The organism is Marinobacter gelidimuriae (genome assembly GCF_000372805.1).
Classification (GTDB): domain Bacteria; phylum Pseudomonadota; class Gammaproteobacteria; order Pseudomonadales; family Oleiphilaceae; genus Marinobacter; species Marinobacter gelidimuriae.
This window is the reverse complement of sequence record NZ_KB889827.1, coordinates 113,668-225,700: the sequence shown is the minus strand read 5'-3', so window position 1 is coordinate 225,700 and position 112,033 is coordinate 113,668. Positions and strand designations below refer to the sequence as shown.

The following is a 112,033-nucleotide window of genomic DNA, read 5'->3' as shown; positions in this document are numbered from 1 at the left end:
TTATAACACGGCCTGGAAGCTCAAACACAAGGTGCTGCAGGTCATGTACGATCGCAACCAGGGAGAGAGGCTCAGCGGCCGCATCGAGATTGATGACGCCTATCTGGGCGGCGAACGGTCAGGAAAACCAGGTCGTGGTGCCGAGCATAAATTCCCCTTTGTCGCTGCGGTACAAACTAATAGCGAGGGCCACCCGATGCGGGTTCAGCTTCGCCGTGTGAGTGGCTTTACCCTGGCCGAGGTGCGTCGCTATAGCCAACAGGCCATTGCGCCCGGAAGCCACGTTGTCAGCGATGGTCTCAACTGTTTCCGGGCCTTCGACACGGCCACCTGCGTCCACGAGCGCCACATCACCGGAGGCGGTCGTGCCAGCATGGCGAATCCTGAGTTCAACTGGGTCAACACCCTGCTCGGCAACGTCAAGAACGCGATTACTGGCACTTACCACGCCATCCGGGAGCAGCATGCCCCTCGCTACCTCGCTGAGTTCGAATACCGCTTCAATCGGCGCTACGATCTCAAAGCCATGCTTCAATGAGACTCTATTTTAATGATCATGGTGGATATGAGCTGAATAGTTACAGAACCTATTGACTAAATTTGATCCAACCAATAAGATTCATTACACATAAATGTTAAAGACCACAATCGAGGTGCATCCCAATGGTTCAGTCATTTAAAGACGTATTCAAAGGAAAAAAAGCCGAGGCAGTACAAGCGGAGTCAGCTCAGCACTTCGACCCAAAAGCACAAAAAGAAGCCGCTGTTGACGCCGAGATGTCGCCTAAAAAGAAAGGCAAGCACGGCGATCCAGGCGTTTGCTGCGGTTCTTGCTCGTAAACTGATAGCGGTATCGCTTTTTGAGTGGGTAAGGCTGCAAAAAACGCGCGCGAGCTGTTTGCAGCTTCTTGATGTTAGTGCTGCAATTTTAACGCAGCGCCACTCAACACATTACGGTTAAGTTGGGGCTGATTTATTTCGGCCGATGCATCTGAAATTTTTGCGACGCGCCCACTGCAAAGTAGTCCGCCGGTCCGCCGCCGCGAAGAATGGGTTCGCCCGCTGCAGTATCGTAAACGCCGTCCCGCAGCAGGTGTTGCGCTATGTGCACGCCCACCACCTCGCCGAACACCATCCAGGTATTGACCTTCTGGCCGTCGGCGCCTGCCAACTGAAGAATCTGCGTGACCCGACATTCAAATGTTACCGGACTTTCCGCCACGTGCGGCACGGAGATAATCCGCGAAGGCTTCGGTGTCAGCTCTGAAAGAGCGAATTCATCGACGTCAGGCCCGACAGCGGCGCAGGTTTGGTTCATGGCCTCTGCCAGAGGACGAGTCGCCAGATTCCAGCAAAACTCACCGGTTTCCTCCGCATTACGCACGGAATCCTTATAGCCGATGCTGGAGAATCCGACGATTGGGGGAACATAGTTGAAGGCGTTGAAGAAGCTATAGGGCGCAAGATTAAGCACGCCGTCACGGCTTTTGGATGAAATCCATCCAATCGGCCGCGGGGCCACCAGGGCATTGAATGGGTCATGTGCAAGTCGGTGACCATTGGCGGGTTCGTAGAAGTGTATATCTTCGGGCATAACAGACTCCTGACAAAAAACTTGGGCTTTACGCATGGGTGTAACCAGGCCACCGTGCGGAGTGGCCCGTTAAACTAGGCGTCTGTATTAGAACTCCAGGCAGATCTTCCCGAAGTGCTTGCCGGATGCTTCATGGCGAAAAGCATCGGCAATTTCTTCCAGCGCAAAAGACCGGTCAAGAACCGGGTGCATGCCGTTTGCTTCGATTGCGCGAATCATCTCTTGCTGATGGGTTCGGCTGCCCACAATCAAGCCTTGCAGCCGGGCCTGTTTCGCCATCAGTTTTGCGGTGGGAATATCGCCAGCCCGGCCGGTCAGTACGCCTATAAGCGCGATATGGCCGCCAATGCGAACGGCATCAATGGATTCCGGAAGAGTGCCAGGGCCACCCACTTCGATAACGTGATCAACACCCACGCCGTTTGTCAGCTCCTGAACTCTCGCGCCCCAGGCCGACGTTGTTTTGTAATTGATGGTGTGGTCTGCACCCAATGCTGTTAGCCGTTCCAGTTTTTCGTCTGAGGACGACGTGGAAATAACTCGCGCGCCCATCAACTTGGCGAACTGCAGCGCAAACACAGACACCCCACCAGTACCCAGCGTAAGCACGGTATCGCCTGCTTTTAAGCCACCATTAACAGCCAGTGCTCGCCATGCTGTTAAGCCTGCGGTGGTCAGAGTGGCCGCTTCAGCATGGGTATAGCCCTTTGGTGCGTGGGTAAACCAGTTGGTTGGGCGAACGACCTGTTCGCGGGCGTAACCATCCTGACCGTCACCGGGCGTGGTGCTGAAGTTATCAATAGGGGCGGCGCCAGTCAGCCATTCAGGGAAGAAGGTTGATACCACATGGTCGCCAACCTTGAATTCGCTGACACCTTCACCGATGGCTTCCACAACACCAGCGCCATCCGCCATGGGGATGCGCTGGTCTTCGGTTGGGATGGCCCCGACAACCACTGCATAATCGTGATAGTTCAGGGAGCAGGCATGAATGCGTACCCGAATTTGGCCAGGCCCAGGCGCGCCAGGTTCCGCGCTATTGTTAAGCTTGAGATGTTCCAGACCGCCGGGGCTTGAAAGGGTAATGCTTTTCATATCAATGGCCTTTGATGGTTGCTGCAGATGTAGTCAGTGTGCCCGAAGCTTACTGAAGTCTTTTGGTTAATGATAATGAACAACCTGTACTGTGGGAGCCAGTAGAGGATTTTCTTATGTACGCTCGTTAAATGGGTTAAACGACATCGTATTTTCCACCATCTACTATATATCCCGCTCGATAACCGTGCTAAAACCATTTCCCCCGACAACAACCTGCGTTTATAGGCTCGGGCACATCGTTTTTACCCATCAGAGATAGCAGCATGTCCGACAAGTTCTTTTTTAAAGGCCGGCAGGATGCCCGTCAGCACCACACGGCGCACGGCGGTTTTCAGACCAATGCCAGCAAAAAGCCAGGTAGTAAGAAGTTCCCGCTAACGCTGGTTGTTACCAGTGAAGCACGAAAGCAGGAAGTTGAAGCTCTGGTAGCTGAAGCAGGTCTGTTTGCCAACATTACGGTAGATGCAAGCGCGGATGCGGTTGAATCCGTTGCCGAGTTAACGACGATTCTGGACAAGGGCGTAACGGTAACGCAGGCTAAAGTACCGGCCCGAAACGATCCTTGCAGTTGCGGCAGCGGTGTTAAATTCAAAAAGTGCTGCGGTTAAGCCGCGGGGATAGTGTATGCGCGTTTGTGGTGTTGAATTAACCGGCTCAGATGCCGTGGTGTGTTTGCTGAACCTGGATCAAGGGCATTTCAGTCTGCCAGACAGTAAGGTTCGTAAGCTAAGTTTGAAGAAAAACCACACCCGTGGCGACCTTCAAGAGTTTCAAGCGTCCATCGCGAAATTTTTGACCGAGCACGGCGTCAATAAAGTGGCTATTAAAGAGCGTATGCCAAAAGGCAAGTTCGCTGGCGGTGCCATCAGCTTCAAATTAGAGTCAGCTATTCAATTAATGACCAGTGCCGACATTGAGGTTGTTTTGCTTCCGCCTGCACTGATTAAATCGACGCTCTCATCTAACCCTCTGCCTGTTCCGTTTGCAGACACCGGTTTGAAGATTTTTCAGGAAACCGCATTTACAGCGGCTTATGTGGGGCATATGGCAAAGTAACGCCCGCAATGTTCAGGTTCACACTTTCACTTTGAGGAATTAAAACGTTTTATGCGATCTGTAGTACTTCTTGATGGCGGCCTCGGCCAGGAAATTTACCGCCGTGCTGCTAATGTCAGTTCGCCGCTATGGTCTGTTGCGGTTATGCAAGAGCAGCCAGGCGTGGTGACCGCAGTGCACGCTGACTTTATCCGCGCTGGCGCCAAAACGTTACCCCTCAACACTTATGCTGCCACGCCATCCCGTTTGCTGCGGCACGGCCAGTTGGAGCAGTTGGCGGCCATTCACCAAAATGCTTTCGAGTTGCTGGGACAGGCTGTAAAAGCCACTGGCGCGTGTGTGGATATTGCAGGTTGTCTGCCACCCCTGGCTGGAAGTTATCAGGGCCAGCCCGCGCGTTCGTTTGAGGATTTGCGGGATGAATACTCGGTGCTGGTAAAGCAGCAGGCCGCCGCTGACGTACTGCTGATTGAAACCATGACCAATACCCTGGAAGCGTGTGCGGCCTGTGCCGCCGCGAGCGAGCTGGGCAAGCCTTATGGCGTCGCGTTTCGCCTTGAGGCAGACGGTAAACTAATGTCTGGTGAAACCCTGGCTGAGGCGGTTGCCGCCGTTTCCCCGTATTCACCTGCGGCCGTAATGCTCAACTGCTGTGACCCCGAGTTAATTTCTGCTGCCATGCCCGAGCTGGTTAGGTTGCACCCGTGCGTGGGCGGTTATGCCAACGCTTTCAAGTCTGTGGATGCCCTTGCCGACGACTATGAGTTTATTCGGTTCTCCCCGCAGCCTGTGTCAAACTCCTGAGCAAGAAAATTCGAGTTCAAATCTTTAAATTGATGGAATCCTTATGAGCAGTAATGAATTAACCGACGTGCTCGAAATGAACGGCGAAGAGCGCTACGACTACTTTTTGAGCGCCGTGCTTGAAGAGCGGAATATCTGGATACTGATTAATGCCGACAACCGTTTTCTGAAACTTGTTTCAGAAGAGGAGGGCGTGGCGCACGTGCCTGTGTGGCCCAGCGCCGAGTTTGCCGCGGAATATGCCAAGGGCTCAGACGATCTGACCCCGAAAAGCATTTCCCTGCCAGACTTTTTCAAAAAATGGGTGCCGGGCCTGACCAAAGACAAACGGGAAGTGGGCGTGTTCCCCGGCGCGGACGGTACTTTGTGGATAACCTCGCCGGAAGAACTAAAGCGCGATCTGCAAGAAGAGATGTCGAGCTTTTAGGTAGGGTAGGGGACAGGTTTAAAATCTCAAAGTTAGGGGACAGATTTCAAATCTGTCCCCGATCCTGTTTTTACTCAGCCGTCGTCACGTACTTCAAAACTTCAACCACCTGTTCAGGCGTCTGTGCCCACGCCATGGCGGCGGAGTCCACTTCTTTCAGCGAGTGGACAATGTCGTCGCCGTGCAGGGTAATGTAAGGCGTGCCCATGGCGGCGCAGAACCCAGCGTCAAAAGCGGCGTTCCACTGTTTGTACTTGTCACCGAAGCGAATCACTGCAAGGTCGCACTGCTCCAGCATCGTCTTCGTGCGAATACCGTTCACTTTGGATGACTGGTGATCGCGCCAAAACGCCACATCGGGCTTGCCCAGCGTATCGCCCGCCGCATCGCTGGCTTCGTGATTGGTGACCGGGGCGGTGAACTCTACCGGCAGGCCGGCCGCTTCTGCGCCCGCCTGAATTTGCTCACGCCAGTCTGTATGAATTTCGCCAGAAAGATAGACAGTCCAGATCATCGGGTTCTCCTAAGGTAATATTCGGGCAGATTTTCTACGGTGCCAATAAAGGTGGCATTATTATACGCAAGTGAACAGCGGGATTCATTTCACGCCTTCAACACCCGGGATTCACTTGCAATTTTCCCGTTTGCGCCAATTATAGATAGTAGGACAATCGTCTTTGAGCCGCTGCGAGCCGCCGTGCGCCGATATGAGGAGAACCATGGATTTCAAAGATTATTACGTCGTGCTCGGTGTGAGCGAGTCTGCCTCCCCCGAAGACATTAAAAAGTCCTATCGCAAACTGGCGCGGAAATATCATCCGGACGTGAGCAAAGAAGATAACGCTGATGAGATGTTCAAAAATGTCGGCGAAGCCTACGAAGTTCTGAAGGATCCGGAAAAACGCACCGAATATGACCAGTTGCGCAAGTACGGCGCGCAACCTGACGGTTCTTTCCAGCCACCTCCTGGCTGGCAGAGCGAATCCGGTTTTGGTGGCGGTGGCTATACTGAAGCCGATGCCAGCCAGTTCAGCGACTTTTTTGAGCAGATGTTTGGCCGTGGCCAGAAAGCCGGTGGCGGCGGTTCTCGTCAGAACATGCGCATGCGCGGTGAAGACATCCATGCACGGCTGGCGCTGTCTCTGGAAGAAGCCTATAACGGTTGCGACAAACAAGTGTCGTTCGCTGTGCATGACGCAGACGAGCGTGGTCGCGTAGTGGCGCGGCAGAAAATCCTCAAGGTCAAAATTCCCGCCGGTATGCGCGAGGGACAGCATATTCGCCTGAAAGGCCAGGGTTCGCCCGGTGTGGGCGGCGCCAGCGCCGGCGATCTGTTTATTGAAGTGGAACTGGCACCCCATCCGCAGTTCATAGTAGAAGGCAACGATGTGGTAATTACCGTTCCTATCAGCCCCTGGGAGGGCGCGTTAGGCGCCAGCATCACTGTGCCGGTAGTCGGTGGTAAAGTGAGCGTAAAGGTACCAAAAGGTTCTTCCAGCGGTCGCAAACTGCGTTTGAAAGGCAAAGGCTTGCCTGGCAAGCACGTGGGTGATCAGATTGTGACTTTACAGGTGACGCTACCTGAAGAGCATTCGGAACAAGCGCTGGCCATTTATCAACAACTGGCAGACGCCGAAAAAGACTTCAATCCACGCGCCAAACTGCACGTGTAACCGGAGGTTTTGGATGAGCAGACAAGACCGCATTTTGACTGTAGAAATTACCGATGCCGACGGTGGCGTGTTTACATTGCACGAGATTTGCGAACGTGGCGAATGCCACGCAGAATTCGTGATTAAGCTGGTGAACTACGGCATTGTGTCGCCCATCGAAGAGCATCACCTTCCGCGGGACTGGCAATTCGATGTAATGGCTTTAACACGCCTACAGCGGGCGCTAAGACTGCAGCAGGATTTGAAACTGAATTTGCCGGGTCTGGCGGTATCGCTCGATTTGCTGGATGAAGTTCAGCAAATGCGTAGGGAAGTAAGCCGCCTGAACCAGCGCCTTCGACAGCTATCAGGCGAATAGGCTAAACGTAAGTATTCGGCTCGTGCTGATGACAGCAGCGCCGTTCTTTCGTATTCAGGCGCTCTTTTCGAGCGCTTGAATTTTGGCATACAGGCTTTCTGCCTCATATAACATCAGCGTGCTGTGGGTGCGTAAATCTCCATTGCGCTGATAGTGAAGTGCTTTTTCCAACTTGGCCTCGTAGGCTTTTTGCAGCTTTTTCTTCGGATCGCTTTTAAATAATCCCAGCATATATTTATCCTTTTTAATAAGATCTACTACGTGTACGTCAAATATACCAAATTTGATGACTAGGCCAACACCCCCGGTTATGCTCTACTGCTAACCCTTTAATACGCAACGGAGTTGGTTTTCATGGGTGAAGCAAAACGTCGCCATCACAGGGGTTCCCCGGCGCCTCGCAAACCGGCTAGCAAGCGCTCGCTGGCCCTGGGTGTTATGACTTTAATTGTCGTCGCCATGTTGATTGGCCTGTTTTTTATAACGTCTGGCCCGTCGCCGGATTCCGATGAACTGCCCGTTGCAAAAAAAGGCACGCCGGATTTTCCAGCCGGGTTTGATCAGTTTGGTGTTTCAGTGGGTGCAGCTGATGCGCCGGTTGTGGTGCGGGAATTTGCGGATTATCAGTGTCCGGCCTGTGCCCGCTTCGCCGACGCTAGTCAACGCTTGAAAAAAGAGTACGTGGAAAGCGGTAAGGTGCGTTTTGTGTATTTTGAGCTGCCATTATCACAGCACGCCAACGCCATGCCGGCTGCCCAGGCCGCGCGCTGCGCGGGCGACCAGAACGCCTTTTGGCCGATGCACGATACACTGTACAGCAATCAGTCGGCCTGGGCGGGCGTGTCAGACCCTCAGGCAACGTTTACCCGCTATGCCGGCGACCTCGGCCTGAGTGAAAATCGATTCAGCCGCTGCATGGCCACCGAACTGCACCGCGAGGCCATTGAACAAAGCGCCAAAGTGGCAACCCAGTTACGAGTGGTCAGCACACCCACTGTAATGGTCGATAACATCGTCCTGACCCGCCCGGGCTGGGGGCAGCTGTCGGCTGTGGTGGAACGCGAACTGGCTGCCAGCCGCTAACGTTTTTGGTGGTACCTGGCCGCAGCGCACTGCTGCGGCCACTCCTGACTTGATCCATCGCCTTAATTGGCTAAAATTACCCCCTCTTTAAATATCCGACTACCCCAACCATGCTCCGGATTTACGATCCGGCCTGCAGGAGATTGCTATGACGGATTCCGTTGTTGTGTGTGCGCTGTATAAGTTCGCGGTTCTGAATGACTACCAGGCCCTGCGCCAGCCGCTGCTGAGCCTGATGCTGGCAAAAGGTGTGCATGGCACATTATTGCTGGCCGGCGAGGGCATTAATGGCACCGTAGCCGGCAGCCGCGAGGGCGTTGATGCGGTAAAGACCTGGATTAACAGCGATGACCGTTTCGCCGACATTGAATACAAGGAATCGTTTGTCGGCGAGCAGCCGTTCAAGCGCACCAAGGTCAAGCTGAAGAAAGAAATTGTCACCATGGGCGTCGAAGGCATCGATCCAAAACGCATCGTGGGCACCTATCTGAATTCCGAGCAATGGAACGAATTGATTTCCGATCCTGAGGTGGTGCTGGTTGATACCCGCAACCAGTATGAAGTGGAAATTGGCACCTTCAAAAACGCCCTCAACCCCGCCACAGATACGTTTCGCGAGTTTCCCGAATACGTAAGACAGAACCTTGATCCGGCCAAACACAAGAAAGTCGCCATGTTTTGCACCGGTGGTATCCGCTGTGAAAAATCGACGGCCTATATGAAAGAGCAGGGCTTTGACGAGGTGTACCACCTCAAAGGCGGCATTTTAAAATACCTGGAAGAGATGCCGGAAGAGAAAAGCTTGTGGGAAGGTGAATGTTTCGTATTTGATGATCGTGTCACGGTCAATTATCGTCTCGAACGTGGCGATTATGACCAGTGCCACGCCTGCCGTCGCCCGATTACTGAAAATGACAAGCTGCGGCCGGAATATAACAAAGGTGTGAGCTGTCACCAGTGCGCTGGTGTATCAAGCGAGTCTCAAAAGGCACGCTTTGCCGAGCGCGAACGGCAAATGCGCCTGGCCGAGGAGCGTGGTGAAGTTCACGTAGGAGGCGATGCGGCTCGCGTTGTTGCTGAACGCAAAAAACGCAAGCAGGCCGAGCGCGCACGTCAGGCCAAACTAAGTCTGGAAGGTGAAAAAGCCCGTTCCTGATGGGCTCAACGCTTTTACCCAGCGCAAGCCGTAAGCATCAGAAAAGCCGTTAGCGGTCTGCGGCTTTAAGACTTTTTAGGTCTCGCCTTTTTGGCGGCCATTGCCAGCGTTTCACCGTAAATTCTGCGCACGTCTTTGGCAAACCGCTCTACCGAATAGTCCTTGGCAAAGGCCAGGGCCTGTTCTGCCAACTGTTGGCGCAACTCATCCTGCTCTAGTAACTGTTGTATTTTCTCGCACCACAGGCCTTGTTTCTCCGGCGTTTTAAAACCGTTGAAGCCCTGGCGTATTACGTCATCAATTCCGCTCGAACGCACAGCGACTACCGGCAAGCCTGCTGCCATGGCCTCCAGAATCACCATTCCCTGGGTTTCTGATTTCGACGCAAACACAAAGATGTCGCCCAATTGATACCAGGTGGCCACAGCCTCTGGCTCAACGCTGCCGGCCAGAGTGATGTGCTTCTGCAAACCCAGGTCGTCTATTTTTTGTTGTAGGCGTTCACGCTGATGGCCTTCGCCAATCATGACAAAATGAAACTCAGCGGCGGTTTTGCGGCGCAGTTCATTCAGCCCATTGATCATGAAATCGATATTTTTCTCGTTCGACAGTCGCGACACACTCACCAGCACTCTCTCGCTTTTCAGGCCCAACCTTTCGCGCAATTTTTGTACGTCGGCGGCGTTCACAGCCTGAAAACGCTCATACTCAATGCCGGTAGGCTGCACGTAAACGGGGGTTTTCACCCCAATCATCCGCAGATACTCTTCAATCGAGTAAGTGGGAACAATCACCGTGTCGCACTTGTTGGCAAAGCGTTTGATCAGCGCGTGGGAAATCAGATTACGAAATAACATGCCTGGCAGGGGGACAAAGTGCGCGTAGTGCTCCAGCCGGGTGTGGTAGGTGTACACTGCGGGTACTTTTAACCGGCGGGCTAGAAGCAGCCCGAGCGACCCCAACCAGAAGGGGTGGTGCAGGTGAATAATGTCTGGTTTGAAAACCCGTAGCCGTTTGCGAATGCGGCTTAGAAATATATTGGCCAAGCGGAACTCGCGCTTGGAGTCCATAGTGAGCAGTGCCGGTACCCGTAGGACGCTTTCTTCCTGTGCCGGCTGGTTCTGATAACGCGGTGCCACCACCAGTACACTGTCGCCCATGGCTTCCAGTCCCCAACGCAAACGGGCAATGGATATAGGCACGCCGCCAATAAACGGCAAATAATTGTTGGTGAACATGGCCACCCGTATGGGCTTTTGCAAAAAGGGCGTGGCGTCCAGGTCATAGTCTGGGTAGTAGTTTTTACCAACGAAGATAAGGCCGTAAAGCTTAATAGCGATGGCGGAAAACACAGCTATCAGTAAAAAGAAATTCAGGTAGCCGGTGTAAAACAGCGAATAGATAAAGAACCACAGGCTTTCCAGTTTTTTCAAAAGCGGATGCTGGCCCACCTCCAGCTTTTGCAGTGTGTGGCTGACGTTGCCGTCAGTATCAATTTGCAGCATCAGATAGTGGTAGAAACTGATGTCGTCATTCAATACCAGGCCGCCCGCACCGCCGGTGGTTATAAACAGGGTGCTGTCGATTATTTGCTCGTCGTAAAGGGACAGGTTTGCAGAGATGACCGCGTTTACGTCGTACTTCTTGACGATGTCCAGCAGTGCCTTACGGAATTCCGGTGGCTGTAGATAGTCGTCACTCTGGTCAAAAAGTGCACTTTGGGATGGATGTAACGGCGGGTCACCTATAAAGATAATGCGGGCTTTGGAGGTGTCTTCGGCCAGCAGTTCATCGAGCCAATGCAGCTGCCATTGCCAAGCGGTTTTGCCGGTGCTGTCGAGGAAAATTAACCGGCTGACGCCGGCGCGCACGCTGTAAAAATGCGGGCCGAAATGATCGTAAAAGCGGAAGCTCCCAAAGTTGTCATATTCGTTGTCGCCAAAGGTCATCAACCAGGGAATGTCCAGGTGCCCCAGCGAGCCAAACAACGCCCGGTACTTGTCCTCGCCACCGCTGCTGACCGCATTACCGGCGGACACCATAAAGTCGTATTCGGCCGCGTTTAGCGCCGGCACGATACGTTCCTCAAAAATACCGATGGAGTTATTGATGTTGCCAACCACCGCGAAGCGCAGTGGTTGGTCGTTTGCCAGGGCCTCGCTAATACGCTGCGCCTGCTCGGAATGCAGCGAATTGAAGTCCTTCATAAACAGGTTCAGGTATACCTTGTAGCCCACCAGCAGAACCACCACGGTGAGGCAAAGGTAAAAAAGCCATTTCAGTAGCCGTGGGCGATTCATGGTGTGGCTCTCCGTTGCCGTATCAACTCCCGTTGCATGACCACCAGGCCAATCAGCATACCGAGATAAATGGACAGAAAACGCCAGGCCACAATCACCAGCAAAAGATGTGAGGGCGCCAGGATCTCGCTGAAAAAACTGCCAAACACGCCTTCTGAAATGCCTGATGCCCCCGGGGTGGGCGAGAAGTACATGATGAAGGTTGTGACCACCAGCAAGCCTAGCGTTGTTATATAGTCCACCGTGTAATCCAGGCTGTGGAGCAAAAGGGCCGGAAAGCTGAACAGGCTGAGCAGAAATACAGCGGTAAATAGCACCGACAGCGCAATATACATTGGCTGGCCGCGCAGATAATCGCCAAAACTGGCGGAAAACCTCAGCATCTCCCGCTTGGCCTTGAACTGCCAGTGTCGGTGGCGTTCAGCGCTTATCAGCTTCAGGCGCCATAAAGCCGTCAGTAGTTTCGCCAAAGGCGCCATCAGCCAGCGTGTGCGCAATAACAGCACCGCGAAAAACCCTAGATACAGAAAGATGAGGAACGTCAGTGCAATACCCACATTGCCGCTGATCGCGCGTCCCTCCAATGCCCCCAATGACAGCAGAAACACCGGTGTCAGCGAAAAAATAAAGATAACAGCCAACAGAGTCCGGATAGTAGTGGCCGCGGTTGCGGTGCCTATGGGTACGCCGTGCTTGTGCAGATACCAGATTTGGGCAAAACCGCCGCCGGTGGCCATAGGCGTGACGTTTGAGAAAAACAGATTAATAAACACCAGCCGGGCGATAACCGCGGCGTTCAGGCGGTGCCCCAGTGCGCGCAGAGTAAAGTGAAGACGTAGGGCGTCCGCAATGAAGTAAACAGCAAGCAGGGCGGCCAGAGACAATAGCGTGGCCGGCTCCAGCAGGCGGTTGTCAAAGCTCAGGCTTTTGCCTGCAAAATGGGTATAAACGGTGTAAAGGCCAACGCCTGTGAGCGCGACGAATAAAAGGCTGAATAGCGCCAGACGTTTTCCAGATGTGCCCTGTTGATTTGAATTGATAGCACGTCTTCCGGTGCTTTCAACCTGCACTTTGGGTATTGGTTCGGGCGCTTTCGGGCAGGTTTGATGTTTTCCAGTGGGCTGGTTCACAGCGGAAGTACTCACGTCAGGCGTATAAGAGCAACATGGCCGATTTAGAATGTGTAGCCTAACATAACCTTGAAAAGCCCTCGGCGGATCACAATTAAACCTTATACACCTGCCATTCATTGGCTGCGTGATTAAAGGTGTTGCGCAGCTTACCAACAGGTTCTCATTATGCCAAAACACTTTGAACAGTCGCCCGGACTTCATCACGAGCCGGTACCAGAAACCGAAGGCTTCGTATTTAACCAAACCATGTTACGAGTAAAAGATCCTCAAAAATCCCTGGATTTTTACAGTCGGGTTCTGGGTATGCGTTTGGTCCGCAAACTGGATTTTCCGGAGATGAAGTTCACTCTGTATTTTCTGGGGTATCTGGATGAGCGTCAGGCCAGCTCGGTACCGACCGATGATGCGCACCGCACCACTTACACCTTTGGCCGTGAAGCCATGTTGGAACTGACTCACAACTGGGGCACAGAGAACGACGACGATTTTGCTTATCACAATGGCAATGACCAGCCCCAAGGCTTTGGCCACATTGGAATTGCAGTGCCAGATGTATACTCAGCCTGTGACCGCTTCGAAGCGTTGAACGTCGATTTTGTGAAAAAGCCGGATGACGGCAAGATGAAGGGCCTGGCGTTTATCAAAGACCCTGACGGCTACTGGATCGAAATTCTGCAGCCCGATATGCTCGAGCACCAGCGTAAAGACTGATGCGCGCGGCCAGTCTTTTAAGCTCACTCGTTAGCTGGCTGGCCGTGGCGGGTTACCGTAACGTGATGCCACCACCACCGCTACGGTTAGTATAAGGGCGCCCGCAAGGCCGATTGTGCCCAATTCCTCGCCCAGAATCAGCCACGCTAACAGCGCGACAAATAAGGGCTCCAAGATAACAACGATGCTGGCCAGGGTGGCCGGCGTTGTCTGCATGCCGTCAAAAAAACACAGGTAACCGATACACGTGGGCACCACACCAATGTAAATCACCATCAGCCAGTGCTGCCACTGCAGGTTTTGTACATCGGCAAAGCCACCGCTGAAATAGACCGCTGGCAGCAAGACCAACGCAGCGGTGAAGAAACACAGAAAAGCGGTGGTAAACACCGGCGTTCGCGCAGAGTTGTAACGGCTGGTCAGGTTGAACCCGGTGTACACAGCCGCGGCCAGCAGCGACATTAAAATACCGGCCAGGCGTAGCGTACCCGCAGTTTTCATATCGCTCAACACCAGCATAACGGTACCGGCTATGGCAACGAACAGTGCCACCAGGGTAATCGCGCCCGGTTTTTCACCCAGTATGGGCGCCGCCAGCAGGGCCACAAACACCGGTGGCAAGCACAATGAAATCAACGTGGCGATGCTGGCACCGGTCAAGTCTACCGCCACCAGATAGCTGCCCTGATACACCGCCTGAAAAATGCCCAGCCCGGCCAGTGGTATCAGGGCCTTTAACGGAATCTGGCGCAGGCGCGTGAGCGGTGCAGGGCCGTCTGTCGGGTGTAGCCGTTGCTGTCGGGCCAGCCGGTGCTGCTCGCGGCGCATTAGCAGCCAGAAAAACGGCAGGGCCACCATTAATCTGAGTAAGCCCAGGGTAAGGCCTCCCAGGTCAGAACTGGCAAACAGAAATTTAGCGACGATGCTGGTGGTAGACCAAAGCACGGCCGCAAATGCGATTAGCAATACGCCCCTGAGCATAAGAACATCCGGCAAAAAGAAAGGAAGCTATGATAGGCGTTGGGGCATGTTGCTACTAGCCCGTTTGTGTATGTTCAAAATAAAACAAAGGCCGCGCAGTTTAGCTCGCAGCCATTGGCGTAACCGCCTCAGGCCGCGCTGCGACCGCTAAGCTGCGCTAGCAGGCGCCCGATGCTCCAAAGTACAGCTTGCAACAGAGGCGTTATAAGCCAAAGAAGGCCGCGTAAAAGATAAAGAGCCGGCATTAGTAGCAATAACCAACCAACCAATTGAATCAGTAAGGCCGGTGCGCCAATCACGTCAGCAAGCTCGACCAGGAGGTCGTTAATCAGGCTGGGGTGGGTGATGACCAGATAGCCTGCGCCTATAATCAGCGGCCATTTGGCATAGCGGGCACTGCTGAGCACTAAGCGGCCACCGCGACTGAAACGTACTGCCAGGGCCGCAGAGCGCGTGCCGCGGCTGGCATTCTGGGTGGTTGCGGCAGCGAATCGGCCGATACGCAGAACTTTCACCGCGCTGGCGAACACCACCACATCCAACGCTGCCCAGCCAATATCACCGGCGCCAATAGGTTCATTCATGCGATGGCGTTTTTCCAGTTGGCGCAGGCCACCGGCGAAAAACTGGTTCAGGCCTTCCAGAACACGCTCGCTAGCAAGCCACTTAACCTTGCCCTCAGGATTAACCAGAAACTGGCCTAGAAAATCATGACCTTCAGTATGAATGTACTGAACCGCGTACCAGCCGCGCTCGGTGGGTGTTAGTGGCTGTGCAGAATCAACGACCGTTGAGCTTTTTTCGTGATCGGTAAACCATTTTTTAAAGAGCTGATATTGCGTGCCAGCCCTGTTCATCCATTCAATGGATCCAACAGGATTGGACACAAAATAGTGGATGGGCGGCAACACCGAATCGCCATGTTGCCGCAGAATTTCCTGAAACTCCGGCTCGTCGCCGTAAATTTGTAGCAGCTGGCGGGCCATAACCGGGTATTTCAACAGAGCGGCTCTTGCCTTTAGTACCAGCAGCGGATCCTGAGCCATATCGGCTAGAACAGCCTGCAAATCAACGGATTCATGCTCAATGCCGGGAAACTCGCCCAGCACATCGTTGGCGTTAATGCGGATGAGTTTTTGCTCAACCGGAACGGGTTCGGCAGCAAGGCTGAAAAAAGTGGCCATTAAGGCGGCCAATACAAAAACAGCAAAGAGTCTTTTCATCCTTGGTTCCTCCTTAGTTCCCACTTAGTTACGACTTGGCTCCATCAGGTCTTGAAAGAGCGCGTTGGCGCACAGAGATCATTAGGTACACTATCAAGTCATTGCAACAGGAGATCACATCATGCGTGTATTAATTGCTGGAGCCAATGGCCAGATAGGCCGTCATTTATTGGAAAAGATGGCAGACACCGAGCACGAGGCACGGGCCTTGATTCGTGACCCGGAGCAGGGGCCAGATCTGCAAAAACTGGGCGCTACCGAAACCGTGGTGGGGAACCTGGAAGGTGATTGCCGCGAAGCGTTACGCAGTTGTGATGCGGTTATTTTTGCCGCAGGTTCAGGCCCCAAAACCGGCCCTGAAAAAACCGTCGACGTAGACCAGAACGGCGCCATCAATCTGATGGACACCGCAAAAAAAATGGGTATCAAGCGCTTTATAATTGTTAGCAGTATGCGCGCAGACAAGCCTGGCGACGCCCCTGAAAAGATTCGCCATTATCTGGAAGCAAAACACAAAGCGGACGAGCATCTGATGGCCAGCGGCCTGACCTACACGATTGTACGCCCCGGCCCACTTACTGAAGATTCGGGCAGCGGTAAGGTCGATATTCGTGAAAACCTGGACCGCCCAGGCGACATTCCCCGGGAAGACGTAGCCAATGTACTGCTGGCGGTGTTGAATTCAGACAACTGCGATAACCGCACATTCGAAGTGCTCTCTGGCACTACGCAGGTGGATGAGGCGTTGGCGGCGCTGTGATGTCATCGGTTCTGTTCTAAGCCCCGTAGGTTAAATGACAATTTAATCGACGGCGAACAGTGATGGAGAACAACAGTGCCTGAAGGTCCTGATATACGTCGCATGGTCGACGACATTCAAGGTGCCGTTGGCCAGCGTAAGGCGAATTGGCAAGGTGAATACCGAACCAAAAACCGAGCGGCAACTGCGCTTTGCTATCATCGGGTCAGACAAAGCCGCATGGCTTTATAGTGCCTCGGACATTCGCCTGGTGCGGCCCGATGAACTGGCGCAGGTGGAGTATTTGGCGCGGCTTGGGCGGTTTGCTGCTGGATCAGGGATTTGTCGCCGGGGTGGGTAACTGTCAGTGAATAAGTTGTATAAATAATGAGGTATATCGCTTTGGCGCTGCGTTTTGTTCGTGGGCGTCTAGCGACTGTCAAGATAGTGCATCCACAGCAGTCGAGCGGCGACGGCGCGCCAAGGTGACCAGGCGCTGGCAATGTCCACCTGTTGCTGGCGTGTTGCGGGTGCGTCCAGCTGTTTGATCTCCTGCATGGCCGCCGCCAGTGCCAAATCGCCCAGCGGCCAAACATCCGGCCGGCGCAATGCCATCAGGTAGTATACGTCAACGCTCCATGGGCCTAGTCCGGGGACAGCCAAGAGCGCGTCGCGCCCTTCGGTGTCGCTCAGAGCGTCTAACTGCGCCAAATTGAGTTTTCCGGTATGAATGCGCCCTGCCAATCCAAAGCAGTAACGGGCTTTTTGACGAGTTAGCCCAAACGCTTTCAGTTCTTCCTCACCGGCTGAAACCATACGCTGCGGCGACATTTCACCCAAGTGTGTGCATAGCCGTTCGAACACGGTTTGCGCGGCCTTTATGGAAATTTGTTGCTCCAGAATAATGTGCACCAGTGAAGCAAAACCAGGCTCCCGCGCCCACAGCGGCGGCGCACCCAAGCGGGTATAAATACGGCCAAGATCCGCATCCACAGCGGCGAGTTGTTGTGCGCCGTAGTCAAGACTTTCGAGGGTGAGCGAGGTTCTTTTCATTAAAACAATCCAAGCTGGGGCCGTTGCGCGGCTAGATCCAAAGCGGCTACCTGTGGTAAACGGTCTTGTAATAGCTTACTCCAAAGTTGCGCTAGAGCCAGTGCATCGCCGTTGTCGGGCATATGCATGAACACATAGGGCTGTTGGCCCTGTTCAATCCACTGGCCGACACGTTCTACCCAAGGCGCCAGAAAAGGAGGGTTCTGCTCAAGCTGGGGATGGCCGATGTAGCGGATCATCGGTGGCGCATCTACCGGCAGGAGATGAACCGGAACCCTCGGCTTTTTGCGCTGGGCATCGCGAATGATATCGGTGCCGGGTTCTGCCGAGAACAGCGCCCGACTGTCCAGACAGACACGGGCCTTGTTGCGCTCACGCAGCCCGCGGTTGAGCGCTTTTTCGGCCTCGCCCTTGCTGAAAAATGCGCTGTTACGAACTTCTACGGCGCAGGTGAGTGGCTCCGGTAATATGTCCATAAACCGCCATAGCCGATCCAGATGTTCCGGCTTAAAAGCCGCCGGCAGCTGAATGAACATTGGGCCGAGCACGTCATTCAACGGCGAAAGTATGTCCAAAAACGCGTTTGCGTTAGCCGTTATGCCTGACAGAAGTAGATCGTGAGTGATGCGCCTGGGGAATTTAAACAAAAAACGAAAATCGTCCGGCACCTGCGAGCGCCACTGACGGCACTGCTCCTGGCTGGGCGTGGCGTAAAACGTTGTGTTGCCTTCCACACAATTCAGCACCTGGCTGTAACGGGCCAGTGGCGCCTGGCCTGGTGGTAACAAGGTGTTCCATGCCGGGTCTTGCCACTGCGGGCAGCCGAGGAAGTAGGGGAGCGCCATTGCTGGGTGATGTCCTGATGTAGATTGTCTTTTTGATACAGTCTCTTGGATCAAACCATAAATTGTCACTGCGGAACAAATGAATCTCGCAAGTGTTTAGGAGCTGACGAATGTTTTGAAAAGCGCGCTCAATCGTGATCATGAATAGCACACTCCCCGCTTCCGTCCGGTTCACAGGCGGATAAAAACAGATGTCCGGCTTTGGCCGCCCGGGTTTTAACCCTGCTATTCAGCGAAGAACGATCAGAAATGATGGCGGGCTCAGTTGCCGTATTCTGGCGCTGATGAATATCAGCCAGTTGCGCTGAGCGGTTATCTGGCTGTTCATGCCCATCAAGGCCTTGGGATAATTCTGGTGGCTGAGCGGCGGCGGCAGCGCCACTCCCGGGCCCGCCTCCCGAATTGAATCGCACCAACGGCCCAGATACGGTTATGCCGCTGGGGTCGAGCTTCAGAAAACTGCCGCCGGCTGACAGTGTGACTTCTGCCCCTGCTTCAATTTTTCGTTGTTGTGGCGGGTGAGCTGCACTTTGGCACCGCAGGTAAAATCAGCGCGGTTGCTTTCGCCGCTGTAATGAATGGAGTACAGAAAACAGGTGATCAGGTCCAGGGGTTCATCTACTTGGAAATCGCACATGTCGCCCAGTGAAAACTGTGCTTCCGGGCAGCGGATTTTTGCCATTTCCAGCATGGGCTGACTGATGTCCAGCCCGCGGCTGTTGTAGCCGGCATCGATAAAGTAACGCACGTGGGGGCCGGTGCCGCAGGCCAGATCCAGATGGCTATTACCGCCATTACCGAACAACTGATGCAGGCGCTGTGCGCTGTGGCTCTGGGCCTGGTAGTCGATGTCGGTACACAGCAAATCGTAATAGCCCGACAGGTCGGTGTAGAGCGCGTTGGAGGACATGGCAGCCTGAATGTGTGAACGGTAAATCGGGTGGGCGCGGCGTCGTATCCCAAAGCGCTGTGTTTGCGAAGGGAATTAGCCAAGGGAAACACTAGCGTGCTTGAGTCACCTCCTGCCGTGGATTGCGGGGGTAATAGCGTTCGGGCAGGCGTTCGATGTGGGGGAAAAAGCGAGTGTCTTTATAAGGCATTTTCATAAATCCGGACACGCCAAGGCCGGTGATCTCGTCGACGGCGGCCAGAATTTCGTCCAGGTGCTGGCGGAATTCGTCCTCTTTGGCCGGGTCCAGCAGGCGGTACTGACTGTGGATTTTCAGGTGCAGGGGCAGGGCCTCAAAGATGATCATGCCGGTGTGGCGGATGCTGTTCAAGGCTTCAAGCGCGGTGATAATGGTGGGCGGCAATACCAGAAACTCTTCCGGGTCTGGGCCGTCTTCAAAGTAGGAGTGTACTCGTGAACGGTCTTCTACCTCTGGCGCCGAACTGATCTGATAAGGCACATGCATGGTCGGCGGCGTCACAAACGGCTGGTCGGCTTGATCGCGTTCAATGTGCAGTGTGTCGCGGGCGTTGAACAGGCAGCTTTTAAAGATACCCTGGCGGTAGATGGCCTGGGCCAGGTTAACCATGTTGTTGACGGCGGTGGTGAAGGCGCTTTTCAGTTGTGGGTCGTGCAGGTGCAAGGACGTGTCTACATAAATGCCGTCAGGCTCCCAACGCACCGCTAAGCCGCCTTCTACCGGGTAACGACCAAGGCGGCTGACCGCAGCCAGGAACGCTTTTTCAGTGTCGCCCATGCCCTGCATGAAGTTTTTGTAGTAACGGTCTAACTGTACGTCGTTGACGTCGTCCAGGGTGTTTACCGCGCCTTCCTGGCGCAGGAAAGATTTTCGCGAGCTGTACACCACCGTGTCGATCTCACGCCCGGGCTGGCGTATCCACACTGGCACCAGAGGAGTGGGCGCGGGTTCAGGCAAATCAATCATCACTGTGCGCGCCATTCTGGGCATTTCACGAATGTAGTAGTCGCCAGCTTGTTGGCGCTGTTGGGGATCGGGGCTGAGCATGCCATCGAGCATGCGGGCGAATTCCATAGGCAATCCCAAAGAGTCGGCGGGTATTGCCTGGTGGCCAAAGCGGCAGGATTGGCCGGAGGCAAGGGCGTAAAGAGTGGCTGCGGTGCCTTGCTCGTCAAAGCGCGGCGACGAAAGCCCGCCGTAAAGTTGTTCTTCGCCAATAAAGTACACATCGCCTAGCCGTGCGTTGGTTTGTTGCAGGTTGTCTGACATCAGTTCCATTACACTGTTGTTGAGGAATTGCTGGCTGGCATCCAGCTGGGCGAACACTGACGAGCCCCAATCAATCAGGGCGATGTTTTCGTGCTTAGCGTCGAATACCAGATTCGAAGGTTTGATGTCGCCGTGCACAATGGGCCGTTTGCCATCGACGGACTCCCGACGCAGATTGCGCAGAATGTCTGCCAGCTGGTCTGCAATGCGGATGATCAATCGCGGCTTAAGGCGCCCTTCTCGCAGCGATACCACTTCCAGATTTAACCCTGGCGCCCGTTCCATCACCAGAATGGGTTGGCTGCGCGCCTGTTGGAAAGCAATCAGGCGCGGCACCCTCGGGTGCTCTACTTGCTCCAGAATATAGGCTTCGTCTTCTAAGCGATCATGCAGGTGGCGCGGCAGGTTGATGCGAATAAATTTGAACACGTGTTCCAGATCGCTAGCGCCTTCCAGCGTTAGCCTGCCGGAAAACACAAAGCCGTACGCGCCTTTGCCGATCATTTCGATGTCGCGATAACCCAGCCCTCGCAGTTGGGTGGTACAGAGCGCCACCCAGTTTTTTAGCTTGCGCGCATCGTCGTGACTGAGCAGGTAAATGGACTGCTCTTCGGGTATGTAGAACTGTTGAATCTGCGAGGGCGGCGCTGGCTGCCCCCGCATTTTTTTCGGCCGGGCCATTTGGCTTAGCCCAGATGCAAGAGCATGGATTGTGGCGCTTCCAGGTAGCCTTTCCAGCAATTGCTGAAACGGGCAATGGTGCCGCCGTCGATAATGCGGTGATCCCCCGCCCAGCTGGCGGGCATAATGGAGCGCGCGGTTACATTGCCTGCCTGATCAAAGCGCGGCAGCGTTTGGGTACGGCCCAGGGCCACAATCGCCACTTCCGGTGCGTTGATGATGGGTGAAGCGTAGGTGCCGCCTAATGCCCCAATGTTGGAAATGGTGATGGTGCCGCCTTTCAGGTCGTCTTGAGCCACGCGGCCTTCGCGGGCAGCTTCGGTCAGGCGCGCCACTTCATCGGCAATTTCCAGCAGGCTGAGGTGTTCCACGCCTTTGATGTTGGGCACCATCAGCCCGGCTTTGCTGTCCACAGCCATACCAATGTTGCATTGGGGCTGGTAATGGATTTCGGTGACCTCGTCGTTTACCCGGCTGTTCAGAATCGGGTAGTCGCGAATGGCCAGGGCCATGGCTTTCATGATGAACGGCATCAAGGTGAGCCGTGATCCGCTGGCTTCGGCCAGAGGTTTGAGCTGCGCGCGCAGCGCCAGCAGTTCGGTCACATCAATGTCTTCGCTGAAGATAAAGTGCGGGATGCTGGAAGCGGCGGCTACCATGCGCTTGGCCATTACCGCCTTCATGCCCTTGATCGGTTCTATGCGAACCTGCTGGTCAGTGGCGCCGGAGCGCTTGCCTGATTGGGCGCCCGCGGACTCGCCTGTTTGGCCTTCTGGCGCCTTCAGGTGAGCCAACACATCTTCTTTCAGCACCCGGCCGTCTCTGCCGGAGCCGCTGATGTGACCCAATGACAAGTCGTACTCGCGCATCAGGCGTCTTACCGCCGGGCTGGCCGGTGTTTTAGTTTCCGTTGCGGTTGTTGTTTCATTAGACGCCGCAGCGCTCTCAGCCTGATGGTCAGAGGCGGCGCTATCGCTCGCCGGTTTTTTTGTTTCGGCCTTTTGACTGGCCGGCGTTGAGCTTGCAGTGGCTTTTTCTGAGGCCGAGTCGTCGTTATCGTTGATGGCGCCGTCTTGTTGCTCGCTGCCCTCTTCTGACAACTCAAACAGCGGCGCGTGCACCTTGGCAATGTCGCCTTCTTTGTAATAAAGGCGCTTGATCTGTCCCTTGTGAGGCGCAGGTATTTCCACCAGCGCTTTGTCGGTCATTACCTCGACCACCGGCTGATCTTCTTCGATCATGTCGCCTTCGCTGACCAGCCACTTCACCACTTCGCACTCCACAATACCTTCGCCGATATCGGGCAGTATAAAATCACTCATGTTTGTTCTCCTGTCCTGATACCGGGTTAGAATTCGACGCTGTCGCAAATGGCTTCATACACCTTCAACAGATTGGGCAGGTGTTCTTTTTCCAGCACCAGCGGGAAGGGCGTGTCCATTCCGGCTACCCGGGCAATGGGCGATTCCAAGTACAGAAAGCATCGCTCTTGAATGGTGGCCGCGATTTCGCCGGCAAAGCCGCCGGTTAACGGGGCCTCGTGGGTAATCACCAGTCGCCCGGTTTTCAGAACCGATTCAGCCACGGTATCGACGTCCCAGGGCAAGATGCTGCGTAGATCGATCACTTCGCAGGAAATGCCGTCTTTTTCTGCCATTTCCACGGCGTGTTCGATCACTTCCATTTGTGCACCCCAGCCCAGAATCGTTACATCTGTGCCTTCTTTGAGCACTTCGGCCTCGCCCAATGGAAGTTGGTAGGCTTCCTCGGGCACTTCGCCTACGGATGCCCGGTACAGGCGCTTGGGCTCGAAGAACAGCACCGGGTCGGGGTCGTGAATGGCGGCCAGCAAGAGGCCTTTGGCCTGATGTGGATTGCGCGGCACCACCACTTTCAGGCCCGGTGTGTGGGCAAAATAGGCTTCCGGCGATTGGGAATGGTATAGGCCACCGGCAATGCCACCGCCGTAAGGTGCGCGAATGGTCAGCCCGCCGACGTCGAACAGGTTGCCGGAGCGATAACGGAATTTCGCGGTTTCGTTCACGATCTGGTCAAAGGCCGGGAAAATGTAATCGGCGAACTGTATTTCCGCCACCGGCACCGAGCCCTGAGCTGCCAGGCCGTTGGCGAAGCCGATGATGCCTTGTTCCACTAAAGGCGTGTTAAAACAGCGCGTCTTGCCGTACTTTTGTTGCAGATTGCTGGTGGCGCGGAATACGCCGCCAAAAATGCCCACGTCTTCGCCAAAGCACAGCACCCGCTCATTCGCTGCCATGGCTGTATCCAGGGCGTTGTTAATGGCTTGCAGCATGTTCATCTTTGCCATTTCAAGCCTCTCCTTTTTGGGTGCTAGCGGGTTTTCCAGTGATGGCCGGATCGTTTGCGCTTTTTGGGTAGGCGTCCGGGTGCCGGCGAATGTGCGCTTTCAATTTCTCGAATTGCGCATTCAGGGCTGGAGGCACTTCTTTATAAACATCGGTAATCAAGGTTTCCAGTGCCGGTGCTGGTCGTTTCTGCGCTTGCTTCATGGTCTCAAGAACCTCGCGGCGCAGGCGTTCCTGTAATTCTTTTTCTTCGCTGTCGCTCCACCAACCGTGTGACTTCAGCCAGTGTTGGGTACGCAGAATCGGATCTTTTTCACGCCAGATGGCTTCTTCGTCTTTGCTGCGGTAGCCGGAGGGGTCATCGGAAGAAGAGTGGGCGGCCAGGCGGTACGTCATGGCTTCAATCAGTACCGGGCGGTTCTCTTCTACAGCCAGGCGGCGCGCTTTTTCGGTGGCTTGATACACCGCCAAAACGTCGTTGCCGTCGACCCGAATTACGTCCATTTTATAGCCGTAAGCCCTCGGTGCTATGCCGTCGGCAGCGAACTGCTCGGATGCCGGTGTGGAAATGGCGTAGCCGTTATTGCGGCAGAAAAAGATCACAGGCACCCGATGCACCGCGGCCATGTTCAGGGCGGCGTGAAAATCGCCCTCGGAGGCGGCGCCTTCACCGAAGTAGGTGAGCGTGCAGTGGCCTTCACCGGCCAGCTTCTGACCATAGGCATAACCGGTGGCCTGGGGTATCTGGGTGGCCAGTGGTGATGAAATGGTCATGTAATGGAGCTTTTTCGAGCCGTAATGCACCGGCATTTGCCGGCCTTTGCCGTAGTCTTTGTTGTTACCGAACAGCTGGTTCATGAACTCATCTATGGTAAAACCACGGTAAGCCAGCGCACCTTGTTCGCGATACTGGGCCATAATCATGTCGCTATCACCCAGCGCGGCTGCACTACCAATAACGGCGGCTTCTTCCCCGGTGCATTGCATGTAAAAGCTGAGCCGACCCTGGCGTTGGGCAGCAAGCATGCGCTCGTCTAAAATGCGGGTAGTGACCATGGCGCGGTAGATGCGCAGGGCTTTTTCTTTACCGAGGTCAGGGGCTTTGCCACCTTTGTACAGCGAGCCGTCCTGTTTGAGCAGTTTGAAGGTGGAAATTCGAAACTCCGCGCCATCAGTGAAAATGGGGGAGTGCACGGTTTTTGACTTTGTTGTTGTCATTATCCTCGTCCTTGGGTGGTGGCTTGAGGAACACAGAGCCCCTTGTGAGGGCTTTGGTTTTGTTAAATTGACCTTAACGTAAAGTGCGGCTTTTGAGTAGTGTTTTGAGTGATGTAGTTCTATGATTAACCTGAATGCCTTCAGTCGTCTTGTTTGTCCAATGCCTCCTGCTCGGCTTTGCGTTTACGCACCTTCTCCAGCTTTTCTCCCGAAAGACTCATGGTGGAGGACGTGTCGCGCAGCATAAACAGGCTGCCTAAAATTAGCGCCAGCGAGGCAAGTAAGATAATCCATCCGATCATTGGCATAGCAATTGTCCTTATATAGAAGGCATAACTCTGATAATGAGCCTGTAATGTGAAACAGGCCAGTGCGGTGTTTGGCGGGCATCACTTATCAGCCGGTCAATTTCCCGCCAACTTCCGTCCGTGCCCATGGCTACAGGGTTATGCGAGGCTGTCCCGAGGCTTCTCACAAGGTTATCCACAGCTTTTGTGGGTAAAAATTCACGGCTCAGCCAAAGATAGAAACGCATTGAAGCTATTAGCTTATGCTTGGTTGCGTCAGTTTACCTATCGGTTGATTTCCACCACAATCGGCGCCACTCAAAATCAGGAACCGGTTTTATGGCACACGATTGTTCAATTTTGTCGGGAGTCGGCCGATGAGAGCTTTGTTTCATGGCTACCTCAATTCGTCACTGATTCTGCGCGTCAGCATTGCGTTGGTGTTGGGCATCGCCGTTGGGCTTATTGGTGGCCAGCCTGTGGCCGACTGGTTGGCGCCGTTTGGGGAACTGCTACTGCGTTTGCTGAAATTCCTGATTGTACCCATCGTGCTGTTTACTTTAATGGTGGGTATCAACCAAGCCAATATCGGCAGTATGGGGCGGGTTGGCCGCAAACTGATGCTGTACTACATTGCCTCTTCAGCGTTGGCGATTATTGTTGGGTTGGCCGTTGCAACCTGGCTCGAGCCCGGCAGTGGTATGACGCTGAATGAAAATGCGACGGTAAAAGTTCCGGACAACCCGGGCTTTGCGGCGGTGTTGCTAAACATTATTCCGGATAATATTTTTACGGCTTTCACCGAACTGAATTTGCTGGGGATTATTTTCACCGCCATTGTATTCGGTATTGCGCTGTTGAAGCTGCGTGAGTCAGAACAGCACGCTGAACTGGGCGAGCACCTTTATAAGGTGATTGAGGGGCTCAGTGAAATGACCCTGAAAGTGATGGCAGGTGTGTTGCAATACGTGCCCATCGGAGTATTTGCGATTGTGGCGAAAACCGCCGGTGAGCAGGGCATGGCAACTATTATGGCCCTGGGCGACATGGTGGTGGTGCTGTACATTGCGCTAGCCGTTCAGTTGGTGGTGTATTGCGTGCTGATGCGCGGTTTTGGTGTAAACGTACGTGGATTTTTCCGCGAAGCCAGAACGCCTATGGCGACTGCCTTCGCCACCCAGAGCAGTTCCGGCACCTTGCCGCTGACCATTACCGCAGCGCGGAAGCTGAACATACCCCAGCGAATATACGGTTTCAGCTTGCCGTTAGGTGCCACCATTAATATGGACGGTGCTGCCATTCGCATCGCCATTTCCGCCGTGTTTGCCGCCAATGTGGTAGGCGTTCCGCTGGATTTGATGACCATGGCCGAGATTGTGCTGATTGGCACGCTTACATCGATTGGCACCGCGGGCGTGCCAGGCGCCGGTATTGTGATGATCGCAACAGTGTTTGCACAGGTCGGCCTGCCGATTGAAGCTGTGGCGTTGCTGGTGTCTATTGATGCCCTCGTGGGTATGGGTGCAACCGGCCTGAACGTGACCGGTGATCTGGTGGGTACGTCTATTATTGCCCGCTCTGAAAGCCGGCACGATACCTAACCGAATCGACGGCTGATAAAAAACGGTGAAGAGGATAAAACCTCTTCACCGTTTTTTTTTGACTGAGGGAAACGTATTACTGTTTTTAATCGACGTACAATCGCTATTTACAGGGGCATGAACGATGAAAAAACGGGTTGTTTTGATTACCGGCGCCAACCGCGGCATTGGCCTGGAGTTGGCGCAGCACTATAGCCGTGCTGGCCATTACGTTATTGGCGTATGTCGGCAAACCTCTGACGAGCTGGAGGCGGCAGCGGCGAGGGTAATTGAGCATGTCGATGTAACGTCGGGTGAAAGCGTGGCTAGGCTGGCGGATGCGTTGGCAGGCGAGCACATTGATCTTCTCATCAACAACGCCGGCTTGCTGCAAGAAAACGAGCTGGGCTGCATTGACTTCGATTCCCTGCGAGCACAAATGGAAGTAAACGCTTATGCACCGCTGCGAGTGACCGAGGCGCTTATGTCGCTCATACCGTCTGGAGGAAAAGTTGCCAACATCACCAGCCAGTTGGGCTCAATAACCCTGAACAATTCGGGGGCCAGATATGGCTACAGGGCCTCAAAGGCGGCACTGAATGCGTTTGGCAAATCACTATCAGTGGATCTTAAACCTAAAGGCATTGCGTTGGCTCAGTTGCACCCGGGGTTTGTGCAAACCGGCATGACCAAAGGCCGAGGAAAGATTACGACTGCCGAATCCATCAGCGGGCTGACGGCGCGAATTGAGGAGCTGAATATAGAGAACACCGGCTCGTTCTGGCATCAGACCGGTGAGTTACTGCCATGGTGAAAAAAATGCCCGCCGTTATCACCGGCGGGCATTTGCGCTGCCGGTCAGATCGTTGTTTTAGCGGGTTACTGATTTTTAAGAAGATTCTAAAATAGCAGGTGTAAAAAAAGCTGACGTTTAGCGCCAGCTTTGCTGCGATATTTGTTAATCTTCGTCGTCGTTCGCCTGTTGCCGATCCAGGCGATCCCGCTCTTCTTCCTTCGCCGCGTCAATCACTTCCATTATTTCGCCCAGGTCCGCGCTGTGGGTGTCGTGAATAAAGCACCCGGTCAGTTTGCTGGTGGGGTGCAGGCGGCCACTTTCGTACAGCTCCCAGATTTCTTTGCCGTAATCGGTGTTCATCAGCTCCGGCGCGTACTTGCCAAAATAGCGGCGCATGTTGTCTACGTCGCGCTCCAGCATGCGTTCGGCGTTGTTGTTGCCAGAGGCGTTCACCGCCTGGGGTAGGTCGATAATGACTGGCCCCTGATCATCCAGCAGTACGTTGAACTCCGACAAATCGCCGTGAATAAGTCCGGCGCTGAGCATGCGCACGACGTCGGCAATCACCTGCTGGTGGAAGTCCAGCGCCTGTTCGCGGGTCAGTTCAACGTCGTCCAGCCTGGGCGCGGCTTTGCCATCGGCATCGCTGATCAGTTCCATCAGCAGTACCCCATCAACAAAGCCTGATGGCCGTGGCACCCGCACACCGGCATCCGCCAGGCGGTAAAGGGCGTCTACCTCGGCGTTCAGCCAGGCGTCTTCATGCTCTTTTTGGCCGTAGCGGGTTTTTTTACCCATGGCGCGGGCACGGCGACTGTTGCGTACCTTGCGGCCTTCCTGGTATTCCACGGCCTGCTTGAAGCTGCGTTTTGACGCTTCTTTAAACACTTTGGCACAGCGAACCTGGTCGCCACACTGCACCACGTATACCTGAGCTTCTTTGCCGCTCATAAGCTGATACAGCACGCTGTCTATCAGCCCGTCGTCTAAAAGGGATTGTAATCGTTTTGGTGTTTTCATAGGGCCGCAATCTTACATTAAATCGGTTTTGGTTGTGTTGATCTGTGAGAGCTACCAGCAAAGCGCTTCTGACGGTAGAATCACCGGGTCTGAACCCGGACCGGCATTTGCTTGGTACCGGTTCGTTTATCATGCTGTTTTGGAGCTTTGAAAATGCCTAGAGCAAGTGAAATCAAGAAAAACGCTGCTATCGAGTTTGAAGGCCGGGTGTATTTTGTCAAGGACATCGAGCGGTCTGTACCCCAAGGCCGGGCTGGCGGCAGCCTTTACCGCATGCGGTTGTACGATGTGGTGACCAACAGTAAGAAAGACGAAACCTTCAAAGACGGCGATATGCTGAATCTGGCGGATTTGACCCGCCGTACGGCGTCATTTTCTTACGCCGACGGCGAAGAATACGTGTTTATGGATACCGAAGATTACACACAGTATATGCTCAACAAAGAAGCCATTGCTGAGGAGCTGCTGTTTGTTACCGAAGAAACCCAAGGCATTATGGTTGTGTTGATCAAAGATGCACCCGTAGCGCTGGCTCTGCCCCCCACGGTCGATTTTGAAATCGCGGACACAGCTCCTTCGGTGAAAGGTGGCTCTGCCACAGCCAGAACCAAGCCAGCGACTATGGTCACAGGCTTGGTGATTCAGGTGCCTGAATACATTTCCACCGGCGACCGCATCAAAGTGAATGTGGAAGAACGCAGGTTCATGGGGCGGGCGACCGCGGAGTAACGGGTATCTGTTTGGTAATTCGTGCCAGGAGGGCGCATTAGCTATGTCTGAAACGCAGTCTGAAGCAAAGCCTGAAATACGGTCTGAAACACGTAAAGCGTTTGTTGCTTTGGTTGACGGCGGCCAGATTGCGCCCGCAGATTCAAACCGCGCCGCGGTGATAGCCGGCGTGTTTCCGGCTGGCCGGCAGTGGCTGCGCTTTTTAGACGTGTTGCTGTTGTGCCTCGGTGGCTTGCTGGCGCTGTTTGGGTAAACCTACCAGACTGGTGCGGACCCCTGGCAGCTGTTTTTTGTGTGGATGTTACTGCTAACACCCTTTGCCCTGATTGGCCGATTTGCACCGCTATGGGTGCTTTGGGCTGTTTTGGTCAACCTCGCGCTAACGTTGTACTTTCAGCCTACCGGCCGCTTTTCCACGGAGGCTTGTGGGCAGCTGTTGTGGATTCAGTTTGCCACCAACGCGTTCTTTTTCCAGGAAGGCGATGCTGAATACTACGAGGCGGCCCGGTATGGCCAGTTTCGGGTGAATGAACAAGGCGAACCCTTACTGGTTGCTCTGTACAGCGATGGTTTGAAACAGCTGGGTCCACCCGAAACAACAGGTCTTTAAACGCGAAAATGCCCAAACGTTCTGGATAATACGAAACTAGGTGTGTACGGTGGTCGGCTAATTTTAGAAACTGGTCGATACATGTCTTTAAGCAGTGCAAGCACTACCGATAACCCCCGTTTTACCGCTTCTGATTCTCATCCCGCTGGCCATGCTGGTGCTCACCGTTTCGGTGATCCGGTTGTACTGGTTCTAACCATTGGCTTCATTTTGCTGTTCGTAGGCTGGTCGCTGACGGATGCGGCCAGTCTTGCCTCCGTGATTGACGTGGGTTTTGCCTGGACGGCCAAGTATATGGGCACCTTTTTCCAGCTGTTGCTGTTGCTGACCTTCTTCATTGCGATGGGCGTGGCCGTTAGCCGCGCTGGTGCCGCCCGCCTGGGTGGTATGGAAAAGCCTGAATTCAGCACCTTCCGCTGGCTGTCGATGATTCTATGTACTCTGCTGGCGGGTGGCGGTGTGTTCTTTGCTGCTGGCGAGCCGGTGTATCACTTTGTGGTAACGCCACCGGCGTTTGACACCGAAGCCGGCACGGCACAGGCCGTTGCGCCGGCCATGGCTCAGGCGTTTATGCACTGGGGTTTCTTGGCCTGGAGCGTACTTGGGTCGTTAACGGCCATGGTGCTGGCTCACGCCCACTACGTTCAGGGCAAACCGTTACAGCCGCGTACCTTGCTGTATCCGGTGTTTGGCGAGCGCATTATGAGCAGCTGGTTAGGCGGCGTTGTTGACGCCATGTGCGTTATTGCGGTGGTTGCCGGTACCGTTGGCCCCATTGGCTTTTTGGCCACACAGATGAGTTTCGGCCTGCATGAGCTGTTCGGCGTGGCAGACGAATTCAGCACCCAATTGGTTATTCTTGGCCTGCTGGCCGTTGTTTACATGGCCTCGGCGGTCAGTGGTATTCACCGTGGTATTCAGTTGCTGAGCCGGTTCAATGTCATTCTGGCTCTGGTCATCGGCGCGGTGATCTTTGTGTTCGGCCCCACTCTGTTTTTGGTCAATACTTATATGGCATCTATGGGCGAGTATCTGGCGTCGTTCTTCGCCATGGCCACTATGACCAGTGAAACGGCACCGGAATGGTGGATGAAGTGGTGGACGGTATTCTTTTTCGCCTGGTTTATTGGCTACACCCCGCTGATGTCGATTTTTGTGGCGCGCATTTCCCGCGGTCGCACCATTCGCCAGACTATTTTGGCGGTATCCATTCTGGCGCCGATCGCCACCACCATCTGGTTCACCCTGCTGGGTGGTTCGGGTGTGTATTACCAGCTCACGGGTGTGTTTGACCTAACCGAAGCGCTGAACGCGTTCCGTTTTGATCAAGCCACACTGACCGTTGCCAAGAACTTACCCGGCGGCGTAATGATGGCCGCAGCCGTGCTGCTGTTGACCACCATTTTCGTGGCCACCACCGGCGATTCCATGAGCTATGCCATTGCCACCGTAGGCGCAGGCCACGATGAACCGCACTACGCCATTCGCGCTTTTTGGGGCGGAGCCATGGCTGTCATGGCGGCGATTTTGCTGTACATGGGTGCCGGCCAGATTGGTGTGTTGCAGCAGTTTATTGTGCTAACCGCCATTCCGGTGTCGCTGATTATTCTGCCGTCGCTGTGGACCGGCCCGCAGGCTGCGTTTGCCATGGCGCGGGCACAGAAACTGATATAGCAGGTGGGTGTTCCGTCTGGCGTTAAGCGCTATTTATAAAGAGCTAAGGCCAGGCGGGGCGTATTCAGGCCGGCAGGCGCTGCATTCGGTAGCGTCTTTCCGGCCGGCCAATACTGCCATAGGTAACCTCGGCCACCAGGGTTCTGGTGCCGGTCATATATTCCAGGTAGCGTCTGGCTGTGGTGCGCGATGCACCCATGGCGCCGCCTACTTCCTCTGCACTCCAGGGCTTGCCGTCGGCAATGACCTCATGAATCCGGTCCAGCGTAATCACATCAATGCCTTTGGGCAGTCGGTGATGGCTGTCGTTGCCATTTTCGCCGCTGTTGCGCGGGAGCAGGGCGTCTACTTCATCTTGACCTAGATGCTTCAGTGCCGACAGGCGTTCAACATGGTCACAGAAGCGGTTAATGGCCTCTTCCAGGCGTTCGAATACCAAGGGTTTCAGGATGTAGTCGAATACCCCGCCGCGCAGGGCGGTGCGCAGCGTGTCCACTTCTTTGGCGGCGGTAATCAGAATCACGTCGCTGCTGCTGTTACTGGCGCGCAGCTCACGCAGCAAATCGAGGCCGTTACCGTCGGGGAAATACACATCCAGCAGTATCAGGTCGGGCTGCAGCACTTCGGCCTGGTCTTGTGCGTCGGCCAGGGTGTGTGCGATGCCGCACAATTCCACCTGGCTCAAACGCTGAATAAAGCGGCGCTGAATTTCCGCTATCTGGCGGTCGTCTTCAGCAATCAGCAGTCGGATGGGGGTCAAAGTTGGCTCCTGCCGGTGGGTGTTTTTGGTAAATACAAGGTGAAGCGGCTGCCGCCAGCGGTTCCCAGGTTTTCCACCGTCACCGAGCCACCCCAACTGTCCAGAAACTGACGCACCAGATGCAAACCAAAACCGTGATGGGTGCCTGTTTTGCTGGTAACACCCTTTTCAAACATTCGGCTTTGAACCTCCAAGGGGATGCCCGGGCCCTGGTCTTCCACCTCGAAAATCAGCTCTTGGCCGAGATCGGTCATCGACAGCTGTACCCGGCCATTGGCACCGGTATGCCGACGGGTGGCTTCCAGCGCGTTATCAATCAAATTGCCGAGTACGCTGACGAGTTGTTCTCGCGGTAAATTGTGCGGCAGGTCGTTCATCTGGCTATCTGGGTCTATGTCCAGGTGCAGGCCCATTTCCCGGGCACGGTTGTGTTTGCCCAGCAGGCAACCGGCAATGATGGGGTCAGGCACGGCTTCCAGCAGCAAGTGAATCAGTGCCTGATGGCTGCTGACTTCGCTGCCAATAAGCCCCAGAGCGTCGTTGTAGGCACCCAACTGTATCAGCCCTGCGATGGTGTGCAGCTTATTGGAGTATTCGTGGGTTTGGCTGCGCAGAGTGTCGGCGTATTGCTGGATGCGGGTGAGCTGCTGGCTGACTTGATCCAGCTCGTTACGCAAACGGAAGCTGGCCACCACGCCGATTATGTCGTCGCCTTGGCGCATTGGCAGCCGGTTGACCACCATCTGGCGGTTGCGCAGCCACACTTCGCGGTCGAAATCTGGCGTGCCGGTGGCCAGAACGGACATTAAACCGCTCTCCGGCAGTATCTCGTGAATGGGGCGCCCTGCCACCGGCATCTCGGTATCAAGCCCAAGAGTGACCAGGGCCGCACGATTCACCGTGGTAATAATGCCGTCGCGGTTAATGGCAATAATGCCTTCACGCACCGATTGCAGCGTTGCGTTGCGCTCTTGGAACAGACCGGCGATTTCCTCCGGTTCCAGGCCAAAAATAGCGCGCTTGAAACGACTGGCAATCACAACCGCTGCGAGAATGCTAACCAGCAATGCCACGCTCAAAACCCCGTAAAACACAAAACTGTAGCGCTGCACGGTGGCTTCCACCTGGCTTACGCTGTAGCCCACCGATATGATTCCAATAATAAAGTCGCTGTCTGGTTCAAACACCGGCGCTTTTCCCCGCATGGATTCGCCCAGGTTGCCGAGCGCTCGGGCGATGTAGCCCTTGCCCTCCACCAGTGCGCGACGGCCGTAATCGCCCTCGTCGTCGCCCATGGATTGGCCGATGCGTTTGGGGGACGGGTGCGCAAGGCGAATGGCGTCCTGATCGCCAATGACAACAAACAGAGCCTCGTTGGTTCGGGTCAAGGTGCGGGCGAGGGCGTTTAGGTCTTCAATATTACGTTGTTGAATGCCACGGATAACAGCGGGGCTGGCGGCAATGGTTTTGGCGACCATCAAAGCCCGCTGGCCAATCTCGTTGTATAGGGATTCGCTGAGGTAATAACCGGCAAACACGCCAATGAACACGGTTTGTAGAGCGCTCACCAGGCCAAGGGTGAGAATCATGCGGGTTTTAAGTTTTGTGCGTCGCTTTACAGGCATAGGCGTCCGTCAGCTTGGTCCATCGGCGCCGGGCGCCCGGATTTATCAGGTTAAAACACCGTAACTCTTTTTGCCCGTGAACTGTATGAACAGAATGAATGATAGTTCTTTTATATCCGTTACGCCCGCAAGCTTCAGCAACTACGCATTGCCTTCTATTCTGTTTGCTGAAACGCCATTTTTTACCGAAACAACAAGGTGGATAGTATGTTTATTAAAAGAACAATAACACTCGCGGCGGCCGCCGCTTTCAGTATGTCTGTCATGGCCTGGGAGCCCAGCGGGACAGTAGAGTGTCTGGCTCCGGCGGACCCGGGCGGCGGCTGGGATTTCACCTGCCGTAGCGTTGGCAACGTTATGCAGAAGCTTGAACTGGTAGAAGGCTCTGTACAAACCGTCAATATGGCCGGCGCCGGCGGTGGGGTAGCTTACGCTCACACCGTCAGCAAGCGTAAAAACGACGACAAGCTGATTGTTGCGGCGTCTACCGCCACCACCACCCGGTTGGCACAGAAGCAGTTTCCCGGTTTGGACGCCTCGATGGTGAAGTGGATCGGCGCTTTGGGAGCCGACTACGGCATCATCGCTGTGAGCAAAGATTCCGAGTACCAAAACTTGAATCAGCTGATGGATGCGCTGAAAGAAGACCCACGCGCGGTTAAGTTTGCCGGCGGCAGTGCTCGCGGCGGTTGGGACCACTTGAAAGTGCTGATTGCAGCAAAAGCGGCGGGTGCCGAAAAGTTGCCGTCCATTCCTTACCTGTCATACAACAACGGCGGCGAAGCCATGACCCAGGTAGTGGGTGGCCAGGTGGATGCCTTTACCGGTGACGTATCTGAAGCGACCGGCTTTATGGAATCGGGCGATTTGCGCGTACTGGCGGTGCTTTCCGAAGAACGCCTGCCGGGCAAATTTGGCAACATACCTACCGCCCGCGAGCAAGGTATTGATGCGCTTGGCCCTAACTGGCGCGGGTTTTATATGCCCAAAGAAACCTCCGAAGAAGCTCAGCAATACTGGGTAGAGGCGATGGACACTATTTACGCCAGCAAAGAATGGAAAGCCGTGATGAAAAGTAACGGTCTGATTCCGTTCCACCCCAAGGCCGGCGAGTTTGAAAGCTTTGTAACCAACCAGGTGCAGGACATTGAAAACCTGTCCCGGGAAATCGGTCTACTAAAATGACCGGCATGGGCGACCGTATTCTGGGCTTGTTTCTGCTGGTTGTGGCGGTTGCCTATGGCTGGGTAGCGCAGCAATGGCCTGAACCCTTCGGCGGTGCCGAGGGTGTAGGGCCAGAAACATTCCCCACCATTCTGGCGATTGTGCTGGTGGTGGGCAGCCTGTACCTGATGATCAAACCAGACGCCGATGCCAAATGGCCGGTGGGCAAATCTGCTCTGGAACTGGTGATTTCGATCATTGTGCTGGTGGTTTATGCGCTGCTGCTCGAGCCATTGGGATTTATTATTTCCACTACGTTGGTTATCGGAGTCTTGAGCTGGCGCATGGGTGCACCTCTGAAGCAGGCATTTGTGACGGGTTTAATCAGTGCCGTTGTGGTGTTCGGGTTGTTCAACTATGGCTTGTCGCTGAGCCTGCCTGACGGCCTGCTGGGAGGCTTCTGACCATGGAAACCATTGGCTTTCTGATGGACGGGTTTGCGGTGGCGTTAACACCGTACAACCTGATGTTTGCGCTGTTCGGCGCCTTTGCCGGTTCCCTGATCGGCTGCCTGCCGGGCTTGGGCCCTGCTAACGGTGTTGCGATTCTGATTCCGCTGGCTTTTGCCCTGGGGCTGCCGCCGGAAACCGCGATGATTCTGCTCACCTCGGTGTACGTCGGAGCTATGTACGGCGGGCGGATTTCGTCCATCCTGCTAAACATACCGGGCGACGAGCCAGCCATGATGACCTGCCTGGACGGCTATCCCATGGCGCAACAAGGCCGTGCGGCAGATGCTTTGGCCATTTCAGCGATTGCGTCTTTCGCGGGGGGCTTGATTGGCACTATAGGGCTTATCATTCTGGCACCGGTGCTGGCGCGATTCGCACTGACCTTCGGGCCGGTGGAATACTTCGCCCTGTTTGTGTTGGCGTTCGCCACTCTTGGCGGCATAACCGGCAAAAATCCGATGAAAACGGTGATTGCTGCAGCGCTTGGCATCATGATTTCCACCGTGGGTATCGACATATCCACCGGCACCCAGCGTTATACCGCCGGTGTGTTGGAGCTGTATGAAGGTATCGACTTCATATTGGCGATTGTTGGGCTGTTCGCCATATCCGAGCTGTTGTTTTTTGTTGAAGCACGAATGGGCAAAGGCCGCAGCAAAGTGAAGGTAGGGAAACTGACGCTGAGTTTCAAAGAAATTGTATCGACTATCCCCACCCAGCTGCGCGGTGGTGTGCTGGGCTTTATGGCCGGTGTGCTGCCGGGTGCCGGTGCGTCTTTGGGCAGCTTTATCAGCTATACCCTGGAAAAAACGGTGCTGGGCAAAAAAGGCCGCTTTGGCGAAGGTGATATTCGTGGCGTAGTGGCGCCTGAGGCCGGCAACAACGGCGCGGCGTCTGGCGCTTTGGTGCCGATGTTGACTCTGGGTGTGCCGGGCAGTGGCACCACAGCGGTGTTGCTGGCCATGCTGATTTCCCTGAATATCACGCCGGGGCCGTTAATGTTCACCCAGAACGCCGAGATTGTGTGGGGGGTGATCGCTGCGCTGTTGATTGGCAACGTATTGCTGCTGATACTAAACATTCCGATGATTAGCGTGTTTGTTCGGCTGCTGTCGGTGCCGCCAATGTACCTGCTGCCGATTGTGACCATGGTAGCGTTTGTGGGTATTTACTCCATTAGCCACAGCACCTTTGATCTGTACTTCATGATTGTGTTTGGAGTGGGCGGGTTTATTCTGCGCAAGCTGGAAATTCCCATGGTACCCATTATTCTAGGCCTGCTGTTGGGGCCAGAAATGGAAAAGAACCTGGGTCACGCGTTGATATTGTCTGACGGAGACTGGATGACGCTCTGGTCTAGCCCTTTGGCTATTGGTTTGTGGCTGGTGGCGGGTTTGGGCTTGGTGCTGCCAACGCTGGTTGGGCCAATACTGCGCCGGCGCATGCGCTCAGCTATCAAGGAGGGCCCGGTGAGCGATTAAACGCTCCGGTAAGCTGCCACGGCGGATAAATTACGCATGTTGCACCGGGCTTTGCCCGGTGTTTTTTATTGAAAACCGTTACACTCGAATGAATTTACTCCTACTGTTCAGGATGTTATGTCAGATCTTTCCCTAATTCAGTACGGTTTGATTGCGCTGATCTTCATTTGGAGCGGTTTTGTACGCTCCGGGTTGGGCTTCGGTGGGGCTGTATTGTCGTTGCCGTTTTTGCTGCTGGTGAAAGACGACCCGCTGGTTTTTTTGCCGATCATAGCCGTTCACCTGCTGGTTTTTTCATCACTGACCATCTGGATGAACAATCGCCGCGGTCAAAGCCAGAAAGGTGATAAAAGCGGCCAGACATTAACCGGCTTTGGGCCGGATGCCGCCGTAACAGCGCCGGAAAGCACGGTAGAAAGCAAGGTAGAGAGCACGGTGGATTGGCCTTACCTGTGGCGTATGCTCCGCATTATGATCGTGCCTAAACTGATTGGCGTGTTTGGTCTGTTTACACTGCCGGCAAATGTGCTTAGCTCCATCATATTTGTGATTGTTGCGATTTATTCGGTGTCTTATATCCTCAACCGGCCTTTTCGCAGCAACAGCAAAGCGGTGGACGTGGGCTTGCTGATGGCCGGTGGTTACATCAGCGGTACCTCGCTGATTGGTGCACCATTGATTATTGCGGTGGCGGCGCAGCATCTGCCCCGGGAAAAGCTGCGCGACACCTTGTTTGGTCTCTGGTTTATTCTGGTGCTGATCAAACTGGCTGCGTTTATCTGGGTTGGGCTGGATCTGCAGCTGATTCACCATCTGTGGCTGTTGCCATGCGCCGCCATTGGTCATGTGATAGGGCTGCGTTTTCACGACCGTATTTTGAAAGCCGAAACGCCGGTGTTTTTCCGCCTGTTGGGAGTTGTGCTGTTCATCGTTAGTAGTGTGGGTATTGTCAGCGTGCTGCTATAGCGGCGCTACGCCGGAAAATTTATGCGCAGCGTCGCTGCAAACGTTTAAGGATGGTTATGTCGGTTTTGAATTTGGCGTTGTTGTCGGTGTTTTTGCCCACCTTTTTTGTGGTGTCTATGACTCCCGGCATGTGTATGACCCTGGCGTTGTCGCTGGGCATTACTGTGGGTGTGCGCCGGGCATTATGGATGATGATCGGCGAACTGCTGGGCGTTGGTATTGTGGCCATTGCGTCTGCCGTAGGCGTGGCTACATTTATGCTGGGTTATCCCACGGTGTTTGAGGTGGCCAAATACGCGGGCGGTGCCTATTTGATATGGCTGGGCGTACAAATGTGGCGTTCCCGCGGCAAAATGGCGATGCCGGAAGAGGGCGCGATATTGCCGAGCAGCACCCGCTGGCAGTTGGCCATGCAGGGTTTTATAACCGCCATTGCCAACCCCAAAGGCTGGGCGTTTCTGGTGGTTTTGCTGCCGCCGTTTATAGACAGCTCGCTGCCAATGGCGCCGCAGCTTACGGCGCTGATACTCATTATTCTGAGCATGGAATTTTTGTGCTTGCTGCTGTATGCCAATGGTGGGCGCACCTTGCGCCGAGCTCTGCGCAGTGGTGATAAAGTACGGCTGGCCAATCGAATTTCAGGCAGCCTGATGATGCTGGTAGGTGTTTGGCTGGCTTTTGGCTGAAGGGACTGTGGGCTTGAGCGGGTTTTGGAAAGGCGCGTTAAAGCGCGGCGTAACGGCGGTACAGAATACCCACTCTTTTCACGTAAGCCCGAGTTTCTGCGTAGGGCGGAATGCCATTGTGGCGGTTAACGGCTCCGGGGCCGGCGTTGTAGGCCGCGGTGGCCAGCTTGGTGTCGCCCCGAAAGCGAATCAGCATTTGCGCCAGATAATTTGCACCACCGCGAATGTTGTCTTCGGCAACCATGGCGTTAACCACCCCCAGCTCGATTGCAGTGGCGGGCATCAGTTGCATAAGTCCCTGTGCCCCTTTGGGCGACAGCGCCCCGGGATTGAATGCCGATTCGGCGTGAATAACGGCGCGAACGAGGGCAGGATCTACATTGAACTCTTTGGCCGCCGTCGCAATCTGTTCATTGTAGCGGGATGCAAACAGCGGCGTGGTGTCCCAATTCACCGTAGACGAAGGATCACAGGCGAAGCAGTGGAAGCGAATCACCGAAAACTTGGCGTTAGCCGGGCGTTCGCCGCTGTAGGACACCACGCCGTATTTGTCTTGATAACGGTACACCGTGGCTGCGCCATCCGACGCCAGCGGGCTGTCGCTTTTTACATTGGAAAACTCCACGCTGCCGTCGCTGTGCACAATACGCTTGATGGTGTCGCCATGAGTCGCTCCGCTGGCGAGTGCCAGAAAAAGTGCGAGAAGCGGAGAGCAAAACGTGTGGACGTATTTCATAGCTACAAAGTATATCGCTTCAACAAGGGTTATTCCTCAAGTGTAATACCGATTCAGCCCTTCAATCTCTGAACCCGTCAGCATTCTGAAGTTACCCTCGGCCAAATCGCTGTTTAATTGTAAGTGGCCAATCTGTTCTCGGTGTAGCGCAATGACCCGATTGCCTACGGCGTGGAACATGCGCTTCACCTGGTGATAGCGGCCTTCATAAATAGTCAGCCTTGCCAGTGTTGGTTCCAGCAATTCAAGCGTGGCGGGGGCTGTGGTGAGCTGCTCGTATTCGAACCAAATACCCTCAGCAAAGCGCTGCGGCGTGTCTGGCCCAATCGGGTAGGCGGTTGTTACCCGATAAACCTTGGCATTGCCCATGCCGGGCAGCGTTAATTGCCGTGACCAGGTGCCGTTGTTGGTCAGTATCATCAGGCCGGTAGTGGCGCGATCCAGCCGGCCGGCAATGTGCAGGCCCTGGCCTAAAGCGGGAGGTAACAATTGCAGAACCGTAGGGTGCGTATCATCTTCGGTAGCGCTAAGATAACCTGCAGGTTTGTGCAGCATAATATAGTGGGCACAATGGCCCTGCTGTACGGTTTTTCCGTTGGCGCTGACCACCGCAAATTCGTCCACATCGGCGTCTGCCTTACGGCAACTCAGGTCGTTAACGTACACCTGGCCGGTAGCAATCAGCCAGTTCGCTTTTTTGCGGCTTATATCGGGTTGGTTGCTGACAATACGGGAAAGTTTCATGGCGCTCATGGTATAGACTGTAACAACCGGCCCTAAGCCGGACATCTGACATCATACGAGGAAACTACATGGCATTCTCTGCAGATCACCTGGCCGAGCTGAATCTTTTAACCCAGTTCGATTCGTCGTCCGCCCAGGAAGGTATCAAAGTACATCGCAATGAGGCCGCCCCGGAGCTGGTTTCGGCGGCAGTGCGTTTGTTCAGTAAAGGCCTGATTACCCGCGACGACGGCGGCTACCTGACCGCATTGGGTAGCGAAGCGATCGAGCAGGCGCAAATGCTGCTTGCGATACTGAGCAGTAAATAATCCGTTAAACTCTGATTGTACTGATTTCACTGATTATAGATCCTGCACTTCGGGCTGCGCCATGGGCGCAGGGCCCGGGGTTTTTTTGTTGCCTGTTGCACAGCGGAGAGCCCAGTGCCCGAACAGACCAAAGGCGTGTGGTATGGCGTATGCGCCTACACTATCTGGGGCTCATTCGCGCTATTTTTTGCGCTGTTTCAGGGCGTGCCGGCCCTTGAGATTCTGGTGCATCGAATCATCTGGTCCTGTGTTTTTCTGGCCATCCTGATTTCCGGGTTAAGGCGCTGGCAGCCGGTAAAAGACGCTTTTGCCAGTCCGCGACAACTTTGGCGGGTGTTGGGCTGCGCGTTGCTTATAGCGCTGAACTGGGGCGTGTACATATACGCCGTTGAAACCCGCCACGTGTTGCAGGCTAGCCTGGGCTATTTTCTGACGCCGCTGGTGAATGTCGCTTTGGGCATGGTGGTGTTGCGCGAACAGATGGGGCGTTGGCAGATGGCAGCGGTCGCTATCGCCGGCTTTGGCATCGCGCTCCAGCTGCTGATGCTGGGCGAGCTACCCTGGATTAGCCTGGTATTGGCATTCAGTTTTGGCGTGTATGGGCTTCTGCGCAAACAGATCCAGCTAGACGGTTTATCCGGTTTATTCGTGGAAACCCTCCTGCTACTGCCTTTGGGCTTAATAACCTTTGGTTGGCTGACCACATCGGGCGCTTCGAACTTTACCCGGGATTTGCCCACGGGCAGCTTGTTGATGGCCAGCGGCGTGTTAACGGCCATTCCCCTGCTGCTGTTCGCCGGCGCCGCGCGACGCCTGAGGTTAGCTACTGTTGGCTTTCTGATGTACATAAACCCGACGTTGCAGTTCGTAATCGCCCTGTTGGTTTTCAACGAGCCTTTAAGCCCTATTCAGTTAACAAGTTTTATGGTGATCTGGCTGGCGCTGATTGTGTACAGTATTTCCTCGTGGCAGGGCAGGGTGCGAAGGGCAGTATGAGCCTGCACTTGCAAGGTCGTGACGGCCATGTGCTTTGCACCATTATCTTGGTTGGTCCGGGAGGTGGCCCGTCAGGAATGGACGAAAATCGCGACGCCCATAGGAAGTCGCCAGGCTCACCCAGCGCTGGTTTGAAGTGGGCTTAAAAGCCCATAAATCCAAAATAGCTGGACAAGAAAAACGCGGTTGAGCCAATCATTATGAAGGCCCAAGCGGCCGTGGTGTAAGACGCTCTGCGCTTCGTCGGTCACTATAGACTATGGCACGCGACTGGGACTCATGGGTGCTTTTTTTCAATTGGGTTTTCGATTGATACATTCCATTCACAAAAAAACGCCGGGAGCTTAGCGCTTGCCGGCGTTTTTTTGATCTTCAGGTCGGCTTAGTGGCCGCCCTGTACCTGGCCCATGTCGGTAGCCACAGCCACCGCTCTTTTGTTCCAGGAGCGAAATTTGCGTGTGATCGCCTGAACCATATAACGGCTGGCTTCACGGGTGTACTGGCTGCGAATAGCGCCACTGTTGTGGAGGATGGATGACGGCAGCTGGTGAACGGTTGCGACTGGCTTGGTGACCATAGTGCTTTCCTCCTTTAAGAAATTTCTCAACAGTGAGTTTCGGGTGTTTGCCGAATATATAGTTAACTATATAGATTCATATTCGCAGTATAAATACGTTATAATCCCTATCCACGTTGCAAATATGCAGTGATCTATGGATTGGGATTATCTACGATATGTACGCGCTTTGGCAATAGGTGGAACGCTCGCCAAAGCCGGAGAAATACTGGGCGTGCACCAAACCACGGTGTTGCGTCGGCTTGACCATATGGAGGAGGCCCTGGCAGTTCGGTTGTTCGAGCGCAGCCGCGAAGGTTTGAAGCTGACGGCTGCCGGTGAAATGGCTTTTTACGAGGCTGAGAAACTGGCGGCGGAAATGGAAAACCTGGAGCGTAAATTACGCCAGGAAACAACTGCGCTGGAGGGCAAGATACGCATCGCCACCCCGGACACGCTGATGGCCGAGCTGTTAGCGCCGATTCTGGCGAGCCTGCTTATAAAGTATCCAGACATCGAGCTGGAAGTTCTGACCGACAACGACGTCAGCAATTTAAGCCATCGCGAAGCTGATTTGACCCTGCGCCCGGAAAACAAACCCCAGGCGACATGGGAAGGTGAGCGCATTGCGGCGATGGAATACGCGGTGTATGCCACCCCGGGATACTGTCGCCGTAACCGCGGTTTCGATATTGATCAGCGGCCGGAACAGCTGCGCTGGATTATCCCCGATGAAACCTTCAGCCTGCTGGCGACCGGGCGCTGGTACCGTCGCCACCTGAAACATGTAACCTCGGTGATTCGTTGTAACAGCTTGCAGGCAATGGTGGCGCTGGCCCGCAGCGGTGCAGGGGTGGCTGTATTGCCCTGCTATCTGGGCGAAGACGCTCGTGAATTGCGGCGCCTGTCGGAGCCGCTGGAAGGTGAAAGTGTGGATTTATGGCTGCACGTGAATCAGGACACCCAACAAATGGCGCGGGTGCGGCTGGTGATGACTTTTCTGGTATCCCGCTTGCGGGCTCTTGAGGCTAGCCTGGAGTTCAGCACCACGTATTAATGCTCCTTGCGGTGTGCCGCACGGCGATCAACCCTACCAAACTGTCATCCGCTCGCGCAGGGATTTACTTGCCGTGTGGGCGCTGGCCGTGTCATAAACAGCCCACATTATCTTTGGATGGCGGCATTATGATGGGTGGTAACAAAATCTGTGTTTTTTTGATGTCGGCGGCACTGCTGGGTAGCCCTGCGCTTGCGGCTGCGGCAACGTCACCCGCTGCAAAACAGCAGCAGACGGTGGACGCCAGGCAGGTGCTCAGAGCCTCGCCAATGGACGAAATTATTGCCCAGTACCCGGCCATGATGAGCCAGGGCATACGCGATGGCCTTAAGCAGACAGGGCAGGTTCCGCCGATGGTCGCTGACGCGGTTGGGTATGTGGTTAGCAACAATTTTAATCCGCAGAAAATAGAGCAGCAGGTGGCAGGCCGCCTGCAGGCGGAGTTGAGCAATGGGCAGCTGCAAGCCGTGGCTGACTGGTACAACACGCCCGTCGCACAGAAAATCTCAAGAGCCGAAGTCGCCGCGTCAGCACCGGCGGTGTGGCCGCAAATTAGCGCGCAGGCCGACCAACTGGCCCAAAGATTCGGTAATACCGATCGTGCCAAGAGTTTCGTGCGTTTTGACCGCGCTTCGCGCGCAACCCAAAGCGCTGTCGATACCACCATTGCGGTGCAGCTTGGGTTAGCGTCTACCATGGCAGCGTTCAGCAGTGATTCGGTGAACTTCGAAACTCTTCAAAAGCGTATAGAAAGTCAGCGTTCGGTTTTGAAAGGAGTTGTGGGGCAGCAGGTGTTTAACAGTTACCTGTATGCCTACCAGGATATCAGTGGTGCGGAAATGGAACAGTATCTAAGCTTTCTGGAAAGCGATGCCGGCGCGGCTTTTACCCGCGTGGTATCCAGTGGCGTGAAGCAAGCGGTTATTGAGCCTGTAGAGAGCATTGGCGAGCAGCTGGGCCAGTTTTTAGCACCCCAGGCCACTACGAAATAGTCGTTATGTAAGAAAGTCGTTTTGTACTAAACGCCCGGCGATCCATGAGCGATTCGCCGGGCGAACAGATCAGCCGCGGCTGATCACTTCCAGCAGGTGATAGCCGAACTGGGTTTTTACCGGGCCCTGCACGGTGTTCAGGTCAGCGCTAAAAACCACGGTGTCGAATTCTGGAACCATCTGGCCGGGGCCGAAGGAGCCCAGGTCGCCGCCGTTACCGCCAGACGGACAAGATGAGTGCTTCTTAGCGACTTCGGCAAAATCCTGCCCGCCTTCGATGTCTTTTTTCAGTTCTTCACACTTTGCTTCGGTGTCTACCAGAATGTGACGCGCTGTTGCTTGTGCCATGTTTCGCTTCCTCAAATGATTTTGTGTGTTTAAAGACGACTGGCGAATGCTGCCCGCCATGGAGGCCTCTGGCAAGAGCTTTTTGTCAGTGTTAATGCTGGCTGACCATTTTGTGCGCAATCCTGTACAATTCCGCGTCTATTTTCAGCCGTTCCGGATTCTCTGGTGAATTGCCGGTACCGGCCTTACGTCTACAGGTTGCTGCCTTGATCGCTACTGCTAATATTACGATGCAATTCGGGGCCAAGCCCCTGTTCGAAAACGTCTCAGCCAAATTTGGTAACGGCAATCGCTATGGCCTGATTGGTGCCAACGGTTGTGGAAAGTCGACGCTGATGAAAATCATGGGTGGCGATCTGGAGCCGTCCTCCGGGCATATTATGCTCGATCCTAATATTCGCCTGGGTAAATTACACCAAGACCAGTTCGCCTACGAGAACTCCACGGTGATTGACACCGTGATCATGGGCCACGAAGAATTGTGGACGGTGAAGAAAGAGCGCGACCGTATCTATTCGCTGCCAGAGATGACCGAAGACGACGGCATGGCGGTGGCGGATCTGGAAGTGCAATTTGCCGAGATGGACGGTTATACCTCGGAATCCCGCGCTGGTGAGTTATTGCTGGGCCTGGACATTCCTTTGGACCAGCACGATGGCCTGATGAGTGCACTGGCGCCCGGCTGGAAGCTGCGGGTTTTGCTGGCCCAAGCACTGTTTTCAAATCCGGATGTGTTGTTGCTGGACGAGCCCACTAACCACTTGGACATTAACACCATCCGCTGGCTTGAAAGCATTCTGGTGGCGCGCAACAGTACCATGATTATTATTTCCCACGACCGCCACTTCCTGAACAGCGTGTGCACTCACATGGCGGATCTGGATTACGGTGAGTTGCGCTTGTTCCCGGGTAACTACGATGAGTACATGACCGCTGCCACCCAGGCCCGCGAGCGCCTGTTGTCAGAAAATGCCAAGAAAAAGACCCAAATTGCCGAGCTTCAGCAATTTGTTAGTCGTTTTTCGGCTAACGCCTCTAAAGCCAAACAGGCCACTTCGCGGGCGCGCCAGATCGACAAGATTCAACTGGATGATGTAAAACCGTCCAGCCGTGTCAGCCCGTTTATCCGTTTTGAATCGGGTAAAAAGATTCATCGCCAAGCGTTAACGCTGAAGGAATTGACCAAGGGTTTTACCGACATCCCGCTGTTCAAAAAACTCAGTCTGCAAATTGAAGCCGGTGAACGGGTTGCGATCATTGGACCCAATGGCGTTGGAAAAACCACGTTTTTACAGTGTCTGACAGGGGCTTACCAGCCGGATAGCGGTGAGGTGAAGTGGACTGACAGTGCTCAGGTTGGCTATTTTGCCCAGGACCACACGTCAGATTTCGCTCAGGACATGAACCTGAACGACTGGATGGCACGCTGGACCACCGGCGGCGAGCAAGTGATTCGCGGCACATTGGGTCGCATGCTGTTTTCCAGCGACGACATCGAAAAATCTGTTCACGTGTTGTCAGGAGGGGAGCAAGGCCGAATGCTGTTTGGCAAACTGATTTTGCAACAGCCCAATGTGATGCTGCTGGACGAACCCACCAACCACATGGACATGGAGTCGATTGAAGCGTTAAACCTGGCTCTTGAAAACTACGAAGGCACACTTATTTTTGTGAGCCACGACCGGGAGTTTGTATCGTCTCTGGCGACCCGTATTATTGAACTCGACGCTAGCGGAGTCATCGATTTCAGCGGCAACTACGACGAATACCTGCGAAGCCGCGGCTACGTATAAGGTAAGAGCAAGTAACGCACTTGGTTATGCAAGAGGATAGGGTGTGAACCAGTCAGACATTATTAGCGCTACCCGTAACTGGGTGGACAAGGTAGTCGTTGGGTTGAACTTCTGTCCGTTCGCCAAGCGCGAACTCGTTAAAGGCAGCGTGCGTTTTACGGTGTGCGAAGCGACGAACGAAGAGGAACTGCTGCAGTGCCTGCAGCAGGAACTCCAACGCCTGGATGACGAGCCAGATCTGGAAACCACGCTGTTGATTCACCCTAACGCGCTGGGCGACTTCATGCGGTATAACGAGTTTCTGGAAGAAGCCAACGGCCTGTTGGCGGTTCTGAAACTGGAAGGTGTTTACCAGATTGCCAGTTTTCACCCGCACTATCAGTTCGCTGGCACCGGGCCGGATGATGCCGAGAACTTCACCAATCGATCGCCCTACCCGATGTTGCATCTGCTGCGCGAGGCCAGCCTGGAAGTGGCCATTGATCACTACCCGAACGTAGATGACATACCAGAGCGTAATATTGAACTCACGCAAAAACTGGGTGTCCAGAAAATGCGTGCTCTTTTGGCGAGCTGCCTGGAAAATCCTTCCTGACCGGAGTGTGTATGTCTGAAATCCGTCACCGTTCCCGCCCCTTCAGTTCCGATCAGCGCTTGCCAGATAGTGACATTGCTTCCAGTCCGTATCAGCCGGATGAAGCCGGTGCCATGCTCGCCGACTTCATTCACAGCCATCCCAGATTGTTGATTCTGACCGGCGCCGGTGTCAGCACCGATTCCGGTATTCCGGATTACCGCGATGGCGACGGCGCCTGGAAGCGAAAGCAGCCGGTGCAGCATCAGGCCTTTATGGGCAGCGTTCAAACCCGCCAACGTTACTGGGGCCGCAGCCTGATAGGCTGGCCGCTGATGCGCAACGCCTCACCGAATGCATCTCACCATCATATTTCCCAGCTTGAAATGCTCAATCACAGTTCGCTGGTGGTCACCCAGAATGTTGACAGGTTGCACCAAAAAGCAGGTACTCAGGCGGTAACCGATTTGCACGGCCGCGCCGACGAGGTGCTGTGCATGAGCTGCGATTATCGATGCATGAGGGACGAGGTACACCAGCGCTGTGCGATTCTTAATCCGCAATTCAGTGCGTATACGGCGGACGTGGCGCCGGATGGTGATGCCGATTTAGACATTGATTTTGCAGACTTCCAGTTGGCAGACTGCCCGGTGTGTGGCGGTATTTTAAAGCCGGACGTGGTGTTCTTTGGCGATTACGTACCCAAACAGCGGGTGTATGCGGCACTGGATGCGCTTAAAGCCAGCGACGGCCTACTGGTGATTGGCTCGTCACTGATGGTTTACTCCGGATTCCGCTTTTGCCGTTACGCTCATGAATCGGGTAAGCCCATTGCGACATTGAACCTGGGCCGAACCCGTGCGGAATCTCTGGCAATGCTCAGACTTAACGCCAGCATTTCGGACACCCTTCGGGTTTGCGTGAACCAGCTTTAGCCGCAAGCAGGGTAAAAATCCGTTAGCGTAGAATTGCATTGTATGAAAGCCTGTTCTAGGCTGAAAGTACTTGTTAATTCATGAGGATAGGAGGAGTTCAATTTTGAGCAGCTCGCATGTTTACAAGAAAGTTGAAATTGTAGGGTCATCTCCCAACAGCATTGAGGAGGCTATTCAGAACGCACTGGACGAATGTGGTAAAAGCCTGCGTAACATGGAGTGGTTTGAAGTGGTTGAAACCCGCGGCCACATTGTTGACGGCAAAGTGGGCCATTACCAAGTCAGTTTGAAAGTTGGCTTTCGCATTGGTACAGACTGATTTTGCACGCTAGTTCGTGTTGAATGGCAAAATCAAAAAGGTGGTTGCGTAATCAGCCGCCGTTGTCATTTTCAGTCTGGCGAAATGGCAGTAATGTTTTACTCTTTTCAAAATAGCCGCGAACTCCCTCGCGCTCTTCAGCCACAAAATTTGCAATGGCATCGCGAAAGCCTGGGTGCTCTATGCCGTGCCACGAGTGGGTGAGTAGCGGCTCAAAACCCCGTACCAGTTTGTGCTCACCCTGAGCACCGGCGTCAAAATGCTGCAGGCCAAGGTCTATGGCCAGTTCTATTCCCTGGTAATAGCAGGTTTCAAAGTGCAAATGATTGTACTCGTCCAGGCAACCCCAGTAGCGCCCGTAAAGGGTGTCAGTGCCGCTTAGAAACAGCGCGCTGGCGATCATTTCACCTTGTTTGAGCGCTATCACGATGTGCACATGCTCTGGCATCTGGCGGAACAAACGTTCAAAAAAGTCACGGTTCAGATAAGGCTGCTGGCCGCGCTTAAGATAGGTCGCCTGGTAGAACACGTAGAAGCCATTAAGCACTCGGTCAGATATGTTTGAGCCGCTGACACGCTGAAACTCAATGCCTTGATCGCTGACCTGTTTGCGCTCTTTGCGGATGGACTTGCGCTTACGCGATGTTAATAGCGCCAGAAAGTCGTCAAAGGCTCCGTACTCGGCATTGTGCCAGTGAAACTGGCAGCCTAGCCGATGCAATTGCGGGCTGTCTGGTGTTTGCGGCTGGCAAAGCAGCGCTTGATCCGCGCTGTTGGGAAACAGCAGATGCCAGGAATGGGCACCGAGTGCAGTAGTGGCTGTATCAAGCAGCTTATGAAGCGATGCGCTGTCCAGAATTTCGCGCAGCTGCGGTGTTAGCAGCAGCCGCGGCCCCTGTGACGGGGTAAAGGGAATGGCCATCAGCAGCTTTGGGTAATAAGGCTGGCCGTAACGCTGGTAGGCTTCGGCCCAGGCGAAATCGAACACGTATTCGCCGCGGGAATTGTTTTTCAAGAATGCCGGAATAATGCCGGTAACCTGACCCTGCTGGCGGATCACCAGATGGCTGGGCTGCCAGCCGGTAGCAGCATTGGTGCAACCGCTGCGCTCCAGTGCCTGCAGAAAATCGTAGCGCGCAAAGGGGTAATCGCTGCCAGCCAAGCTTTGCCAGTCTACGGCGTTAATATCGTCGATAGACCGGCAAATGTGGATCTTGCTTTGTGCAGGGCCGTCAAAGGTAAGGCTTGAAGGGTGGCTATCGGGGTGGTTCATGTAAGGTCGATTTCCTGTAAGACGGTGCACTCACTGTCCATACCTTACGCCAGAACCCCCCAGGCGATCACCCGTTGCGATTTATTTAGCCATCTTGTCGCAACGCTTTTGCTGTTTTTCCATCTTAACCACTGCAGTGTCAAGCGCTGTCAGCGTTGGATAAAGGTTCTGTAAAGGCTTTGCGGCCAGCCAAATGGGGCGAGTTCAAGCATGTTAGACTGGCGCTCAGCGAGAGCGGCGGCGGTGTTTGTGGTTAGTTGAGCATGCATCCCGCCAACGGCCAATAGATATTCTGAGCAAACAGGCATAACCGAATGAAAAAAGACTACCCCGTCCCCGCCGGTTATCTGGAGCGGGTCACGGAAATTAAAAAGAGCCGGTTTATAGCCCGCGTGGCTCCGGTAAACAGTCGCGATGAGGTTCATCAATGGCTGGCACAGGCGCAGGCAGATCATACTGATGCCCGCCATATCTGCTGGGCGTATCAGATTGGCCGCCCGGGCTCGGCAGCCGAAGCCGCCATGAACGACGACGGCGAGCCTTCTGGCACCGCCGGAAAACCGATACTCAGTGTTATCCAGCATAAAGACATGGGGGATGTACTGGTATTGGTCATTCGCTATTTTGGCGGCATAAAGCTGGGCGCAGGCGGCCTGGTGCGGGCCTACGCAGGCGCCGCAGAAAGTGTACTGTCGGCGGTAGAACGGGTGGAGCACCAGCCCAGCCAGCTAGCCTTGGCGGTGATTGGTTTTGCCGATGAACAACCTCTGCGGCATTGGTGCGAACTGCATAACGCGACCATTACCGAGATCAATTATGGCCAGCAAGTGGCTGTATCTGTTGACGTGCCAGAACCTGCGACAGAGGATTTTGCTGGTTTTTGCAACGCCCGCGGACTGAATTATCATTTCGATACCTGACCCGCTCGCCGGGCAGCGCGTATACTCTACCAAGCCGTTAATTTGAGGAGAACGCACTGATGCGCTTTGTAACCTGTGTAGTTGTCGCGCTGGCTCTGGCCGGTTGCGCAAGCAACGTGGTGACGGATTATGATTCAGCCACGGCTTTTGGTGATTACAACACCTGGGCTTATGCCGACGATGCCGGCTCCGATTCTTTTATGTCGCTCGACGGCAGCCGCGTAAAAAGCGCGCTGGAACGTGAGCTGGCAAGCAAGGCTATGAAGCCGGTCAGCGCTGCTGAGGCCGACGTGCTGGTAAATTGGTACATTGCAAAGGAAGAGCGCCTGGAGCAAAGCGGTCTGGGTCTCGGGTTCGGGTTTGGTACCGGTAATTTTGGTTGGGGGCTGTCGGCACCGCCTCCGGTGCGTGAAGTCGACGAGGGCAAACTGGTGATTGAACTGGCTGATGCGCAAAGCCGCCAGGTGATTTGGCGTGCAGCCAGCAAGCGCTACCTGAACGAAAACCAGTCACCAGAAACGCGGCGCAAGCTGATCGACGAAGTGGTTCAGGAAATGTTCACCAAATATCCGCCCGGGCTGGACTGAATGAGTAAAAAGCACGACGGTGGACTGGTTTATTCCACTGATCAGGGCCGCATGTGCCCCCAGTGTCGTCATCCGCAGGAACAGTGCAGCTGCGGCCGGGAACAACGCCCGCTGGGTGACGGTGTCGTGCGGGTCAGTCGCGAAACCAAAGGCCGCAAAGGTAAGGGCGTTACTCTGATTAGCGGCATACCCTTGGCAGAAAAAGAGCTGAAAGCCTACACCAAAGAGCTTAAAGCCAAATGCGGCACCGGTGGCACCCTGAAAGACGGCATTGTCGAAATTCAGGGCGACCAACGAGATATTCTGGTGCCGTTGCTGATGCAAAAAGGCTGGGTGGTAAAACGTTCCGGTGGCTGACCCTGCTCATCAACAAACAGCCATCAGCAAGCAGTAATCCACGATTAACAACACGAATAACCGACAGGAACGGGTATGCACGTAGTGGTTTTAGGCGCGGGTGTGGTTGGCGTTACCAGTGCCTGGTTTTTGCAGCGTCAGGGTTACCAGGTCACAGTGATAGATCGTCAGCCAGCAGCCGGGCTTGAAACCAGTTATGCCAACGGCGGCCAGATTTCCGTGTGCCACGCCGAGCCTTGGGCCAATCCGTCAACGCCGCTGAAGGTTCTGAAATGGCTGCATCGTAATGACGCACCGCTGCTGTTCCGGCCGCGACTGGATGCGGCCCAATGGCGCTGGGCGCTGGCGTTTCTGGGCCAATGTACATCTGCCCGGGCGGCCGACAATCTGCGTCAGATGGTCAACCTGGGCCTTTACAGCCGCAGCAAATTACAGGAGCTGCGGGCCGAGCTGGGCTTGGATTACGACCACCTGACCCGTGGAATTCTGCATTTTTATACCAGCCAGAAAGAATTCGACAGTGCCCTGGAACCGGCACGCCAGATGCGCGAATTGGGCTGCGATCGGCAAGTGGTGAGTGCAGCACGGGCAATCGAACTGGAGCCTGCTCTTGCGCCCCTGAAGCATCGTCTCGCAGGTGGCACCTACACCGAGGAAGACGAATCCGGTGATGCCCGAAAATTTACTCAAGCCCTGGCAGAGCGCTGTAAACAGGCGGGTGTGGTGTTCAAACACAACACGGAAGTGGTTGGGTTTCAGCGCGGTATCGGGCGTGTAGATGCGGTGGAAACCCTGGCTCAGGGTCATCACGATAGCCTGCGCGCAGACGCCTGGGTTCTCAGCCTTGGCAGCTTTAGTGCGCCACTGGCGCGGCAATTGGGACTGGCTTTGAATATTTACCCGGCCAAAGGCTATTCCATCACCGTGCCGGTGAAAAATCCTGAGGCCGCGTTCAATGTCAGCCTGACCGACGATGAGTACAAGCTGGTTTACTCACGTTTGGGTGATCGTATGCGGATTGCGGGTACGGCAGAGTTCAGCGGCTATTCCAGACGCCTGAATGTCACCCGCTGCCGGGCTGTGTTGCGCCGGGTGGCGGCTGTCATGCCCGAGGCGGGTCACTGGGAGCAGGCTGAATACTGGAGCGGGTTGCGGCCGACGACGCCGTCCAGCGTGCCCTATGTGGGTAAGAGCTCCATTAGCAATCTGTTTCTGAATACCGGCCACGGTACTTTGGGCTGGACCCACGCATGCGGGTCAGCGGCCGCGCTGGCGGATATTATCGCCGGACGGCCGCCGCAGCTTGATTTTCGCTTCAGTGACGTAAGGTGATCTAGCCTAACTGATCGCGAATCTGCTTCTTGTTGATCTTGCCCACGCTGGTTTTTGGAATGTCGTCCACAAAGTCCATTTGCCGGGGGATCGCCCACTTGTTGATTTCGCCTTTATCCACATAGTGCTGCAAGTGCGCTTGAATGTCGTCTTGTGTGGCATTCTGGCCGGGCTTTAGCGTGATCAGTGCGTGTGGGCGCTCGCCCCATTTCTCATCGGCAACGCCGACAACCGCAGCGGCTGCTACCGCCGGGTGCTGACTGATCAGGTTTTCCAGATCCAGTGACGACAACCATTCACCCCCGGTTTTGATCACATCCTTGATGCGGTCTTTGATCATCAGGGTCTGATTTGGCTCCATACTGGCTACGTCGCCAGTGTGCAGCCAGCCGTGTTGCCAAAGTTCTTCGCCTTTTTCCGGTTCTTTCAGATAGCTTTGGGTTAACCAGGGCGTACGCGCGACAACTTCGCCTTTGGCTTGACCGTCGTGGGCGACCGGTTTGCCATCGGTGTCCACAATTTCAACCTGAACCAACGGAATGGCAACACCGGTTTTTACTCGCAGTTCGGCCTGTTGCGCCAGCGGCCGTTCCAGATCTTCCGGTGTCAGGTGGGTGATGGTCAGAATCGGGCAGGTTTCCGACATGCCGTAGCCGGTGTACATGCGAATGCCCCGCTCGGCTCCGGCTTCACACAGCCCTTTGGTCAGGGCGCTACCGCCTATCAGTACCTGCCAGTTGCTCAGATCTGCGTCTTTGATGGACTCGGTGGCCAGCAGCATCTGCATAATGGTGGGCACGCAGTGGGAGAAGGTCACATTGTGGGTTTTGATCAGGTTCATCAGCAGTTCGGGTTCATAGCGCCCGGGGTATACCTGTTTAATGCCCATCAAGGTGGCAGCGTAGGGAACACCCCATGCGTGCACGTGGAACATGGGCGTCATCGGCATGTAAACAGAACTGGAGCGCAGCAGCGGCGCCTCGTCGAACATTGAAAGGGTGCCTACCATAGCCATGGTGTGCATCACCAACTGGCGATGGCTGAACATCACACCTTTAGGCTTGCCGGTCGTGCCAGTGGTGTAAAAGCAGGTGGCTACGCTGTTTTCGTCAAAATCCGGGAAGTCGAAGTGGCTGTCTTCCTGGGCCAGAAGCTGCTCGTATTCACCCAACACCGGCACGCTGGCGGCTGCAGGCTGGTCGTTATCGGTCAGCTGTATGTAGTGTTTTACCGTCTCGATCTGGTTTTTAACAGCATCGAGTATGGGCAGGAAATCGTCGTGTATCAGCACCACATCGTCTTCGGCGTGATTCATGGTGTATACGATCTGATCCGGTGACAGCCGCACGTTAACGGTGTGCAGAACGGCGCCAATCATCGGTATCGCAAAAAAGCATTCAAGATAGCGGGGCGTATCCCAGTCCATCACCGCAACGGTGTCGCCGGCTTTCACTCCGGCTTTGGTCAGGGCGTTGGCCAGGCGGCCGATACGGGCTTGCAACTCGGTGTAGGTGTAGCGGCTTTTGTTTGCGTAGATAATTTCCTGGGAGCCGGCGAAACGCGGCCCGGAAGCCAGTAATTGTTTGATCAGTAATGGGTACTGATAGGCGTTTTCTGCTGGGGTCAGCAAGCGGGTCGAGGCCATGACAATATCCTTTTTGTTATTGGGGGAGGTGGGCCGCCTCAGCCGTAGGTGCACAAATAGGCGGTATCGTATTCGGACTGTTTCAGAAACCATTCTGCGTAATAGCTACGCACCTAATCTAGCGCACCCTCTAACTTAGCGCACCCTCTAACCTAGCGTACCACCGCCGTTTTTGCAGGTACTCACATTCAAAGATGGTTTTATTGCTGCCAGGGGTCGCCGCGGGTATTGCCAACTTTAGGTACGTCCATGTGCATTGCGGCTTTTGCCATCATATTGGCGCTCGGCGGTGCGGTCAGCAGCAAAAAGACCATGATCAGAATTTCCACAAAGCCTGTGCCCACGGGCTGGTTGGCGGACCAAATCATCGACGCTAACGCCATAGCGCCCACACCCACGGTGGTGGCCTTGGTCGGCCCGTGCAGGCGGGTAAAAAAATCGGGCAAGATCGCAAGCCCGATGGCGCCCACCAATGTAAATGCTGCACCCAGCAACAACAGGGCTGCGATAACGAGTTCGATAAACAGGTTCATTATTGTGTCGTCTCCTTTGCAACGCGCCTGGCGCCTCGCTCTGCACCCTTGTTATTCAATAACGCTGCCGCGTTTCAGGTATTTGGCCATAGCCACCGTGCTGACAAAACCCATGACGGCAATCAGCAACGCGGCCTCCAGATACATCCGGGTGTTCAATGTAATACCCAGAAGAATGATGAGCGCTATGGCGTTAATGGCCAGAGTATCTATGGCCAGAACCCGGTCTGGGGCATGTGGGCCAACGATCAGGCGATACACATTAAGCAAGGCAGCAATCACCACTAAGGCGATGGATATTTTCAACACAATCGCAATCATTGGAACATCTCCATCAACGGCTTTTCATAACGATTGTGAATGGCCTTAATCACTTCTTCTGCGGTGCGGGTGTCTAGCGCGTGAATCAGCAGATTCTTGTGATCATCACTGATATCGGCGGTCACTGTGCCCGGTGTCAGGGAAATGGTGCTGGCCAAAATAGCGATAGCCTGTGGGCAGTCAAGCTGCAGCGGGTAGCTGATAAACATCGGTTCCGGCCGGCGCGGGCTGATAATCAGCCAGGCCACTTCAAAGCTGGCAATCACGATGTCCCATAACACCAGCAGCAAATAACCCGGTAAACGCCAAGCCTTGAACACCGCCGGGCGCTCAGGCCAGAAGCTTTGGGTGAGCTGCGGAATACCCCAGGCCAGTATCAAACCCACAACCACGCTTCCACCGCCAACGCCATCGGCAAGCAACTGCCAGATGCTGAACAGCAGAAGGCTTAGCCAGGGTTGCGGGAAACTCAGACGATCCAGCATTACGAACCCTCCTCAACCATTGGCGCCTGCAAAGTCTGGATATAACCACGGGTGTCCAGCAACTGCACTGCAGTGGCGTTGGTATAGGCACTGATAGGCCCGGCCAGTGCCACCATTAATACGCTCATACCAATCAGCGCGCCGGTAGAAATGGCCAGCAACGGCGTTACCGGGGTGCTGTTTTCAATTTTACCTTCAATATTGCGCCAAAATACCACACTGCCGGCGCGGCTATAGGCAATCAGAGTGAAAAAACTGCCCGTGAGCACCGTACCCCAAAGCCACGCCATTTCCACGCCGCTGGTGGTGGATTGCAGAATCATCACCTTGCCAAAGAAACCGCTTAGGGGTGGTAAACCCGCAGCGGACACCGCGCCAAAGAAAAACAGCGAGCTAAGCAGGGTTCGATGACGAATCTGCGGCGCCATAACGATTTTATCAGAAGCGGACCCGCGCTGGCTGCGCACTAGCTCAATCAGCAGAAACAAACCGCCCACAGTCCAGGTCGTGCTAAGCAAGTAGAACAGGGCCGCAGCCAGGCCTTTTTGCGAGCCCAGCGCGATGGGTGCTAGTAGAGTGCCAACCGAAATGACCAGCTGCCAGGTCACCAGGGTGCGCAAGGTTTGTGCACCCATAGCGCCAATAACGCCCATAATAAGGGTGGCGAGCGCTAGCGGGAAAAGCCAGTTCATGCCTAGGTTAGCCATTTCGCCGGCGTTGGCGCCAAAAACCAGCGGGTAAACCCGGATAATCCCGTAGATACCGACTTTGGTCATAATGGCAAAAAATGCAGCGACCGGCGCGGTAGCGCTGGCATAGGCCCGCGGCAGCCAGAATGTCAGTGGCAACACCGCCGCTTTAAGGGCAAATACCACCAACAACAGCATGCCACCGGCTTCGACTAAAAAACGTTGGTCGCCGCTGACCTGCGGCACTTTCACAGCCAGATCAGCCATATTCAAGGTGCCGGTAACGCTGTAAATCATGCCCACGCTGATCAGAAACAGCGACGAACCCACCAGGTTTAATACGACATAATGCAGCCCTGGCGTTGAGCGCGTGCTGCCACTGCCGTGCATCAGCAGTCCGTAAGAGGCAATCAGCAGAATCTCAAACGCAACAAACAGGTTGAACAGGTCGCCGGTCAGAAAGGCGATATTCAGGCCCATCAGCTGGAACAGGAACAGGCTGTGGAACTGGCGCGTACCTTCGTCGGCACCCCCGATCGAGAACAGATGGCACAGCAGTGCCAGCGACGCCGTTAGAACCAACATCATGGCGGCCAAACGGTCCAGCACCATCACAATGCCGAAGGGTGGCTGCCAGTTGCCCATGGCGTAGACACGGTAGGTGTCGTCACCGGCCAGATTTAGCAGAACAATGGCGGCGGCCAGGGTCAGAACCGAGGTAATAATGGCCAACACCCGGCGCAACGGCATGGGCGCGTAGCCCACAAATATTTGCAGAATAGCGCCCAGTAGCGGAATCAGAATCGGAGCAAGCAGCCAGTGGGTCATAGTGGCCGACGCTCCCGCGCATGCTTGGAAGCCGGCGTACGCTTTTTCGGATCGCCGTCTACGTGATCATTACCGTGGTCGGCCAGGTTGCGAAGTGACAACACCACCACGAATGCGGTCATGGCGAAGCCGATAACAATCGCGGTTAACACCAGCGCCTGGGGCAATGGGTCTGCGTACTGGGCAGCGGTGCCCAGAACCGGCTGGCTGCCGGTGGCCAGGCGCCCGCTGGCGAACAGGAACAGATTCACCCCGTACGACAGCATGGTCAGGCCCAGTACCACCGGAAACGTGCGGGCGCGCAGCAACAGATACACCCCGCCGGCTGTGAGCGCACCAATGGCCAGTGCGAATACAAGTTCCATTATTCGGTCTCTCTTTGAGTCAGGGTAGTCGTGTCAGCGCCGTAGCTCGACTCGCTGTTTACAGGACGGATAGCGGAATGGGGGTTGATGCGGCCTACACTGACCAGTATCAGCAGTGTGGCACCCACCACCGCCAGGTACACACCCAGGTCAAACACCAGCGCCGATGCCAGTTCGAACTTACCCACCACCGGCCAGGTGATATAGCCGAATGTGGAGGTCAGGAACGGATAACCAAACGCCAGGCTGCCGGCGCCAGTAATAACGGCAAACAGCAGACCCAGCGCAATCACATTGTGATAGCGCATGGCGATGCGGTCCTCGGTCCAGGAAAAGCCACTGGCGATGTACTGAAGAATCAGCGCAATGGCGGTTATCAAACCGGCAATAAAGCCGCCGCCTGGCAGGTTGTGGCCTCGCAGGAATATAAACGCCGACACCATCAATGCCAACGGCAGCATTGGCCGGGCAATTTGCTTCAGCATGGTTGGGTGTCGGTCACGGGTCCAGGTGTGGCCGAGCCCATCGCCCGGAGGCGGCGTAAGTGATGTGTTTTTGAGCATTGCAAAAATACCCAATGCTGCAATCGCCAGCACTGAAATTTCACCCAAGGTGTCGAAGCCGCGGAAATCCACCAAGATCACATTGACCACGTTGGTACCACCACCACCGGTTTTGCTGTTTGCCAGAAAGAACTCGGAAATCGAACTGAACGGCTGGGTCAGTATGGCCAGGGTAATAATGGTCATGCCGCTGCCGGCTAACAGGGCTATCCCCATGTCACGAACGCGGCGACCACGGCTGCTCTCAACGGGTGTCCGTGAGGGCCTGTAGTAAAGTGCCAGCATTAACAGCACAACGGTAACGACTTCCACCGACAGTTGGGTCATGGTCAGATCTGGCGCCGAGAAACGCACAAAGGTGAGCGCGGTTAACAACCCGACGACGCTGATCAGTACCAGCGCAAAGAAGCGTTCACGGTGCATGGCTGCAGTTGCCAGGGCGCTGGCAATCAGAACGGCACCCAAGGTTGCCGTCGGCCAGTCCACCGGGGTTAACCCGTTGCTGCCAATAAAAAAGCCCATTTTGCTGATCGGTAAAAACGCCACGGCCAGAGCGCTGACAATCAGCAGCATAACGTAGCGCTGCAGCGAGCCGTTCTCGGTGGCGGCAGTGAGCTGGTTGGCTCTCAGGCCCAGGCTGAATACCATTTTTTCGAAGATCGCTTTTTCGTCGATCTCGCGGAAGCGGTCGTGAAAGGCAAAGAAACGCTTGCGTTGGCTGTACATCAGTAAGCCGCCAAAGAACGCTAAAAAGCTCATAAATAGCGGCAGATTGAAGCCGTGCATTACCGCCAGCTGATAGTCCGGTGCCGGCACGCCCAAGGTTGCAGAGGATGCGGCGTAAAGCAGCGGGCCCACTGATATGGTCGGGAACATACCCACCATCAGGCAAGCGAACACCAATATTTCCACAGGGATTTTCATATAGCGCGGCGGTTCATGGGGCGGATAAATGGGCAAATTTATCGGCTTGCCGTTAAAGAACACGTCGTGAATAAACCGGGCGGAGTAAGCAACCGCGAAAATGCCGGCCAGGGTCGCCACAATCGGCGGTAGCCAGGCCCAGTAACCGGGAAGGTTAAGTGCCAGAGACTCGGCGAAAAACATTTCCTTACTAAGAAAGCCGTTCAGTAGCGGTACACCGGCCATAGAGGCCGCTGCCACCATGGCCAGAGTGGCGGTGTGGGGCATGAATCGCCAAAGCCCGTTAATGCGGCGCATATCGCGGGTGCCGGTTTCATGGTCAATAATGCCGGCCGCCATAAACAGCGAGGCCTTAAACGTGGCGTGGTTGATTACGTGAAACAGGGCAGCAACGGTGGCGAGTTCCGTACCCATACCGAGCAACAGAACAATCAACCCCAGATGGCTAATCGTGGAGTTCGCCAGCAAGCCTTTGAGGTCGTGCTTGAACATGGCGATATACGCGCCCAGCAGCAGCGTTGCCATGCCGGTGAAACTAACCATGTAAAACCATTGTTCGGTGCCTGCCAGCGCCGGGTACAGTCGCGCCAGCAGGAATATGCCGGCCTTAACCATGGTGGCCGAGTGCAGGTAGGCCGATACCGGCGTAGGCGCCTGCATGGCGTGAGGCAACCAGAAATGGAATGGGAACTGGGCCGATTTTGTAAATGCGCCGAGTAGCACCAAAGTGAGCGCAACCGGATAAAGCGCGTGTGCTTTGATGATGGGCCCTGCGGCTAGCACATCGTCCAGCTCGTAGCTGCCGACAATCTGACCGATTATGAGAACACCTGCTAACAGGGCCAGGCCGCCGCCGCCGGTAACCGTCAGCGCCATGCGGGCACCGCGCCGCGCGCCTTTTTTGTGGGTCCAGAAACTGATCAGTAAAAACGACACCAAGCTGGTGACTTCCCAGAAAATCATCATCAGCAACAAATTGCTGGAAAGCACAATGCCAAGCATTGAGCCCTTGAAACACAGCAGCAGGCCGTAAAACTTGCCAATATTTTCTTCAGGTTTCAAGTAGTAGCGGGCGTAAAGAATGATCAGGATACCAATCACCAGAATCAGCAGCGCGAACAGCAGTGACAGGCCATCCAGGCGGAAACTCAGCGACAGCCCGATCGCAGGTAGCCATTCGTAGGTGTGCAGGACAACACCGCCGTCTGCCAGTGTTTGCCAGTGGGGGAACAATGCGGCGAGCGCAATCAGCGCGGGAACGGTTGACGCAATAGCGATGGCTGTGCGCCCGCCCTGCGCGAACAGTGGTGCGGCCATGGCGCCTAAAAAGGGCAGTAAAACAACCAGGGGGAGCGACATCGCAATCTCAATTGTAGGTGTAGGACAGAAAAAGATGTTACCAGCGATCTATTACCAACGAACCAATACAAGTGAGCTATCACCAAGCGAGCTGTCACCCGCCAAGTATGAGCTGCTTAACGCCGTGGAGGGTCTGGAAAATAAGGAAGCTTGCCGCGATAGCGGGCGATGTCAGCCAGGCGAAGTAGATCTGATATAAACCAGCAGCTGTGCGACCTCTCCGTTATGGTTACTCCGTATAGAAAATATCAAAAGGATGATACGTACCGCAGTCTGAAGGTCAAGTAACTTGTGGCCTGGCGCCATAACCGCGCTTATGTTGGCGCCATGTTAAAGAGTGGCTATCCAGCGGTTATCTGTGGCATAAAGAGCGCAGCAGTTTTAAAACGGCCGTATAAAAATGGCCTAAAGCCGGAGACCGCGTAATGACCGATACCCTGATTGACCGTCGCGACCTGTCGTTCCAACTTTACGAAGTACTGGGTGTTGAGGTGTTGGCCGAGCCGCGGTTTGTGGATGGCAAGGTGGCCATGCTGCCACAGGTAAAGCAGGCCTTCGACGCCTACGCCTGACGACGCTGGTCATTATTTGATCAAGGGCGCGAAGATATACATCTCCGGTGGCGAGCAAAACATCACCGAAAATATCGTACATAGGGTGCTGGCCAAAATAAAAGGTGCGCCGGCTGGTGTGAAAGGTATTTCACTGTTTATTGTGCCTAAACTCCGTTTGAGCGAAACCGGCGGGTTGGGTGAGCGTAACGGTGTGGCTTTGGCCGGCTTGATTCACAAGCTGGGCTACCGTGGAACCACCTCGACGGCCTTGAGTTTTGGTGACGACGCCGAATGCCACGGTTACCTGGTGGGCGAGCCCCATCAGGGATTGAAGTACATGTTCCAGATGATGAACGAGGCCCGGGTTGGCGTGGGCTGTGGCGCGGCGGTGATTGGCTACCGTGGTTATATGCACAGCCTGGCCTTCGGAATATGGCCCCAAGGCCAACGATCTGGCGATTCAGGTATACGGCGGCGCAGGTTACACCCGCGACTATCCGGTGGAGCAATGCTGGCGTGATAACCGGCTGAACCCGATCCACGAAGGCACCAATGGTATTCAGGCGCTGGATCTGCTGGGCCGCAAAGTGTGGCAGAACCAAAGCCATGGCTTGCAGTTGTTGCTCGAGGCCATGCAGGCCGCACAGTACTTTTTTCATTGGGAGTTACCCACCGTTGCTCAGGATCTGGTTCTGCTGCGCAACATGGACGACACCTGTCTGGCAATGAAAGCCGAGTGGTTCTAGTACCTTGCCCGATTAACCAAAGGGTAACCCTTGTGTAATTGTGTTTTTGCTGGGTCGCAGCGTAATCTTGGCGCTGTTTTCAATGACGATCAATGGAGGTTTTTTTATGAAAAAATTCACAATTAGCGCATTGGCGTTGGTGATGACCCTGGGCTTGGCGGGCTGCAGTTCCGATGATGACGAGATGGTAGATTTGGACAAGGCTGGCGACAACATCAGCAATATGGCGGATGATGCCGGCGATGCCATTGAGGAAAGCTATGAGGACGTTACCGGGCAGAACGATAGCGCTTGGGAAGAAACCAAAGACGCCGCGGGAGATGCTGGTGAAAAAGTCGGTGAGGCCGCAGAAGAGGCGGGCGACGCCGTGGAAGATGCTATGGACGACGCTACCCTAAGCATCGGCACAGATCAAAAAACCGGAGCCATTGCTCCGGTTTTTTTTGTTTTGCATATTCGGCCAGATCACGCACTTCAGAAATACCCATTGCAGTCGTAAAGTAAAGAACCGCAAGCGTTCTTTACCAAAGTCCCAAGGCCTGGCGGTGTCTTTTTCGGTAAGCTGTGGGCGGTTTTGGTGACAGATTGCGGATTGCGCGCTGCGCCCGACAACGAACAATGATAAAAACGGGGTAATCAGATGTTGTTTGTAGACAAGGCAACGAAAGGGTGGGGCCTGGTAATGGTGCTGGCTACGCTGGCCGGTGGCGTTTTGGTTGCGGCCGTTACCGCGATTGATCTGGTTTCCGTGTTGACCGGTTTGGCGGTTGGTCTGGGGGTGGCCGGTTTTTTTATTGCCTGGCGGATTCTCGCGCCGGCACAGCGCAGTCTCATTCATCTCAGCCAGGGCCAGTTAGCACCGGGTCATCCGCTTGCAAGTTTGTGCGCGCAGCTGCTCAGCGATGCGAAAGCAGGCCGCGCACTGCTGGAAAATCTTCGCCATAGTGCCAATACCAACGCCATTTCTGCCGCCGAAGTGTCTTATGCTGCCGATCAGCTGAAACTGCGGCTGGACCGCCAGGTGAAGGAAACCGCCAGGTGAAGGAAACCGCCAGGTGAAGGAAACCGCCAGGCTTGCCGAATTCGCCGGCGAGATTACTGGCGCCACTCAGGCATCGACTTTGCAGGCCAATGATGCAGCGGCCCTTGCTCAGCAGGCCAGTTCGGCGAGCCAAGACGGCCGCCAGGCGCTGGTGCAGGTGATTGAGCGTATCCGTAATGTACATCGTCAGTCTGATGAGAACTTGTTACGTATTCAACACCTTAATGAAAAGTCTCATCGTATTCAGGGGGTCACTAGCACGATTCAGGGCATTGCTGAGCAAACCAATCTGTTGGCTCTGAACGCGGCCATTGAAGCGGCTCGGGCTGGCGATCAGGGGCGTGGGTTTGCCGTGGTTGCCGACGAGGTAAGGCAGCTGGCACGTCGCACCGCAGAGGCCACGGCCGATGTTGCAGCCACCTTGGGGGAAATTCGCGAAGACACTGCCCAGATTGTGACCGGAATAGAAGCCTTGACGGTCAGCATTGAGCAGGGTGTGGCGTCGGTGGAATCGGTGGGAACACAGCTGGACGGTATTCGCGAGCAGTCTGACCAGCTCCAGCAACAGGTCTCGCAGATTGCGAGTATTGATCGCGATAACGAACACAATTTGCAGCAGATATTCACGGTGATCGAAACGGTGCGCGATGACATCACCGAGAGCGATGTCAGTGTCGCTTCGCTGGCACAGCAGGCCACCCGCCTTATGGAAATTGCTGAAACCACGAACGCGGTGTTTGCGTTAAACAGCGAGACCAGTTACCACCGTCCGTTTTTCCAACACGCCAGCGTTGGTGCAGCGCAAGTTGCTGATGTTTTCGCACAAGCTCTCCGTGACAATAAGCTCAGCGCCGCGGCCCTGTTCGATCGCAATCGTCAGCCTGTGGCTAATACCAATCCGCCGAAATACACCTGTGGGTTTGACCGCTTCACTGATCAGGCCCTGCCTGTTATTCAGGAGGCGATAAAGGGCGCCAACGCGCAAATTGTTTACGCTATTACCACGGCGCCGGATGGCTACGTGCCTACCCATAACCGCGAGTTCGCCCACGCTTCTACCGGCAATGCCGCCACCGATTTGGCGCGTAGCCGCAGTAAGCGGTTGTTCAATGATCGCACGGGCATTCGCTGCGGCAGCCATACCCAGGAAATGCTGCTGCAAACGTATCGCCGCGACACCGGTGAAATTATGCACGACCTGTCAGTGCCCATTTACATCGACGGCAAACATTGGGGTGGGTTCCGTATTGGTTACCACCCTCAAAAAAACCCAAAGGGCTAGCAAAGCTTTTTAAACATCAACGCAGCCGGTGCTTGCCGCTCAGTGATTATCGTCGCCGGTCACTTCGCTCAGTCTCATGGCACTGAACGTACCGGCCAGGCCCATAAATCCCAGCACCAGAATAACGGCAATGTTCGAAAAGGTTGAGATTAGCGCCGTCAGGGCCCCGGTTGCCAGCAGTAAAACACCGATAACGGTATTGCTGACCGCGGTATAATCTGTGCGTTTGTTGCCCCCCGCCATATCCACCAGATAGGTTTTCCGGCCAAGCCTTACGCCGGCGTGGGCGATGCTGAGCACAAAAAAAGCGCCTGGATAGAACCACACGCCGCCCATGGATTCCCCCATAACCAGAGCGGTACCTGCAACACTCAGGCACACCATGCTGGCCATGAGCGCGCCGCGAATCATGACTTTACGACTAGACGTATCGGCGGCCCAGCCCCAAAAACTGGCGCTCAATGAACTGGCCAGGCTGCTGGCCAACAAGAAAACCCCCAATGCCCAGCCGGATTCGGTTTGCTGTTGAGCCAACACCACGAAATACGGTGCGGCCAGGGCAGAGCACAGCAGCAGAGCGCGGGTAATTACAAAGTGGCGGAACGGCTTGTCGGTTTTCAGCAGCGACAGGCTGGAAATGGCATCGTGGATGGCGTTGCCGCCACCGCCGGTTTCACCGGGGTACTCGTCAACGCCGGCAAACAGCGCGCCGGCAAGCAGCCACAAAGCGGCAGCCAGCAACAGAAGCAGGCTGTAAAAAGCCATGCTTGGGTCGCCCCGATCCCAGAACAACAGGGCGGTGAGGGCAACGGTGGCAGTGCCGCCGAGGGTGGAGGCCAGGCCAGACAAGCGGCCACGACGGGTTTTTGGAATGCACTTGCCCTGAACATCTTTCATCGACACCGAGCAGAAACCACGGGAGAGCGAGAACAGGATAAGCGCGGCAATCAGACCATAGCCGGCGCTGTAACCGTCCAGAAACCACACGCTGGCGGCCATGGCGGCCACACTGAGGGCCTGGCCCAGACTGCCCAGTGTCCAGAACCATTTGCGCACCGGTTTACGTCGCACCCAGGCGGCTATCACCATTTGTGGAACCATAGAGCCGGATTCACGAATGGGTACCAGCCAGGCCACCAGGGCAGGGGCGCCAACCGCACTCATCAGCCAGGCCAGCACCGTTTTTGGACTGATCAGCAGATCACCGAGTTTGGTGAGAACGTTTGCCGCCAGAATCAGGAAAAAGTTACGCGGTACTTCGCGGCAGGCTGAATCGGGAATGTCTTTGCAGACCCTTGCGTCTTCTTCGTTGGCTATCAGCCCATAGAGTCGGTCTAAAGGTGTTTTGGACGTTGGCACACCAGCACTCCCTGTGAAACGTGAGTACCAAGCATACCAGTCGCCATGGATGGGCTAAACCAGATGGTTATCCCAGTGTAAAGGTAGAGTGGCCAGTTCCTGTGCTGGCGCGCCTATACTCATGCGGATCAGTTTGCCCTGGCCGGTGGTGATCAAAAAGTCGCCGCCGGCCAGGGCTTCCACGCCGGCGCCATCGGTTATGGCTTCGTTGCGTAGTATTCGCCCTGTTGCGCCCTCAAATATCAGAGTGCGGCCACCTCGGGGCGCAGTCACCGCGACCAGATCGTTCTGGGGATGCGCGCACACGCTGGCAATGTAGTTTGCCAATCGCGGTTGGACATCGTCGGTAAACCCGATTTCATCAAAGCGGCCATTGCGGTACCTGGCGATCAATGGCGGCGCCTGGTCATTCACTGATAGCCCGCATAGATATAGCCTTGTGGGGTCACGTCCAGGTGGCGGCAACTCAGTTGATGGTGTGAGGGGCTGAAGCGCGCGCGAATCTCGCCGCTGGTGCGATCCACCAGCATCAGAGCGGGTGCCATGGACTCGAGGTTCATTTTGATGCGATCGTAATCCGGGTGGGTTTTTATGCCACCCAGAGCGATAACCAGGGTTTGGCCATCCGGGTGCAGGTGCAGTTCGTGTGGGCCTATTCCGTTCAGGTCGAGCGTGTCGACACGCGCATAGCGGGCCTCGGCGTCGTACACCGCAATAATACCGTCGCCGCGCTCATAGCGGCTGGCCGTTGTGTACAAATAACGGCCATCGGGGGAGAACACGCCATGGCCGTAAAAATGCTCGCCGTCATTGGCCTTTATGTGTGCCAGGCGCTTGCCGCTGCGGCTGTCAAACACGTGAAACCACCAGCCGGGCCGGCGCTCGAAAATCAGCACCTGGGCAGTGTGCGGGCGAAAACAGCCGCCGTGGCAGCGGGCTTCAACGGCCGTATGCCAAAGTGGTGTGCCGTCGCTGCTCAGGCTTTGGACGGCGTAGCTGCCATCGTTAAGCTTGCTGGCGCCCACGTACTCGCGGCTTTTCAGCGAGTCGGCTTTTGCTGGCAACAGCGAGCAACCAGTCAGGCTCAGTTCGGTTGCGCCCATGGCGCCACCGAAGGCCGCCAGGAAATGTCTGCGACTTAAACTCATGATGGCGTGGGTGTAGTTGCTGTTCAACAGCCGTTCCGGATTCCGCCGAAGCAGCCAGGGCAAGGCCCGGCAGTGCCAGCGTTGGCAGCAACAGGGCAAGTGCGGTGGTGCGGAAATAGTGGGTCAATCGCAACATAAAACGTCCTTACAGTGAGTTCAGAAATTCAACCAGCGCATGGCGCTGTTGTTCTGCCATCTGGCGATAACGATCGCTGGCCGGCTGGGCTTCGCCACTGTGCCAAAGAATCGCTTCTTCAAGCGTGCGGGCCCGGCCATCGTGTAAAAACCCGGCTAAAGGGTTTACCTGCTGAGCCATGCCAACGTCCCAAAGAGGAGCCGTATGCCATTCATTGCCGTTGGCCAAAAACTCGTCGCGACCGTCTGCCAGCGCCGGCCCCATGTCGTGCAGTAGCAGATCGCTGTAAGGCCAGATGGTCTGATTGCTCAGGTCAGGGCGTTGCGGGTCAACACCGGTCACATGGGTGGGTGTGTGGCAGCCTGCACAGCCGGTTTCGTTGAACAGACGGGCGCCTTGCTGAACGGTGGCGCTATCCATATCACGGCGGGCAGGAACCGCCAGGCTTTTAGAGTAGAAGGTCACAAAATCGGCAATTTTGTCCGTCACTTCCGGTTCGCCGCCGTTGGCCCAGTCGCCGCAGTTCTGGCTTGGCGTGCAGTCGGTGGCGGTTTTCAGTGACGAGGTAAGGCCCATGTCACCGGCGAAGGCGCCCTCGGCCCACTGCGCGGTCATCCATTCCAGATCGTCAACCAACAGGTCGGTCACGGCGTCCAGGTATTGGCCACGGCGATCGCAGTTGCCATTGGTGCACTCTTTACCTTGCTGGTAGTCGCTGACTGGCCGTTCGCCATTACCTGCGTCGAAGCCGTTCAGGTCGGCCAGCAATTCAGCCGTCAGCGTGCTTACGTCCAGCTGTTCGCCACCCACGTTAATACTGGTGCTGGCGATAATATTGGCGGTTGCGCCAGCGTTGCCCAGCTCGTACTGGTAACCGTCGGATTTGACGTAGTCGATCATGCCTTCGTCCAGCGGCCAAGCATTTACCTGGCCTTCCCAGTCGTCTACCAGAGTGTTGCCAAAGCGGAAAACTTCGCTTTGCTGGTAAGGAACGCGTGCTGCGTACCAAGCTTCTTTAGCGGCATTCAGGTTGGCTTCGGTGGGGTCCGCAATCAGGCGGTCAACCGCTGCGTTTAATGCCCCCTCGTCAATCAAACACTGTGGAGAATGGGATCATGAGCAGCTCAGCTATCCGGCTTGCAGGAACGTCCGCCAGCATTTTTACCGCTTGGCAAAAAATCAAAAAGAGTGCCTCTCCATCATCAGAATCTGCTGGTTCAAAGGGCAGTATTGAGCGCCGGTAAACCAGCAATAACTGACTGGCAAAGCGGTTGCTGATACTCCCTGATACACTGGGGCGACTATGGTGGGCGTTGTTCAGCTGTGATGCGCTTGCACACACCAGCCGTGGTCGGGCTTAATGGCTCCCATTAACCGGGAGCCCGTTTATGCTGAGTTATCTCCATGCCTTTCATGCAGGCAATTTCGCCGATGTGCACAAGCACGCGGCGCTGGTGCTGGCGCTGAATATGATGCAGGCAAAAGCGTCGGGCATCGCCTGTATTGACACCCACGCAGGCAGTGCGCTTTACGATCTTGATGATGAGCGGGCCCGCAAAACCGCCGAAGCTGATGCGGGTATCCGCAAACTCTGGCCCCAGCTGGACCGTCTGGCGGCAGCCGATTGGCAGCTGCTGCGGCCGTTTTTACAGCAACTAAACTCCGGCGCGAACCTGCGCCAATATCCTGGGTCGCCTGCATGGTTTTGGCATTTTTTACGCGCGCAGGACAACCTGGGTGTGTTCGAACTGCACCCGTCAGAAACCAGCAGTTTGAACCAGTGGGCTTCTGGCAAACGATTGCGAGTAACCCAGCAGGACGGTCTGGCGGGGCTGCTGAAAGTGCTTCCACCCCGTCAGCCGCGCTTGTTGGTGCTTATTGACCCGTCTTACGAAGTAAAAACCGACTATACCGCCGTAGCCGAAACACTCAGTCGTGCGTGGCACAAATGCCGCCACGGGGTGTTTCTGGTGTGGTATCCCATTTTGACCTCTGGCCTTGAGCAGACTTTGCTGGACGGCCTCAGGGCCGGCCCGGTTCGCAAAATCCTGCGTAGTGAAGTGCGACTGCATACGCCACCGGAGCGCGGCATGATCGGTTCCGGGATGCTGGTCATCAATCCACCCTGGGGTCTGGATGAACGGCTGTCGGCGATGATGAGCGATTTGGAGCCGGCCGCACGTCTGGGCCTGGGCCAACAGATGGACTGGTTGGCTCCCGAATAGCACCGCACAGTTGAGCTTTCGGGCTATGCTGTGGGTTATCAAGTCTTTGACAATTATTAAGGTATTGGAGGGTGAGTGGCCAAGCACAAGCCGGAGCAGGGGATGGCGACAGCGGTAAAGATGGCAGCGGTAATGACAATCCGGTGCTACCGGGCGGGCTGATTCCGATAGAGGAATGGACGTGGGCGACGGCACCAGGGCATCAAAGCGTCAATTCGGTTGCGACCGCGCGGTTCGCTGTTGTAGGCGATGGCCATGGCGTTATAGGTGTCAATATCCAGATTCTGATTTTCAATAATCTCTGCCATGCGCGCATTCACCTCATCGCGCAGGCCTGTTGCATCGGCTTCAGACTCTGCGCTGTCAATGCGGTCTTTGTATTCTTCTCGTAGCGTGTTTATCTGTTGCTGTGCATCGACGAACTTGTGTAACTGCGCATCGCTGTAAAACGCCGTGTGTGCCAGCCGCTGCCGGATCGCTGAAACCTTCAGTAATTTCCTTAATCGCCGGCGTCTGTCGAGCCATGGCGCTGGCAGCACTGAACAGGCTGACGAGCACTGTGGTGGTGAGAACGCTTTGAGTCCGTTTGTTCATGGCGATAGCCACCGGTTAGTTTACAAAGTCAGGCTTCAGGCTGTCACAAGGTTATATTGTTAGCAAATTAACGACCTGTATAAGGCCGGTAAGGATGGGTATACTGCGTGGCCTAGAATCCGGCATCAAAGCCGCGGTGAGAGTTTAAACTATGACCAATCAAAAACAGGCCATGATGTACGGCCTCGCCACGGTATTACTGTGGTCCACCGTGGCCACCGCGTTCAAGTTGGCACTGGCGGATCTATCTCCGCTGCAGCTGCTGTTAATTGCCTGTGTGGCCTCTATTCTGGTGATGGGCACAATTCTGGTGCTTCAGGGCCGCTGGCGCTTGGTGTTCCAGTTGCGTCGCGGGCAGTATGCGCAGTCATTTATGATGGGCCTTATAAACCCGTGCCTGTACTATTTTCTGCTGTTTGGCGCCTTTGACCGCCTGCCGGCTCAGGAAGCCCAGCCCATCAATTACACCTGGGCGCTGGTGTTGGCTTACCTGTCTGTTCCCTTTCTAGGCCAACGTCTGCGCGGGCGCGACATCGCGGCCGGGCTGGTGTGTTACGCCGGCGTATTCGTGATTGCCACCCGTGGCGCGGTAACCGACCTGAGCTTTTCGGACCCGATGGGAGTGGCCTTTGCTGTTGGCAGTACGTTGGTATGGGCCAGCTATTGGATTATTGCCACCCGCGACACCCGCGACCCGGTGGTGGGCCTGTTCCTGAATTTTCTATTTGGTTTGCCAGTGATTGTTGCAGCGGCTGTAGCCACCGACAGTCTGCATTTTCCGCTGACGGGTTCCTTGCTGGCGGCCGGTTATGTTGGCGTGTTTGAAATGGGCATTGCGTTCGTGCTTTGGTCCTACGCCATGAAAAAAGCCGAAAACACAGCGAAAGTTAGCAATCTTATTTTTATATCGCCGTTTTTGTCGTTGGTGTTTATCTGGTTTATTTTGGGTGAGCGAATTTTGCCGTCTACTTATGTAGGGCTAGTACTGATTATGGCCGGCTTGTGGTTGCAGCAGAAAAAAGCCGCGCAGAAACAGGATGCCGCCGCAGGAGTCGTGAGCGGTGGCGGCTGAGTGGTCGGTTTACTTGGTGCGAACCGCCGCCGGCGCCTTATACACCGGGGTGTCTACGGATGTGGAACGGCGTTTTTCAGAACATCAGGGCAGCGTCAAAGGTGCTCACAGCCTTCGCGGCAAGGGCCCGCTGGTTCTGGCGTTCCAGAGCTGTGTGGGTGGCCGCGCTCAAGCCATGCAGTTAGAGTGGAAAATCAAACGCTGGCCCAAAAACCGTAAAGAGGCGCTGTGCAATGGCCAGCTTACGCTGGACGACTGGCTCCCCGACCAGTAGGGTTTCGTGAGCTCAAAGGCGCAGAACATGACGCCCTCAACGAATTTTTCTTACTCACCACAGGTGTTTAGCCTCTCGTGTACTGGAAAACAGATACTATAAAAATACCGGATTGGGACCGCAACTCGTTGCTGGACAGGCTGAAAGCGTTCGAACCAGAAAATGAGCGAGAGCTGAGCCATGAAATGATGGCTTACTGTCATTTTTATGGGTTGGACCTTTGGGTAGAGCATGCGCAGGTGGAATACCACCAAGGCTACGTGAACTCCGGCAAGCATCAGGTCATGGTGCATTATTACCGCAGCACAGCCGTAACACATTGCCGCGGAACAGTTTTTGTAATGCACGGTTATTTCGATCACGTTGGGCTTTACACCCAGCTGATAGACCGCTGCTTGGGGGAAGGCTTTGATGTGCTGGCGTATGACCAGCCGGGCCACGGGCTTTCCAGTGGCACGCCGGCGGCCATAGGCAGCTTTTTGGAGTACCAGCAGGTGCTCAGCGATGTGACGGCAAAGGTGCGACAGAAAATTCGCGGGCCCTGGTATGCGGTGGGGCAGAGCACGGGCGGCGCCATACTGATTGACTATCTGCTGTCGAATCATCATACCCGGGCCACATCAGAGTTTCGCAAAGTGGTTTTACTAGCGCCACTGATACGCCCTGCGGGTTGGGTTAAGGCCCGTGTGTTGCACACGGTGCTTAGGCCCTTTGTCAGCCGTTGGCGGCGGGCATTCAGTGCCAACAGTGGCAACTCGGAGTTTTTGAAATTTCTTCGTAAGGTCGACCCGCTGCAGGCCCGCGCTGTTCATGTTGACTGGGTTTCGGCATTGCGCCAATGGGTGCCCCACATTGAGTCGGCGCGCCCGGTTGAGTTCGATATAACCGTAGTCCAGGGTGAAAAAGACCTGACCGTAGATTGGCCCCACAATTTGCGAATTATTCGTAACAAGTTTGCCCGGGTTCATGAAGTCAAGTTGCCACGGGGCCGGCACCATTTGGTCAACGAGGCCCACGATTTGCAGGCAACGGTGTTTAACACGATTATCGATACATTCACGACAGACGTGTGAACACGCTGTCGCAGATCCACGGAAATAAGGAAAGCGCTGTGAAAAAAACCATACTTGCGGTAACACTGGCCAGCCTGACGCTTGGCGGCTGTATGACATACGACCCATACACCGGCGAACAGAAAACATCGAACGCCACTAAGGGTAGCGTGATTGGCGCACTTGGCGGCGCGGTAATCGGTGCGGCGACATCCAGTAAAAGTGACCGCGGCAAAGGTGCGCTGATTGGCGCGGCAGCTGGCGGTGCTCTAGGTGGCGGGATAGGTGTGTATATGGATCGTCAGGAAGTGCAACTGCGCCAGCAGCTTGAAGGTACGGGCGTGCGCGTGGTGCGTAATGGCGACCAGATCTCGCTGGTGATGCCTGGCAACATTACTTTTGACCTCAACCAAACCAGTATCCGCTCGCAGTTTGCCGGAACTCTGGAGTCTGTTGCCTTAGTACTGAAAGAATTTGACCAAACTATTGTTCAAATAGAAGGGCACACCGACAGCCAAGGCGCCGATAGCTATAACCAGTTGTTGAGTGAGCGCCGCGCATCTTCTGTTCGTGACTTTCTGCTAAATCAGGGCATTGAGTCCAAGCGTACCCGCGCGGTGGGTTACGGAGAGCGTTCCCCGGTGGCGTCTAACGACACCGAATCCGGCCGTGAACAGAACCGTCGCGTTGAATTAACGCTAGTACCTATGCGTTAAAGCGGAGTCCGTGTGCTAACGCGACAGAGTTAGGTTCAAATCCCGGATTAGAGTCACCGTGCCAGCGCCTTGGCCAGCCAATCGGCCAGGCGCTGGGCCCGCGGCGACACCGTATCACCAGGAAGCCGCAGGCACAGGGTGTCGCGGGTTTCTATAAAACCCCAGGGCGCCAGCAGTCGCCCGCTGCGAAGGTCTTCTTCCACCAGATATTGCGGCGCTATTGCCACGCCCAGCCCTACCAATGCTGCCTCTAGCATGTAATTTAAATGTTCAAATGATTGCCGTATCGGCAAACTCTGCGTATCTAATTGCTGATGCTTACACCATTGTGGCCAGGCTTGCGGCCGTGACAGGGTTTCCAGTAGCGGCAACTCCAGCAGGGCACTCGCCGGCATATCTGGGTTGGCAGGGGCCAGCCCGGGGGCCATCACCGGTCCGATTCGTTCAGGGCCCAGAACAATCAGGTTCTGGCCTGAGGGCGCCGGCGCCGAGGTAAAGCCCAGAGCAGCGTCTACCCCCGCGGGCAGGTGCAGCTCTTCGTCGGTGGTGGTCAGGTGAATGTCCAGGCCGGGGCAGTCCTGGCGTAACCGGCCCAGGCGCGGAATAAACCAGCGCGCCAGAAAGCTACCCGAGCAGCTCAACACCAGGGGCGCATCACGGGCCTCTCGCCGCAGGCGCTCGCAAACCTGTTCCAGCTGTGAGAAAACCGAATCCGTGGTGGCGAACAGCTGATGGCCTGCAGCGGTCAAAGCAATGCCGCGGCCCTGGCGCTCGAATAACGCTATGCCGAGTTGTTGTTCAAGCTGGCCAATTTGCCGGCTGATGGCACCGTGAGTCACGTTAAGCGCTTCAGCGGCACGGCTCATGCTTAGCAGGCGTGCCGCGGCATTAAAGGCGCGCAGCGCATTCAGCGACGGTAAAGGTAGGTTGGCATGTTCCATAAATCGGTTACTTTTTCTCACAGGTGGGTGCGATTTTATCGATTTCCCCCTGTGTTGTCCTGCTTTACACTGGATATCAATTAGAAATCGAACAGAAATCGAACAGAAATCGAATCAGCGCAATGGAGTCAATTGCATGAGCACAGCAACCACGCTACGACAGGGCCCGGATACCAACGGCTTTTTTGGTCATTTTGGTGGCCGTTTTGTGGCCGAGACCCTGATGCCGCTCATTCTTGAGCTGCAAAAAGAATACGCAACTGCACGCAACTCAAAAGACTTTATTGATGAGATGGACGCGCTGCGCCGTGACTTTGTCGGCCGCAAGAGCCCGCTGTATCTGGCTGAACGGTTAACCGAACAGCTCGGCGGGGCCAAGGTGTACCTGAAGCGTGAAGATCTTCTGCACACCGGCGCTCACAAGATTAACAATTGCCTGGGCCAGATTTTGCTGGCTAAACGCATGGGTAAAATCCGCATCATCGCCGAAACCGGGGCGGGCATGCACGGTGTGGCAACTGCCACCGTAGCGGCGCGCTTTGGTATGGAGTGCATGGTGTACATGGGCAGCGTCGACATTCACCGTCAGCAGCCCAACGTGCAGCGCATGCGTTTGTTGGGCGCCAAAGTAATCCCGGTCACCAGCGGTGCAGGCACTCTGAAAGACGCTATGAATGAAGCCCTGCGTGACTGGGTTACCAACGTGGCTGATACTTTTTATATCATCGGCACAGTAGCAGGCCCGCATCCCTATCCGGCCATGGTGCGTGATTTCCAATCGATTATTGGTGAAGAAACCCGCGAGCAGATTCTCGAGCGCGAAGGGCGCCTGCCCGACACGCTGGTAGCCTGTGTGGGTGGCGGCTCAAACGCCATGGGCCTGTTCCATCCGTTTCTGGATGATGAGAGCGTCGCTATGGTGGGTGTTGAAGCTGCCGGTGAAGGCCTGGACAAGCGCCACGCGGCCAGCCTGAAAGGCGGCACCCCTGGCGTATTGCACGGCAACCGTACCTTCCTGCTGCAATCCGCTGACGGGCAGATTCAGGATGCCCATTCGATTTCGGCGGGTCTGGATTACCCGGGCATTGGCCCAGAGCACGCCTGGTTAAATGATATTGGCCGGGTCAGCTACGCCGCCATTACCGATGACGAAGCTCTGGAAGCCTTCCACACTCTGTGCCGCATTGAAGGTATTATTCCGGCGCTGGAAACAGCCCATGCTATTGCCTACGTGATGAAAGTGGCTCCGACATTGCCGCAGGATCATTTGATTGTTATCAACTTGAGCGGCCGCGGTGATAAAGACATGTCTACCGTCCTTGCCGCCATGGACGCCAGTGCGGAAAACGCTGAGAAAGACGCTGGTAAAGACGTTAAAGGGGAAGCCTGATATGAGCGCAAGTCGTATTGATCGTTGTTTTGAAGCCTTGCGCCAGCAAGACCGTGCTGCCCTGGTTACGTTTGTAACCGCAGGCTATCCGGACTATCAGCACAGCGCGGAGATTTTAAAAGGGTTGCCTGAAGCCGGTGCCGATATCATCGAACTGGGAATGCCGTTCACCGACCCTATGGCCGATGGTGCGCCCATTCAGCTTGCTAGCCAGCGGGCTTTGGCCGGTGGTCACAACACCATCAAAACCCTGCAGATGGTGCGTGAATTCCGCGAGCATAATCAGGACACACCGATTGTACTGATGGGCTATTACAACCCAATTTACTGCTACGGCGTAGAGCGTTTTCTGCACGATGCCGCAGCATCCGGTGTAGACGGCATGATCGTGGTGGATTTGCCGCCAGAGCATGACAACGAACTGTGCGTGCCGGCCCGCGAAGCCGGTATTCACTTTATTCGCCTGGCAACGCCCACCACCGATGCCGCCCGGCTGCCCGGTGTGCTGGTAAATACCTCCGGTTTTTTGTACTACGTTTCCAGCACCGGTGTTACTGGCTCTGCGGCACCTACCGCTGAAAAAGTGGAAAAAGAACTGGCGCGGATTCGAGAGCATACAAACTTGCCGGTGGCCGTGGGCTTCGGTATTCGTACCGCACCCCAAGCTGAGCGTATTGCGCGTTTTGCGGATGCCGTAGTGGTGGGTTCGGCCCTGGTGGAGTGCATAGCCAATGCAGATACCGAAGCGCAGGGCCGCGATGATGTTTTGTCACTTACGCGGGAACTTTCGGCTGCGGTTAGAGATGCGCGGACGACATTGAACGTTTCCTGAACGCTGTCATTGGCTAGTGAAAGCGTCTGAAAAGCCTGTCCGAGTTTGCGCTCGGGCAGGCGCAATCAATCGTCAGTATATTCGTCACGATCACGCATTGCATCAAGGCCTGATAACCAGTCTTAAATTGCGCCAAACGCTGAGTATGACCATATGACCTTGTCATTATCGGAGCCGGGCTCAGCCTGGCCTGCTGGCTCCTGCAGTTGGCAGAAGATAGGCAGGCAACATTACCCAGAGTCTGTTTTCTAGACCTACGAACATCCTACAGTAACGATCGAACATGGTGTTTCTGGGACCTTGAGCCACATCCTTTTCGCGATCTTATCACTCATCGCTGGTTTCGCTGGCAGGTCAGCCAAGGTAATCAAACAGCGTGTCAGTCTGACAGGGACGCTGCTTACGCAATGCTGCCGGCAGATGTTCTGTATCGGCATGCATTGGCCAAAATAGACGATATTCCGGCCTTTGATTTGCACCTTGGTGTGACCGTTAGCGGTGTTGAACACACCGATGATGGCGCTCTGGTGTCGGCGGATCAACGCCGTTGGCAGGCAAAGGCAGTCATAGACACGCGCCCTCCCGACAAGGGTCAGCTGATATCCGGCGTTGGGTTTTGGCAGGTTTTCTCAGGCCTTGAGATTACCTGTCCCAAGCACGGTTTTGATACCTCTACGGCCACACTGATGGATTTTCAGCCCGGCTACCCGCACCCGTGTTTTTTGTACCTGTTGCCTCTCGACGAGGATCACTTTCTGATTGAATGGACCGCCTTGCAACCGGAGAAGGAGCCTGCGCCGGACTATCGCTCAGACCTTGATTCGTGGCTGCAGCGGCAGGAGCTGGGGTATTACGAGGTCACAAGAGAGGAGTCTGGTAGCCTGCCTATGTTACGCATGCCGAATGTTCAGAACTCTGGTCGGGTGATCAGAGCAGGCGTCGGTGCAGGCTGGATGAGGGCCGCCACGGGTTATCATTTTGTGAGTTGCCAAAGAGGCAGCGCGGCGCTTGCCCGGCAGATTCTTGCGGCTCACGCCAGTGGCGGCTGGATGCTTCAGGGCCCAGCGGTGCGGGCTGGCTGGCTGGACTGGATGGACAGCGTGTTTCTGCGGGCGTTGAAGCGGCACCCGGACAAAGCACCGCAATGGTTCGTGGGGCTGTTTGCTGCCACGAGTGCCGCACAAATGAGCCGGTTTATGAACGACCAGCCACGCTGGCGTGATGCTCTGGCAGTGGCCAGCGCACTACCGCCAGGGCCCTTTGTGCGATCTGCATTGGTATGGTGATAAACGACACCGCTAACACTGACAATGTGCTTTATCGGAGTTCCGGCGGGCGCCGTCACAGTGCGTGATATTGACTATTGCCAGCCTCGCGCTGATCGTCGGCGTTATGCTGCCGGCCCTGTCGATTGAGCAACAGTTCTGGATTGTGTTGCTGCCTATTGGTGTGTTCGTTGTTCTGTGCGCCTACCTGATGGCCTCGTTGGCTTTTGTTGCGCTAATCTGGGTGCTGCCGGTGGTGGCGCTGCTGGTGTTTCTGGGGTTGTCGATCTGGCATTTTGGCTATACCGACGAAGCGTTCCTGAGCTCGACGAAAAACCCTTTGTTGCGTTGGCTAAGTGGCAGCATGCCCATTCTGGGTCCGATGCTCGGGCATCCGCAGCAAACAAGCGAGTTGTTTGCCTGGCTGATTAAGATTGAACCACAGGTGGTTTTGGACATCGTGGTATGGCTTGGGCCTTGTTTGGCGGTGGTTTGGCTTTTGGGTTTCGGATGCCTGTTGTTCGGGCGCCTCAACCGACCAGACCCAAGAGTGTTGGTCGAGTTATGCCTGGTGGGTGTGGCCTTGATCGCATTGCCACCGCTTCTGGGATTCGCCTTCTATTTTTGTGCGATTCACAGCGTACGTCATTTCCTTTCGATTGCAGAACACCGTTTGTTGTCGAATCAAAAAAGCTTATTCCAGGCGTTTCCGGTCCGTAAAATCTTGCCTGCAACGCTGGGGGCGATCGCAATGGCGTGTGTCGCCTGGGGGGTGATCGTACTTATCGGGCCCTCCACGAGTTTGCTGGTTGACGCAGTCAGAGTCATGTTCTGGGCGGCTGGCCGCGTTAACACTTCCGCACGCTATCATCGTCAGATTATGGTGGAACCAGAGGCTTGCTGAGTGAGAGGACTGCTCAAAAAGATAGGGGACAGATTTCAAATCTGTCCCCTAAGAGCAAAAAAACCGAGGCCTGAGCCCCGGTTTTTCCTATTCAGCCTTGCGAGCTTAAAACAATACACGGCAGCGAATGGTGCCTTTCACTTCCAGCAGCTTTTCCAGCGCCAGTTCACCGTAGGCTTTGTCGACGTCGATCACCACGTAGCCGATGTCTTCCTTGGTTTGCAGGTACTGACCGCAGACGTTGATACCGTTAGCGGAAAAGACTTGGTTGATCTCTGACATCACGCCCGGTACGTTTTCGTGAATGTGCAACAGCCGATGCTGGTTCGGGTGCGAGGGCAGGGCCACTTCGGGGAAGTTCACTGACGATACAGATGTACCGTTGTCGCTGTACATGGACAGCTTTTCAGCGACTTCACGGCCGATATTTTCCTGGGCTTCTATGGTAGAGCCACCCACGTGTGGGGTCAGGATTACGTTGTCAAACTCACGCAACGGCGACTCGAATTCTTCCTTGTTAGATTTCGGCTCAACCGGAAACACGTCAACGGCAGCGCCCAGCAACTTGCTGCTGCGCAGGGAGTCAGCCAAGGCGTCAATATCGACCACCGTGCCACGTGAGGCGTTCATCAAAATAGAGCCAGGCTTCATTTGTGCCAGCTGCTCGGCTTTAAACATGTATTTGGTGGCTGCGGTTTCCGGTACGTGCAGGCTCACCACATCACACAGGTTCAGCAGTTCTTGCAGGGAACCCACTTGCGTGGCATTGCCGATGGAGAGTTTGGACACCACATCGTAGAAGTACACGTCCATGCCCAAGCCTTCGGCCAGCACACTGAACTGGGTGCCAATGTTGCCATAGCCAATAATGCCCAGCTTCTTGCCGCGGATTTCATAGCTGTCTTTGGCCGACTTCAGCCACTCGCCACGGTGGGCCTTGGCATTCTTTTCCGGCACGCCGCGCAGCAACAAAATGGCTTGCGCCAACACCAGTTCGGCTACCGAGCGGGTGTTGGAGAAGGGCGCATTAAACACCGCCACGCCGCGGCGCGTAGCCGCCTGCAGGTCTACTTGGTTGGTGCCAATACAGAAGCAACCCACCGCCACCAATTTCTTGGCTGCTTCGAATACGGCCTCTGTCAGCTGCGTGCGCGACCGCAGGCCGACAAAATGGGCGTCGGCAATTTTCTCGATCAGCTCGCCTTCAGCCAGCGAGTGCGACAGGGACTCAATGTTGGTGTAACCGGCGGCGTGCAGAGAATCGAGTGCAGACTGGTGCACGCCTTCCAGCAACAGAATTCGGATTTTGCTTTTTTGCAGAGACGTATTGGACATGGGCTTACTTTCCAACTTTTTGTCGCGTTTAACCACCCGTGGCCAGTCATCTCAGCTTTACATCGCATGGGCTGGCTCACAGAACAGGGCCGGTATGATAACATAATCCTTGGCATTGGCATTGGCAGCGTGCCGGACATCCCCGTTTTTATACGGACCTGGCGTTGCCAGCCGGTCTTGTTTTGACCGTGCTGCCCCATTTCGAGACACACTTGCGCGAGAGCCCAGCCTGATGACACCTGAACAGATCATAGCCGCCCTGAAGCAACTGATGGCCAAGGGCGACGCCCCAGGCAAAGTGCTGACAGATCCGTCTGATCTTGCCACTTACGGCACCGACTGGACCCGGATATACACTCCAAACCCGGTCGCTATTGTGCTGCCGAAAACCATCGAACACGTGCAGGCGCTGGTTCAGTTCGCCAACCAAAACAAAGTTGCGTTGGTGCCTTCTGGCGGCCGAACTGGCTTGAGCGCCGGCGCCGTAGCCGCCAACGGTGAAGTGGTGGTGGCGTTTGACAACATGAACCAGATTCTGGACTTCAACGCCAGTGACCGCACCGTGCGTTGCCAGGCCGGTGTTATTACTGAACAGCTGCAGAATTTTGCCGAAGAAAACGGCCTTTACTACCCGGTGGACTTTGCGTCCGCCGGCTCCAGCCAGCTGGGCGGCAACCTGTCCACCAACGCCGGTGGCATCAAAGTTATCCGCTATGGCATGAGCCGCGACTGGGTTGCCGGCCTGAAAGTCGTCACCGGTAAAGGCGATGTTCTGGATCTGAACAAAGACCTGGAAAAGAACAACACCGGCTACGACCTGCGCCACTTGTTCATCGGCGCTGAAGGCACCCTGGGTTTTATTACCGAAGCCACCATGAAGCTGTCACGCCAGCCCGACAATCTTACCGTGTTAGTACTGGGCCTGAACGACCTGGGCAGCATCATGGCCGTGCTGAACACCTTCCGCAGTAAGCTGGACTTAACTGCTTACGAGTTTTTCTCCCACCAGGCGATGAATCACGTGCTGGCTCATGGCCAGGTAAAAGCGCCGTTTGACACCGAAGCACCTTACTACGCGCTGTTGGAATTTGAAGCGGTGTCTGACCAGGTGATGGAACAAGCCATGGAACTGTTCGAGCAGTGCATGGAAAACGGTTGGGTGCTCGACGGCGTGATCAGCCAAAGCGAAACCCAGGCACAGAACCTGTGGCTGCTGCGCGAGCGCATCTCCGAATCCATCGCCCCGCGCACCCCCTACAAAAACGACATTTCTGTCGTCGTATCCCGGGTGCCGGACTTTCTGGAAGAAATCAATCAAGTGGTCAGCGACCATTATCCGGATTTCGAAATTATCTGGTTTGGTCACATCGGCGACGGCAACCTGCACCTGAACATCCTCAAGCCTGAGGGCATGGCGAAAGAAGACTTCTTTGAAAAGTGCCAGCAGGTGAATAAGTGGGTGTTTGAAATTGTCGAAAGATATCAGGGCAGCGTGTCCGCCGAACACGGCGTGGGCATGACCAAAAAAGCCTACCTCCAATACACCCGCAGCGAAACTGAAATTGCCTATCTGAGAGGCATCAAGCAGGTTTTTGATCCTAACGGCATCATCAACCCGGGTAAAATCTTCGACTGATACGGCGGCTGGCGCGGACATGAAGCGACACATCGTAGTACTCACTGGCGCTGGCATCAGCGCCGAAAGCGGCCTGGCTACCTTCCGTGACAACGGCGGACTGTGGGAAAAACACAGCGTACACGATGTAGCTACCCCCGAAGCCTTTCAACGCGACCCGGCGCTGGTGCTTCGCGTCTACAACGAACGCCGTCGCCAACTGGCAAATACCCAACCCAATCGCGCCCACTGCCTGCTGGCCGAGTTGGAGCGCCTCTATCAGGTGACCATCGTCACCCAGAACGTAGACGACTTACACGAACGCGGCGGCTCTACACAAGTGTTACACCTGCACGGCGAACTTACCAAAGCCCGCAGCAGCAAAAACCCCCGAGCCATTCACACCATCGGCTACCGCGACATCAGCCTGGGCGAACGCAGCCGGGACGGCAGTCAGCTGCGCCCCCACATCGTCTGGTTTGGCGAAGAAGTCCCTATGTTCGAAGCCGCTATAGACATAGTTCGTAGCGCCGACGACCTGCTCATAGTCGGCACCTCCCTACAAGTCTACCCGGCCGCCGGCCTGGTCCACGAAGTAGAACGCGACGTGCCCATCACCGTCATCGACCCGGCCACCCCAGCAGGAAGAGTCTCCCGCGCCCGGTTTATTCAAAAAAGCGCGGTGGAAGGCGTGGCAGAATGGGTAAATAATTTTAAGCGATAGAAGAACCGACGGGCAAAACCCAGAAAGCTCGGGAGGCGTGGGTCTGGACCAATTACCAAAACTGTGCTTAGGTCAGCACCTCATGGGCTAGCTTGAGTGTGCTTTGTCCCATTAGGGTGGTTAGGATAATGACGCGGCAATAAACATTCGTTTATACCCAATTGTGACGCTTTGGATTGTCACATTGAATGATCCCGGATCGAAAGTACGGTAAATAGGTTGCAGTTGAACCAGCTAAACTTAAGCAGCTGGACATCACACCTTGCTAATAATCGCCGGCGCTCTGTTGTGCGGTAGCCATTCATCAGTGGCGTTATTTCTCTGCGTCAGCAGCGTCGTCAGTACGTCTTTCAGATAGGCATACGGATCGTGGCCAGTCAGCAATTGGTGGTTATCAACGTTATCTCCGGCGACTGCCCGGCCGATTCCGCCTCTCGATAAAGCACCTCACACTGTTTGACGGCCATATCGCCGTCCGGACGAACCCGCAAGCGTTCAACGCTTGATGCATTGGATTGGCTTAAGTGGTAGTCACCGCCATCGCTTTCATCTTGAACGCCCGAAGCCCTGGCAATCCCAGCTTCCGTGCGACGGGGGTATCCATAAGCCAAGGTAATGCTTGCGCCCTCAAGAGTAATCGCATTTCCTAAACCTCCATCCGCTGAGGGGGCTGATGGATTACACGCAGTATTTGTTTTACAAGCCATACTCACGATGGATGCCGCCGACTGCATCACACCATAGACACCTTCCATTTTTGCTTGCCTGGCGCTACTAGACAGATCCGCAAATCGTGGCAATGCAAATGCTGCCAGAACACCCAAAATAACAATCACCATGACCAATTCGATCAGTGTGAAGCCAGAGTTTGGCGCGCGACTCAAAGCAGATTTAGACAACGGGAACCCCACGGGGTAGGTGATTAATAATGGGCATAATACTGTGGCTCAATGATCGAAGACAATCGAATATGGCGATCAATTGAGCAACCGACTGCCGTCTAGTGAACAAGTGGTTACTCGCTTAATAATCAATCTTTTCCGCGCATAATCGCGGTTATGTTGAATTGGCTTACAATTTTAAATTATCGCTTCGGCGTCGAACGTAGTGTCAATCACGAACACTAACTGAGCGTCGGCAACGATGGTGCTTGTTGAGTTCGTTAGAATGAGAGGAGATTGAGAGCCACCCAACTTGACTGTTGTTGACAGAAGGCCTTTCAGGCTACGTATAAAACCGCAAGGTGGCAGAATTAAGGTGCCGTATACTCCGCCCGAGAAGTATGCAGCCAACTCCTAATCAGCAAACTCCGCCAAATACGCCCGCAACTCATTACCAAAAGCCGCCTGAACCCCCAAGCGCTTCATCATCCAATAATGCCCCGCAATCATCCGGTCAATAAAAATACTCTCCACCGGCGGTTTGAAAGAATCCAGATACTTAAACACCGTACTCGTCTTGGCCGCCACATCCTTATGCAGGCGCGCCTCACCAAAATCGTAGGGCTGTTCAGACTCAAACGGCACAACCAAAATATCCCGCCACATGGCGTAATAGGCCTCGTCAATCGCCGGTTGGCTCTCAACTCGCGCACCTAAATCAATCAAATACTGATCCAGCGCCTTATAATCCTGCTCTAAAGCAGCCGTCACCGCATTGCGGTAAGCCCGCACAATCTCTGGTTTCAGCTTTTTCACACAGCCAAAATCGTACATCACGATGGTGCCGTCCGGCCGGTAAGCAAAGTTACCGGCGTGTGGGTCACCGTGAATGTACTGAAAACGAAATAGCTGATCGGCCATCGCGGTAAAAATGCGGTGGCCGATCAGATTGATGGTGTCCTGGTCGTAACGCTCCGGGGTGATATCACCTACGTGGTCACCTTCCTCCAGCTCCAGAGTCATCACGTGGCGGGTTGAATGGCTGCGCACCACCGCTGGAATAACCACCCAGGGATCGTTGCGATGAAACTCGCGGAACACATCAAGGTTGCGGGCTTCGTTGTCGTAATCCAGCTCTTCGTGCAGGCGCTCGCGGATTTCGCCGAACAGCTGATCTACCGATTCCTTGGGCATTTTCAGTAGACCGCCCAGCTTTAAAGCCAGGCGAAGCTGTTTGAGGTCGGAATCGCACGATTCATCAACACCCGGGTATTGCACTTTCACGATAATATCAGTTCCATCGTGCATTCGCGCCCGATGCACTTGGCCTATCGATGCCGCCGCGTAAGGTGCTTCCTGCAGGTACTCGTAAAGCTCGTGCACCGGTTTGCCCAAGGCGGTTTCAATTTGCTGGCGAATCACCTCGAAGGGCATGGGCGGCGCTTCTTTTTGAAGCTTTTGCAGGGCGTCAGAAAATTCCCGGGGTAAAAAATCTTGGGTTTGCGACGCTATCTGACCCACCTTCATGGCAGCGCCTTTCATTTCCCCCAGGGTGTCGGTAATGCGCGACGCCATACGGCTGTAGCTCTCGCTGCGCGCACCTTCGTCGTTTTCACTGCTGAAAAAACTGCGCGCCTTTTGGCCAGCGAATTGTCCGGCCACGGAGGCCGTCATACCTGCGAGTTTGAAAAAACGACCACTTCGGGTGGTAACCGGTTTTTTTGCCATGCCAGATATACGCTCCTAACCAAAAAACGATTCAGCGTCGTCACGTTAAACCACGCTTGAGGCTGTTGTCTAAAGCTCGTTTTACATCACTCTTTAAATCTCTTTCTAAACCACTCTGGTCGACACCGACAGGCGATCTTCCAGCGTCAGTTGCAGGATTTGTCCGGATTGCAGTGGCCCGACACCTTTGGGCGTGCCAGTCAGTATTACATCCCCGGGTAACAGAGAGAACTGTGTACTGATGTGGGCAATCAGGGGCACCACCGGAAATAGCATGTCGGCGGTGTCGCCGCTTTGCTGGCGCTTGCCGTCTATATCCAGACTGAAGTGCAGGCGGCGCTTGTCCAGATCGTTGGCTGGGACGAACGGCGTGAGTGGGCAGGCGCGATCAAAACCTTTAGCCCGCTCCCATGGGTGCCCCTGCTTTTTAAGACGGCTTTGCAGGTCACGGAGGGTTAAATCCAGCGCCAGGCCATAACCCAATATCGCCGCTTCTGCATCGCTGGCGGAGGCGTTGGTCAGGGGTTTGCCAATCAGCACTGCTAATTCGGTTTCAAAGTGCACGGCGCCTTGATCCCGCGGGAAGTCCAGAGGTCTGGTCAGGTGTACCGCGGCGGTGGCGGGTTTTATGAACAGCAGGGGCTCGGTCGGGACCGGGTTGTTCAGTTCTTTGGCGTGTTCGGCATAGTTACGGCCGATGCAGACAATTTTGCCCAGGGGCAAATGAATAGGGGTGGTGTCGTGCCAATGGTGCTGATAATTCACGATAGTATCCTCCTTGAGGGCGGCTTATTCTCCCTCGAATGAGCATACAGTATAAACCGTTAAGCCTTCAGCTCGCAGCTTGTCAGAACCGCCCAGGTCGGGCAGATCGATCATCGCCGCTACTTCTACAATTTCGGCGCCAATCCGGCGAATCAGCCGGGAGGCAGCCAGCATGGTGCCACCGGTGGCGATTAGATCGTCGACCAGCACCACTTTGTCGCCGGGTTTGAGGGCGTCTTTGTGCAGCTCCACCGAGGCGGTGCCGTATTCCAGTTCGTAGTCTTCCACCAAGGTATCAAACGGCAGTTTGCCTTTCTTGCGAATCAACACCAACGAGGCGTTCAGTTCATACGCCAGAGCAGAGCCAATGATAAAGCCACGGGCATCTACCGCAGCAATCGCGTCTATATGCTGGTCGTGGTAGCGGTGTACAAAGGCATCAATCAGTTTGCGAAACGCGGTTTTGTTCTGCAGCACCGTCGTGATGTCGCGGAAAGTGACACCGGGTTTCGGCCAGTCCGGAACCGTGCGGATAGCCTGCTTGATGCTCTGGGAAAAGTAATCCATGAAACCCCTGCCTTACGCCCGGGCGCCGCTTACGCGACATCCAGGAAAATGAATTTAAGAATAAACACCAGAGCGATAACGACCACGCTCAGATTGAGATCAGACCAACGACCGCTCAGGGCTTTCAGTACCGCGTAGGTGATAAAGCCCAGGGCGATGCCGTTAGCAATCGAGAACGTTAGCGGCATCATCAGCGCGGTGACAACCGCTGGTGCGGCATCGGTCACATCGTCCCAGTCGATCAGCTTCAGCCCACTGGCCATTAGCACCGCGACGTACAACAGCGCCGGAGCTGTGGCGTAGGCAGGGACGATGCTGGCAAGGGGCGCCAGCACCAGGCACGCGGCAAACAGGCCGGCGACAACCACCGCCGTCAAGCCGGTGCGACCACCCGCGGCGATACCGGCGGTGGATTCCACATAGCTGGTGGTGGTTGATGTGCCCAGAACAGCACCCGACATGGTGGCCACGGAGTCTGACATGAGCGCGCGGCCCAGGCGTGGCAGTTTGCCATTCTCGTCCAGCAGGCCGCCACGTTGGGCGGCGCCGATCAAGGTGCCAGAGGTGTCAAACAGGTCAACAAACAGAAAGGCAAAAATAACGCTGATCATGCCGACGTTAAACGCGCCGGCCAGGTCTAGCTGCATAAAGGTGGGGGCCAGGCTGGGCGGTGCTGAAAACAGGCCGTTGTACTCAATCATGCCGGTAGCAAGCGCTACCAGGGTAACCGCAATAATGCCGATCATCACCGCGCCGGTAACGCGGCGGAACGACAGCGCGCAAATTAAAATAAAACCGCCAAAAAACAGCAGGCTCTCGGCCGCCTTGACGTCGCCCATACCCACCAGGGTAGCTGGGTGATCGACGACAATGCCGGCGTTTTTCAGGGCAATTAACGCCAGAAAGAAACCGATACCGGCAGAAATGCCAAAGCGCAAAGACAATGGTATGGAGTTGATGATCCACTCCCGCACTTTAAAAATACTCAGCGCAAAGAATATCAAACCTGACAAAAACACGGCGCCAAGAGCCACTTGCCAGGTGTAACCCATGCTGCCAACCACGGTGAACGAGAAAAACGCGTTCAGGCCCATGCCCGGCGCCAGGGCAATCGGGTAGTTGGCCCACAGGCCCATGATCAGCGTGCCGACAACGGCCGCCAGGCAAGTGGCTACAAACACCGCACCAAAATCCATACCGGTGGACGACAGAATGCTGGGGTTAACCACGATGATGTAGGCCATGGTTAAAAAGGTGGTAATACCGGCAACGACTTCTTTACGAACGTTGGTGCCGTGGGCCTGGAGTTTAAACAATCGTTCAAGCATGACGGGGGTCTGCCTCACAGATGCTGGGATTTCGGGAGTCGGGCTAATTGGAAAAATCGGGCTGCTTAAAAAACGGCAATGTTAACGCCTGAGGGCTCTCAGGCCAAGGGATGATTGATTTTGCCCAAAGTTCCGGTTAGAACCAGCAACTTATCAGCCGTGAGGAAAGGGTGGTCAGGGCATTTATAAAGCCCCTAGTCCTTTTGCACGCTATAAGCCGTGTTTATTCAAACGAATAAGAAAGATTTATTTGCTTCATGGATTGACTGTGTTTAGCTTGAGGGCAACCAAAAAGGGGGCAGAATTTTGCCCTTTCAGAATCAAGCAACGACATCGTATGGGAGTTTCTGTGAAAGCCATTCTCTGTAAAGAATACGGCCCTGCTGACACGCTCGTGATTGAAGATGTGCCGAGCCCTGTAGCGAAAGGCCGCGGTGTTAAAGTGCGCGTAAAAGCAGCGGGCCTGAACTTTCCTGATACGCTTATTATCGAAGGTAAATACCAGCTCAAGCCGACCTTGCCGTTTTCTCCGGGCGGCGAAATGTCGGGTGAAGTGATTGCAGTGGGAGAAAAAGTCACTCGTTTTAAAGTCGGCGATCGGGTTGCGGGCTTGACCGGCTATGGCGCGTTTGCTGAAGAAGTGATCGTACCTGAGCATAATCTGTTGCTTTTGCCAGACGGCATGAGTGACGAAAAAGCCGCTGCATTTATGATGGTTTACGGCACGTCCTATTACGCTCTGAAGCAGCGCGCGAACATCCAGGCTGGGGAAAGTCTTCTTGTTTTGGGCGCCAGTGGTGGTGTGGGGCGGGCAACGGTTGAATTGGGCAAGGCCATGGGTGCCCGTGTGATTGCTGCCGCCAGTTCAGCACAGAAGCTTGCAGTTGCCGAAGCCGCGGGTGCGGATGAGTTGATCAATTACACGGAAGAGCCCCTTAAAGACACCATAAAGCGCCTGACCAACCGCAAGGGCGTGGATGTAATTTACGACCCCGTGGGTGGTGATTACACGGAGCAGGCACTGCGAGCCATGGCCTGGAACGGCCGCCATCTGATTATTGGTTTTGCCGCGGGCGATATCCCGAAAATTCCAGCGAACTTGACGCTCTTGAAAGGCTGTTCTGTCGTCGGTGTGTTCTGGGGCAGCTTTACCCAGCGAGAGCCGGAAGCGAGTGCCCAGAACATGATGGAGCTGATGAAGCTCTACGCCGAGGGTAAAATTGATCCGAAAATCAGCGAGGTTTTCGAGTTTGAGGATTACGCCAAGGCCCTTGGTGCCCTGACTGAGCGCCGTGCTACTGGTAAGGTGGTCCTTAAAGTTGGGTTCTGAGTCCTTGTAGCCTGGCGTTGTTAAACAGCCGTTGAACTTTGCTGCTGATTCTCTAAGCTAGGCCGCGGTCCACTTTTCCCATTCGGAGCTTTACCCCGCCTATGAGCGAGCAAACTTACAACGCCGATGCCATTGAAGTTCTGAGCGGTTTGGACCCGGTGCGAAAAAGGCCGGGGATGTACACCGACACCAGTCGCCCCAATTATCTTGCCCAGGAAGTGGTCGATAACAGCGTGGACGAGGCTCTGGCCGGCCACGCAAAGCGCATTGATGTCGTGCTTTACAGCGACGGCTCGCTGAGCGTGGAAGACGACGGCCGGGGCATGCCGGTGGACATGCACCGGGAAGAAGGCGTGCCGGGGGTAGAACTGATTCTATCGCGGTTGCACGCCGGCGGTAAGTTTTCCGAGGGCAGCTACAGTTTTTCCGGGGGGCTGCACGGGGTAGGCGTGTCGGTGGTCAACGCTCTGTCGACGCATTTGGAAGTGCTTATTCGGCGCAACGGTCAGGTGCACCGGATGACATTCGCCAACGGCGATAAAGTGACTGAACTGGAGGTTGTCGACAGTTGCGGCAAACGCAATACCGGTACCCGGCTCAAATTCACACCGGACACTAAATATTTCGACTCGGCCAATTTCTCGGTCAGCCGCCTGCGCCACAATTTACGCGCCAAGGCGGTTTTGTGTCCTGGGTTAACGGTGACTTTTGGCCAGGAAAAAACCGGCGAGAAAGACGAATGGTGTTATCAAGATGGCCTGCGGGACTATTTGCGTATTTCCCTGGCGGGCAGCGAAGTGGTGCCTCTTGAGCCGTTTACTGGCAGTTTTTCTGGCAACACAGAAATCGTGGACTGGGCCATCCAGTGGTTGCCTGACGGCGGTGACGCCGTTGCCGAAAGCTACGTTAACCTTATTCCAACCGCCCAGGGCGGCACCCATGTCAACGGTCTGCGCACGGGCCTGTTAGAAGCCATGCGTGACTTTTGTGAGTTTCGCAGCCTGCTGCCCCGTGGTGTCAAGTTGTCACCGGAGGATATCTGGGAGCGGGTGGTTTATGTGTTGTCATTCAAGATGCAGGAGCCGCAGTTTTCCGGCCAGACGAAAGAGCGCCTGTCATCGCGCCAGGCTGCCGCGTTTATTTCCGGTGTGGTGAAAGACGCCTTCAGCCTGTGGCTGAATCAGCACACCGACATCGCCGAAATACTGGCCGAGCTTTTTATCAGCAACGCCCAGCGCCGCCTGAAAGCCAGTAAAAAAGTAGCCCGTAAACGAATTACCTCGGGCCCTGCGCTACCGGGCAAGCTGGCGGATTGCTCGGGCAGTGACACCGCGCGCTCGGAACTGTTTCTGGTAGAGGGCGACTCCGCCGGTGGCTCGGCGAAGCAGGCCCGGGACCGCGAATTTCAGGCCGTTATGCCCTTGAAGGGCAAAATTCTGAATACCTGGGAAGTGGATTCCAGCGAAGTGCTGGCGTCGCAGGAAATTCACGACATTGCAGTGGCCATCGGGGTAGACCCGGGTTCGGACGAGCTGGCCGGTTTGCGCTACAACAAGGTTTGTATTCTGGCCGATGCCGACTCCGACGGGCTGCACATCGCCACGCTGCTGTGCGCGCTGTTTGTGAAGCACTTCCGGCCGGTGGTTGCCGGCGGTCACGTGTTTGTGGCCATGCCGCCGCTGTACCGGGTAGATCTTGGCAAGCAGACCTTTTACGCTCTGGATGAATCGGAAAAGCAGGGCATTATTGACCGCCTGGCAGCAGAGAACAGCCGTGGAAAAGTGTCGGTCACGCGGTTTAAGGGCCTGGGCGAAATGAACCCGCTGCAGCTGCGCGAAACCACCATGGCGCCGGATACCCGCAGGCTGGTAATGCTGACCATTGCAGACGGTGACGACACCGACAGCTGTATGGACATGTTATTGGGTAAAAAGCGTGCGCCCGATCGGCGTGCCTGGCTGGAAGCCTACGGTAATATGGCGGATGTTCCGGTATAAACTCGGGAAAATAGGCCCACCAAAAGCAAAACGACTTCGCTGATCTTCCGGGCCAGCTTCTTTTATGAAGGGTTCAGGGAAATCAGCGAAGTCGTAACAACTTACCCGGCGTGAGCCGTTGCAGTGTTGGCGTTGCCTTTAGTTATTGCTCGGTACAACTACGTGTTCGTCGAATTCAAGTTCCATAATAAAGCGTCTTTTTCTGTTTATTGGGATGCAGTATGATCATCATAGCGCTGGGCTATTTTTGAACAATCCGTAAATGCCCTATACGGCAAATGACTTATGTCGGAAAAGGAGCGTGAAGCGCTATGAAACTGCGTAACAGTCAGGCGACTTATGGCCTGGTGGCGGTTTTTCTGCACTGGTTGGTGGCCTTAACCGTGGCGGGCATGTTTGGCTTGGGTTACTGGATGGTAGGGCTTACTTATTACGACGCCTGGTACAAACAGGGGCCGGATATTCATCGCAGTGTAGGCGTGTTGTTATTTATTGCCATGCTGCTGCGGGTTGTGTGGCGCCTGATGAATCCGCGGCCGGAACCGATGCCGGGTCATCGGCGTTGGGAGCTTGTCGCGGCGCACCTGTCCCATGGTTTGCTGTATGTCCTGCTATTTGTTGCCATGGTCAGCGGTTACCTGATTTCTACCGCCGACGGCTCGTCGGTAAGCGTGTTTAGCTGGTTTGATGTGCCCTCCATCACGGGTCGCATCAAGGGCATGGAAGACACCGCCGGTGTGGTGCATTATTGGGTAACTTGGGGTGTCGTCGTATTAGCGGGTATTCATGCGCTTGGCGCGCTTAAACACCACTTTATTGACCGGGACAATACGTTGCGCCGTATGTTTGGGCGTTGAAGATTTCCGGTACTGACATTTACCGGATGAGGAATTTCTTATGAAACGATTGTTTTTGGCATCGGCTGTGTCTCTGGCTCTGGTCGGTGGCGCTCAGGCCGCAGACCACTCCGGCACCTACGCTTTTGATAAAAAGGGTGCTCACCAGTTTATCAACTTCCGTATTTCACATTTGGGTTACAGTTGGCTGTATGGGCGCTTCAACGATTTCGACGGTCAGTTTGTGTACGACGCCGAAAATCCGCAGAACAGCTCGGTGTCGGTGTCCATCGATACCACCAGTGTTGACAGCAATCACGCCGAGCGCGACAAACACCTCCGCGACGAAGATTTTCTCTACACCGGTGAATACCCGCAAGCGACGTTCAAAAGTACCGGCATTCGTCTGGACGAAGAAGGAGAAGCTGATATTGTGGGCGACCTGACGTTGCGCGGTGTTACCCGTGAAGTCGTCCTGGATGCGGAAATGATTGGCCACGGCGCCGATCCCTGGGGTGGTTATCGCATGGGTTTTGAGGCAGAAACCGAGTTTCGGCTTGCTGACTTTGGTATTCCCACCAATTTGGGCCCGGCGTCAGAGGTTGTTACTCTGGAGATCTCGGTGGAAGGTATCCGCCAGTAATCTCCAAATGGCGAGTGCAATAAATCGGCGCAAAAAAATGGCGGAGCTGTGTGGCTCCGCCATTTTTGTTTAGGCTTTTGGTTAGCGGGCTCAGGCTTCTTTGTGGCGCGGCTCACTGCATTGGCACAGGTAGCGCATACGCCAGAACTGACCGACAAAAATAACCAGCCAAATCACCAGGCCGGCCCACAGATACGCCGCCGGAACGCGGAAGCTGCCGCTAATAGCAAACTCCACCAACAACATCAGCACTAACGCTAGCACTGCATTAACCAACGCAGTCATCATGGCTTGCCCGCAGGCTTTCAGGTTTGGCTTCATAGTGGTCCGCTTAGGTGAAAGAAAAAACGGTCTTCTATTACTGCCGCGGAGCATACGATGATTACGGAAACCGCTCCATTCGGGAATTCCGCTATTTGGAATTGGTGTATCCGCCGCCGGCTCCATATAATGTGCGGTCCCAGACTGACCGCGCAAGGCGCCGGCAGCTTTGTGTTTCCTTCAGATAATTCAGGCAAAAGAGGCATCCATGCCAGAGTTTCAGACAACGGATGAGGGCTTTGAGCGGGTTGCGCTCAGGGACTATACGGAAAAAGCCTATCTTGACTACTCCATGTACGTCATTCTTGATCGCGCTCTTCCCAATGTCGGGGACGGGCTGAAGCCGGTTCAGCGGCGCATTATTTACGCCATGTCGGAACTGGGCCTGAAATCGACGTCCAAATACAAAAAGTCCGCCCGCACCGTGGGCGACGTGCTGGGTAAATTCCACCCCCACGGCGACAGCGCCTGTTACGAAGCCATGGTGTTGATGGCACAGCCATTTTCATACCGCTACCCGCTGGTGGATGGCCAGGGCAACTGGGGCTCGCCAGATGATCCAAAGTCGTTCGCTGCCATGCGCTACACCGAATCCCGCCTGGCGCGATTTGCCGATGTGCTGCTTAGCGAGCTGGGCCAGGGTACGGCCGATTGGGTGCCCAACTTTGACGGCACCATGGACGAGCCTTCCATACTGCCGGCGCGCTTGCCCCATGTGTTGCTCAACGGCACCACGGGCATTGCGGTGGGCATGGCGACCGACATACCGCCCCACAACGTGCGCGAAGTGACGGCGGCCTGTGTTCACCTGCTGGACGCGCCCGATGCCACGGTAGAACAGCTGTGCGAATACATTCAAGGGCCGGATTACCCCACTCGAGCGGAAATTATTACCCCGCGTAAAGACCTGCTGCAAATGTACGAAACCGGTCGCGGTTCGCTGCGCATGCGTGCGCGCTGGGTGAATGAAGGCGGCGACTTGGTGATCACTGATTTGCCCCATCAGGTATCCGGTAACCGTGTGCTAGAGCAGATTGCCCAGCAGATGCAGGCTAAAAAACTGCCCATGGTGGCGGATTTACGCGATGAGTCAGACCACGAAAACCCAACCCGGCTGGTAATTGTACCGCGTTCAGGCCGGGTAGACGCCGAAGGCCTGATGGCACATCTGTTTGCCAGTACCGACCTGGAAAAGCCTTATCGGGTGAATATCAACGTGATTGGTAACGATGGCCGTCCTGGTGTGAAAGGCCTGGTGCAGCTGCTGACCGAGTGGCTTACGTTCCGCCGCGCCACGGTGATAAGGCGTCTGCAATACCGGCTGGATAAAGTGCTGGCCCGACTTCACCTGCTGGAAGGGCTGCTGATTGCTTATCTGAATCTGGACGAAGTGATCGAAATTATCCGCTATGAGGATAAACCCAAAGCCGAGTTGATAGCGCGATTTTCACTGTCGTCGGAGCAAGCTGAGGCAATTTTAGAACTGAAATTGCGCCACCTGGCGAAGCTGGAAGAAATGAAAATCCGCGGTGAACAGGATGAACTGGCCACCGAACGCGATCACTTGCAATCCATTCTGGGCTCCGAGAAAAAGCTGCGCCAGTTGATTAAAACTGAATTACAGCAAGATGCCGAAACTTACGGCGATGACCGCCGTTCACCCATCGTAGAACGTGGCGAATCCCGGGCGTTTAGTAATGTTGACCTGGCGTCCAACGATCCAGTCACGGTTGTGCTGTCTGAAAAAGGCTGGGTGCGAGCGGCCAAAGGCCACGATATCGATCCGCTGGGTCTGAGTTACAAGGCCGGCGACAAGTTTGCTTTGCAGGCACACGGGCGCAATAACCAGCAGGTTATTTTTCTTGACTCGACCGGGCGCGCCTACGCCCTGATGGCCCACAGCCTGCCGTCGGCCAGAGGCCAGGGTGAGCCGTTGAGCGGGCACATCAACCCCCCGCCGGGCGCTCAATTCTGCGGCTTGCTGATGGGCGACAGCCAACGCAAGGTGGTGCTGGTGACCGATGGCGGTTATGGCTTTGCAACCTCGCTGGGTGACATGCTGAGCAAGAATCGCAACGGTAAGACTCTGGTCAGTGTGCCTAAGGGTGCCCGCATTATGGCGCCGGTGGTGGTGCCGTTGATGGCGCCTGAAAGCCGCGAAACTCTTTACTTGGCCGCAGTGTCTAACGAAGGCCGGATGTTGGTGTTCCCACTCACAGAACTGCCGGAACTGATCAAAGGCAAAGGCAACAAGTTGATCAGTATTCCTTCGGCGCGGGTGCAGTCCCGTGAAGAGTTTGTGGTAGCGGTGGCAGTATTCGCCCACAGCGACCAGCTCGAAATCCACGCCGGCAAACGCAAAATGAGCCTTCAGTTCAGCGATCTTGAGCATTATCTGGGCGAGCGTGGCCGTCGAGGCCACAAGTTACCACGGGGCCTGCAACGGGTTGACCGTATCGGGGTTGCGGCTGTGGTGGTGGCGGCAACCGGTGCGGCCCATCAACAGGAGCAAGCAGACAGTGAGTGAACTGGTTCTGATCAACGTTTCCGGGCGCGACAAGCCCGGCCTGACCTCGGAGATTACCGGTATTATGGGCCAGTACGAGGTGCGCATTCTGGATATCGGCCAGGCGGTGATTCACGATTACCTGACGTGGGGGATTCTGATCCAGATTCCTGACGCGTCGCACTCGTCACCGGTGATCCGCGATCTGTTATTTCGCTTGCACGCCCTGGATTTGCAGGTGCGGTTTGCGCCGATTACACCCGAGGAATACCAACAGTGGGCTCAGAGCCGCAACCGCGCCTGCTACATTGTAACGCTGCTGGCGCGGGACATAACCGCCGAGCAGATTGCGCGGGTGTCGGCGATTACCGCGCGCCACCAGCTCAATATCGACAACATCACGCGCCTGTCGGCGCGGCCGTCACTGAACGTGGATGAAAACCGCACTGCCTGTGTGGAATTTTCCGTGCGTGGGACGCCAGACAATCTGGCACAGTTGAGAGCCGACTTTCTGCATCTGGCCAGCGAGATGAACGTGGATATTGCGTTCCAGGAAGATTCTATTTTTCGCCGCAACCGCCGCCTTGTGGTATTCGATATGGATTCCACCCTGATTGAAGCCGAGGTGATTGACGAGCTGGCGCTGGAGGCTGGTGTAGGGCCTCAGGTGGCGGCCATCACCGAGCGCGCCATGCAGGGTAAGCTGGATTTCAGCCAGAGCTTTGCCGAGCGTCTTGCACTGTTGAAGGGGCTGGATGAGTCGGTTCTGGAGCGGGTTGCCGCGCGCTTGAAGATGACAGAAGGCGCCGAGCACCTGATTCGAAGCTTGAAGGCGTTGGGTTACCGGACTGCGATTCTGTCGGGAGGCTTTACCTACTTCGCCCGCAACCTTCAGCGCCAACTGGGCATTGATTATGTTTACGCCAACGAATTGGAGATTGTGGACGGTAAGGTAACCGGCCGGGTGTCTGGCACCATTGTAGACGGTGCGCGCAAGGCCGAACTACTGCTGGAGATTGCGAAAAAAGAACGCATTTCCCACGAACAAGTGATCGCAGTGGGTGACGGCGCTAATGATTTGCCCATGCTCAGCGAAGCTGGCTTGGGCGTGGCGTTTCGTGCCAAACCCGTGGTGAAGGAATCTGCCCGCCACGCCATTTCAACGCTCGGATTAGACGCCATTCTGTACCTGATTGGCTTTCGTGAAAGCGAAACCAATCAACAGGTGCAACCGCCACGGGACCATGACACAGGGCTATAAATAGTGCCTGAAATAGTGTCTGTAAAGAGTGCCTGGGGATCAGTTGTCGCTGAAATCGTAGGTCATTTCGGGCGTGGGCGGTTGTAAATAGTAGCCCTGAATGTAATTTACCCCGGCCTGCCACAGGGTTGCCAGTATGCCGGCGCTTTCTACCAACGGCACAATCGACAGCTTGCCGGCGCTGTGCAGTGACTGCACCATTTCCTTGAGATGTTCGCGGGCGTCGTGATCATTCTGCAGCTCCTCGGTAAACGAGCCGTCTATTTTTACGTAGTCGGTGTCGATATGGTTGAGCGCATGAAACGGGTTCAAGGCGCAGCCAAACTGGGTGATGGACACCTTGCAATGCAGCTGGTGCAGGGCTTTTGCGAAGTCCTTTGCCTGTTTTGTGAAATTATTGGCGTCGCATTCGCGGAGCTGGAATATCAGCGTGTCACCTGGCAGGCGTGCAGCTTTCAGAGCCACACTGAGCCAGGGTGTGAAGGTTTTGTCGCGCAGGGTTTCGGCGGTCACGTTCAGAAATAGCCGGGTGTTCTGGCCCTTCACGCGGTGCGCAGCCAGTTTTTTTATGGCTTGCAAGAAGACCCAGCGGTCGACCTTTATAGCCGTGTCTGTGGGCCCCAGGGGTGGCAAGAAGTCGTAGGGCGAAACCTCTTCGCCTTTGTCGTCCAGCATGCGCACGTAAACTTCGTAGTGTTCTTCGTTTTCCCCGCGCAGATTGATAACGGGCTGGAATAGCAGGCGAAACTGATCGTTGTCCAGCGCACGGTGTATGCAGTCTATGGCGGTGTTATCGTTGAGTATTCGGTGTTCGGCGGCATTGTGTACCCGCACGCCGTTGCCGTGGGTCTGCTCGTTCTGTTTTTTCAGTTCGGCTGAAGCGCGGTGCGCGCGGGCCATCAACTCTTCGGCTTTGGGCGCCTTTTCGGTGACGGCAGCAACGCCGATACTCACCGTGAGCTGCACCGAGTGGCCGTCGACATCGAACAGCGAACCCACAATGGCTGTACAGATTTTCTGTGCCAGGCTGACCATGTCATTTTCGCTGTAGGGCAGGTACAGCAGTGCGAACGAGTCGTCGCCCAGGCGCGCCAAGGTCATGTCTGCACCTACCTGCTCGCGCAGCAGAGTGGCCAGATCGTGCAGCAGAAAATCGACGCCGGCAATGCCAACGTCTCGCTTCAGCGGCGCAAAGTTATCCAATGAAATATAAGCCAGCGCGCCAGATTCGCTGCTGGCGCCGGCTTGGGTAATAGCTTCCGCTAGCGAGGCCATGAAGAATGGGCGGTTATACAGGCCGGTAAGCAGGTCCTGATTACTGATTTGCCTCAGCTTTTCTTCCAGTTCTTCGCCGTTGTGTTCCGGCCGCAGCACAATCTGGGTGCAGCGTTCGCCGTCAAAGGTGGCGGCCGAGGCCTGCATATTGGCGGTCAGCTCGCGGCCGTCACTGCGCCGCGCAGTTACTTTTTGGCTCACCCGTTCGCTACTTTGGTCGGCAAAGCCCTTAATCAGTTGGCGGTAGTCGTCTTGGCTCTGGCTGCCGAGGGTGTCCAGAACCGGGATACACATCAGCTCGTCGATGTCGTCGTAACCCAGAAACTCCAGATAGGATTCGTTAGCGTAAACGTGCATGCCTTCAATGACATAGGCAATGGCGTCTTTTGAGCTTTCCAGCAGGCGTTGGCAGCGTTGTTCGGCCTCGCGCAGGTGAGATTCCAAAAGCCGGCGGCGGCGGCGCTCGTCAAGGTCCGTCAGTTCGCGATTCACGACCAGCACCAGCAGCGCCTGTTCGGTGTAGGGTACCGTATCCTGTCCGCCGGCTTTAAGAACGGCCGTGGCGCGGGCCGCGTCGTAGTCATCGGTCAGCAATATGAAAGGAATGTCTTTGCCAAGCCTCCGCAACATGGCTAACGCGGCGTCTACCGGGCATTCCTGTTCAGTGTCCCGGGCCAGCACTATGTCCCAGTTGCCATTTTTGAGGGCCTTTTCGAGGTCTTCCTCGGAGGTAATGCGATGGGCCCGGGTAGCGCGACCGGAGTTGCGTAACAGGCTGATCAGGTTTTCCGCGTCATTCAGTGACGGATCCAGAATAAGCATATGAACGGTGGAGGCTTTCTTCTGCATGACTCGACAATCTCGTGCTGCACACTGACGGAGCCGGGCCGCTGACAAAGCCCGGCTCTTGGATGAGTGTGAATGATGAAGAGGTTGCCGGGTAATAACAAGTCCGGCACGGGCGTGGCGCTGAGTTGAGACACACGAAGCTCTGATTAGGCAATCAGGTACAAAGAGTTTGCGCGTATTACAGCGAGGGCCAGAGCGAATCAAATTCATCTTCGCTGGTAGCAGGACCGGGTCTATTGGTGCTGGTTTTAGCGTCAGGCCTGCTCTGAAGTTTTATTTCAAATTGGTTGATGCTGCCGGTCGCCGTCATTTTTTTCAGCAGCTGGCCTTGTTCTTCCTGGTCATCAATCAGCAGGGTAATACGGTTTCCAGATTGAAAGGGCAGCCGCGGCACAATCAGCGTGGCAGGCTGGTTGATGACGCTGATTTCCGGCAGCATCAGCCCGCGTAAGTACTCGCTACTGTTACCCAGTTTCTGAATCAGGCGCACAGCGCATGGTGTCGCCCTGGGTGCCTGTAGTTCAATACCAATCTGCGTGCCCTCGTTTTTAATCTGGCGAATCCAGCGAACCACGGCAACACTCCAGGGTTGTGAGCTCTGCTCGCGTACGCCGAGAATTTCGCCTGTCTGCAGGCTGCTGGGTATTTGGCTGTCCCAGGCAATGCAAAAGCCGCCAGGGCTGGTATTTACCATCTTTGCGCGACAGGCGCAGGGCGTGTTTTTGAGTGCCGCACTGGCACGGGTCCTGGCGCTGGTGAAGTTGATAGGAGCATTGCCGGCCAACATGCCCTCGTCTCTGTTACCGGCATCGTGCGCGCCGGCCCAAGCGTCGTTTCTTCGAGTGGAGCTGCGGATAAACATGTTGTCTTCGGTGCCTTCCGCCTCAGGCTGTCGGGTGAAGTCGTTCAGGGTTTTGCGTCCCGCCATGAAATAGTGCACCGCGGTTAGCCCGACACACAGCTCCAGGCTGCCATGGTTGGTTACGCGGTTGAAATTGCGTTTGGCAAGAGTGCCCAGCGCCTGGGTAAGGTGCACCAGCAGGGCATCATTGGTATGTGGAGGCAGCGTCAGTTCGCTCGCTTCTTTGCTATCAGCTGCTTGAATTGCGCCGGCCAAGAGTGGCGTCGTCGACTTCAATAGCGGTTAACTGGTGTGCGAGCGCAAATCGGTAAAGCTTATGACAATCCAGCCAGCTGTTTGGGGGGGAGGGCAATAAAGCTGATACGCCCGCAGTATGGTGCCGGACAGCTCGGCAATGCTGCGGTGAATGGCGATGGCGAGAACCTTGCGGTTTTTATCCGGGTTGCCGGCATCCAGCAGTTCAATAATGGCGTGATAGAGCTGGCGCGACACTTCGCCAATGTTGGCCATAGGCAGCAACCCAATCCATTGTTTGAAGGCTTTGGGTGTGGTGTCGCAGAACGAAAGGTTCGCAGTTTTTTGCTCCGGTACCCGGATATCTGGTTTCAGAGAGGTGCCTTCCATAGAGAGTGCCAGTGCGCAGGGGGAAAAGTGTGTAGATTCACTACGTAATGTAGGCCAGCAAAGCAAATACGGAAAGTGAAAACCACCGAGTTGACAATTTGTTACAAAATAAGCTGTTTCGCCTTACTCCAGATCAAGAGGCGTTTTGCTGCCAGCACCGGGTAACTCGCGCACCAGACGCGGCACCAGAAAGCCTGGCAGGCGCTCAAGCAGTTCACGTGTCAGAGCTTTGGCCTCGCTGTCCGGGACTGCAAAATGGTGAGCCCCCGCTACAGGGTCAAACGCGTGCAGGTAGTAAGGCAGCACACCGGCATCGAACATCCGCTCGCTAAGTTGTTCCAGTACATCGACGCTGTCATTCACACCACGTAGCATAACACTTTGATTCAGCAGGGTCACACCGGCCTCGGTTAACCTTTGCAGGGCCTGAACCGTAGCTTGGTCGATTTCCGCAGGATGGTTGATGTGCAGCACCACAACTACCCGCAAACGGGTAGCGTGAATCCATTGTAGAAGCGCATCGCAAACCCGCTGTGGAATCACTACCGGCAGCCGGGTGTGAATCCTCAGCCGGCGTAGGTGAGGGATCTGCTCCAGGGCCTGGGCCCATTGCGCCAGTAATTTATCGTTGGCGGCCAGGGGGTCGCCCCCGCTGAAAATCACTTCGTTAATTTCCGGACTGTTTGCCAGTGTGTCCAGCACGGTTTGGCGGTCCTGCGGTTTTAGCCGTTGCTCGTCATAGGGGAAGTGGCGACGAAAACAGTAGCGGCAATTAATGGCGCACTGCCCGGTCACCATGAGTAGGGCACGGCTTTTGTATTTGCGGATCAGCCCTGTTGTTGCCATGGCGTCCGCTTCGGCCAGTGGGTCGGCGACAAATCCGGCCAGGGTGCGGGTTTCGTCGACCAATGGCAGTACCTGACGCAGCAAGGGGTCGTTGGGGTTGCCATATTCCATGCGCGCCAAAAAAGGCTCGGGCACCCGTATCGAAAACAGCAGGTGCCCTGCATCGGCACCGGCCAGCCATTGTTCAGGGCAGAGCCCCAAGCGTTCCAGCAGCTCTGCCGGACGGTTGATGGAGTTGGCTAAAATCTGTTGCCAGCTGGCGGACTCTGAACTTTCCCCACACTCCGGGTAAACGCGGGCTTCTATACGTACGGGGGTTCGCTGTATCATAGTGGCCTTAAAATTCTGAACAGCCTATTGGCAGGTGGACATTTCATGGCTTCATATTCTACCAACGAATTTCGCGGCGGTCTTAAGGTTTTGTTTGAAGGCGACCCCTGCATCATTCTGGAAAACGAATTTGTAAAACCCGGTAAAGGCCAGGGCTTCAGCCGGGTGCGCCTGCGCAACCTGATGACCAACCGGGTGTGGGATCGTACCTTCAAGTCTAACGAAAGCCTGGAAGGTGCAGACGTGATGGATCAGGACATGGAATACCTGTACACCGACGGCCAATTCTGGCACTTCATGCTCACTGATGGTTCGTTTGAGCAGTACGCGGCAGATGGAAAAGCCGTAGGCGACACCCTTAAATGGCTAAAAGAGCAAAACGTTTACACGGTTACCTTGTTTAACGGTGCGCCGCTGACGATTACGCCGCCGAATTTTGTCGAGCTGGAAGTGGTCGAAACCGATCCGGGCATGAAAGGCGATACCGCCCAGGGCGGCTCCAAACCGGCCACTCTGTCCACTGGCGCCGTGGTTAGCGTGCCGCTGTTTATCACCATTGGTGAAGTGTTAAAAGTAGACACTCGCACCGGTGAATATATGAACCGGGTTAAAAGCTAGGGCGTTGATGAGCAACGCTGATAGCTGGCAGCCCGGTGCTGCCAGCCGAGCCCTGAAGAGCCGCGCACAACAACTGTCGTTTGTGCGCGGCTTTTTTGCGCAGCGCCAAGTGCTGGAGGTTGAAACCCCGGTGCTTGGCCGCTGCGGCGTCACCGATCCCAGTCTGAGCGGTATTGCTGCCCGGGTGAGCGCAGCGGGCCGTCAAGGCGGGTGGTTGCAGACTTCCCCGGAATATCACATGAAGCGCTTGTTGGCGGCCGGCTGTGGCGATATCTACCAGGTTACAAAAGTGTTTCGCGACGGTGAAAGCGGGCGCCGGCACAACCCCGAATTTTCCATGCTGGAATGGTATCGCTGCGGCTTTGATGACCAAACCCTGATGAACGAAGTAGCGGACCTGGTCTGTTCCTGGCTTGACTGCTTGCGACCGCACACTCTGAGTTATCGCGAAGCGCTTCGCCGCTGGGCGCATATTGATCCGTTCACCTGCACCGATGCGCAGCTGCACGCCCGCTGCGGGCAATGGATGGAGCCGCAGCAGCTTGTGGGTATGAGCCGCGATGACTGCCTGGACTTGCTGATGAGTTTTGCGGTGGAGCCCCGGTTAGGGCTGGATTGCCCGGTGTTTATCCATCAATACCCTGCTTCACAGGCCTCGCTGGCGCGCACCAGCCAGGTTGGCAGTTTCGCGGTAGCTCATCGCTTTGAACTGTATATCAATGGGCTGGAGTTGTGTAACGGCTATTGGGAGCTGACGGATGCGGATGAGCAGCGCCGGCGTTTTGCAGCGGATAACCGGCTGCGTCAGGCCCGCGGCCAGGCAGCCATGGAGCAAGACGACGCTTTTCTGGCCGCGATGGACAGCGGTTTGCCCGATTGCGCCGGCGTTGCCCTGGGGCTGGACCGGTTGTTGATGCTGAAACTGGGTGCCAGCTCGATTGATGAGGTGCTGGCCTTTCCATTCGCCAGGGCCTGAGCGCGATAGTTTCCAAATACAAGCTTCAAACTTCGACCTGGCCGAAAACTTCGCCTAACTTCACTTTTTTTCCGGGTTTTTGGGCGTTACTCCACTGCGTTCGGCCTTTTGACATCACCATCACGACCGTAGAGCCCAGGCGGAAGCGACCCATTTCCTCACCCCGTGCAAACTTCAGGGCCTGCTCGCCGCTGTAGCTTTGCTGGCTGACACCGCCATCGCCCGACGCCGCTCCCGGTTTCACGACGCCGGCCCAGGGAGTTTCCACGCTGCCGACAATCATTGCGCCTACCAATACCAAAGCCATTGGGCCGGCCGCGGTATCAAACATGCATACGACGCGTTCATTGCGGGCAAACAGGTTGGGCACGCTGGCCGCGGTAGCCGGATTTACAGAGAACAATCGGCCGGGCACGTGCACCATTTCCTGCAACTGTCCGGCCATCGGCATGTGAATCCGATGATAGTCACCGGGAGCCAGGTAAATGGTGGCGAATTCACCTTCGGCAAAGATATCGGCCCGTTGCTGGTCACCGCCTAACAGTTCCAGCAGGCTGAACGATTGGCCCTTGGCCTGAAAGATGCGGCCCCCGCTTATATTGCCCAGCTGGCTGACGCAACCGTCTACCGGGCTAACCAGCGTGCTTTCGTTACCCTCAATGGGTCGCAAACCAGGCTTGAGTGCTCGGGTAAAAAAATCATTGAAGCTGTCGTATGCATCGGGGTCGCTGTTTTCAGCTTCGCTCGTGTTTACGCCATAGCGGTTAATAAACCAGCGTATGAAGCGGTGGCGTAAGGCTGGCGTACCGGTGCTGTCAGCCATGCGCCCAGCAAGGCGGGAAAGCGAGAGCTGGGGCGTAAGATACTGGCTTAAAACAAACAGCTTTTCCATCATCAGAAAATCCTTTGGCTAAGATGGCGGGAAGTTTAGCAAACGGCCCATTTCATCAAAAGGCTTATACCCCAACGCACAAAATTTCAGGCGCTACCGTGTTCCGGGTTGGTCCAGTTTTAGGCCGCGGGCCTGTTGCTCTGCCATGGCCTGTAAAATGCGGTGGAAGCTCCTTTTGCGTTCCGGGCTCAGGCGGCCGTCTTCCGCGGCGGCATCAATGGCGCAACCGGGGTCGCCGGCGTGGCGGCAGTTGCGGAACTTGCAGTAGCCCATCAGGTCGCGAATTTCGCGAAAGCCGTATTCGATTTCCTGCGGTGTCATGTGCCACAGACCAAACTCGCGGATGCCCGGCGAGTCAATCAGGTCGCCGCCGATGGGCAGATGGAACAGCTTGGCTGTGGTGGTGGTGTGAATGCCTTTGCCGGTGCTCTGGGACACTGCGCCCACCCGCAGCTCCTCATCGGGCAACAGGGTTTGGATAATGGACGATTTACCCACCCCGGACTGACCCACAAACACCGTTGTGCGATCTTTCACCAGGGCTTCCACCTCCGGCGGCGGCTGGTTGCCGGCCAGGGCGGCGGAAGTGCGAACCACCTGGTAGCCCAGTGCTTCATAGCGCGCCAACAGTGCGTCTATGGCGTCGCGGTTGTCGTCGTTGATCAGGTCGGTCTTGTTCAGTAGCAATATTGCTGGAATGTCGGTGGTTTCTGATGCCACCAGATAGCGGTCAATCAGGTTGTCGTGGGGCTCGGGCTCGGGGGCAATCACCAGAATGATGTAATCAATATTCGCCGCCACCGGCTTCAGCGCGCCGAAGTTATCCGGCCGTTGCAGCAGGTTGAGGCGTTCGCAGCGAGCGACTATGACTCCGGTCAGATTTTTACCGGAGCGCCAGATGACTTTGTCGCCGGTGACCAGGCTGTCGATATTGGCGCGCACAAAGCAGCGCACAACGGTGCCTTGGTGCTCGCCTTCAAGGGCTTCTACGTCCAGCTGCTGGCCGTAGTGCGCAATAATCAAACCTTGAACTTCCGGCCCTAACTCACCCGCATCGACCTGATCTTTTACCTGTTCTTCCTTGCGCGCGGCGCGTGCTGTCCGTTCGCCCTGAATTTTTTCGATGCGCCATTGTTGCTGTTTGTTGAGTCGCCGTTTTGCCATAAATTTTTCATTAACCGGGTAAAGTTTCGGGGTTGTTTCAAAGCTGCTGTGTCATCATATTGGCATACTATTTGTCATACTACCGGTTTGGCGACTGCACTATCGACTGTTTCGCTGATAAATTCCGGATTTTACCGTTAGCACCACGCAGGAGAAATATCGATGGCAAAGGGCAATCGCCTGGTCTGGATTGACCTGGAAATGACAGGTCTGGATCCGGAGCAGGAGCGCATTATTGAAATGGCTACCTTGATTACCGATTCCGAACTCAATCTGATTGCCGAAGGCCCGGTGCTTGCGGTGCATCAGTCTGACGCTCTGATGGGCGCGATGGACGAATGGTGTACCCGTACCCACGGCGAAAGTGGTCTGACCCAGCGGGTAAAAGACAGTCGCATCAGCGAAGCCGAGGCCGAGCAGCAAACCCTGGCGTTTTTGCGCGAACACCTGGAGCCGGGTGATTCCCCGCTGTGCGGCAACAGCATCGGCCAGGACAGGCGCTTTCTAGTGAAGTACATGCCACAGCTGGAAGAGTTTTTCCACTATCGCAACCTGGATGTGTCCACCATTAAAGAGCTGGCACGGCGCTGGCGCCCGGATGTACTGGACGGGGTTAAGAAACAGGGTAATCATTTGGCGCTGGACGATATTCGCGATTCTATCAATGAGCTGCGCCACTATCGCGAGCACTTTTTCAAACTGTAAGGTCATTTAAACTCAGCTGCGCTCAAACCATACGAGCGCTCAGACTGCAATGGCTGCCTTTCAAGGCGCCAGGCCGTGTTGGGCCAGCGCCCATTCCACATGTTCGCGCACCATCTCAGACGGATAATCCTGCCGCGCCCTCAGCGCTTCTATTACCGGAATGGTGGTAGGGGCGTTGCCCAGCCCGACCGCCAGATTGCGCAACCAGCCTTGATAACCGGTGCGGCGAATGGCCGAGCCTTCTGTACGCTGCAAAAACTGTTCTTCGCTCCACATCATCAGCGCTGCCAGAGACGTGTTATCCAGACCGTGGCGGGGTTTGAAGTCGTCTTCCTCAGAGTGTTTGCTGAACTTGTTCCACGGGCACACCAACTGGCAGTCGTCGCAGCCAAATACCCGGTTGCCCATTAGCGGGCGCAGCTCTTCCGGAATACTCTCTTTCAATTCAATGGTCAGATAGCTTATGCAGCGCCGCGCATCCAGCATGTGTGCGTCTACAAATGCATTGGTAGGGCACAGCTGCAGGCAGGCCGAGCAGCTGCCGCAGTGGTCTGTTGTAAAGGGCGCGTCTATGGGCAAGGGCGCGCTGGTATAAATCTCCCCGAGGAAAAAGAACGAGCCCGCTTTGGGGTGGATCACCATGTTGTTTTTACCAATCCAGCCAAGCCCGGCACGCTGGGCCAGAGCGCGTTCGAGCACAGGAGCGCTGTCTACAAAGGCGCGATGCTGGTGGCCTTCAAGGGCGCTGTCGATACGTTTGGCCAGCTGCGCCAGGCGCTTACGCATAAGCTTGTGGTAATCGCGGCCCAGAGTGTAACGGCTGACGTACGCGTTTTCGCGATTGCGTAGTGCCTGTTGTGGATTGTCGGGCAGCGTCAGGTAATCCATACGCACGGAAATGACGCGCGCGGTGCCCGGAACCAGAGATGCCGGGGTATAGCGCTTGTCGCCGTGGTTCGCCATGTAATCCATGGTGCCGTGGTAGCCCTGTTCCAGCCAGTGCTTAAGACGCTCAGCGTGCTCACCGGTATCGGCGTCGGTGATGCCCAGGTCGGCAAAACCCAGCTCTTGGGCCCAGTCGTGAATCTGTTGCACCAATGCCTGCAGATTTACCTTCTGGTGACTGTTTTTTGCGCAGGTTGTTGATGTTGCAGGTGATGCTGTCATTGGCCGGCCGTGTAGGTTTGGCGAATCCGCGTTTTGCGGGTGTTAGCGTGCAGATTTAATTTGATTAAGTTGTGACCTTTTTTGTGGTTTTGCTATGCTTTACAAATAGCTGGCAATTTGTCTTAAACCGGTTTCTTTGGCTTGGAGTGTCCGATGTTGTGGTTAGCAAGGCACAGTCTATCAGAGTACCGTCTATCAAAGCCTGATTTGTCAGCGCCCACAGGGCCCGGTGCTGGCCTGCCACAGGCTTTGTACCGCGCCGGTTCGGTGCGCAATCTGGACCGGTACTTGATTGACGAACAAGGAGTCGATGGCTTTGAGTTGATGCAGGCCGCTGCTCGCAGTGCTTTTCGCCAGCTCCTGCGACGCTGGCCCCAGTGCCGCCGAGTTTTGGTGCTCTGCGGTGCGGGTAATAATGGTGGCGATGGTTATCTGTTGGCGACTTGCGCTCTGCGCCATGGCTTGGGCGTAACCTGCCTGGTGCTGACAGATCCCGCCAAACTGCAGGGTGATGCCCGTAAAGCCTGGCAGCGGGCGAGCGATCAGAAGATCAGTATGGTGACCGCAGCGCAGTCGGCTGACACGGATTTGACGAGTTTTCTGGAACAGGCCGATGTTACGGTAGACGCTATGTTGGGCACTGGCCTGAATGGCGCGCCACGGGGTGAATTCGCGCGAGTTATTGTGCTTTGCAATCAATCAGCCGCGGGCGTTTTGGCGCTGGACGTACCCTCAGGGCTCAATGCCACCACCGGTGCAGCCGCGGGTGATGTCGTTGCTGCGGAGGCTACGGTAACATTTATAGGTTTGAAAGCCGGCCTGTTCACCGGCCACGGTCCTGCTGTTTGCGGTGAGGTGGTTTTCGAAGATTTGGGTGCCGCCCAGCAGCTTGGTGGCTGTACCGAGCCGGTGTTGGCCACGCGGGCCGACTGGTCTTCCGTTACTTCGGGTATTTCGAAGCGCGCTGCCAACGCGCACAAAGGCCATTTTGGTCATGTGCTAGTGGTTGCCGGCGATCTTGGTTTTGGTGGTGCGGGATTGCTGGTGGCAGAGGCTGCTGCCCGCAGCGGTGCAGGGCTGGTTTCCTTGGCGACCCGGCAAGAACACGTGGCTGCAGCACTGAGCCGGTGCCCGTCGGTCATGAGTCACGGCGTTGTGCATGGCTCTGAGTTGGCGCCTCTGCTAGCGGCGGCAACCGTGGTGGTTTGTGGGCCAGGCCTTGGCCAGTCGGCCTGGGGTCAACAGATGCTGCAGCAGGTGTTGGCATGCAACAAACCGCAGGTGCTGGATGCCGACGCCTTGAATCTGATGGCGGGCGGCCTGATGGCGAACAAAGCGTCGGTAGCCGCGGACAATCGTATTTTGACCCCTCACCCTGGGGAGGCTGCGCGCCTTCTGGGCTGCACCGTTGCAGAGGTGGAGATTGACCGGTTAAGTGCAGCGCGCACGTTACAGTCGCGGTACGGAGGCGCCATTCTACTTAAGGGCGCCGGCACCGTGATTGCGAGCATGCACGGTCAAATGTTTGTGGCCAGCGGCAGTAATCCGGGGTTGGCTACCGGGGGGATGGGGGATGTTCTGGCGGGTATCGCCGGTGGTTTATGGGCGCAGTGGGCGGATCCGGCTCAGGCGGCCGTGACGGCTGCCGCTTTGCACCTGGCGGCCGCTAACTTGGCAACTCAGCAGTTTGGCTATATGGGCCTGCAGCCAACCGATGTTATTGATGCTTTGCCCCGAGTGTTAGCCTGCTCAGGGCGTTGAATTGAGCCGTCATTGAACGGAGCGCTGTGTAAACGAGTTCGCGGTACACCGGAGGACCTATGACAATTTTTGGCAATGAGCGCCGGCTGTTCCTGGCGGATGACAGTGAAACCGAACGCTTGGGCCGGGAGTTGGCGCGCTTGGTCATGCGTGCAGAAAGCGCGCTGGCGATTTATCTGGGTGGTGATCTGGGTATGGGCAAAACCACACTCAGCCGCGGCCTGCTGCGCGGGTTAGGGCACGAGGGTGTGGTAAAAAGTCCGACTTACACCATTGTGGAGCCTTACGAGAACTTGCAGCCGCCGGTGTATCACTTTGACCTGTATCGCCTGAAAGACCCGGAAGAGCTGGAGTTCATGGGCATTCGCGATTATTTCAATGATCATAGTTTATGCCTGGTGGAGTGGCCGGAAAGGGGCGAAGAGTTGCTGCCCACGGCGGACCTGACAGTGCATCTGGAATCCCAGGGCAATGGTCGCTCGGCCATCTTGCGCGCTGGCTCCCAGGTGGGCGCCGATATGCTGAATGATCTGGAAATAATCGGCCCGGAAGACGTGCACTATATCGATTTGTGACAAAGGGATGTTCAATGGCTTATTTCTATAACAGGATCTGCGGCATGAGTATGCTGGCTTTTCTGGCCCTCAACCTGCTACTTCTCATGCAGGTGGCGCAGGCAGGTACCCGTGTGGAAGGCCTGCGAATCTGGCCGGCGCCGGATCACACCCGCCTGGTTATCGATACGGCCAGTGAAGTAGATCACAATATTTTCGCTCTGGCGGGTCCGGATCGTCTGGTTATTGATTTAAAAGACACCCGGTTGCAGGCGAGCCTGGACAAGCTGGACTTGTCTGGCAGCCCTATCCGCCGTATTCGCAGCGCGGTGCGCAACGGTAACGATCTGAGGGTTGTGCTGGACCTGCAAAAAAGCGTGAAGCCTCGCAGTTTTCTATTAAAGCCAAACCAGCAATATGGCCACCGTCTGGTGGTAGACCTGATTGACGAAGGTGGCACCCGCGTTGATAGGGCCAAGGCGGCAAAGCCTACCATTACCCACGACTCCGCGGGCAAACGCGACATAGTCATAGTGATTGACGCTGGCCACGGCGGTGAAGACCCGGGCGCTATCGGGCCCCGCGGTACCCGTGAAAAAGACGTGGTGCTGAATATGGCCAAAACCCTGCACGGCCTTATCAACAACCGCCCGGGCTACAGCGCCAAGCTGACCCGTACCGGCGACTATTACATAGGCCTGCGTAATCGCACGCTTCTGGCCCGTAAATACAACGCCGATCTTTTCGTGTCGGTGCATGCGGATGCATTCCGCACGCCACAGCCAAAAGGGGCATCGGTATTTGCTCTGTCGCAGCGCGGGGCAACCAGTGAGACCGCGCGCTGGTTGGCGCAAAGCGAAAACCGCTCTGACCTGATTGGCGGCTCAGGCGTTTCGCTGGAAGGCCGCGATGACACCCTTGCCGGGGTTCTGCTGGATTTATCTATGACCGCCAGCATTAACGCCAGCCTGGGCGTGGGTAGTGCAATATTGGGGCAGCTTGGCGGCGTGACCGAGCTGCACAAGCCCGGCGTAGAGCAGGCCTCCTTTGTGGTGCTCAAGTCGCCGGACATACCTTCTATACTGGTAGAGGCTGGCTTTATCTCAAATCCCCAGGAAGAGAAGAACTTGTCCACTGAGGTCTACCGTAAGCGCTTATCTGCTGCGATTATGACCGGTATCGACGGCTATTTCCGCAAAACACCACCGCCGGGTACCTTGCTGGCGTGGCAGAAGCAGAACGGCCAGATGCAGAATAGTGTGAGCCGCTATCGCATCCAGCGAGGCGACACCCTGTCCGATCTGGCGCGGGAAAATCAGTTGTCCGTGCGTGAACTCATGCACCTTAACGGCATGCAAAGCGACCGTGTTATGGTAGGCCAGACCATTACCATTCCTGCCAGCTGAGCACTCAGCTGAGCCGTTAGCTAAATAATTCGTTGAAAAAAGAGGTCCGCGCCAGACATGCCCCACATACATTTACTGTCCCCCCGGCTCGCGAACCAGATTGCCGCCGGTGAGGTGGTGGAGCGGCCGGCGTCCGTGGTCAAAGAATTGATAGAAAACGCTCTGGATGCGGGTGCCAGTCGGGTGGATGTGGACATAGAACAGGGCGGCGTCAAGCTGATCCGGGTGCGCGACGACGGCTGTGGTATCGCCGCTGAAGACCTGTCCCTGGCCCTGAGCCGCCACGCCACCAGCAAGATTACCAGTCTGGATGACCTTGAGGCAGTCGCGTCGCTGGGTTTTCGTGGTGAGGCACTGGCCAGTATCAGTTCCGTATCCCGCCTGAGCCTGACCTCGCGCACCGAAAATCAGGAGGCCGCAAGCAAAGTCGAAGTGGAAGGCCGCGATATGGACGCGCACGTATCGCCGGCGGCGCACCCGGTGGGTTCCACGGTAGAGGTTCGCGATCTGTTTTTTAACACGCCGGCGAGGCGCAAATTTTTGCGTACTGAAAAAACCGAATTTGGCCACGTGGAAGAGTGCGTCCGGCGCCAGGCTCTAAGTCGCTTCGATACCGGCTTTAATCTGCGCCATAACCAGCGTGCCGTGCAAAGCCTGCGACCGGCCTTGTCAGAGCTCGATAAAGAACGGCGCATTGCGTCGCTGTGTGGTCAGCAGTTTATCGACAATGCAGTGGTCATTAGCGCCGAAGCCACCGGTTTGAAACTTTGGGGCTGGGTTGCTCTGCCCACCTTTTCCCGCAGTCAGGCTGACCTTCAGTACTTTTTCGTCAACGGTCGTGTGATTCGTGACCGTCTGGTGGCGCATGCTGTACGCCAGGCCTACCGTGATGTGCTTTATAACAATCGCCACGCCGCTTTTGTGCTGTATCTGGAAGTAGACCCGGGATCGGTGGATGTCAATGTGCACCCCACCAAAGACGAGGTGCGCTTCCGCGATGGTCGTCTGGTCCACGATTTTCTGTTTCGTACTCTGCACAAAGCGCTGGCAGACGTGCGCCCGGACGACCACTTGCGTGGTGCGGTAGCGCAGTCTCTGGGCCGCGAAAACGCGGTTGCAGCCGTCACGGGTTCTGCTGAAGGGCTCCCGTCGCCAGGTTCGGCCGCGAGTGAATCGGCTTTGGGCTACCCGGGCGGCCTCGAGCGAACGCCTGGCCAAGTTACACATCCAGATCCGCAACATCAGTGGCAGGCCAGTGACCAGCTCGGGTTTTATAAGGCCCTGAATGCCGGGGGCGGTGTGTCTGCGGGCCACCAGGCAAGCGTTGCCGCTCACCCTCTGCAAATGCCCGAGGACAGCGAACAAGAGCCGCCCTTGGGCTATGCCATTGCCCAGTTGCACGGTATTTATATTCTGGCACAGAGCCGCGCCGGATTGATTATGGTGGATATGCACGCGGCACACGAGCGTATTACGTATGAGCGCATGAAACAGGCGTTGGCTCAGCAGGATCTGAAAAGCCAGCCTTTGTTAGTGCCGCTATCGCTGGCAGTCAGCCAAAAAGAGGCCGGACTGGTTGAGACCCACGGCGATGAACTGCAACAGTTGGGCCTGGTAATAGAGCGTATTGGGCCAGAGACGCTGGCGGTGCGACAAATTCCGGCGTTGTTGCGCGGTGCCGATGGTGAACAGCTGGTGCGGGATGTGCTGTCTGATTTGATTGAACATGGCCAGAGTGACAGGGTTGAGGCGGTCACTCAGGAATTACTGGGCACCATGGCATGCCACGGCTCGGTGCGGGCCAACCGCCAGTTAACCATTCCGGAAATGAACTCGCTGCTGAGGGACATGGAGGCCACCGAACGTAGCGGTCAATGCAACCACGGCCGCCCAACCTGGACAGTGATGACGCTGGCCGAGTTGGACAAACTGTTTCTACGGGGGCGTTGATGAACGCTGTCGGTTCTGCCGATCAACCCGCGGCGGCAGCATTGCCGCCTGCTATTTTCATTATGGGCCCCACTGCCTCCGGTAAAACTGACCTGGCTTTTCAGCTTTGCCAGCATTTACCTTGCGATATCATCAGCGTGGATTCGGCGATGATTTATTGCGGTATGGATATCGGTACGGCCAAGCCCAGCGCAGCCGAGCTGGCGCAGGCGCCCCACCGCCTGATTGATATCTGTGACCCTGCTGACACCTATTCCGCGGCTAACTTCCGCCGCGATGCGCTGGCCGAGATGGCTAAAATTACGGCAGCGGGTCGCATTCCGCTGTTAGTGGGTGGCACCATGATGTATTTCAAAGCGTTGCTTCACGGTATGTCAGATTTGCCGTCGGCGAATCCGCAAGTGCGTGAGCAGCTGGTGCAACAGGCTCAATTGCAGGGTTGGGAAGCGCTGCACCAGGAGTTAGCGGCGGCGGATCCGGTTGCGGCTCGCCTTATTCATCCCAATAACCGGCAGCGGCTGATCCGCGCGTTGGAAGTGCAGCGCTTGACCGGCCAGCCGATTTCGTCATTTTGGCAAGCACCGCCTGCAGTGATCGCCAA

Annotated in this window: 113 protein-coding genes and 4 pseudogenes (1 of these 117 cut by a window edge); 64 read left to right on the top strand and 53 right to left on the bottom strand. The window is 55.5% G+C overall.

Annotated features, from left to right (window positions below; translation table 11 throughout):
* Both A3OI_RS19035 and A3OI_RS21400 read left to right on the top strand, forming a co-directional pair.
* A pseudogene (locus A3OI_RS19035) lies at positions 1–532 on the top strand (IS1595 family transposase); the annotation flags it as partial.
* A 131-nt stretch (positions 533–663) separates the two neighbouring features.
* Positions 664–840, top strand: a complete 177-nt coding sequence (locus A3OI_RS21400; protein ID WP_018402522.1) for a CCGSCS motif protein — start codon at positions 664–666, stop codon at positions 838–840.
* A gap of 133 nt (positions 841–973) precedes the next feature.
* Here the strand turns inward: A3OI_RS21400 and A3OI_RS0101145 are convergent, their stop codons facing one another.
* Both A3OI_RS0101145 and A3OI_RS0101140 read right to left on the bottom strand, forming a co-directional pair.
* Positions 974–1,594: a flavin reductase family protein gene (locus tag A3OI_RS0101145; RefSeq protein ID WP_018402521.1), complete on the bottom strand. Its 621-nt coding sequence runs from the start codon at positions 1,592–1,594 to the stop codon at positions 974–976.
* Between the two features lie 87 nt (positions 1,595–1,681).
* A complete protein-coding gene (locus tag A3OI_RS0101140) occupies positions 1,682–2,689 on the bottom strand; it encodes a zinc-dependent alcohol dehydrogenase family protein (RefSeq protein WP_018402520.1) in 1,008 nt (335 codons plus the stop codon).
* Positions 2,690–2,955: 266 nt separating this feature from the next.
* Here A3OI_RS0101140 and A3OI_RS0101135 point away from each other — a divergent pair, with 266 nt between their 5' ends.
* From A3OI_RS0101135 to A3OI_RS0101120, 4 genes are read left to right on the top strand one after another with little or no spacing between them, the layout of a single operon-like run.
* Positions 2,956–3,300, top strand: coding sequence for a PBPRA1643 family SWIM/SEC-C metal-binding motif protein (locus A3OI_RS0101135; protein ID WP_018402519.1), 345 nt, complete (start codon positions 2,956–2,958; stop codon positions 3,298–3,300).
* Positions 3,301–3,316: 16 nt separating this feature from the next.
* Positions 3,317–3,748, top strand: a complete 432-nt coding sequence (locus A3OI_RS0101130) for a DUF3010 family protein (RefSeq protein WP_018402518.1) — start codon at positions 3,317–3,319, stop codon at positions 3,746–3,748.
* 51 nt (positions 3,749–3,799) lie between these two features.
* Complete coding sequence (locus A3OI_RS0101125; protein ID WP_018402517.1) at positions 3,800–4,552, top strand: homocysteine S-methyltransferase family protein; 753 nt, start codon at positions 3,800–3,802, stop codon at positions 4,550–4,552.
* Positions 4,553–4,595: 43 nt separating this feature from the next.
* Complete coding sequence (locus tag A3OI_RS0101120) at positions 4,596–4,979, top strand: DUF2750 domain-containing protein (protein WP_018402516.1); 384 nt, start codon at positions 4,596–4,598, stop codon at positions 4,977–4,979.
* 70 nt (positions 4,980–5,049) lie between these two features.
* On the opposite strand, the gene A3OI_RS0101115 is transcribed toward A3OI_RS0101120, so the two are convergent.
* Positions 5,050–5,493, bottom strand: a complete 444-nt coding sequence (locus tag A3OI_RS0101115; RefSeq protein WP_018402515.1) for a YtoQ family protein — start codon at positions 5,491–5,493, stop codon at positions 5,050–5,052.
* A 205-nt stretch (positions 5,494–5,698) separates the two neighbouring features.
* Here A3OI_RS0101115 and A3OI_RS0101110 point away from each other — a divergent pair, with 205 nt between their 5' ends.
* Both A3OI_RS0101110 and A3OI_RS0101105 read left to right on the top strand, forming a co-directional pair.
* Positions 5,699–6,652, top strand: coding sequence for a DnaJ C-terminal domain-containing protein (locus A3OI_RS0101110; protein WP_018402514.1), 954 nt, complete (start codon positions 5,699–5,701; stop codon positions 6,650–6,652).
* Between the two features lie 13 nt (positions 6,653–6,665).
* Positions 6,666–7,010, top strand: a complete 345-nt coding sequence (locus A3OI_RS0101105) for a chaperone modulator CbpM (protein ID WP_018402513.1) — start codon at positions 6,666–6,668, stop codon at positions 7,008–7,010.
* 54 nt (positions 7,011–7,064) lie between these two features.
* On the opposite strand, the gene A3OI_RS22505 is transcribed toward A3OI_RS0101105, so the two are convergent.
* On the bottom strand, positions 7,065–7,241 hold the full coding sequence (locus A3OI_RS22505) for a DUF6435 family protein (protein ID WP_018402512.1): 177 nt from the start codon (positions 7,239–7,241) through the stop codon (positions 7,065–7,067).
* A 123-nt stretch (positions 7,242–7,364) separates the two neighbouring features.
* Between A3OI_RS22505 and A3OI_RS0101095 the strand changes: the two genes are divergently transcribed.
* The gene (locus tag A3OI_RS0101095; RefSeq protein WP_018402511.1) at positions 7,365–8,093 is read left to right on the top strand and encodes a DsbA family protein; all 729 of its coding nucleotides are present in this window, start codon (positions 7,365–7,367) and stop codon (positions 8,091–8,093) included.
* 148 nt (positions 8,094–8,241) lie between these two features.
* Entirely contained in the window at positions 8,242–9,249 is a 1,008-nt protein-coding gene (gene trhO / locus A3OI_RS0101090) for an oxygen-dependent tRNA uridine(34) hydroxylase TrhO (RefSeq protein ID WP_018402510.1), read from the top strand.
* A 65-nt stretch (positions 9,250–9,314) separates the two neighbouring features.
* On the opposite strand, the gene A3OI_RS0101085 is transcribed toward trhO, so the two are convergent.
* Positions 9,315–11,549 (bottom strand): glycosyltransferase, encoded by a 2,235-nt coding sequence (locus A3OI_RS0101085; protein WP_018402509.1) that lies wholly within the window; start codon positions 11,547–11,549, stop codon positions 9,315–9,317.
* Positions 11,546–12,679, bottom strand: coding sequence for a lysylphosphatidylglycerol synthase transmembrane domain-containing protein (locus tag A3OI_RS0101080; RefSeq protein ID WP_018402508.1), 1,134 nt, complete (start codon positions 12,677–12,679; stop codon positions 11,546–11,548). Before A3OI_RS0101080 ends, A3OI_RS0101085 begins: the two co-directional genes overlap by 4 nt.
* A gap of 168 nt (positions 12,680–12,847) precedes the next feature.
* Here A3OI_RS0101080 and gloA point away from each other — a divergent pair, with 168 nt between their 5' ends.
* A complete protein-coding gene (gene gloA, locus A3OI_RS0101075) occupies positions 12,848–13,393 on the top strand; it encodes a lactoylglutathione lyase (protein WP_018402507.1) in 546 nt (181 codons plus the stop codon).
* Between the two features lie 30 nt (positions 13,394–13,423).
* On the opposite strand, the gene A3OI_RS0101070 is transcribed toward gloA, so the two are convergent.
* Positions 13,424–14,374 carry a DMT family transporter gene (locus A3OI_RS0101070; RefSeq protein ID WP_018402506.1) on the bottom strand — a complete coding sequence of 317 codons (951 nt, stop codon included), beginning with the start codon at positions 14,372–14,374 and terminating at the stop codon, positions 13,424–13,426.
* 128 nt (positions 14,375–14,502) lie between these two features.
* Positions 14,503–15,597 (bottom strand): hypothetical protein, encoded by a 1,095-nt coding sequence (locus tag A3OI_RS0101065; protein WP_018402505.1) that lies wholly within the window; start codon positions 15,595–15,597, stop codon positions 14,503–14,505.
* Positions 15,598–15,718: 121 nt separating this feature from the next.
* On the opposite strand from A3OI_RS0101065, the gene A3OI_RS0101060 reads away from it, so the two are divergent.
* Positions 15,719–16,357: an SDR family oxidoreductase gene (locus A3OI_RS0101060; RefSeq protein WP_018402504.1), complete on the top strand. Its 639-nt coding sequence runs from the start codon at positions 15,719–15,721 to the stop codon at positions 16,355–16,357.
* A 154-nt stretch (positions 16,358–16,511) separates the two neighbouring features.
* A complete protein-coding gene (locus A3OI_RS0101055) occupies positions 16,512–16,697 on the top strand; it encodes a hypothetical protein (RefSeq protein ID WP_026223926.1) in 186 nt (61 codons plus the stop codon).
* A gap of 68 nt (positions 16,698–16,765) precedes the next feature.
* On the opposite strand, the gene A3OI_RS0101050 is transcribed toward A3OI_RS0101055, so the two are convergent.
* The 9 genes and pseudogenes from A3OI_RS0101050 to A3OI_RS21390 form a co-directional block, all read right to left on the bottom strand.
* Positions 16,766–17,389 carry a DNA-3-methyladenine glycosylase family protein gene (locus A3OI_RS0101050; RefSeq protein WP_018402503.1) on the bottom strand — a complete coding sequence of 208 codons (624 nt, stop codon included), beginning with the start codon at positions 17,387–17,389 and terminating at the stop codon, positions 16,766–16,768.
* On the bottom strand, positions 17,389–18,234 hold the full coding sequence (locus A3OI_RS0101045; protein ID WP_018402502.1) for a DUF72 domain-containing protein: 846 nt from the start codon (positions 18,232–18,234) through the stop codon (positions 17,389–17,391). The genes A3OI_RS0101050 and A3OI_RS0101045 overlap by 1 nt, the downstream gene beginning before the upstream one ends.
* Positions 18,235–18,463: 229 nt before the next feature.
* Positions 18,464–18,616, bottom strand: coding sequence for a hypothetical protein (locus A3OI_RS24530; protein ID WP_018402501.1), 153 nt, complete (start codon positions 18,614–18,616; stop codon positions 18,464–18,466).
* A 171-nt stretch (positions 18,617–18,787) separates the two neighbouring features.
* Positions 18,788–19,144: pseudogene (locus A3OI_RS19030) on the bottom strand (class I SAM-dependent DNA methyltransferase); the annotation flags it as partial.
* A gap of 91 nt (positions 19,145–19,235) precedes the next feature.
* Positions 19,236–21,113: a protein kinase domain-containing protein gene (locus A3OI_RS0101030; RefSeq protein ID WP_018402499.1), complete on the bottom strand. Its 1,878-nt coding sequence runs from the start codon at positions 21,111–21,113 to the stop codon at positions 19,236–19,238.
* A gap of 5 nt (positions 21,114–21,118) precedes the next feature.
* A complete protein-coding gene (locus tag A3OI_RS0101025) occupies positions 21,119–22,435 on the bottom strand; it encodes a 2-oxo acid dehydrogenase subunit E2 (protein WP_018402498.1) in 1,317 nt (438 codons plus the stop codon).
* Positions 22,436–22,461: 26 nt separating this feature from the next.
* On the bottom strand, positions 22,462–23,439 hold the full coding sequence (locus tag A3OI_RS0101020) for an alpha-ketoacid dehydrogenase subunit beta (protein WP_018402497.1): 978 nt from the start codon (positions 23,437–23,439) through the stop codon (positions 22,462–22,464).
* Between the two features lies 1 nt (position 23,440).
* On the bottom strand, positions 23,441–24,655 hold the full coding sequence (locus A3OI_RS0101015) for a thiamine pyrophosphate-dependent dehydrogenase E1 component subunit alpha (RefSeq protein ID WP_018402496.1): 1,215 nt from the start codon (positions 24,653–24,655) through the stop codon (positions 23,441–23,443).
* A gap of 140 nt (positions 24,656–24,795) precedes the next feature.
* Positions 24,796–24,963, bottom strand: a complete 168-nt coding sequence (locus A3OI_RS21390; protein WP_018402495.1) for a DUF2897 family protein — start codon at positions 24,961–24,963, stop codon at positions 24,796–24,798.
* A 356-nt stretch (positions 24,964–25,319) separates the two neighbouring features.
* Between A3OI_RS21390 and A3OI_RS0101005 the strand changes: the two genes are divergently transcribed.
* Both A3OI_RS0101005 and A3OI_RS0101000 read left to right on the top strand, forming a co-directional pair.
* Complete coding sequence (locus A3OI_RS0101005) at positions 25,320–26,543, top strand: dicarboxylate/amino acid:cation symporter (protein WP_018402494.1); 1,224 nt, start codon at positions 25,320–25,322, stop codon at positions 26,541–26,543.
* A 124-nt stretch (positions 26,544–26,667) separates the two neighbouring features.
* Positions 26,668–27,336, top strand: a complete 669-nt coding sequence (locus A3OI_RS0101000; RefSeq protein WP_018402493.1) for an SDR family oxidoreductase — start codon at positions 26,668–26,670, stop codon at positions 27,334–27,336.
* Positions 27,337–27,480: 144 nt separating this feature from the next.
* Here A3OI_RS0101000 and A3OI_RS0100995 read toward each other — a convergent pair whose 3' ends face one another.
* Complete coding sequence (locus A3OI_RS0100995) at positions 27,481–28,338, bottom strand: PA4780 family RIO1-like protein kinase (RefSeq protein WP_018402492.1); 858 nt, start codon at positions 28,336–28,338, stop codon at positions 27,481–27,483.
* 153 nt (positions 28,339–28,491) lie between these two features.
* On the opposite strand from A3OI_RS0100995, the gene efpL reads away from it, so the two are divergent.
* The 4 genes from efpL to A3OI_RS0100975 all read left to right on the top strand — a co-directional run bounded on the left by efpL (position 28,492) and on the right by A3OI_RS0100975 (position 31,351).
* Complete coding sequence (gene efpL, locus A3OI_RS0100990) at positions 28,492–29,067, top strand: elongation factor P-like protein EfpL (RefSeq protein ID WP_018402491.1); 576 nt, start codon at positions 28,492–28,494, stop codon at positions 29,065–29,067.
* A gap of 43 nt (positions 29,068–29,110) precedes the next feature.
* The gene (locus A3OI_RS23560) at positions 29,111–29,320 is read left to right on the top strand and encodes a hypothetical protein (protein WP_018402490.1); all 210 of its coding nucleotides are present in this window, start codon (positions 29,111–29,113) and stop codon (positions 29,318–29,320) included.
* 45 nt (positions 29,321–29,365) lie between these two features.
* The gene (locus A3OI_RS23555; RefSeq protein WP_018402489.1) at positions 29,366–29,677 is read left to right on the top strand and encodes a GDYXXLXY domain-containing protein; all 312 of its coding nucleotides are present in this window, start codon (positions 29,366–29,368) and stop codon (positions 29,675–29,677) included.
* Positions 29,678–29,758: 81 nt separating this feature from the next.
* Positions 29,759–31,351 carry a BCCT family transporter gene (locus tag A3OI_RS0100975; protein ID WP_018402488.1) on the top strand — a complete coding sequence of 531 codons (1,593 nt, stop codon included), beginning with the start codon at positions 29,759–29,761 and terminating at the stop codon, positions 31,349–31,351.
* Between the two features lie 64 nt (positions 31,352–31,415).
* On the opposite strand, the gene A3OI_RS0100970 is transcribed toward A3OI_RS0100975, so the two are convergent.
* Together A3OI_RS0100970 and A3OI_RS0100965 are read right to left on the bottom strand one after the other, a co-directional pair.
* Positions 31,416–32,111, bottom strand: a complete 696-nt coding sequence (locus tag A3OI_RS0100970) for a response regulator (protein ID WP_018402487.1) — start codon at positions 32,109–32,111, stop codon at positions 31,416–31,418.
* Complete coding sequence (locus A3OI_RS0100965) at positions 32,108–33,736, bottom strand: ATP-binding protein (RefSeq protein ID WP_018402486.1); 1,629 nt, start codon at positions 33,734–33,736, stop codon at positions 32,108–32,110. Before A3OI_RS0100965 ends, A3OI_RS0100970 begins: the two co-directional genes overlap by 4 nt.
* A 207-nt stretch (positions 33,737–33,943) precedes the next feature.
* Between A3OI_RS0100965 and A3OI_RS0100955 the strand changes: the two genes are divergently transcribed.
* From A3OI_RS0100955 to A3OI_RS0100935, 5 genes are all read left to right on the top strand, one after another.
* The gene (locus A3OI_RS0100955) at positions 33,944–34,921 is read left to right on the top strand and encodes a Bug family tripartite tricarboxylate transporter substrate binding protein (RefSeq protein WP_018402484.1); all 978 of its coding nucleotides are present in this window, start codon (positions 33,944–33,946) and stop codon (positions 34,919–34,921) included.
* Positions 34,918–35,364 carry a tripartite tricarboxylate transporter TctB family protein gene (locus A3OI_RS0100950; protein ID WP_018402483.1) on the top strand — a complete coding sequence of 149 codons (447 nt, stop codon included), beginning with the start codon at positions 34,918–34,920 and terminating at the stop codon, positions 35,362–35,364. Before A3OI_RS0100955 ends, A3OI_RS0100950 begins: the two co-directional genes overlap by 4 nt.
* Positions 35,365–35,366: 2 nt before the next feature.
* On the top strand, positions 35,367–36,893 hold the full coding sequence (locus tag A3OI_RS0100945; RefSeq protein WP_018402482.1) for a tripartite tricarboxylate transporter permease: 1,527 nt from the start codon (positions 35,367–35,369) through the stop codon (positions 36,891–36,893).
* A 117-nt stretch (positions 36,894–37,010) separates the two neighbouring features.
* Positions 37,011–37,859: a sulfite exporter TauE/SafE family protein gene (locus A3OI_RS0100940; protein WP_018402481.1), complete on the top strand. Its 849-nt coding sequence runs from the start codon at positions 37,011–37,013 to the stop codon at positions 37,857–37,859.
* A 56-nt stretch (positions 37,860–37,915) separates the two neighbouring features.
* Entirely contained in the window at positions 37,916–38,545 is a 630-nt protein-coding gene (locus A3OI_RS0100935; RefSeq protein WP_018402480.1) for a LysE family translocator, read from the top strand.
* A 37-nt stretch (positions 38,546–38,582) separates the two neighbouring features.
* Here A3OI_RS0100935 and A3OI_RS0100930 read toward each other — a convergent pair whose 3' ends face one another.
* Both A3OI_RS0100930 and A3OI_RS0100925 read right to left on the bottom strand, forming a co-directional pair.
* Positions 38,583–39,281, bottom strand: a complete 699-nt coding sequence (locus tag A3OI_RS0100930) for a transglycosylase SLT domain-containing protein (protein ID WP_018402479.1) — start codon at positions 39,279–39,281, stop codon at positions 38,583–38,585.
* 36 nt (positions 39,282–39,317) lie between these two features.
* Entirely contained in the window at positions 39,318–40,025 is a 708-nt protein-coding gene (locus A3OI_RS0100925; RefSeq protein ID WP_018402478.1) for a pseudouridine synthase, read from the bottom strand.
* Between the two features lie 68 nt (positions 40,026–40,093).
* Between A3OI_RS0100925 and A3OI_RS0100920 the strand changes: the two genes are divergently transcribed.
* Both A3OI_RS0100920 and rarD read left to right on the top strand, forming a co-directional pair.
* The gene (locus A3OI_RS0100920; protein WP_018402477.1) at positions 40,094–40,333 is read left to right on the top strand and encodes a TIGR02647 family protein; all 240 of its coding nucleotides are present in this window, start codon (positions 40,094–40,096) and stop codon (positions 40,331–40,333) included.
* A 114-nt stretch (positions 40,334–40,447) separates the two neighbouring features.
* The gene (gene rarD / locus A3OI_RS0100915; RefSeq protein WP_018402476.1) at positions 40,448–41,329 is read left to right on the top strand and encodes an EamA family transporter RarD; all 882 of its coding nucleotides are present in this window, start codon (positions 40,448–40,450) and stop codon (positions 41,327–41,329) included.
* Between the two features lie 382 nt (positions 41,330–41,711).
* Here the strand turns inward: rarD and A3OI_RS0100910 are convergent, their stop codons facing one another.
* A complete protein-coding gene (locus tag A3OI_RS0100910) occupies positions 41,712–41,906 on the bottom strand; it encodes a hypothetical protein (RefSeq protein WP_018402475.1) in 195 nt (64 codons plus the stop codon).
* Between the two features lie 136 nt (positions 41,907–42,042).
* Here A3OI_RS0100910 and A3OI_RS0100905 point away from each other — a divergent pair, with 136 nt between their 5' ends.
* Together A3OI_RS0100905 and A3OI_RS0100900 are read left to right on the top strand one after the other, a co-directional pair.
* Positions 42,043–42,942: a LysR family transcriptional regulator gene (locus A3OI_RS0100905; protein ID WP_018402474.1), complete on the top strand. Its 900-nt coding sequence runs from the start codon at positions 42,043–42,045 to the stop codon at positions 42,940–42,942.
* Between the two features lie 128 nt (positions 42,943–43,070).
* Positions 43,071–43,934 carry a DUF2059 domain-containing protein gene (locus A3OI_RS0100900; RefSeq protein ID WP_018402473.1) on the top strand — a complete coding sequence of 288 codons (864 nt, stop codon included), beginning with the start codon at positions 43,071–43,073 and terminating at the stop codon, positions 43,932–43,934.
* 69 nt (positions 43,935–44,003) lie between these two features.
* On the opposite strand, the gene A3OI_RS0100895 is transcribed toward A3OI_RS0100900, so the two are convergent.
* Complete coding sequence (locus tag A3OI_RS0100895) at positions 44,004–44,282, bottom strand: peptidylprolyl isomerase (RefSeq protein WP_018402472.1); 279 nt, start codon at positions 44,280–44,282, stop codon at positions 44,004–44,006.
* Between the two features lie 206 nt (positions 44,283–44,488).
* Between A3OI_RS0100895 and A3OI_RS0100885 the strand changes: the two genes are divergently transcribed.
* The 4 genes from A3OI_RS0100885 to A3OI_RS0100870 all read left to right on the top strand — a co-directional run bounded on the left by A3OI_RS0100885 (position 44,489) and on the right by A3OI_RS0100870 (position 47,903).
* Positions 44,489–46,075, top strand: a complete 1,587-nt coding sequence (locus A3OI_RS0100885; RefSeq protein ID WP_040474859.1) for an ABC-F family ATPase — start codon at positions 44,489–44,491, stop codon at positions 46,073–46,075.
* A gap of 43 nt (positions 46,076–46,118) precedes the next feature.
* Positions 46,119–46,670, top strand: coding sequence for a DUF1415 domain-containing protein (locus A3OI_RS0100880; RefSeq protein ID WP_018402469.1), 552 nt, complete (start codon positions 46,119–46,121; stop codon positions 46,668–46,670).
* A gap of 11 nt (positions 46,671–46,681) precedes the next feature.
* The gene (locus A3OI_RS0100875; RefSeq protein ID WP_018402468.1) at positions 46,682–47,584 is read left to right on the top strand and encodes an NAD-dependent protein deacetylase; all 903 of its coding nucleotides are present in this window, start codon (positions 46,682–46,684) and stop codon (positions 47,582–47,584) included.
* 103 nt (positions 47,585–47,687) lie between these two features.
* Positions 47,688–47,903, top strand: coding sequence for a dodecin (locus tag A3OI_RS0100870; RefSeq protein WP_018402467.1), 216 nt, complete (start codon positions 47,688–47,690; stop codon positions 47,901–47,903).
* A gap of 52 nt (positions 47,904–47,955) precedes the next feature.
* On the opposite strand, the gene A3OI_RS0100865 is transcribed toward A3OI_RS0100870, so the two are convergent.
* Entirely contained in the window at positions 47,956–49,176 is a 1,221-nt protein-coding gene (locus A3OI_RS0100865) for a GNAT family N-acetyltransferase (RefSeq protein WP_018402466.1), read from the bottom strand.
* A gap of 314 nt (positions 49,177–49,490) precedes the next feature.
* Here A3OI_RS0100865 and A3OI_RS0100860 point away from each other — a divergent pair, with 314 nt between their 5' ends.
* From A3OI_RS0100860 to A3OI_RS0100845, 4 genes are all read left to right on the top strand, one after another.
* Positions 49,491–50,096, top strand: a complete 606-nt coding sequence (locus A3OI_RS0100860; RefSeq protein ID WP_018402465.1) for a YigZ family protein — start codon at positions 49,491–49,493, stop codon at positions 50,094–50,096.
* A 59-nt stretch (positions 50,097–50,155) separates the two neighbouring features.
* Complete coding sequence (locus tag A3OI_RS0100855; protein ID WP_018402464.1) at positions 50,156–50,683, top strand: DUF4136 domain-containing protein; 528 nt, start codon at positions 50,156–50,158, stop codon at positions 50,681–50,683.
* Positions 50,684–51,040, top strand: a complete 357-nt coding sequence (locus A3OI_RS0100850) for a translation initiation factor Sui1 (protein WP_018402463.1) — start codon at positions 50,684–50,686, stop codon at positions 51,038–51,040.
* Positions 51,041–51,115: 75 nt separating this feature from the next.
* Positions 51,116–52,372, top strand: a complete 1,257-nt coding sequence (locus tag A3OI_RS0100845; protein ID WP_018402462.1) for a D-amino acid dehydrogenase — start codon at positions 51,116–51,118, stop codon at positions 52,370–52,372.
* A gap of 1 nt (position 52,373) precedes the next feature.
* Here A3OI_RS0100845 and A3OI_RS0100840 read toward each other — a convergent pair whose 3' ends face one another.
* From A3OI_RS0100840 to A3OI_RS0100810, 7 genes are all read right to left on the bottom strand, one after another.
* On the bottom strand, positions 52,374–54,017 hold the full coding sequence (locus A3OI_RS0100840) for a fatty acid--CoA ligase (protein ID WP_018402461.1): 1,644 nt from the start codon (positions 54,015–54,017) through the stop codon (positions 52,374–52,376).
* A 200-nt stretch (positions 54,018–54,217) separates the two neighbouring features.
* Entirely contained in the window at positions 54,218–54,550 is a 333-nt protein-coding gene (locus A3OI_RS0100835) for a Na+/H+ antiporter subunit G (protein WP_018402460.1), read from the bottom strand.
* Positions 54,551–54,601: 51 nt separating this feature from the next.
* Positions 54,602–54,871, bottom strand: a complete 270-nt coding sequence (locus tag A3OI_RS0100830; RefSeq protein ID WP_007350563.1) for a K+/H+ antiporter subunit F — start codon at positions 54,869–54,871, stop codon at positions 54,602–54,604.
* Positions 54,868–55,356 carry a Na+/H+ antiporter subunit E gene (locus A3OI_RS0100825; RefSeq protein ID WP_018402459.1) on the bottom strand — a complete coding sequence of 163 codons (489 nt, stop codon included), beginning with the start codon at positions 55,354–55,356 and terminating at the stop codon, positions 54,868–54,870. The genes A3OI_RS0100830 and A3OI_RS0100825 overlap by 4 nt, the downstream gene beginning before the upstream one ends.
* A complete protein-coding gene (locus A3OI_RS0100820) occupies positions 55,356–56,873 on the bottom strand; it encodes a monovalent cation/H+ antiporter subunit D (RefSeq protein ID WP_018402458.1) in 1,518 nt (505 codons plus the stop codon). The genes A3OI_RS0100825 and A3OI_RS0100820 overlap by 1 nt, the downstream gene beginning before the upstream one ends.
* Positions 56,870–57,238 (bottom strand): Na+/H+ antiporter subunit C, encoded by a 369-nt coding sequence (locus A3OI_RS0100815; protein WP_007350566.1) that lies wholly within the window; start codon positions 57,236–57,238, stop codon positions 56,870–56,872. Before A3OI_RS0100815 ends, A3OI_RS0100820 begins: the two co-directional genes overlap by 4 nt.
* Positions 57,238–60,084, bottom strand: a complete 2,847-nt coding sequence (locus A3OI_RS0100810; RefSeq protein ID WP_018402457.1) for a monovalent cation/H+ antiporter subunit A — start codon at positions 60,082–60,084, stop codon at positions 57,238–57,240. The genes A3OI_RS0100815 and A3OI_RS0100810 overlap by 1 nt, the downstream gene beginning before the upstream one ends.
* Before the next feature lie 425 nt (positions 60,085–60,509).
* Here A3OI_RS0100810 and A3OI_RS21375 point away from each other — a divergent pair.
* From A3OI_RS21375 to A3OI_RS19010, 3 genes and pseudogenes are all read left to right on the top strand, one after another.
* Positions 60,510–61,384, top strand: a pseudogene (locus A3OI_RS21375) (acyl-CoA dehydrogenase family protein).
* A 106-nt stretch (positions 61,385–61,490) separates the two neighbouring features.
* Positions 61,491–61,883, top strand: coding sequence for a YgdI/YgdR family lipoprotein (locus tag A3OI_RS19015; RefSeq protein WP_228702855.1), 393 nt, complete (start codon positions 61,491–61,493; stop codon positions 61,881–61,883).
* A 141-nt stretch (positions 61,884–62,024) separates the two neighbouring features.
* A pseudogene (locus A3OI_RS19010) lies at positions 62,025–63,708 on the top strand (methyl-accepting chemotaxis protein).
* Between the two features lie 39 nt (positions 63,709–63,747).
* Here A3OI_RS19010 and A3OI_RS0100780 read toward each other — a convergent pair.
* The 4 genes from A3OI_RS0100780 to A3OI_RS23540 all read right to left on the bottom strand — a co-directional run bounded on the left by A3OI_RS0100780 (position 63,748) and on the right by A3OI_RS23540 (position 67,446).
* Positions 63,748–65,067: an MFS transporter gene (locus A3OI_RS0100780; protein ID WP_018402454.1), complete on the bottom strand. Its 1,320-nt coding sequence runs from the start codon at positions 65,065–65,067 to the stop codon at positions 63,748–63,750.
* 54 nt (positions 65,068–65,121) lie between these two features.
* Complete coding sequence (locus A3OI_RS24175; protein ID WP_267283262.1) at positions 65,122–65,481, bottom strand: DUF1513 domain-containing protein; 360 nt, start codon at positions 65,479–65,481, stop codon at positions 65,122–65,124.
* Entirely contained in the window at positions 65,478–66,242 is a 765-nt protein-coding gene (locus A3OI_RS24170; protein ID WP_267283261.1) for a DUF1513 domain-containing protein, read from the bottom strand. Before A3OI_RS24170 ends, A3OI_RS24175 begins: the two co-directional genes overlap by 4 nt.
* A 118-nt stretch (positions 66,243–66,360) precedes the next feature.
* Positions 66,361–67,446 carry a di-heme oxidoredictase family protein gene (locus A3OI_RS23540; RefSeq protein WP_018402453.1) on the bottom strand — a complete coding sequence of 362 codons (1,086 nt, stop codon included), beginning with the start codon at positions 67,444–67,446 and terminating at the stop codon, positions 66,361–66,363.
* Between the two features lie 293 nt (positions 67,447–67,739).
* On the opposite strand from A3OI_RS23540, the gene A3OI_RS0100765 reads away from it, so the two are divergent.
* Positions 67,740–68,576: a 23S rRNA (adenine(2030)-N(6))-methyltransferase RlmJ gene (locus A3OI_RS0100765; RefSeq protein ID WP_018402452.1), complete on the top strand. Its 837-nt coding sequence runs from the start codon at positions 67,740–67,742 to the stop codon at positions 68,574–68,576.
* A gap of 146 nt (positions 68,577–68,722) precedes the next feature.
* On the opposite strand, the gene A3OI_RS18990 is transcribed toward A3OI_RS0100765, so the two are convergent.
* Positions 68,723–69,115 carry a DUF4168 domain-containing protein gene (locus A3OI_RS18990; protein WP_228702852.1) on the bottom strand — a complete coding sequence of 131 codons (393 nt, stop codon included), beginning with the start codon at positions 69,113–69,115 and terminating at the stop codon, positions 68,723–68,725.
* A 206-nt stretch (positions 69,116–69,321) separates the two neighbouring features.
* Between A3OI_RS18990 and A3OI_RS0100755 the strand changes: the two genes are divergently transcribed.
* The 4 genes from A3OI_RS0100755 (at position 69,322) to A3OI_RS0100740 (ending at position 72,284) form a co-directional block, all read left to right on the top strand.
* Positions 69,322–70,242 (top strand): DMT family transporter, encoded by a 921-nt coding sequence (locus A3OI_RS0100755; protein WP_018402451.1) that lies wholly within the window; start codon positions 69,322–69,324, stop codon positions 70,240–70,242.
* Positions 70,232–70,516, top strand: a complete 285-nt coding sequence (locus A3OI_RS0100750) for a GIY-YIG nuclease family protein (protein ID WP_018402450.1) — start codon at positions 70,232–70,234, stop codon at positions 70,514–70,516. The genes A3OI_RS0100755 and A3OI_RS0100750 overlap by 11 nt, the downstream gene beginning before the upstream one ends.
* 77 nt (positions 70,517–70,593) lie before the next feature.
* Entirely contained in the window at positions 70,594–71,589 is a 996-nt protein-coding gene (locus A3OI_RS0100745; RefSeq protein ID WP_018402449.1) for an alpha/beta hydrolase, read from the top strand.
* A gap of 38 nt (positions 71,590–71,627) precedes the next feature.
* Positions 71,628–72,284: an OmpA family protein gene (locus tag A3OI_RS0100740; RefSeq protein ID WP_018402448.1), complete on the top strand. Its 657-nt coding sequence runs from the start codon at positions 71,628–71,630 to the stop codon at positions 72,282–72,284.
* Positions 72,285–72,337: 53 nt separating this feature from the next.
* Here the strand turns inward: A3OI_RS0100740 and A3OI_RS0100735 are convergent, their stop codons facing one another.
* On the bottom strand, positions 72,338–73,225 hold the full coding sequence (locus tag A3OI_RS0100735) for a LysR family transcriptional regulator (RefSeq protein ID WP_018402447.1): 888 nt from the start codon (positions 73,223–73,225) through the stop codon (positions 72,338–72,340).
* A 136-nt stretch (positions 73,226–73,361) separates the two neighbouring features.
* Here A3OI_RS0100735 and trpB point away from each other — a divergent pair, with 136 nt between their 5' ends.
* From trpB to A3OI_RS18985, 4 genes are all read left to right on the top strand, one after another.
* Positions 73,362–74,615, top strand: a complete 1,254-nt coding sequence (trpB, locus tag A3OI_RS0100730) for a tryptophan synthase subunit beta (protein ID WP_018402446.1) — start codon at positions 73,362–73,364, stop codon at positions 74,613–74,615.
* A 1-nt stretch (position 74,616) separates the two neighbouring features.
* Positions 74,617–75,447, top strand: a complete 831-nt coding sequence (gene trpA / locus A3OI_RS0100725) for a tryptophan synthase subunit alpha (protein WP_018402445.1) — start codon at positions 74,617–74,619, stop codon at positions 75,445–75,447.
* Between the two features lie 164 nt (positions 75,448–75,611).
* Positions 75,612–76,733, top strand: a complete 1,122-nt coding sequence (locus tag A3OI_RS0100720) for a lycopene cyclase family protein (RefSeq protein ID WP_228702858.1) — start codon at positions 75,612–75,614, stop codon at positions 76,731–76,733.
* 64 nt (positions 76,734–76,797) lie between these two features.
* Entirely contained in the window at positions 76,798–77,616 is an 819-nt protein-coding gene (locus A3OI_RS18985; RefSeq protein ID WP_228702851.1) for a Brp/Blh family beta-carotene 15,15'-dioxygenase, read from the top strand.
* A gap of 105 nt (positions 77,617–77,721) precedes the next feature.
* On the opposite strand, the gene serA is transcribed toward A3OI_RS18985, so the two are convergent.
* Entirely contained in the window at positions 77,722–78,951 is a 1,230-nt protein-coding gene (gene serA / locus A3OI_RS0100710; protein WP_026223922.1) for a phosphoglycerate dehydrogenase, read from the bottom strand.
* Between the two features lie 232 nt (positions 78,952–79,183).
* On the opposite strand from serA, the gene A3OI_RS0100705 reads away from it, so the two are divergent.
* Complete coding sequence (locus tag A3OI_RS0100705) at positions 79,184–80,587, top strand: FAD-binding oxidoreductase (RefSeq protein WP_018402442.1); 1,404 nt, start codon at positions 79,184–79,186, stop codon at positions 80,585–80,587.
* A gap of 19 nt (positions 80,588–80,606) precedes the next feature.
* Entirely contained in the window at positions 80,607–81,290 is a 684-nt protein-coding gene (locus A3OI_RS0100700) for an SIR2 family NAD-dependent protein deacylase (protein ID WP_018402441.1), read from the top strand.
* A gap of 255 nt (positions 81,291–81,545) precedes the next feature.
* Here the strand turns inward: A3OI_RS0100700 and A3OI_RS23000 are convergent, their stop codons facing one another.
* The 6 genes from A3OI_RS23000 to A3OI_RS0100675 all read right to left on the bottom strand — a co-directional run bounded on the left by A3OI_RS23000 (position 81,546) and on the right by A3OI_RS0100675 (position 86,559).
* Positions 81,546–81,674, bottom strand: coding sequence for a transposase domain-containing protein (locus A3OI_RS23000; protein ID WP_407635504.1), 129 nt, complete (start codon positions 81,672–81,674; stop codon positions 81,546–81,548).
* Positions 81,668–82,189: a type II secretion system protein gene (locus A3OI_RS24365; protein WP_081622855.1), complete on the bottom strand. Its 522-nt coding sequence runs from the start codon at positions 82,187–82,189 to the stop codon at positions 81,668–81,670. The genes A3OI_RS23000 and A3OI_RS24365 overlap by 7 nt, the downstream gene beginning before the upstream one ends.
* Before the next feature lie 396 nt (positions 82,190–82,585).
* The gene (locus A3OI_RS0100690) at positions 82,586–83,899 is read right to left on the bottom strand and encodes an ABC1 kinase family protein (protein ID WP_018402439.1); all 1,314 of its coding nucleotides are present in this window, start codon (positions 83,897–83,899) and stop codon (positions 82,586–82,588) included.
* Positions 83,900–84,004: 105 nt separating this feature from the next.
* Entirely contained in the window at positions 84,005–84,664 is a 660-nt protein-coding gene (locus A3OI_RS0100685) for a fumarylacetoacetate hydrolase family protein (protein ID WP_018402438.1), read from the bottom strand.
* A 24-nt stretch (positions 84,665–84,688) separates the two neighbouring features.
* Entirely contained in the window at positions 84,689–85,231 is a 543-nt protein-coding gene (locus tag A3OI_RS0100680) for an adenine phosphoribosyltransferase (protein WP_007350599.1), read from the bottom strand.
* Positions 85,232–85,260: 29 nt separating this feature from the next.
* Complete coding sequence (locus A3OI_RS0100675; protein WP_018402437.1) at positions 85,261–86,559, bottom strand: NCS2 family permease; 1,299 nt, start codon at positions 86,557–86,559, stop codon at positions 85,261–85,263.
* Between the two features lie 349 nt (positions 86,560–86,908).
* On the opposite strand from A3OI_RS0100675, the gene A3OI_RS0100670 reads away from it, so the two are divergent.
* The 4 genes from A3OI_RS0100670 to A3OI_RS0100655 all read left to right on the top strand — a co-directional run bounded on the left by A3OI_RS0100670 (position 86,909) and on the right by A3OI_RS0100655 (position 91,365).
* Positions 86,909–87,889: an NADPH:quinone oxidoreductase family protein gene (locus A3OI_RS0100670; protein ID WP_026223920.1), complete on the top strand. Its 981-nt coding sequence runs from the start codon at positions 86,909–86,911 to the stop codon at positions 87,887–87,889.
* 101 nt (positions 87,890–87,990) lie between these two features.
* Positions 87,991–89,886 (top strand): DNA topoisomerase IV subunit B, encoded by a 1,896-nt coding sequence (gene parE, locus A3OI_RS0100665; protein ID WP_018402435.1) that lies wholly within the window; start codon positions 87,991–87,993, stop codon positions 89,884–89,886.
* Between the two features lie 311 nt (positions 89,887–90,197).
* A complete protein-coding gene (locus A3OI_RS0100660; protein ID WP_018402434.1) occupies positions 90,198–90,743 on the top strand; it encodes a cytochrome b in 546 nt (181 codons plus the stop codon).
* Between the two features lie 40 nt (positions 90,744–90,783).
* A complete protein-coding gene (locus A3OI_RS0100655) occupies positions 90,784–91,365 on the top strand; it encodes a YceI family protein (protein ID WP_018402433.1) in 582 nt (193 codons plus the stop codon).
* A gap of 90 nt (positions 91,366–91,455) precedes the next feature.
* Here A3OI_RS0100655 and A3OI_RS0100650 read toward each other — a convergent pair whose 3' ends face one another.
* Positions 91,456–91,686 carry a hypothetical protein gene (locus A3OI_RS0100650; RefSeq protein WP_007350607.1) on the bottom strand — a complete coding sequence of 77 codons (231 nt, stop codon included), beginning with the start codon at positions 91,684–91,686 and terminating at the stop codon, positions 91,456–91,458.
* Positions 91,687–91,894: 208 nt separating this feature from the next.
* Here A3OI_RS0100650 and parC point away from each other — a divergent pair, with 208 nt between their 5' ends.
* On the top strand, positions 91,895–94,213 hold the full coding sequence (parC, locus tag A3OI_RS0100645) for a DNA topoisomerase IV subunit A (RefSeq protein ID WP_018402432.1): 2,319 nt from the start codon (positions 91,895–91,897) through the stop codon (positions 94,211–94,213).
* Positions 94,206–95,453, top strand: coding sequence for a phosphoserine phosphatase SerB (gene serB / locus A3OI_RS0100640; protein WP_018402431.1), 1,248 nt, complete (start codon positions 94,206–94,208; stop codon positions 95,451–95,453). Before parC ends, serB begins: the two co-directional genes overlap by 8 nt.
* Positions 95,454–95,492: 39 nt before the next feature.
* On the opposite strand, the gene A3OI_RS0100635 is transcribed toward serB, so the two are convergent.
* The 4 genes from A3OI_RS0100635 to epmB all read right to left on the bottom strand — a co-directional run bounded on the left by A3OI_RS0100635 (position 95,493) and on the right by epmB (position 100,239).
* Positions 95,493–97,577, bottom strand: a complete 2,085-nt coding sequence (locus A3OI_RS0100635; RefSeq protein WP_018402430.1) for an EAL domain-containing response regulator — start codon at positions 97,575–97,577, stop codon at positions 95,493–95,495.
* A gap of 178 nt (positions 97,578–97,755) precedes the next feature.
* Positions 97,756–98,694 carry a hypothetical protein gene (locus A3OI_RS18980; RefSeq protein ID WP_323806862.1) on the bottom strand — a complete coding sequence of 313 codons (939 nt, stop codon included), beginning with the start codon at positions 98,692–98,694 and terminating at the stop codon, positions 97,756–97,758.
* Positions 98,695–98,721: 27 nt separating this feature from the next.
* A complete protein-coding gene (locus tag A3OI_RS24360; RefSeq protein WP_323806861.1) occupies positions 98,722–99,063 on the bottom strand; it encodes a hypothetical protein in 342 nt (113 codons plus the stop codon).
* 123 nt (positions 99,064–99,186) lie between these two features.
* A complete protein-coding gene (epmB, locus tag A3OI_RS0100625; protein ID WP_018402429.1) occupies positions 99,187–100,239 on the bottom strand; it encodes an EF-P beta-lysylation protein EpmB in 1,053 nt (350 codons plus the stop codon).
* 45 nt (positions 100,240–100,284) lie between these two features.
* On the opposite strand from epmB, the gene efp reads away from it, so the two are divergent.
* Positions 100,285–100,857 carry an elongation factor P gene (gene efp, locus A3OI_RS0100620; RefSeq protein WP_014872049.1) on the top strand — a complete coding sequence of 191 codons (573 nt, stop codon included), beginning with the start codon at positions 100,285–100,287 and terminating at the stop codon, positions 100,855–100,857.
* A gap of 7 nt (positions 100,858–100,864) precedes the next feature.
* A complete protein-coding gene (gene epmA, locus A3OI_RS0100615) occupies positions 100,865–101,833 on the top strand; it encodes an EF-P lysine aminoacylase EpmA (RefSeq protein ID WP_018402428.1) in 969 nt (322 codons plus the stop codon).
* Between the two features lie 25 nt (positions 101,834–101,858).
* Here epmA and asd read toward each other — a convergent pair whose 3' ends face one another.
* Both asd and rsgA read right to left on the bottom strand, forming a co-directional pair.
* On the bottom strand, positions 101,859–102,728 hold the full coding sequence (gene asd / locus A3OI_RS0100610) for an archaetidylserine decarboxylase (protein ID WP_018402427.1): 870 nt from the start codon (positions 102,726–102,728) through the stop codon (positions 101,859–101,861).
* 90 nt (positions 102,729–102,818) lie between these two features.
* Positions 102,819–103,889, bottom strand: coding sequence for a small ribosomal subunit biogenesis GTPase RsgA (gene rsgA / locus A3OI_RS0100605; protein ID WP_018402426.1), 1,071 nt, complete (start codon positions 103,887–103,889; stop codon positions 102,819–102,821).
* 162 nt (positions 103,890–104,051) lie between these two features.
* Here rsgA and orn point away from each other — a divergent pair, with 162 nt between their 5' ends.
* Positions 104,052–104,594, top strand: a complete 543-nt coding sequence (gene orn, locus A3OI_RS0100600; protein ID WP_018402425.1) for an oligoribonuclease — start codon at positions 104,052–104,054, stop codon at positions 104,592–104,594.
* Between the two features lie 60 nt (positions 104,595–104,654).
* Here the strand turns inward: orn and queG are convergent, their stop codons facing one another.
* A complete protein-coding gene (queG, locus tag A3OI_RS0100595; protein ID WP_018402424.1) occupies positions 104,655–105,761 on the bottom strand; it encodes a tRNA epoxyqueuosine(34) reductase QueG in 1,107 nt (368 codons plus the stop codon).
* 249 nt (positions 105,762–106,010) lie between these two features.
* Between queG and A3OI_RS0100590 the strand changes: the two genes are divergently transcribed.
* The 5 genes in view from A3OI_RS0100590 to miaA are tightly spaced (at most 59 nt apart) and all read left to right on the top strand, a layout consistent with a single transcriptional unit that may run on beyond the window.
* Complete coding sequence (locus A3OI_RS0100590) at positions 106,011–107,522, top strand: bifunctional ADP-dependent NAD(P)H-hydrate dehydratase/NAD(P)H-hydrate epimerase (RefSeq protein WP_040474855.1); 1,512 nt, start codon at positions 106,011–106,013, stop codon at positions 107,520–107,522.
* Positions 107,523–107,581: 59 nt separating this feature from the next.
* A complete protein-coding gene (gene tsaE / locus A3OI_RS0100585; RefSeq protein ID WP_018402422.1) occupies positions 107,582–108,097 on the top strand; it encodes a tRNA (adenosine(37)-N6)-threonylcarbamoyltransferase complex ATPase subunit type 1 TsaE in 516 nt (171 codons plus the stop codon).
* Between the two features lie 44 nt (positions 108,098–108,141).
* Positions 108,142–109,482, top strand: a complete 1,341-nt coding sequence (locus A3OI_RS0100580; protein WP_018402421.1) for an N-acetylmuramoyl-L-alanine amidase — start codon at positions 108,142–108,144, stop codon at positions 109,480–109,482.
* Positions 109,483–109,539: 57 nt separating this feature from the next.
* Complete coding sequence (gene mutL / locus A3OI_RS0100575) at positions 109,540–111,432, top strand: DNA mismatch repair endonuclease MutL (protein ID WP_018402420.1); 1,893 nt, start codon at positions 109,540–109,542, stop codon at positions 111,430–111,432.
* Positions 111,432–112,033, top strand: the 5' portion of a protein-coding gene (gene miaA, locus A3OI_RS0100570) for a tRNA (adenosine(37)-N6)-dimethylallyltransferase MiaA (RefSeq protein WP_018402419.1). Its footprint extends 457 nt past the window's final position; 602 of the gene's 1,059 nt are visible here — the first part of the coding sequence; its start codon is at positions 111,432–111,434; the stop codon falls past the right edge of the window. The genes mutL and miaA overlap by 1 nt, the downstream gene beginning before the upstream one ends.

Coding starts and splice junctions, on each gene's coding strand:
- A3OI_RS0100845 (WP_018402462.1), top strand. CDS start 51,116: ATGCACGTAGTGGTTTTAGGCGCGGGTGTGGTTGGCGTTACCAGTGCC.
- A3OI_RS0101000 (WP_018402493.1), top strand. CDS start 26,668: ATGAAAAAACGGGTTGTTTTGATTACCGGCGCCAACCGCGGCATTGGC.
- A3OI_RS0100700 (WP_018402441.1), top strand. CDS start 80,607: ATGAAGCGACACATCGTAGTACTCACTGGCGCTGGCATCAGCGCCGAA.
- trhO (WP_018402510.1), top strand. CDS start 8,242: ATGACGGATTCCGTTGTTGTGTGTGCGCTGTATAAGTTCGCGGTTCTG.
- A3OI_RS0101145 (WP_018402521.1), bottom strand. CDS start 1,594: ATGCCCGAAGATATACACTTCTACGAACCCGCCAATGGTCACCGACTT.
- A3OI_RS0101120 (WP_018402516.1), top strand. CDS start 4,596: ATGAGCAGTAATGAATTAACCGACGTGCTCGAAATGAACGGCGAAGAG.
- A3OI_RS0101085 (WP_018402509.1), bottom strand. CDS start 11,549: ATGAATCGCCCACGGCTACTGAAATGGCTTTTTTACCTTTGCCTCACC.
- A3OI_RS0100855 (WP_018402464.1), top strand. CDS start 50,156: ATGCGCTTTGTAACCTGTGTAGTTGTCGCGCTGGCTCTGGCCGGTTGC.
- gloA (WP_018402507.1), top strand. CDS start 12,848: ATGCCAAAACACTTTGAACAGTCGCCCGGACTTCATCACGAGCCGGTA.
- A3OI_RS0100900 (WP_018402473.1), top strand. CDS start 43,071: ATGATGGGTGGTAACAAAATCTGTGTTTTTTTGATGTCGGCGGCACTG.
- A3OI_RS0100690 (WP_018402439.1), bottom strand. CDS start 83,899: ATGGCAAAAAAACCGGTTACCACCCGAAGTGGTCGTTTTTTCAAACTC.
- A3OI_RS0101105 (WP_018402513.1), top strand. CDS start 6,666: ATGAGCAGACAAGACCGCATTTTGACTGTAGAAATTACCGATGCCGAC.
- A3OI_RS0100650 (WP_007350607.1), bottom strand. CDS start 91,686: ATGAAGCCAAACCTGAAAGCCTGCGGGCAAGCCATGATGACTGCGTTG.
- A3OI_RS0101135 (WP_018402519.1), top strand. CDS start 2,956: ATGTCCGACAAGTTCTTTTTTAAAGGCCGGCAGGATGCCCGTCAGCAC.
- A3OI_RS0101065 (WP_018402505.1), bottom strand. CDS start 15,597: ATGAAAAGACTCTTTGCTGTTTTTGTATTGGCCGCCTTAATGGCCACT.
- A3OI_RS0100755 (WP_018402451.1), top strand. CDS start 69,322: ATGACCAATCAAAAACAGGCCATGATGTACGGCCTCGCCACGGTATTA.
- A3OI_RS0100635 (WP_018402430.1), bottom strand. CDS start 97,577: ATGCAGAAGAAAGCCTCCACCGTTCATATGCTTATTCTGGATCCGTCA.
- A3OI_RS0101060 (WP_018402504.1), top strand. CDS start 15,719: ATGCGTGTATTAATTGCTGGAGCCAATGGCCAGATAGGCCGTCATTTA.
- A3OI_RS0100835 (WP_018402460.1), bottom strand. CDS start 54,550: ATGAACCTGTTTATCGAACTCGTTATCGCAGCCCTGTTGTTGCTGGGT.
- mutL (WP_018402420.1), top strand. CDS start 109,540: ATGCCCCACATACATTTACTGTCCCCCCGGCTCGCGAACCAGATTGCC.
- A3OI_RS0101125 (WP_018402517.1), top strand. CDS start 3,800: ATGCGATCTGTAGTACTTCTTGATGGCGGCCTCGGCCAGGAAATTTAC.
- A3OI_RS0101095 (WP_018402511.1), top strand. CDS start 7,365: ATGGGTGAAGCAAAACGTCGCCATCACAGGGGTTCCCCGGCGCCTCGC.
- A3OI_RS0100825 (WP_018402459.1), bottom strand. CDS start 55,356: ATGCTGGATCGTCTGAGTTTCCCGCAACCCTGGCTAAGCCTTCTGCTG.
- A3OI_RS0100955 (WP_018402484.1), top strand. CDS start 33,944: ATGTTTATTAAAAGAACAATAACACTCGCGGCGGCCGCCGCTTTCAGT.
- A3OI_RS0100850 (WP_018402463.1), top strand. CDS start 50,684: ATGAGTAAAAAGCACGACGGTGGACTGGTTTATTCCACTGATCAGGGC.
- A3OI_RS0100660 (WP_018402434.1), top strand. CDS start 90,198: ATGAAACTGCGTAACAGTCAGGCGACTTATGGCCTGGTGGCGGTTTTT.
- queG (WP_018402424.1), bottom strand. CDS start 105,761: ATGACAGCATCACCTGCAACATCAACAACCTGCGCAAAAAACAGTCAC.
- A3OI_RS0101140 (WP_018402520.1), bottom strand. CDS start 2,689: ATGAAAAGCATTACCCTTTCAAGCCCCGGCGGTCTGGAACATCTCAAG.
- serA (WP_026223922.1), bottom strand. CDS start 78,951: ATGTCCAATACGTCTCTGCAAAAAAGCAAAATCCGAATTCTGTTGCTG.
- parC (WP_018402432.1), top strand. CDS start 91,895: ATGCCAGAGTTTCAGACAACGGATGAGGGCTTTGAGCGGGTTGCGCTC.
- A3OI_RS0100935 (WP_018402480.1), top strand. CDS start 37,916: ATGTCGGTTTTGAATTTGGCGTTGTTGTCGGTGTTTTTGCCCACCTTT.
- A3OI_RS0101025 (WP_018402498.1), bottom strand. CDS start 22,435: ATGAGTGATTTTATACTGCCCGATATCGGCGAAGGTATTGTGGAGTGC.
- A3OI_RS0100905 (WP_018402474.1), top strand. CDS start 42,043: ATGGATTGGGATTATCTACGATATGTACGCGCTTTGGCAATAGGTGGA.
- tsaE (WP_018402422.1), top strand. CDS start 107,582: ATGACAATTTTTGGCAATGAGCGCCGGCTGTTCCTGGCGGATGACAGT.
- A3OI_RS0100865 (WP_018402466.1), bottom strand. CDS start 49,176: ATGAACCACCCCGATAGCCACCCTTCAAGCCTTACCTTTGACGGCCCT.
- A3OI_RS0100950 (WP_018402483.1), top strand. CDS start 34,918: ATGACCGGCATGGGCGACCGTATTCTGGGCTTGTTTCTGCTGGTTGTG.
- A3OI_RS0100680 (WP_007350599.1), bottom strand. CDS start 85,231: ATGGATTACTTTTCCCAGAGCATCAAGCAGGCTATCCGCACGGTTCCG.
- A3OI_RS0100860 (WP_018402465.1), top strand. CDS start 49,491: ATGAAAAAAGACTACCCCGTCCCCGCCGGTTATCTGGAGCGGGTCACG.
- A3OI_RS0100965 (WP_018402486.1), bottom strand. CDS start 33,736: ATGCCTGTAAAGCGACGCACAAAACTTAAAACCCGCATGATTCTCACC.
- A3OI_RS0100925 (WP_018402478.1), bottom strand. CDS start 40,025: ATGAAACTTTCCCGTATTGTCAGCAACCAACCCGATATAAGCCGCAAA.
- rsgA (WP_018402426.1), bottom strand. CDS start 103,889: ATGGCAAAACGGCGACTCAACAAACAGCAACAATGGCGCATCGAAAAA.
- A3OI_RS0101045 (WP_018402502.1), bottom strand. CDS start 18,234: ATGGCGCTCCCCTACTTCCTCGGCTGCCCGCAGTGGCAAGACCCGGCA.
- parE (WP_018402435.1), top strand. CDS start 87,991: ATGAGCGAGCAAACTTACAACGCCGATGCCATTGAAGTTCTGAGCGGT.
- A3OI_RS0101015 (WP_018402496.1), bottom strand. CDS start 24,655: ATGACAACAACAAAGTCAAAAACCGTGCACTCCCCCATTTTCACTGAT.
- A3OI_RS0101020 (WP_018402497.1), bottom strand. CDS start 23,439: ATGGCAAAGATGAACATGCTGCAAGCCATTAACAACGCCCTGGATACA.
- asd (WP_018402427.1), bottom strand. CDS start 102,728: ATGATGGAAAAGCTGTTTGTTTTAAGCCAGTATCTTACGCCCCAGCTC.
- A3OI_RS0100765 (WP_018402452.1), top strand. CDS start 67,740: ATGCTGAGTTATCTCCATGCCTTTCATGCAGGCAATTTCGCCGATGTG.
- A3OI_RS0100830 (WP_007350563.1), bottom strand. CDS start 54,871: ATGATTGCGATTGTGTTGAAAATATCCATCGCCTTAGTGGTGATTGCT.
- A3OI_RS0100930 (WP_018402479.1), bottom strand. CDS start 39,281: ATGAAATACGTCCACACGTTTTGCTCTCCGCTTCTCGCACTTTTTCTG.
- A3OI_RS0101115 (WP_018402515.1), bottom strand. CDS start 5,493: ATGATCTGGACTGTCTATCTTTCTGGCGAAATTCATACAGACTGGCGT.
- A3OI_RS0100940 (WP_018402481.1), top strand. CDS start 37,011: ATGTCAGATCTTTCCCTAATTCAGTACGGTTTGATTGCGCTGATCTTC.
- A3OI_RS0100895 (WP_018402472.1), bottom strand. CDS start 44,282: ATGGCACAAGCAACAGCGCGTCACATTCTGGTAGACACCGAAGCAAAG.
- A3OI_RS0100920 (WP_018402477.1), top strand. CDS start 40,094: ATGGCATTCTCTGCAGATCACCTGGCCGAGCTGAATCTTTTAACCCAG.
- A3OI_RS21400 (WP_018402522.1), top strand. CDS start 664: ATGGTTCAGTCATTTAAAGACGTATTCAAAGGAAAAAAAGCCGAGGCA.
- A3OI_RS0100995 (WP_018402492.1), bottom strand. CDS start 28,338: ATGAAAACACCAAAACGATTACAATCCCTTTTAGACGACGGGCTGATA.
- A3OI_RS0100815 (WP_007350566.1), bottom strand. CDS start 57,238: ATGGAACTTGTATTCGCACTGGCCATTGGTGCGCTCACAGCCGGCGGG.
- A3OI_RS0100945 (WP_018402482.1), top strand. CDS start 35,367: ATGGAAACCATTGGCTTTCTGATGGACGGGTTTGCGGTGGCGTTAACA.
- A3OI_RS0100705 (WP_018402442.1), top strand. CDS start 79,184: ATGACACCTGAACAGATCATAGCCGCCCTGAAGCAACTGATGGCCAAG.
- A3OI_RS24360 (WP_323806861.1), bottom strand. CDS start 99,063: ATGGAAGGCACCTCTCTGAAACCAGATATCCGGGTACCGGAGCAAAAA.
- A3OI_RS0101050 (WP_018402503.1), bottom strand. CDS start 17,389: ATGAAAAGAACCTCGCTCACCCTCGAAAGTCTTGACTACGGCGCACAA.
- efpL (WP_018402491.1), top strand. CDS start 28,492: ATGCCTAGAGCAAGTGAAATCAAGAAAAACGCTGCTATCGAGTTTGAA.
- A3OI_RS0100840 (WP_018402461.1), bottom strand. CDS start 54,017: ATGGCCTCGACCCGCTTGCTGACCCCAGCAGAAAACGCCTATCAGTAC.
- trpB (WP_018402446.1), top strand. CDS start 73,362: ATGAGCACAGCAACCACGCTACGACAGGGCCCGGATACCAACGGCTTT.
- epmB (WP_018402429.1), bottom strand. CDS start 100,239: ATGATACAGCGAACCCCCGTACGTATAGAAGCCCGCGTTTACCCGGAG.
- A3OI_RS0100655 (WP_018402433.1), top strand. CDS start 90,784: ATGAAACGATTGTTTTTGGCATCGGCTGTGTCTCTGGCTCTGGTCGGT.
- trpA (WP_018402445.1), top strand. CDS start 74,617: ATGAGCGCAAGTCGTATTGATCGTTGTTTTGAAGCCTTGCGCCAGCAA.
- A3OI_RS0100910 (WP_018402475.1), bottom strand. CDS start 41,906: ATGGTCACCAAGCCAGTCGCAACCGTTCACCAGCTGCCGTCATCCATC.
- A3OI_RS0100675 (WP_018402437.1), bottom strand. CDS start 86,559: ATGCTTGAACGATTGTTTAAACTCCAGGCCCACGGCACCAACGTTCGT.
- A3OI_RS21390 (WP_018402495.1), bottom strand. CDS start 24,963: ATGCCAATGATCGGATGGATTATCTTACTTGCCTCGCTGGCGCTAATT.
- efp (WP_014872049.1), top strand. CDS start 100,285: ATGGCTTCATATTCTACCAACGAATTTCGCGGCGGTCTTAAGGTTTTG.
- orn (WP_018402425.1), top strand. CDS start 104,052: ATGGCAAAGGGCAATCGCCTGGTCTGGATTGACCTGGAAATGACAGGT.
- A3OI_RS23555 (WP_018402489.1), top strand. CDS start 29,366: ATGTTACTGCTAACACCCTTTGCCCTGATTGGCCGATTTGCACCGCTA.
- A3OI_RS0101110 (WP_018402514.1), top strand. CDS start 5,699: ATGGATTTCAAAGATTATTACGTCGTGCTCGGTGTGAGCGAGTCTGCC.
- A3OI_RS0100810 (WP_018402457.1), bottom strand. CDS start 60,084: ATGTCGCTCCCCCTGGTTGTTTTACTGCCCTTTTTAGGCGCCATGGCC.
- A3OI_RS0101030 (WP_018402499.1), bottom strand. CDS start 21,113: ATGGCCCGGCCGAAAAAAATGCGGGGGCAGCCAGCGCCGCCCTCGCAG.
- A3OI_RS0101130 (WP_018402518.1), top strand. CDS start 3,317: ATGCGCGTTTGTGGTGTTGAATTAACCGGCTCAGATGCCGTGGTGTGT.
- A3OI_RS0101070 (WP_018402506.1), bottom strand. CDS start 14,374: ATGCTCAGGGGCGTATTGCTAATCGCATTTGCGGCCGTGCTTTGGTCT.
- A3OI_RS23560 (WP_018402490.1), top strand. CDS start 29,111: ATGTCTGAAACGCAGTCTGAAGCAAAGCCTGAAATACGGTCTGAAACA.
- A3OI_RS0100580 (WP_018402421.1), top strand. CDS start 108,142: ATGAGTATGCTGGCTTTTCTGGCCCTCAACCTGCTACTTCTCATGCAG.
- A3OI_RS19015 (WP_228702855.1), top strand. CDS start 61,491: ATGAAAAAATTCACAATTAGCGCATTGGCGTTGGTGATGACCCTGGGC.
- A3OI_RS0100735 (WP_018402447.1), bottom strand. CDS start 73,225: ATGGAACATGCCAACCTACCTTTACCGTCGCTGAATGCGCTGCGCGCC.
- A3OI_RS22505 (WP_018402512.1), bottom strand. CDS start 7,241: ATGCTGGGATTATTTAAAAGCGATCCGAAGAAAAAGCTGCAAAAAGCC.
- A3OI_RS0101005 (WP_018402494.1), top strand. CDS start 25,320: ATGAGAGCTTTGTTTCATGGCTACCTCAATTCGTCACTGATTCTGCGC.
- A3OI_RS0100975 (WP_018402488.1), top strand. CDS start 29,759: ATGTCTTTAAGCAGTGCAAGCACTACCGATAACCCCCGTTTTACCGCT.
- epmA (WP_018402428.1), top strand. CDS start 100,865: ATGAGCAACGCTGATAGCTGGCAGCCCGGTGCTGCCAGCCGAGCCCTG.
- A3OI_RS0100875 (WP_018402468.1), top strand. CDS start 46,682: ATGTCTGAAATCCGTCACCGTTCCCGCCCCTTCAGTTCCGATCAGCGC.
- A3OI_RS0100820 (WP_018402458.1), bottom strand. CDS start 56,873: ATGACCCACTGGCTGCTTGCTCCGATTCTGATTCCGCTACTGGGCGCT.